Source organism: Alteromonas sp. ABV4_515 (assembly GCF_056160345.1).
Genome location: NZ_JBSWWZ010000001.1, coordinates 807,398 through 922,740, shown reverse-complemented (window position 1 = coordinate 922,740; position 115,343 = coordinate 807,398). Strand labels below are relative to the sequence as shown.

General features: G+C 49.4%; 107 protein-coding genes (2 of these 107 running past the window's edge). 53 read left to right on the top strand and 54 right to left on the bottom strand.

Annotation, left to right across the window (positions count from 1 at the left end; genetic code table 11):
- A protein-coding gene (locus tag ACXAGX_RS03925; protein WP_474836687.1) for an alpha/beta hydrolase family protein crosses the window boundary here: on the top strand, positions 1-1,901 show its 3' portion. It extends 64 nt beyond the left edge of the window; the window shows 1,901 of its 1,965 coding nt (coding positions 65-1,965); its start codon lies off the left edge, out of view; the stop codon is at positions 1,899-1,901.
- Between the two features lie 144 nt (positions 1,902-2,045).
- Here ACXAGX_RS03925 and ilvC read toward each other — a convergent pair whose 3' ends face one another.
- Positions 2,046-3,527 (bottom strand): ketol-acid reductoisomerase, encoded by a 1,482-nt coding sequence (gene ilvC / locus ACXAGX_RS03920; protein WP_474818610.1) that lies wholly within the window; start codon positions 3,525-3,527, stop codon positions 2,046-2,048.
- A gap of 152 nt (positions 3,528-3,679) precedes the next feature.
- On the opposite strand from ilvC, the gene ilvY reads away from it, so the two are divergent.
- Positions 3,680-4,537, top strand: a complete 858-nt coding sequence (gene ilvY / locus ACXAGX_RS03915) for an HTH-type transcriptional activator IlvY (RefSeq protein WP_474836685.1) — start codon at positions 3,680-3,682, stop codon at positions 4,535-4,537.
- Here the strand turns inward: ilvY and ACXAGX_RS03910 are convergent.
- Positions 4,529-6,049, bottom strand: a complete 1,521-nt coding sequence (locus tag ACXAGX_RS03910; RefSeq protein ID WP_474818615.1) for a YifB family Mg chelatase-like AAA ATPase — start codon at positions 6,047-6,049, stop codon at positions 4,529-4,531. The genes ilvY and ACXAGX_RS03910 overlap by 9 nt on opposite strands.
- 85 nt (positions 6,050-6,134) lie before the next feature.
- Positions 6,135-6,746 carry a trimeric intracellular cation channel family protein gene (locus ACXAGX_RS03905; RefSeq protein WP_070124450.1) on the bottom strand — a complete coding sequence of 204 codons (612 nt, stop codon included), beginning with the start codon at positions 6,744-6,746 and terminating at the stop codon, positions 6,135-6,137.
- Positions 6,747-7,088: 342 nt separating this feature from the next.
- Here ACXAGX_RS03905 and ilvD point away from each other — a divergent pair, with 342 nt between their 5' ends.
- Complete coding sequence (gene ilvD / locus ACXAGX_RS03900; RefSeq protein WP_474836683.1) at positions 7,089-8,939, top strand: dihydroxy-acid dehydratase; 1,851 nt, start codon at positions 7,089-7,091, stop codon at positions 8,937-8,939.
- Positions 8,936-10,465 carry a threonine ammonia-lyase, biosynthetic gene (gene ilvA / locus ACXAGX_RS03895; protein WP_070124453.1) on the top strand — a complete coding sequence of 510 codons (1,530 nt, stop codon included), beginning with the start codon at positions 8,936-8,938 and terminating at the stop codon, positions 10,463-10,465. Before ilvD ends, ilvA begins: the two co-directional genes overlap by 4 nt.
- Positions 10,466-10,502: 37 nt before the next feature.
- On the opposite strand, the gene ACXAGX_RS03890 is transcribed toward ilvA, so the two are convergent.
- The 6 genes from ACXAGX_RS03890 to ACXAGX_RS03865 all read right to left on the bottom strand — a co-directional run bounded on the left by ACXAGX_RS03890 (position 10,503) and on the right by ACXAGX_RS03865 (position 17,189).
- Positions 10,503-11,249: a copper homeostasis protein CutC gene (locus ACXAGX_RS03890; RefSeq protein WP_474836681.1), complete on the bottom strand. Its 747-nt coding sequence runs from the start codon at positions 11,247-11,249 to the stop codon at positions 10,503-10,505.
- 60 nt (positions 11,250-11,309) lie between these two features.
- The gene (locus ACXAGX_RS03885) at positions 11,310-12,266 is read right to left on the bottom strand and encodes a glycosylasparaginase (RefSeq protein ID WP_474836679.1); all 957 of its coding nucleotides are present in this window, start codon (positions 12,264-12,266) and stop codon (positions 11,310-11,312) included.
- A 27-nt stretch (positions 12,267-12,293) separates the two neighbouring features.
- Positions 12,294-13,148, bottom strand: a complete 855-nt coding sequence (locus tag ACXAGX_RS03880; RefSeq protein ID WP_474836677.1) for a glucosamine kinase nucleotide-binding domain-containing protein — start codon at positions 13,146-13,148, stop codon at positions 12,294-12,296.
- Positions 13,149-14,132, bottom strand: a complete 984-nt coding sequence (locus ACXAGX_RS03875; RefSeq protein ID WP_474836675.1) for a Kelch repeat-containing protein — start codon at positions 14,130-14,132, stop codon at positions 13,149-13,151.
- A gap of 31 nt (positions 14,133-14,163) precedes the next feature.
- Complete coding sequence (gene plsB, locus ACXAGX_RS03870; protein ID WP_474836672.1) at positions 14,164-16,614, bottom strand: glycerol-3-phosphate 1-O-acyltransferase PlsB; 2,451 nt, start codon at positions 16,612-16,614, stop codon at positions 14,164-14,166.
- Positions 16,615-16,721: 107 nt separating this feature from the next.
- Positions 16,722-17,189, bottom strand: a complete 468-nt coding sequence (locus tag ACXAGX_RS03865) for a DUF2177 family protein (RefSeq protein ID WP_474836670.1) — start codon at positions 17,187-17,189, stop codon at positions 16,722-16,724.
- A gap of 118 nt (positions 17,190-17,307) precedes the next feature.
- Here ACXAGX_RS03865 and ACXAGX_RS03860 point away from each other — a divergent pair, with 118 nt between their 5' ends.
- A complete protein-coding gene (locus ACXAGX_RS03860; RefSeq protein WP_474836668.1) occupies positions 17,308-18,093 on the top strand; it encodes a hypothetical protein in 786 nt (261 codons plus the stop codon).
- Here ACXAGX_RS03860 and ACXAGX_RS03855 read toward each other — a convergent pair.
- From ACXAGX_RS03855 to ACXAGX_RS03835, 5 genes are all read right to left on the bottom strand, one after another.
- Positions 18,080-20,329, bottom strand: a complete 2,250-nt coding sequence (locus ACXAGX_RS03855; protein WP_474836666.1) for an ammonia-forming cytochrome c nitrite reductase subunit c552 — start codon at positions 20,327-20,329, stop codon at positions 18,080-18,082. The genes ACXAGX_RS03860 and ACXAGX_RS03855 overlap by 14 nt on opposite strands.
- A 15-nt stretch (positions 20,330-20,344) precedes the next feature.
- Complete coding sequence (locus ACXAGX_RS03850) at positions 20,345-21,811, bottom strand: sulfatase family protein (protein WP_474836664.1); 1,467 nt, start codon at positions 21,809-21,811, stop codon at positions 20,345-20,347.
- On the bottom strand, positions 21,804-23,468 hold the full coding sequence (locus ACXAGX_RS03845; RefSeq protein WP_474836662.1) for a sulfatase family protein: 1,665 nt from the start codon (positions 23,466-23,468) through the stop codon (positions 21,804-21,806). Before ACXAGX_RS03845 ends, ACXAGX_RS03850 begins: the two co-directional genes overlap by 8 nt.
- 11 nt (positions 23,469-23,479) lie before the next feature.
- Entirely contained in the window at positions 23,480-25,141 is a 1,662-nt protein-coding gene (locus ACXAGX_RS03840) for a sulfatase family protein (protein ID WP_474818634.1), read from the bottom strand.
- An 83-nt stretch (positions 25,142-25,224) separates the two neighbouring features.
- Positions 25,225-27,576 carry a TonB-dependent receptor gene (locus ACXAGX_RS03835; RefSeq protein ID WP_474818635.1) on the bottom strand — a complete coding sequence of 784 codons (2,352 nt, stop codon included), beginning with the start codon at positions 27,574-27,576 and terminating at the stop codon, positions 25,225-25,227.
- A 358-nt stretch (positions 27,577-27,934) separates the two neighbouring features.
- On the opposite strand from ACXAGX_RS03835, the gene ACXAGX_RS03830 reads away from it, so the two are divergent.
- From ACXAGX_RS03830 to lexA, 3 genes are all read left to right on the top strand, one after another.
- Entirely contained in the window at positions 27,935-28,954 is a 1,020-nt protein-coding gene (locus ACXAGX_RS03830) for a LacI family DNA-binding transcriptional regulator (RefSeq protein WP_474836660.1), read from the top strand.
- Positions 28,955-29,003: 49 nt separating this feature from the next.
- Positions 29,004-30,326 carry an MFS transporter gene (locus ACXAGX_RS03825; RefSeq protein WP_474836658.1) on the top strand — a complete coding sequence of 441 codons (1,323 nt, stop codon included), beginning with the start codon at positions 29,004-29,006 and terminating at the stop codon, positions 30,324-30,326.
- 64 nt (positions 30,327-30,390) lie between these two features.
- Positions 30,391-31,017 (top strand): transcriptional repressor LexA, encoded by a 627-nt coding sequence (gene lexA, locus ACXAGX_RS03820; protein WP_474836656.1) that lies wholly within the window; start codon positions 30,391-30,393, stop codon positions 31,015-31,017.
- A gap of 121 nt (positions 31,018-31,138) precedes the next feature.
- Here lexA and ACXAGX_RS03815 read toward each other — a convergent pair whose 3' ends face one another.
- Complete coding sequence (locus ACXAGX_RS03815; protein WP_474836654.1) at positions 31,139-32,281, bottom strand: serine hydrolase domain-containing protein; 1,143 nt, start codon at positions 32,279-32,281, stop codon at positions 31,139-31,141.
- Between the two features lie 123 nt (positions 32,282-32,404).
- Entirely contained in the window at positions 32,405-32,980 is a 576-nt protein-coding gene (locus ACXAGX_RS03810) for a YceI family protein (protein WP_070124477.1), read from the bottom strand.
- Between the two features lie 392 nt (positions 32,981-33,372).
- On the opposite strand from ACXAGX_RS03810, the gene coxB reads away from it, so the two are divergent.
- The 4 genes from coxB to ACXAGX_RS03790 are packed head-to-tail and all read left to right on the top strand — an operon-like array spanning position 33,373 to position 37,638.
- Complete coding sequence (gene coxB, locus ACXAGX_RS03805) at positions 33,373-34,497, top strand: cytochrome c oxidase subunit II (RefSeq protein ID WP_474819256.1); 1,125 nt, start codon at positions 33,373-33,375, stop codon at positions 34,495-34,497.
- Positions 34,498-34,506: 9 nt separating this feature from the next.
- The gene (ctaD, locus tag ACXAGX_RS03800) at positions 34,507-36,138 is read left to right on the top strand and encodes a cytochrome c oxidase subunit I (RefSeq protein WP_474836652.1); all 1,632 of its coding nucleotides are present in this window, start codon (positions 34,507-34,509) and stop codon (positions 36,136-36,138) included.
- Positions 36,139-36,147: 9 nt separating this feature from the next.
- Positions 36,148-36,738, top strand: coding sequence for a cytochrome c oxidase assembly protein (locus tag ACXAGX_RS03795; RefSeq protein WP_474836650.1), 591 nt, complete (start codon positions 36,148-36,150; stop codon positions 36,736-36,738).
- A gap of 21 nt (positions 36,739-36,759) precedes the next feature.
- Entirely contained in the window at positions 36,760-37,638 is an 879-nt protein-coding gene (locus ACXAGX_RS03790) for a cytochrome c oxidase subunit 3 (protein WP_474836648.1), read from the top strand.
- 182 nt (positions 37,639-37,820) lie between these two features.
- On the opposite strand, the gene ACXAGX_RS03785 is transcribed toward ACXAGX_RS03790, so the two are convergent.
- Complete coding sequence (locus ACXAGX_RS03785) at positions 37,821-38,030, bottom strand: DUF2909 domain-containing protein (RefSeq protein ID WP_474836646.1); 210 nt, start codon at positions 38,028-38,030, stop codon at positions 37,821-37,823.
- Positions 38,031-38,057: 27 nt separating this feature from the next.
- On the opposite strand from ACXAGX_RS03785, the gene ACXAGX_RS03780 reads away from it, so the two are divergent.
- The 6 genes from ACXAGX_RS03780 to ACXAGX_RS03755 are packed head-to-tail and all read left to right on the top strand — an operon-like array spanning position 38,058 to position 42,488.
- Positions 38,058-38,768: an SURF1 family protein gene (locus ACXAGX_RS03780; protein WP_474836644.1), complete on the top strand. Its 711-nt coding sequence runs from the start codon at positions 38,058-38,060 to the stop codon at positions 38,766-38,768.
- Between the two features lie 4 nt (positions 38,769-38,772).
- Entirely contained in the window at positions 38,773-39,330 is a 558-nt protein-coding gene (locus ACXAGX_RS03775) for a hypothetical protein (RefSeq protein WP_474818646.1), read from the top strand.
- 9 nt (positions 39,331-39,339) lie between these two features.
- Positions 39,340-40,329, top strand: a complete 990-nt coding sequence (locus tag ACXAGX_RS03770; RefSeq protein WP_070124486.1) for a COX15/CtaA family protein — start codon at positions 39,340-39,342, stop codon at positions 40,327-40,329.
- A complete protein-coding gene (gene cyoE / locus ACXAGX_RS03765) occupies positions 40,322-41,239 on the top strand; it encodes a heme o synthase (RefSeq protein WP_474818647.1) in 918 nt (305 codons plus the stop codon). The genes ACXAGX_RS03770 and cyoE overlap by 8 nt, the downstream gene beginning before the upstream one ends.
- Positions 41,236-41,883: an SCO family protein gene (locus ACXAGX_RS03760; RefSeq protein WP_474836642.1), complete on the top strand. Its 648-nt coding sequence runs from the start codon at positions 41,236-41,238 to the stop codon at positions 41,881-41,883. Before cyoE ends, ACXAGX_RS03760 begins: the two co-directional genes overlap by 4 nt.
- A 5-nt stretch (positions 41,884-41,888) precedes the next feature.
- On the top strand, positions 41,889-42,488 hold the full coding sequence (locus ACXAGX_RS03755; protein ID WP_474836640.1) for a GNAT family N-acetyltransferase: 600 nt from the start codon (positions 41,889-41,891) through the stop codon (positions 42,486-42,488).
- A gap of 14 nt (positions 42,489-42,502) precedes the next feature.
- Here the strand turns inward: ACXAGX_RS03755 and ACXAGX_RS03750 are convergent, their stop codons facing one another.
- Complete coding sequence (locus ACXAGX_RS03750) at positions 42,503-43,582, bottom strand: polysaccharide deacetylase family protein (RefSeq protein WP_474836638.1); 1,080 nt, start codon at positions 43,580-43,582, stop codon at positions 42,503-42,505.
- Positions 43,583-43,672: 90 nt separating this feature from the next.
- On the opposite strand from ACXAGX_RS03750, the gene ACXAGX_RS03745 reads away from it, so the two are divergent.
- Positions 43,673-44,947 carry an MATE family efflux transporter gene (locus ACXAGX_RS03745; RefSeq protein WP_474819261.1) on the top strand — a complete coding sequence of 425 codons (1,275 nt, stop codon included), beginning with the start codon at positions 43,673-43,675 and terminating at the stop codon, positions 44,945-44,947.
- A 25-nt stretch (positions 44,948-44,972) separates the two neighbouring features.
- Here ACXAGX_RS03745 and ACXAGX_RS03740 read toward each other — a convergent pair whose 3' ends face one another.
- Positions 44,973-45,230 (bottom strand): hypothetical protein, encoded by a 258-nt coding sequence (locus ACXAGX_RS03740; protein ID WP_474818651.1) that lies wholly within the window; start codon positions 45,228-45,230, stop codon positions 44,973-44,975.
- A 30-nt stretch (positions 45,231-45,260) separates the two neighbouring features.
- A complete protein-coding gene (nfuA, locus tag ACXAGX_RS03735) occupies positions 45,261-45,839 on the bottom strand; it encodes a Fe-S biogenesis protein NfuA (protein WP_070124495.1) in 579 nt (192 codons plus the stop codon).
- A 124-nt stretch (positions 45,840-45,963) separates the two neighbouring features.
- Between nfuA and ACXAGX_RS03730 the strand changes: the two genes are divergently transcribed.
- The gene (locus tag ACXAGX_RS03730; RefSeq protein ID WP_474836636.1) at positions 45,964-48,555 is read left to right on the top strand and encodes a M14 family zinc carboxypeptidase; all 2,592 of its coding nucleotides are present in this window, start codon (positions 45,964-45,966) and stop codon (positions 48,553-48,555) included.
- A gap of 304 nt (positions 48,556-48,859) precedes the next feature.
- Here the strand turns inward: ACXAGX_RS03730 and ACXAGX_RS03725 are convergent, their stop codons facing one another.
- Positions 48,860-49,537 carry a ComF family protein gene (locus tag ACXAGX_RS03725; RefSeq protein ID WP_474836634.1) on the bottom strand — a complete coding sequence of 226 codons (678 nt, stop codon included), beginning with the start codon at positions 49,535-49,537 and terminating at the stop codon, positions 48,860-48,862.
- Between the two features lie 75 nt (positions 49,538-49,612).
- On the opposite strand from ACXAGX_RS03725, the gene bioH reads away from it, so the two are divergent.
- From bioH to ACXAGX_RS03705, 4 genes are all read left to right on the top strand, one after another.
- Positions 49,613-50,407 (top strand): pimeloyl-ACP methyl ester esterase BioH, encoded by a 795-nt coding sequence (bioH, locus tag ACXAGX_RS03720; RefSeq protein WP_474836632.1) that lies wholly within the window; start codon positions 49,613-49,615, stop codon positions 50,405-50,407.
- Positions 50,408-50,740: 333 nt separating this feature from the next.
- On the top strand, positions 50,741-51,418 hold the full coding sequence (locus tag ACXAGX_RS03715) for an IclR family transcriptional regulator (protein WP_474836630.1): 678 nt from the start codon (positions 50,741-50,743) through the stop codon (positions 51,416-51,418).
- A gap of 176 nt (positions 51,419-51,594) precedes the next feature.
- Complete coding sequence (locus ACXAGX_RS03710; RefSeq protein WP_070124510.1) at positions 51,595-51,927, top strand: hypothetical protein; 333 nt, start codon at positions 51,595-51,597, stop codon at positions 51,925-51,927.
- A 7-nt stretch (positions 51,928-51,934) separates the two neighbouring features.
- Positions 51,935-52,810: a putative metalloprotease CJM1_0395 family protein gene (locus tag ACXAGX_RS03705; protein WP_474818656.1), complete on the top strand. Its 876-nt coding sequence runs from the start codon at positions 51,935-51,937 to the stop codon at positions 52,808-52,810.
- A gap of 69 nt (positions 52,811-52,879) precedes the next feature.
- Here ACXAGX_RS03705 and ACXAGX_RS03700 read toward each other — a convergent pair whose 3' ends face one another.
- Complete coding sequence (locus ACXAGX_RS03700) at positions 52,880-55,228, bottom strand: Tex family protein (RefSeq protein ID WP_474836628.1); 2,349 nt, start codon at positions 55,226-55,228, stop codon at positions 52,880-52,882.
- A gap of 151 nt (positions 55,229-55,379) precedes the next feature.
- A complete protein-coding gene (greB, locus tag ACXAGX_RS03695) occupies positions 55,380-55,865 on the bottom strand; it encodes a transcription elongation factor GreB (protein WP_474818658.1) in 486 nt (161 codons plus the stop codon).
- 178 nt (positions 55,866-56,043) lie between these two features.
- Between greB and ACXAGX_RS03690 the strand changes: the two genes are divergently transcribed.
- The 6 genes from ACXAGX_RS03690 (at position 56,044) to ACXAGX_RS03665 (ending at position 60,265) form a co-directional block, all read left to right on the top strand.
- Positions 56,044-56,334 (top strand): hypothetical protein, encoded by a 291-nt coding sequence (locus ACXAGX_RS03690; protein ID WP_474818659.1) that lies wholly within the window; start codon positions 56,044-56,046, stop codon positions 56,332-56,334.
- Between the two features lie 152 nt (positions 56,335-56,486).
- Positions 56,487-57,050, top strand: a complete 564-nt coding sequence (locus ACXAGX_RS03685; RefSeq protein ID WP_474818660.1) for a type 1 glutamine amidotransferase domain-containing protein — start codon at positions 56,487-56,489, stop codon at positions 57,048-57,050.
- A gap of 15 nt (positions 57,051-57,065) precedes the next feature.
- Entirely contained in the window at positions 57,066-58,148 is a 1,083-nt protein-coding gene (locus tag ACXAGX_RS03680) for an alkene reductase (RefSeq protein ID WP_474818661.1), read from the top strand.
- Positions 58,149-58,182: 34 nt separating this feature from the next.
- Positions 58,183-59,187, top strand: a complete 1,005-nt coding sequence (locus ACXAGX_RS03675) for a metal-dependent hydrolase (protein ID WP_474836626.1) — start codon at positions 58,183-58,185, stop codon at positions 59,185-59,187.
- Positions 59,188-59,283: 96 nt separating this feature from the next.
- Positions 59,284-59,841: a DJ-1/PfpI family protein gene (locus tag ACXAGX_RS03670; RefSeq protein WP_474818663.1), complete on the top strand. Its 558-nt coding sequence runs from the start codon at positions 59,284-59,286 to the stop codon at positions 59,839-59,841.
- A 31-nt stretch (positions 59,842-59,872) separates the two neighbouring features.
- On the top strand, positions 59,873-60,265 hold the full coding sequence (locus ACXAGX_RS03665; protein WP_474818664.1) for a ribbon-helix-helix domain-containing protein: 393 nt from the start codon (positions 59,873-59,875) through the stop codon (positions 60,263-60,265).
- 122 nt (positions 60,266-60,387) lie between these two features.
- Here the strand turns inward: ACXAGX_RS03665 and fkpA are convergent, their stop codons facing one another.
- On the bottom strand, positions 60,388-61,158 hold the full coding sequence (gene fkpA, locus ACXAGX_RS03660; RefSeq protein ID WP_474818665.1) for an FKBP-type peptidyl-prolyl cis-trans isomerase: 771 nt from the start codon (positions 61,156-61,158) through the stop codon (positions 60,388-60,390).
- A 203-nt stretch (positions 61,159-61,361) separates the two neighbouring features.
- Between fkpA and ACXAGX_RS03655 the strand changes: the two genes are divergently transcribed.
- From ACXAGX_RS03655 to ACXAGX_RS03645, 3 genes are all read left to right on the top strand, one after another.
- Positions 61,362-62,357: a WD40 repeat domain-containing protein gene (locus tag ACXAGX_RS03655; RefSeq protein ID WP_474836625.1), complete on the top strand. Its 996-nt coding sequence runs from the start codon at positions 61,362-61,364 to the stop codon at positions 62,355-62,357.
- Positions 62,350-62,580 (top strand): SlyX family protein, encoded by a 231-nt coding sequence (locus ACXAGX_RS03650; RefSeq protein WP_070124525.1) that lies wholly within the window; start codon positions 62,350-62,352, stop codon positions 62,578-62,580. The genes ACXAGX_RS03655 and ACXAGX_RS03650 overlap by 8 nt, the downstream gene beginning before the upstream one ends.
- A 104-nt stretch (positions 62,581-62,684) precedes the next feature.
- Entirely contained in the window at positions 62,685-63,392 is a 708-nt protein-coding gene (locus ACXAGX_RS03645) for a transposase (RefSeq protein ID WP_474836623.1), read from the top strand.
- On the opposite strand, the gene ACXAGX_RS03640 is transcribed toward ACXAGX_RS03645, so the two are convergent.
- Positions 63,393-64,550: a DUF748 domain-containing protein gene (locus ACXAGX_RS03640; protein ID WP_474836621.1), complete on the bottom strand. Its 1,158-nt coding sequence runs from the start codon at positions 64,548-64,550 to the stop codon at positions 63,393-63,395.
- Positions 64,551-64,763: 213 nt separating this feature from the next.
- Positions 64,764-64,970 (bottom strand): YheV family putative zinc ribbon protein, encoded by a 207-nt coding sequence (locus ACXAGX_RS03635; RefSeq protein ID WP_474818669.1) that lies wholly within the window; start codon positions 64,968-64,970, stop codon positions 64,764-64,766.
- Between the two features lie 140 nt (positions 64,971-65,110).
- On the opposite strand from ACXAGX_RS03635, the gene ACXAGX_RS03630 reads away from it, so the two are divergent.
- The 6 genes from ACXAGX_RS03630 (at position 65,111) to ACXAGX_RS03605 (ending at position 69,523) form a co-directional block, all read left to right on the top strand.
- Entirely contained in the window at positions 65,111-67,018 is a 1,908-nt protein-coding gene (locus tag ACXAGX_RS03630) for an ATP-binding cassette domain-containing protein (protein WP_474836619.1), read from the top strand.
- A complete protein-coding gene (locus ACXAGX_RS03625) occupies positions 67,002-67,484 on the top strand; it encodes a TIGR02444 family protein (protein ID WP_474836618.1) in 483 nt (160 codons plus the stop codon). Before ACXAGX_RS03630 ends, ACXAGX_RS03625 begins: the two co-directional genes overlap by 17 nt.
- 11 nt (positions 67,485-67,495) lie before the next feature.
- Positions 67,496-68,506 (top strand): hydrolase, encoded by a 1,011-nt coding sequence (locus ACXAGX_RS03620; protein ID WP_474819265.1) that lies wholly within the window; start codon positions 67,496-67,498, stop codon positions 68,504-68,506.
- A 7-nt stretch (positions 68,507-68,513) separates the two neighbouring features.
- Positions 68,514-68,750, top strand: coding sequence for a YheU family protein (locus ACXAGX_RS03615; protein WP_474818672.1), 237 nt, complete (start codon positions 68,514-68,516; stop codon positions 68,748-68,750).
- A 150-nt stretch (positions 68,751-68,900) separates the two neighbouring features.
- Positions 68,901-69,113 (top strand): hypothetical protein, encoded by a 213-nt coding sequence (locus tag ACXAGX_RS03610; RefSeq protein ID WP_474836616.1) that lies wholly within the window; start codon positions 68,901-68,903, stop codon positions 69,111-69,113.
- A 2-nt stretch (positions 69,114-69,115) separates the two neighbouring features.
- Positions 69,116-69,523 carry a hypothetical protein gene (locus ACXAGX_RS03605; protein ID WP_474836614.1) on the top strand — a complete coding sequence of 136 codons (408 nt, stop codon included), beginning with the start codon at positions 69,116-69,118 and terminating at the stop codon, positions 69,521-69,523.
- 44 nt (positions 69,524-69,567) lie between these two features.
- Here the strand turns inward: ACXAGX_RS03605 and ACXAGX_RS03600 are convergent, their stop codons facing one another.
- Positions 69,568-70,110, bottom strand: coding sequence for an outer membrane beta-barrel protein (locus ACXAGX_RS03600; RefSeq protein ID WP_474836613.1), 543 nt, complete (start codon positions 70,108-70,110; stop codon positions 69,568-69,570).
- Between the two features lie 448 nt (positions 70,111-70,558).
- On the opposite strand from ACXAGX_RS03600, the gene ACXAGX_RS03595 reads away from it, so the two are divergent.
- Together ACXAGX_RS03595 and mdoH are read left to right on the top strand one after the other, a co-directional pair.
- Complete coding sequence (locus ACXAGX_RS03595) at positions 70,559-72,199, top strand: OpgD/OpgG family glucan biosynthesis protein (protein WP_474836611.1); 1,641 nt, start codon at positions 70,559-70,561, stop codon at positions 72,197-72,199.
- Entirely contained in the window at positions 72,174-74,186 is a 2,013-nt protein-coding gene (mdoH, locus tag ACXAGX_RS03590) for a glucans biosynthesis glucosyltransferase MdoH (RefSeq protein ID WP_474836609.1), read from the top strand. The genes ACXAGX_RS03595 and mdoH overlap by 26 nt, the downstream gene beginning before the upstream one ends.
- An 85-nt stretch (positions 74,187-74,271) precedes the next feature.
- Here mdoH and ACXAGX_RS03585 read toward each other — a convergent pair whose 3' ends face one another.
- The 3 genes from ACXAGX_RS03585 to nudE are packed head-to-tail and all read right to left on the bottom strand — an operon-like array spanning position 74,272 to position 76,241.
- Complete coding sequence (locus tag ACXAGX_RS03585) at positions 74,272-74,841, bottom strand: YceI family protein (RefSeq protein ID WP_474818679.1); 570 nt, start codon at positions 74,839-74,841, stop codon at positions 74,272-74,274.
- Entirely contained in the window at positions 74,838-75,674 is an 837-nt protein-coding gene (gene cysQ, locus ACXAGX_RS03580) for a 3'(2'),5'-bisphosphate nucleotidase CysQ (RefSeq protein ID WP_070124545.1), read from the bottom strand. The genes ACXAGX_RS03585 and cysQ overlap by 4 nt, the downstream gene beginning before the upstream one ends.
- A gap of 3 nt (positions 75,675-75,677) precedes the next feature.
- Positions 75,678-76,241 carry an ADP compounds hydrolase NudE gene (nudE, locus tag ACXAGX_RS03575; RefSeq protein ID WP_070124546.1) on the bottom strand — a complete coding sequence of 188 codons (564 nt, stop codon included), beginning with the start codon at positions 76,239-76,241 and terminating at the stop codon, positions 75,678-75,680.
- A gap of 70 nt (positions 76,242-76,311) precedes the next feature.
- Here nudE and yrfG point away from each other — a divergent pair, with 70 nt between their 5' ends.
- The 5 genes from yrfG to ACXAGX_RS03550 all read left to right on the top strand — a co-directional run bounded on the left by yrfG (position 76,312) and on the right by ACXAGX_RS03550 (position 80,031).
- Positions 76,312-76,998 (top strand): GMP/IMP nucleotidase, encoded by a 687-nt coding sequence (gene yrfG, locus ACXAGX_RS03570; protein WP_474836607.1) that lies wholly within the window; start codon positions 76,312-76,314, stop codon positions 76,996-76,998.
- Positions 76,998-77,543, top strand: coding sequence for an inosine/xanthosine triphosphatase (gene yjjX / locus ACXAGX_RS03565; RefSeq protein ID WP_474836605.1), 546 nt, complete (start codon positions 76,998-77,000; stop codon positions 77,541-77,543). The genes yrfG and yjjX overlap by 1 nt, the downstream gene beginning before the upstream one ends.
- A 92-nt stretch (positions 77,544-77,635) precedes the next feature.
- Entirely contained in the window at positions 77,636-77,998 is a 363-nt protein-coding gene (locus ACXAGX_RS03560) for a toxin-antitoxin system TumE family protein (protein ID WP_474836603.1), read from the top strand.
- Positions 77,995-78,393, top strand: a complete 399-nt coding sequence (locus tag ACXAGX_RS03555; protein ID WP_474836601.1) for an HVO_A0114 family putative DNA-binding protein — start codon at positions 77,995-77,997, stop codon at positions 78,391-78,393. Before ACXAGX_RS03560 ends, ACXAGX_RS03555 begins: the two co-directional genes overlap by 4 nt.
- A 261-nt stretch (positions 78,394-78,654) precedes the next feature.
- Positions 78,655-80,031 (top strand): NAD-dependent succinate-semialdehyde dehydrogenase, encoded by a 1,377-nt coding sequence (locus ACXAGX_RS03550; protein ID WP_474836599.1) that lies wholly within the window; start codon positions 78,655-78,657, stop codon positions 80,029-80,031.
- A 108-nt stretch (positions 80,032-80,139) separates the two neighbouring features.
- On the opposite strand, the gene ACXAGX_RS03545 is transcribed toward ACXAGX_RS03550, so the two are convergent.
- From ACXAGX_RS03545 to gspC, 13 genes are all read right to left on the bottom strand, one after another.
- Positions 80,140-82,893, bottom strand: coding sequence for a TonB-dependent receptor (locus ACXAGX_RS03545; protein WP_474836597.1), 2,754 nt, complete (start codon positions 82,891-82,893; stop codon positions 80,140-80,142).
- 334 nt (positions 82,894-83,227) lie between these two features.
- Positions 83,228-83,983, bottom strand: a complete 756-nt coding sequence (locus ACXAGX_RS03540; protein WP_474836595.1) for a type II secretion system protein N — start codon at positions 83,981-83,983, stop codon at positions 83,228-83,230.
- Complete coding sequence (gene gspM / locus ACXAGX_RS03535) at positions 83,983-84,453, bottom strand: type II secretion system protein GspM (protein ID WP_070124554.1); 471 nt, start codon at positions 84,451-84,453, stop codon at positions 83,983-83,985. The genes ACXAGX_RS03540 and gspM overlap by 1 nt, the downstream gene beginning before the upstream one ends.
- A 3-nt stretch (positions 84,454-84,456) precedes the next feature.
- Positions 84,457-85,650, bottom strand: a complete 1,194-nt coding sequence (gene gspL / locus ACXAGX_RS03530) for a type II secretion system protein GspL (protein ID WP_474818688.1) — start codon at positions 85,648-85,650, stop codon at positions 84,457-84,459.
- Positions 85,650-86,645: a type II secretion system minor pseudopilin GspK gene (gene gspK / locus ACXAGX_RS03525; protein WP_474818689.1), complete on the bottom strand. Its 996-nt coding sequence runs from the start codon at positions 86,643-86,645 to the stop codon at positions 85,650-85,652. The genes gspL and gspK overlap by 1 nt, the downstream gene beginning before the upstream one ends.
- Positions 86,642-87,280, bottom strand: coding sequence for a type II secretion system minor pseudopilin GspJ (gene gspJ, locus ACXAGX_RS03520; protein WP_474836593.1), 639 nt, complete (start codon positions 87,278-87,280; stop codon positions 86,642-86,644). Before gspJ ends, gspK begins: the two co-directional genes overlap by 4 nt.
- On the bottom strand, positions 87,277-87,666 hold the full coding sequence (gspI, locus tag ACXAGX_RS03515; RefSeq protein WP_474818691.1) for a type II secretion system minor pseudopilin GspI: 390 nt from the start codon (positions 87,664-87,666) through the stop codon (positions 87,277-87,279). Before gspI ends, gspJ begins: the two co-directional genes overlap by 4 nt.
- The gene (gene gspH, locus ACXAGX_RS03510; protein ID WP_474818692.1) at positions 87,663-88,301 is read right to left on the bottom strand and encodes a type II secretion system minor pseudopilin GspH; all 639 of its coding nucleotides are present in this window, start codon (positions 88,299-88,301) and stop codon (positions 87,663-87,665) included. Before gspH ends, gspI begins: the two co-directional genes overlap by 4 nt.
- 11 nt (positions 88,302-88,312) lie before the next feature.
- Entirely contained in the window at positions 88,313-88,738 is a 426-nt protein-coding gene (gene gspG, locus ACXAGX_RS03505; protein ID WP_425388356.1) for a type II secretion system major pseudopilin GspG, read from the bottom strand.
- 8 nt (positions 88,739-88,746) lie between these two features.
- Positions 88,747-89,970: a type II secretion system inner membrane protein GspF gene (gspF, locus tag ACXAGX_RS03500; protein ID WP_474818693.1), complete on the bottom strand. Its 1,224-nt coding sequence runs from the start codon at positions 89,968-89,970 to the stop codon at positions 88,747-88,749.
- A gap of 3 nt (positions 89,971-89,973) precedes the next feature.
- The gene (gene gspE, locus ACXAGX_RS03495; protein ID WP_474818694.1) at positions 89,974-91,536 is read right to left on the bottom strand and encodes a type II secretion system ATPase GspE; all 1,563 of its coding nucleotides are present in this window, start codon (positions 91,534-91,536) and stop codon (positions 89,974-89,976) included.
- 2 nt (positions 91,537-91,538) lie between these two features.
- On the bottom strand, positions 91,539-93,572 hold the full coding sequence (gene gspD, locus ACXAGX_RS03490) for a type II secretion system secretin GspD (RefSeq protein WP_474836591.1): 2,034 nt from the start codon (positions 93,570-93,572) through the stop codon (positions 91,539-91,541).
- A 21-nt stretch (positions 93,573-93,593) separates the two neighbouring features.
- Positions 93,594-94,535 (bottom strand): type II secretion system protein GspC, encoded by a 942-nt coding sequence (gspC, locus tag ACXAGX_RS03485; protein WP_474836589.1) that lies wholly within the window; start codon positions 94,533-94,535, stop codon positions 93,594-93,596.
- Positions 94,536-94,675: 140 nt separating this feature from the next.
- On the opposite strand from gspC, the gene hslR reads away from it, so the two are divergent.
- The 5 genes from hslR (at position 94,676) to ACXAGX_RS03460 (ending at position 100,620) form a co-directional block, all read left to right on the top strand.
- A complete protein-coding gene (gene hslR, locus ACXAGX_RS03480) occupies positions 94,676-95,080 on the top strand; it encodes a ribosome-associated heat shock protein Hsp15 (protein WP_474818697.1) in 405 nt (134 codons plus the stop codon).
- A gap of 23 nt (positions 95,081-95,103) precedes the next feature.
- Positions 95,104-96,003, top strand: a complete 900-nt coding sequence (gene hslO / locus ACXAGX_RS03475; RefSeq protein WP_474818698.1) for an Hsp33 family molecular chaperone HslO — start codon at positions 95,104-95,106, stop codon at positions 96,001-96,003.
- A gap of 318 nt (positions 96,004-96,321) precedes the next feature.
- Positions 96,322-97,884 (top strand): phosphoenolpyruvate carboxykinase, encoded by a 1,563-nt coding sequence (locus ACXAGX_RS03470; protein WP_474836587.1) that lies wholly within the window; start codon positions 96,322-96,324, stop codon positions 97,882-97,884.
- A gap of 238 nt (positions 97,885-98,122) precedes the next feature.
- A complete protein-coding gene (locus ACXAGX_RS03465; RefSeq protein ID WP_474836585.1) occupies positions 98,123-99,439 on the top strand; it encodes a Na+/H+ antiporter NhaC family protein in 1,317 nt (438 codons plus the stop codon).
- 14 nt (positions 99,440-99,453) lie between these two features.
- Positions 99,454-100,620 (top strand): MFS transporter, encoded by a 1,167-nt coding sequence (locus ACXAGX_RS03460; protein ID WP_474836583.1) that lies wholly within the window; start codon positions 99,454-99,456, stop codon positions 100,618-100,620.
- Positions 100,621-100,953: 333 nt separating this feature from the next.
- On the opposite strand, the gene envZ is transcribed toward ACXAGX_RS03460, so the two are convergent.
- From envZ to prmA, 11 genes are all read right to left on the bottom strand, one after another.
- Positions 100,954-102,270 (bottom strand): two-component system sensor histidine kinase EnvZ, encoded by a 1,317-nt coding sequence (gene envZ, locus ACXAGX_RS03455; protein ID WP_474818702.1) that lies wholly within the window; start codon positions 102,268-102,270, stop codon positions 100,954-100,956.
- A 15-nt stretch (positions 102,271-102,285) separates the two neighbouring features.
- Positions 102,286-103,011 (bottom strand): osmolarity response regulator transcription factor OmpR, encoded by a 726-nt coding sequence (gene ompR / locus ACXAGX_RS03450; RefSeq protein WP_070126376.1) that lies wholly within the window; start codon positions 103,009-103,011, stop codon positions 102,286-102,288.
- A gap of 211 nt (positions 103,012-103,222) precedes the next feature.
- Entirely contained in the window at positions 103,223-104,467 is a 1,245-nt protein-coding gene (gene nhaD, locus ACXAGX_RS03445; RefSeq protein WP_474836581.1) for a sodium:proton antiporter NhaD, read from the bottom strand.
- 161 nt (positions 104,468-104,628) lie between these two features.
- Complete coding sequence (locus ACXAGX_RS03440; protein ID WP_070126378.1) at positions 104,629-105,531, bottom strand: phosphoribulokinase; 903 nt, start codon at positions 105,529-105,531, stop codon at positions 104,629-104,631.
- A gap of 147 nt (positions 105,532-105,678) precedes the next feature.
- On the bottom strand, positions 105,679-106,071 hold the full coding sequence (locus tag ACXAGX_RS03435; protein WP_083273121.1) for a phosphate-starvation-inducible PsiE family protein: 393 nt from the start codon (positions 106,069-106,071) through the stop codon (positions 105,679-105,681).
- A 189-nt stretch (positions 106,072-106,260) separates the two neighbouring features.
- Positions 106,261-107,550 carry a phosphoribosylamine--glycine ligase gene (gene purD, locus ACXAGX_RS03430; protein ID WP_474818704.1) on the bottom strand — a complete coding sequence of 430 codons (1,290 nt, stop codon included), beginning with the start codon at positions 107,548-107,550 and terminating at the stop codon, positions 106,261-106,263.
- Positions 107,551-107,569: 19 nt separating this feature from the next.
- Positions 107,570-108,394: a class I SAM-dependent methyltransferase gene (locus ACXAGX_RS03425; RefSeq protein WP_474818705.1), complete on the bottom strand. Its 825-nt coding sequence runs from the start codon at positions 108,392-108,394 to the stop codon at positions 107,570-107,572.
- A gap of 240 nt (positions 108,395-108,634) precedes the next feature.
- Positions 108,635-110,230 carry a bifunctional phosphoribosylaminoimidazolecarboxamide formyltransferase/IMP cyclohydrolase gene (gene purH, locus ACXAGX_RS03420; RefSeq protein ID WP_474818706.1) on the bottom strand — a complete coding sequence of 532 codons (1,596 nt, stop codon included), beginning with the start codon at positions 110,228-110,230 and terminating at the stop codon, positions 108,635-108,637.
- Positions 110,231-110,318: 88 nt separating this feature from the next.
- Positions 110,319-110,612, bottom strand: coding sequence for a DNA-binding transcriptional regulator Fis (fis, locus tag ACXAGX_RS03415; RefSeq protein WP_018982332.1), 294 nt, complete (start codon positions 110,610-110,612; stop codon positions 110,319-110,321).
- A 31-nt stretch (positions 110,613-110,643) separates the two neighbouring features.
- Positions 110,644-111,642 (bottom strand): tRNA dihydrouridine synthase DusB, encoded by a 999-nt coding sequence (gene dusB / locus ACXAGX_RS03410; RefSeq protein WP_474818707.1) that lies wholly within the window; start codon positions 111,640-111,642, stop codon positions 110,644-110,646.
- 224 nt (positions 111,643-111,866) lie between these two features.
- A complete protein-coding gene (gene prmA / locus ACXAGX_RS03405) occupies positions 111,867-112,748 on the bottom strand; it encodes a 50S ribosomal protein L11 methyltransferase (RefSeq protein WP_474836579.1) in 882 nt (293 codons plus the stop codon).
- Between the two features lie 219 nt (positions 112,749-112,967).
- Between prmA and ACXAGX_RS03400 the strand changes: the two genes are divergently transcribed.
- Complete coding sequence (locus tag ACXAGX_RS03400; protein ID WP_474818709.1) at positions 112,968-113,729, top strand: substrate-binding periplasmic protein; 762 nt, start codon at positions 112,968-112,970, stop codon at positions 113,727-113,729.
- 204 nt (positions 113,730-113,933) lie between these two features.
- A protein-coding gene (locus ACXAGX_RS03395) for a FepA family TonB-dependent siderophore receptor (protein ID WP_474818710.1) crosses the window boundary here: on the top strand, positions 113,934-115,343 show its 5' portion. 807 nt of this gene lie beyond the right edge of the window; the window shows 1,410 of its 2,217 coding nt (coding positions 1-1,410); the start codon lies at positions 113,934-113,936; its stop codon lies beyond the right edge, outside the window.

Here is a 115,343-nt window from a genome sequence, read left to right as displayed (position 1 = left end):
CCATTGTGCAGGGCAGTCGCGGACTTTCCTCGCTGGCTGTGGATAACGGTTATGTTTACTGGGTAGAGTCCCGACCGCTTGAAGGTGGTCGCAGCACCATAATGCGTAAGAAAGAGGGTCAAGGTGATACGGCGGCTGAAGAGTTGCTGGCAGCGCCCTGGAATGTGCGTACTCGTGTGCATGAATATGGCGGACGATCCATTCTGGTCAGCAACGGTGTTGTCTGGTTTACCCATTTTAACGATCAGCGCATTTACCGCATGGTCATTGGTGAAGCGCCGGAGGCGATTACGCCGGAAGATAAGATCCGCTTTGGTGCCTGCGAGCTGGACGCTCCCCGTGATCGCCTGATTTGTATTCGTGAAGATCACCGCTCAGTGGGCGAACCGCAGAATACGCTGGTGGCACTGCCTGCAAACGGCATGTCGGAAGGTGAAGTATTGTTTGAAGGTTCAAGCTTTGTATCTGCGCCGAGCTTGTCATTGGATGGGAAGTCCATCGCGTTCATTGCGTGGAATCATCCGAATATGCCGTGGGACAATACCACATTGTGGTCGGCAAACTTCGATACTGACGGCAAACTGGAAGGGCTAACAGAGCACAACCCGGATACTGGTGAATCGGCTATCGACCCTCAGTGGGATGTTGAAGGTAACCTGTATGTATTAAGCGACCGCAATAACTGGTGGTCACTGTATCAGGTATCCGGCACCGAGTTTACCCTGCTGTCGCCGCAACCGGAAAACTCAGAGATAGGCGGTCCGGCCTGGCAGGTGGGCAAACATTACTACCGTATTCGTCAGGATGGTTCTATTCTCGCGCAAGTGGTTCAAGGTGCTATTGGCCAGCTTTATTTGCTCGACAGAAAATCCGATGCAATGCATGTGTTGACGCCGGAAAGTGCCGCCATTGAAGATTTTGTTGAATCGGACTTTGCACTCTATGTGATTCAGGACCCGCAAACTCGCCCCGGTGAGCTCATTGCACTGTCTGATTTATCGGCTGATTCTCCAAAAGTGAATGCTGTTGCGACATCCAGCGATTCTGCGCTGGATCCATCCTGGGTGCCAACCATTCAGGAAGTGAGCTTTCCGGTGGGTGATAGCGCGAAAGCATACGGCACCTACTTCCCGCCAACGAACCCGGATGTGACTGCGCCTGAAGGTAGCGCGCCGCCACTGATTGTTATGATCCACGGTGGCCCTACGTCGAAAGCATCGCCCACCTATTCGGTGAGTAAGTATTTCTGGACTAGCCGCGGCTTCGGTATTCTCGATCTGAATTATCGTGGCAGTACAGGCTATGGCCGTGAATATCGTCATGCACTTTACGGTGAATGGGGCGTGACCGATGTAGAAGATGCGGTTGCCGGTGCACAGTGGCTGGCAGATCAGGGGTTGGCAGATGCCGATAAACTCATTATCCGCGGCGGGAGTGCCGGCGGCTATACCACCCTAGCAGCACTGGCTTTCAGTAATGTGTTTAAAGCCGGTGCGAGCCACTACGGCGTTAGCGATCTCGAAGCGCTGGCCGGCGATACTCACAAGTTTGAATCCCGCTATCTGGATCAGGTGATTGGCCCGTACCCGGAACGCAAGGATTTATATATCGAACGCTCTCCTATTCATCATCTCGATGGGTTCAATGTACCATTGCTGCTGTTACAAGGACTAGATGATAAGGTAGTGCCACCCAATCAGTCTGAAATGATCTTTGAAGCACTGAAAGACAAAGGCATTCCTACCGCTTATGTGGCCTTTGAAGGTGAGGGGCACGGCTTTAGGAAGTCTGAGAATATTGTAACGGCACTGAATGCTGAGCTGTATTTCTACTCAAAGGTGCTGGGCTTTAAATTAGCAGAGCCATTACCTGAAATTGATATCATGGGGCTTGAAAAGTAATCCGCGAAGCGGCTCTGAACACCAATGCAAACGCCAGCATCTTGCTGGCGTTTTTGTTTGTTGCTATCGAATTCCAGGCATAAAAAAGCCCGACCAAAATGGTCGGGCAAGAGGGCTTGGTTAAGCACCTAACGACAGAAATCGTTACACACCAATGATGGCTTTCATGTCCGTCATGTAGCCGCGTAATTCTTTACCGATAGCTTCTACACCGGTATTACGGATGGCATCGTTCACTTCAACCAGACGGCGGTTATCAACCTGGTTAGAGGTTTCGTTTAACCCTTTACCGATAACGCTGGTATCAATTGACGGCATTAACTTCTCGCGCAGTAATGGAATGGCTGCATTAGCGAACAGGTAGTTACCGTACTCAGCAGTATCGGAGATTACCACGTTCATTTCATACAGACGCTTACGAGCGATAGTGTTAGAAATCAATGGTGTTTCATGCAGTGATTCATAGTAAGCAGACTCAGGCAGGATACCCGCTTCAACCATTACGTCGAAGGCTACTTCTACACCGCACTTGATCATGGCAACTAACAAGATGCCGTGGTCAAAAAATTCTTGCTCAGTGATTTTACCATCGTACTGAGGTGCGTTCTCAAAACCAGATTCACCGGTCTCTTCACGCCATTTCAGCAGATTCGCATCACCGTTCGCCCAGTCTTCCATCATAGTGCGAGAAAATTCTCCGCTGATGATGTCATCCTGATGCTTTTCAAACAGTGGACGTAACATGTCAGTCAGTTGCTCAGACAGGTCAAATGCCTTGATCTTCGCAGGGTTAGACAGTCTGTCCATCATGTTAGTCACACCACCGATCTTCAGTGCTTCGGTGATGGTTTCCAGACCGAACTGGATTAACGCAGCTGCGTAACCCGCGTCCATGCCATCTGCTGTCATTTTTTCATATGCCAGGATAGCAGCGGCTTGTTGCATACCACACAGAATGGTTTGCTCGCCCATCAGGTCTGATTTAACTTCTGCAACGAAAGACGATTCCAGAACACCTGCACGGTCACCACCAGTGGCGCTTGCCAGTGCTTTCGCGATATCCCAACCTTCACCTTTTGGATCGTTTTCAGGGTGAACCGCAATCAGTGTAGGTACACCGAAACCACGCTTATATTCTTCACGTACTTCAGTACCAGGACACTTAGGTGCACACATCACAACAGTGATGTCTTTACGGATTTGCTGACCTTCTTCAACGATGTTGAAACCGTGAGAATAGCCCAGCGCAGAACCTTCTTTCATCAGCGGCATAACCGCCTCAACTACGCTTGCGTGTTGCTTGTCAGGTGTGAGGTTGTATACCAGATCTGCTTCAGGGATCAGTTCCTGATAGGTGCCAACTTTAAATCCGTTGCTTGATGCACGCTGGAACGAGTCGCGTTTTTCATCAATTGCTGCCTGACGCAGTGCGTAAGCAACATCTAACCCTGAATCGCGCATGTTAAGGCCTTGGTTCAGACCTTGTGCGCCACAGCCCACGATAACCACTTTTTTGCCTTTCAGGAATTCACAACCATCGGTGAACTCACTGCGAGCCATGAAACGACAGCGACCTAATTGGTCCAATTGCTGACGCAGAGACAGAGTATTAAAATAATTAGCCATAATAAATTCCGAACATCATAATCTAGTCATTATCAACGGCTCAAAGCCAGTCGATGACCTCGTCGATGACGACTTGCTGAGAAGATTACTTGAACACTTTTGTTTTGGAAAATGATATATTCGCAAAACAGTGTTTCATATTTTGCAATATTATGGATTTTCGTTCTCTACAGCTGTTTAATCATCTTGCTACCAGCCTGCATTTCGGTGTTACGGCTGAAGCCATGTATGTATCTCCTTCTACGCTAAGCCGCGCCATTCAAAGGCTGGAAGAAGAATGCGGAGCTGTGTTACTAAAGCGCAATAACCGCAGCGTGGAACTTACCCATGCCGGGCATAAGATGCTGGCATTCAGCACCGACATGCTAAAAGAATGGCAATCTTTATTGCACGAACTGCGGGATGACAGCGAAACCCTGCAAGGTGAACTTAGCTTATTCTGCTCAGTGACTGCCGCACAAAGTCACCTTCCAGCGTTACTCAAACAGTTCCGTAATCGCTATCCTGGCGTAGATATCCGCCTTATTACTGGCGATCCTGCGTTGGCGAATGAAAAAGTGAAACAGAAAGAATGTGATGTAGCGATAGCCATTCATACCCCTGACTTCCCTACCGACATGGCATTTTCAGCACTGGATGATGTGCCGCTAGTATTGATTGCACCGCGGGACTGGCGTTTAACGGAGCTGTCGCAGGTAGACTGGCGCCGTCATCAGGTGATCATGCCTGAACATGGCCCCACCCGGCGCATTGCTTATCACTGGTTTGCTGAACACGGCATCCGACCCAATGTGTATGCGTCGGTAGGCGGAAACGAGGCCATTGTGAGCATGGTGGCGTTAGAATGCGGTGTGGGCTTCGTGCCCGAAGTGGTGCTGGAGCACTCTTCAATGGCAGGAAGCGTGAGTAAAATACACGTGGCCGATATTGAAGCCTATGAGCTCGGCATTGCCTGTATGAATGCCCGGCGCAGCGACCCGCTGATTGATGCCTTATTTAGTTTAGGCTGAACTAAGCTGTTTAATCACATTGTCCAGCGCCCGGTAGCCAAGGGCTTCGGCCAGATGCTGACGGCCCACAGCCGTTTCCTGTTCAAGGTCAGCAATGGTGCGGGCTACGCGCAACGCCCGGTGAAAAGCGCGCATGGAAAGCTGAAGTTTTTTGGCTGCCTGCTGAATAAAATTGAGATTTTCATCACTGAGTAAGCAGTGTTCTGCAAGGCTGTTTACTGGCAAGGCGCCGTTTAGCACACCTTGTCTGCTTATCTGTAACTCTCTGGCTTGTATCACTTTTTGGCGTGGCGACTGCAATGTTACCGGTTCATTGTTTTCCAGGGTCAGAGTAAGTTGATAATCGGGCAAGCGTGGCACTTCCACTTGAATATCAATACGGTCTAATAGTGGGCCAGATACTCGACTTAAATAGCGCAGTACCTGATCTGGTGGTGTTCTGCCATCCTGTACATCCCCTGTGGGACTGGGGTTCATCGCCGCAATGAGTTGGAAGCGAGCGGGAAATACAGCGTGCCCGGATGCGCGGGAAATGTGCACCTCTCCGGTTTCCAGAGGTTCGCGCAGTATATCCAATGCCCGACGGCCAAATTCCGGCAATTCATCAAGAAATAGAACACCATGATGGGCCAGAGAAATTTCTCCCGGCGTAGGTGTCGAGCCGCCGCCTGTCAGGGCTACAGCTGAACTGGTATGATGGGGAGAACGAAAGGGCCGGGTGCCGGTATTTTTTGTCCCGGAGCCAGTGTGACTAATGGAATAGAGCGTGGCGACTTCAAGTGCTTGCTCGGCTGTGAGTGGCGGTAACAATTGCAGAAAACGGCTGGCTAGCAAGCTTTTACCCGTACCTTGCGGACCTGTAAAAAGAAGATTATGCGCGCCTGCTGCGGCTATCATAAGCGCTCGCTTTGCTTGATGCTGTCCATGAATGCCATCCCATACAGGGTTTTGATGCTCACTTTCTAACTGCAAAGGTTGATGAGGATCTTCACTTAATCGTTCCAGGTCGGCCAGATGAAGAAACACAGATAATAGTGATTCTGCAGCATAGCGCCGGGCCCCTTCCACCAAAGCCGCTTCGTTTCTATTCGCAGAGGGATGGAACAGTCTGTGATTATGATCGCGACAGGCTAATACTGCTGGAATGATCCCTGATACGGCCATTAGCTCTCCGGTGAGCGCCAGTTCGCCAACAAATTCATAATCATCAGCAATACTTTCGGGCAGCTGCCCGGCAGCGATAAGAATACCGATAGCAATGGCTAAATCGTAGCGACCGCCCTGTTTAGGAATGCTGGCGGGAGAGAGGTTCACGGTAATACGACGGGCGGGAAATTCAAAGCCACTGTTGATCATGGCGCTGCGTACCCTGTCCCTGGCTTCCTTTACTGAAGTTTCTGCCATACCGACGAGCTGAAAAGCCGGTAGTCCATTGGCCAGATGTACTTCCACTCGAACCAGGGGCGCGTTGATGCCGCTACCCGCCCGGGTTTTTACCACTGCCATGCCCATACACAATCTCCGTTACACATCTGGGCTAAGTGTATCGGTGCTCAGGCACGGGAATAACTGGCCTGGCGGGCAGTTTTAATTAGGCTTACTCGTTCTTGAATACCGGCAACTGCCAATGCCAACGCATGGCGGCCAGGCGCATTAGCACGGTAACCAAAAGTGCAAACCAAGGGCAGTAGTGCTGATCGAACCCAGCATACAAGAGCGCGGCGTAACTCAGACCACCGGTAATACAAGTGATGGCATAGAGTTCACCATTGAGGACCAGCGGCACTTCACGGCAAATCACATCCCGCAGCAAACCGCCGAATACACCGGTGATGGTGCCCATGGCGATGGCTACCGACATGGGCGCGTCGTTGATCAGTGCTTTCTCCATTCCCACCACGTTAAAGAGTGCCAACCCGAATGCGTCGGCTACCAGTAAATAGTGATAAGGAAAGCGAGGACTAATTCTCAGCCAGGCTATCGTCAACAATGCGGCGCCTAACGTGGTATACAGGTAGTCGGTGTCTTTGATCCAGAAAACCGGTAAATCGAGCATGATATCGCGCAGGGTACCGCCGCCGATAGCGGTCACCGATGCGAGCACCACCACCCCAAAGCCGTCCATCTTTTTCTGATAGGCCATTAATGTGCCGGAAATCGCGCAAACTGCGACGCCCGCCAGATTTAGCCAGTGAAACCAATCTGTCATTGCATTACTCTGTGTTGTTGTTTTATGTACACCCTCATTCAGGCTTAATTTGGGCGTCAGGGCGCAAAATACTTGATTCTGGCGCGGGTTTCATGCTATTTCTTCGCCCTCAAGCAATGTGTGGTCAGCCAGCCACCTGCTACGGCGCATTTTTAATGCTCCGGTAGAAATTCTGAACAATTCTATAACCCAGTCATAAAAAGTCCGCGCTAACGGACTATCCTTTTCTATGTCGGCCAACAGGCGAACCTAGATGAGCGTGTCGTTCTGCGTGCAAGTCAGCACCAACGACAAATCAATTCGCATTTAATACATTTTTTAAGACCAAAACGGGAAAGCATTATGCCCAAGTTACGTTCTGCAACCTCCACCCAGGGAAGAAATATGGCCGGCGCACGCGCGCTGTGGCGTGCAACCGGTATGAAAGATACTGATTTCGGCAAGCCGATTATTGCGATTGCCAACTCCTTCACGCAGTTCGTGCCGGGACACGTGCACTTAAAAGATCTCGGTCAGTTAGTGGCGCGCAGCGTTGAAGAGGCAGGCGGTGTGGCCAAAGAGTTTAACACCATCGCGGTAGATGACGGTATCGCCATGGGTCATAGCGGTATGCTGTACAGCCTGCCGTCACGTGAAATCATCGCCGATTCCGTGGAGTACATGGTAAACGCGCACTGTGCAGACGCCATCGTATGTATCTCTAACTGTGACAAGATCACCCCGGGAATGCTGATGGCCTCTATGCGCCTGAACATTCCGGTAGTATTTGTATCCGGTGGTCCGATGGAAGCCGGTAAAACCAAACTGTCTGACCAACTGATCAAACTTGACCTGGTTGATGCCATGGTTGCCGCTGCCGATGACCGCGTGAGCGATGAAGATACAGACAACATTGAACGTTCTGCCTGCCCCACCTGTGGTTCGTGTTCCGGTATGTTTACCGCCAACTCAATGAACTGCCTGACCGAAGCGCTGGGTCTGTCCCTGCCGGGTAACGGTTCTATGCTGGCGACCCACGCCGATCGCGAAAAGCTGTTCAAAGATGCCGGTAAGCTGGTGGTTGAACTGTGTGAGCGTTACTACAAAAACGATGACGAGTCTGCACTGCCGCGCAATATCGCGTCATTTGAAGCGTTTGAAAATGCTATGAGCCTGGATATCGCCATGGGTGGTTCCACCAATACGATTCTTCATTTACTGGCGGCGGCGATGGAGGGCGAAGTGCCTTTCACCATGGCTGATATCGACCGTCTGTCTCGTAAAGTTCCGCACTTGTGTAAGGTGGCGCCGTCTACGCCTAAGTACCATATGGAAGACGTTCACCGTGCCGGTGGTGTTCTGGGTATTCTGGGCGAGCTAAATAAAGCTGGCCTGCTGAATCAGGACGTACCCCACGTTCTTGGCAAAAAGCTGCCGGACGTGATCAGCGACTGGGATATCACTAACCCTGAAAACAAAGACGCCGATACTTTCTTCCGTGCGGGCCCTGCGGGTATCCGTACTACTCAGGCATTCAGTCAGGATTGTCGCTGGGATGAAGCCGATGCTGACCGCAGTGAAGGCTGTATCCGTGATTTAGAGCATGCCTACAGTAAAGACGGCGGTCTGGCGGTACTTTACGGTAACCTGGCGGTTGATGGTTGTATCGTTAAAACTGCGGGCGTGGATGAATCTATCCTCAAATTCACTGGTTCTGCAAAAATCTACGAAAGCCAGGACGATGCGGTAGCAGGCATTCTGGGTGACGAAGTGAAAGCAGGCGATGTGGTTATCATTCGCTACGAAGGCCCGAAAGGCGGCCCGGGTATGCAGGAAATGCTGTATCCCACGTCTTACCTGAAATCCAAAGGCCTGGGCAAAGCCTGTGCGCTTATCACCGACGGTCGTTTCTCCGGTGGTACCAGCGGTCTGTCTATTGGTCACTGCTCGCCTGAAGCGGCAAGCGGCGGCGGCATTGGTCTGGTGGAAGACGGCGATAAGATTGAGATCGACATTCCTAACCGTACGATCAACATTGTGATTTCCGACGAAGAAATGGCTCATCGTCGCGCGGCGATGGAAGCCAGCGATAAGCCTTGGAAACCGAAGAATCGTGAGCGCAAAGTGTCTCTGTCTTTGAAAAACTTTGCGATGCTGGCAACCAGTGCGGACAAAGGCGCGGTGCGTGATGCGTCTAAATTGGAAGATATATGAGTGTTACCGACCACGAATACCTGAAAAAGGTTCTACTCGCGCCGGTTTATGAAGTTGCCGTCAACAGTGAGTTGTCGGCCATGTCTCGTCTGTCTCAGCTAATCGGTAACGAGGTTTACCTGAAGCGTGAAGATCAGCAGCCGGTGAAGTCATTCAAGCTGCGGGGGGCATATACGCGCCTTAGCGCATTGAGCCAGGAACAATTAAGTGCGGGTGTTATTGCGGCCTCAGCCGGTAACCATGCGCAGGGTCTGGCTTATGGCGCGAAGAAGAAAGGTGTTCATGCCACTATCGTGATGCCTGAAACCACACCGGATATTAAAGTGGATGCGGTGCGTCGTTTCGGTGGCAACTACGCCAATATCGTGTTGCACGGTACCAACTTCGATTCTGCCAGCAAGCATGCACAGGAACTGGCGAAAACCCACGGCTACACGTTTATTCCGCCGTTTGACGATCCGGATGTGATTGCTGGTCAGGGTACGGTTGCCCGGGAACTGCTGGAGCAAAATCCGAATCTGGATATCCTGTTTGTGGCTATCGGCGGTGGCGGTCTGGCGGCAGGTATCGCGGTATACCTCAAGCAACTGAAGCCCGACATCAAAATCATTGGGGTGGAATCGGAAGAATCTGCCTGCTTTAAAGCGGCCATGGAAGCCGGTGAAATCGTAACCTTACCCTCCGTTGGTATTTTTGCCGATGGTGTGGCGGTGAAAACCATGGGCACGGAGACTTTCCGTTTATGTGAGCGCCTGCTTGATGGTGTGATAACGGTAAGTAACGATGAAATCTGTGCGGCCATCAAAGATATCTTCGATGATACCCGTGTGATTGCAGAGCCCGCTGGGGCCATGTCTATTGCAGCCATTAAGAAGTATGTGGCCGAGCACGATATTCGTGGCAAAAAGCTGGGCGGCATTTTGTGCGGTGCGAACATCAATTTCCATACCCTGCGTTATGTGTCTGAGCGCTGTGAGTTGGGCGAGCAGAAAGAAGCGGTGTTTGCGGTGAAAATCCCTGAGCGTCGCGGCGCGTTCAAGCAATTTTGCGAAACCTTGGGCGGCAAGGCAATTACCGAGTTCAACTACCGTTTCGCGAATGAGAAAGATGCACACATCTTTGTGGGTGTGAACCTCAAAGGCGGTATGAAAGAATTCGCTGACCTGAATACGTCACTCACGGCGCAGGGCTACGACTGTTTCGACATGAGCGGTAACGAGCTGGCTAAGCTGCACGTCCGTCACATGGTGGGTGGACGTCCGCCCACACTGCTGAACGAAGCGGTTTTCACCTTTGAATTTCCGGAGCATCCTGGTGCGCTGCTGAAATTCCTGGCGACCCTGGGCGAGCGTTGGAACATTACCTTGTTCCACTATCGTAATCACGGTGCGGCGGAAGGATTGGTACTGGCCGGGTTTGAAATCCCGCCTGAAAGCCGTGCCGAGTTCGATGCCCATGTGGATCAGCTCGACTACGAGTTTAAAGAAGTTACAGAAGATCCCGCTTACAAGTTTTTCTTGTCTTAGCGCTATTCAGAGCCTGCCAGTCGGCAGGCTCTATTGTTTATACGTTTCGACAGCCCTGCATCAAACAAGACACCTTTTCAGCATCCAGTTGCCCATTCGACAGCAGCGAAGAAAAGCAATGTAAGGCAAAGGGCGCCTTACGACCAATATGGCTCTCCTGCATATTTGCTGTTAACGCATTTATTAGTGTTGGCGCATTATTCGGTGTGACACCGCCCCCTATTATCAGCTCAACCTGATTTTCAGCGTGCTGTAAAAAATGTTGGAGTCGTTCAATACCATCCACGGCCCCTTTGCCTGAGCCCCAGTCTGTCCCTGACGACAGCACTCTATCAATACCAAGTGTAAGCACCTGCGACAGCGCTTCTGAAGGAAAAGAAGTGGCGTCGAAAGCGCGATGGAATGTGGTTTTCAGGTTCAGCGAACGAGCGGCTTCGACAAGTGTGCGATTTGCCTGCATATCCAGTGCGCCAGTATTATCAAGCACACCAAATACTACACCATCGGCGCCACAACCTGCTGCCATTGACATGGACGATACCATTTCAGCCAGTTCCTCAGCGGTGTAACTGAAACTCCGATCATGCGGGCGAACCATCACTAATAGTTCGCCATGGGGAAAGGCATCTCTGGCAGCGTTAATAGTTGCCAACGACGGCGTTAATCCCTGACGGTCCATATCAGCGCAAAGCTCAACGCGATGAACGCCAAGTGCTGTAGCAAGCTTTAGGTTTGCTACCAGGAAAGGTGAGTCAGCGTCAGCGCACAGTTCAATGTCTGTCATTGTGATACCTTCGATTCACCCTTTAATGATGGTAGATAGGTTGCTGCAACAGGCTTATCCTTAAAGCAAACTTTTACCGTCGATTAACTGTGTGCCTGATTTGTCCTGCACCGCATAGTTAAACCCTGGCTGAATGCAGTGAGCACCGTATTCGCCATTTTTATTCAGCGCCAGGAAACCAACCTGAAAAGCTTTGAAATCGCCTAACTTACGGGCGATGCGTTGAACGGCTTCTTCACAAGCCTCAGCCGGTGCTGCGCCCTGACGCATGAGTTCAACCACAAGGTGACAACCTACGGTTTTAATCACCAGTTCGCCCATGCCAGTTGCGGTTGCGGCACCCACTTCGTTGTCGACATAAAGACCAGAACCGATAATCGGAGAGTCGCCTACTCGCCCCTGCATTTTGTAAGCCGCACCAGACGTGGTGCAAGCACCAGAAAGATTGCCCTGACTGTCCAGCGCAAGCATGCCGATGGTGTCATGATTTTCGATGTTGATCTGTTTGATTTCTCGGGTTTTCAACCACTGTTGCCAGTCTGCTTTTGAAGCGTCGGTAAGCAGGTTTTCTTCAACAAAACCCTGTTCGAGGGCGAATTTCTTTGCGCCTTCACCCACCAGCATCACGTGAGGCGTTTTATCCATTACCAGACGTGCGACAGAAATAGGATGTTTGATGTTTTGCAGGAAAGCCACAGAGCCACAATTCATGTTTTCATCCATGATGCAGGCATCAAGCGTCACGTTGCCATCACGATCAGGATAACCCCCAAAACCAACGGTTCTGACTTCCGGATCTGCTTCCGGCACTCTTACACCTTGTTCAACGGCGTCAATGGCCCGACCACCCTCTTCGAGTACCTGCCAGGCTGCCGCATTGGCGGGGATGCCATGTTCCCATGTGGAGATAACAATGGGTTTTCTTTGCACTGGCGGCTTTTTTGCGAAAGCACGGGTTGCCAGGCCTACCGCCCCTGTTAATGTAGAAAGCTGTAGAAAGCGGCGTCGTGAAGTCATGGTCTTTCCTTGTTGTTTTGGTATTTATTATTGTTGAGCGGCTTGCCTCGCAAACATAATTGCGCCTTCCTGTGGAGAAGCCTTTGCCGCGTATATTGTTGATTGGGTTTCAGCCGACATAAATGGCAACAATGCGTTCGCAACGCTGCCAATTAACGTTACTCTGGGAGCGCCAAAGTCAGTGAGCTTTTCGATCACGGATTCTGCAAACTGGGTTGCCTGGCGTAACAGGTTTTGTGCAACTTCGTCGTTTTGCGAGGCTGCCTCGAATACGGCTGGTGCGTACTGGCCAAACGTGGTGGCGTTAGCGTTCACGGTATGTTGTGCAAGCACGGTTTTGTTTTCACCCGCAAGTAGCAGGTTCTGAAGTATTGTTTGGGGCGCTAACTGATCTTCTGCCAGAAGCACAGCTTTTACTGCTTCTAGTCCAAGCCACGAACCACTGCCATTTGCATTAATGGGAAATCCCATTCCACCAATAGCGAGTCGCTGCTGACCACAAACGGCAAGAGCACTAAACCCGGTTCCGAGTATGAGTACGCCACCATCGTGGCCAAGATGTGCGCCAAGTACTGCGGCATGAAGGTCGGTAGTGAGTGCCAGAGATTTAAATGGATGGTCCCAATTCATCATAACTTGCTGCATAGCACCAAGATGCAGGCCGGCGAGGCCAGCGCCAACAGTAATTTCGCCCACGCATTCTCTGCTGAGGCAGGCATTATCCAGCGCCTGAAAGCATGCTTCAAGGATTGAATTCTGAGACTGGCTTACGCCATTAACCGGATTCGCTGGACCGCCTATCCCTTGGCTTATTGTACGTCCATTTTCATCTTGCAATATTGCCTTACAAGATGTGCCACCGCCATCAATCCCTATAAACACTTATTTCCCCACTGCTTTACGCAGTTGCTTAGCATCAAACACTTGAATAGCATCCAGGACTGGGCCTGATGTGCCTTGGGTTCCACCGATCAGATAGACTGAGTCGTTAAAGGTGACTGCGCTGCTGTGTCGCACGCCGGTAATTTCAAGTTCACTATGATGCCACTGCTCGGCTTTGAAATCGTAGGTCCATACTGCGTCCAAATCGTCATAGTTACCGAAAACGATCAGGTAATCACGCCAAACGGTAGCGCTATGTGCACTGATTTTTTCGGGTAGCGGCGGCATCGACTGCCATTTACCCGTAGCAGGGTCGAATTGTTCAAAAACATCTTGCGACTCACCGCTTGCATAACCACCAATGGCGTAAATTTTTCCATCATACGTTACCGTGGTGGTTTCCTTTTCGGTAGGCATAGGCGGCCCCAGTGACCAAACACCCGTTTGGGTGTCGAAAATCGCCATTATCCCAGTGGTTTTGTGTTTGCGGGTATCCCAGTCAAGGTGTGAGCCGCCCAGAACATAAATCTTCCCGTTCAGATAGACTGCTGAATTCATCCGCGTTGGGTAAGGTAGCGGGGTTGCTTCGACGACCTTGCGGGTAACGGTATTAAAAATCTCGACTCTGCCTTCGTAGCGCACTTTTTTGCCATCTTGCGCAATGCCACCAATGAGATAGACGTTTTCACTATCATCATAAACGGCAGAAAAATAGCGGCGAGGAATAATATGATTTTTCAGTACTTGGATATTTTTGGTTGTGGGATCAATAATTTCAACATCACCCAGAAATCCAGCCTTGTAGCTGCCACCAAAAACGAATATCCGTTTATCGTCGGTGGCGGATTTAGCGCCCAATCGAGGCGTTTCCAGCTTAAAGGTATTCCCCTTTTGAAATTTGCTGATATCTGGAATTGATGAACAGGCAGCAATTAACACTAAGCCTACCAGCAAGGTAAGTAATCGGATTGTCCTGACGTACATAACGTTCCTGTTTTTCTGTCGTTTATTATAATTATTGGTTTTGAATTTCGACGCTTTGTAGATGCTGGGTGATTTCCGGCCACACCAGTGTCAATACGTCCTGTCTAAGCGCGTCACTTTCTTCTGAGTATTTCAAACTTCCATCTTCAGAGGAGTCGAGCCAATGGTTTTCCCGCAATGCGGAAATGAAAGACGAAAGCACGTTCTTATCGTAAAACTCAGGCGAATTCATACCGTAAAGCGTCGACAGACGCTCTGCAACCTGTCTGCTACAACGTTCCAGACTGTTGCGACTAATTACCCGTTCGCGTTCGATGATCGTCAGTACGACGGCATAACGCTGGAAAGTTTCCTGCATGCAACGACTTAACAACCAGGCTGGATGGAACGCGCGATCGGAAGAGGTGGGTGGGTGCAGCAGACCCTGCTCCATCTCGATAACCATACCCTGTTCGATAAACGCAGTGATTAACTTATCGGTGTATGCCAGCGCTTCATCCTGTGTCATATAGATGAAAAGCTCTCGCTGAAGTAGCGGATACAGTGCCGCCATTAAGCGCAGGATTTCATGACGATGAATACCTGGGCGGGCGAAAACCGAGGACATGATAATGCCGGGCAGTGCAAATAAGTGCAGTATGTTGTTGCGGTAATACGTGAGAAAGACCGCAGAATCTTCCTGCGGCGCGATCATCGTACCGAAGCCGTCCTGACTGATATCAAACCGCTTAAGTGCCAACGTTTCTTCCAGCATCTTACGGGCACTAATATCTGGAATGGTGGCATCGTCGCTAAAGGGGGCGCTACGCAGCAGCGACAGATAGCTATCCATGGCACGAACCAGCTCTTTTTCAGACATAGTGCGCGTCTTGGAGGATAACAGGCACAATGAAATCAATGCCATACCATTGATTGCTGCATTGCTATTAATGCGTAGCATGACTTCATGGGCTAAATCATTAACCAGCGGGGTGAGCCAGCCTGGCTTTTTCTCAGGATCAGCAGGCAATGTTTCACGCCAGTCAGGCACGCCTTGTTCGAGAAACTGATTCAGGTGAATGGGCTCGCCAAAATTAACATAGCCATGGCCGTAGTTTTTAAGCTTACGGATAGCAGAAAAAACCTGCAGGTTAGATTCTTTCTTCTTGCCACTGCCTTTCAGTTCGCTCAGGTAGCTTTTCACTTCCATCACGTTTTCATAGCCAATGTACACAGGCACAATGCTTACCGGGCGCTGAACACCTTTCAGAATCGCTTGCATGGTCATGGCGAGCATGCCCGTTTTGGGTGGGATCAAACGGCCTGTACGGCTTCGCCCGCCCTCAGGGTAATATTTTACTGAATAGCCTTTATTAAACAGCAACTCCAGGTATTCACGGAAAACGGCTGTGTACAGTTTGTTTCCGGCAAAACTGCGACGCAGGAAGAACGCACCGCTACGACGGAAAATAGGTCCGGCGGGCCAGAAGTTCAGATTAATACCCGCGGCGATATGGGGTGTCACCATGCCTTCGTGATAAATCACATAGGTAAGCAGCATGTAATCCATATGGCTGCGGTGGCAAGGCACGTAAATAATTTCATGACCATTGGCTGCCAGTTCGCGAATACGCTCACTGTGACCAACACTGATACCGTTGTAAATTTTGTTCCAGATACGGGTGAGGATACGATCACCAAAGCGGATCAAGCCTTCCCGGTAGTCTGCGGCAATCTCGTCGACATATTCTTTCGCCGTAATCCGCGGATCTTTCTTCTTTGCCTTTTTGCCGCCTTTTTCTTCGCCCATGGCACGCTTCACAGACTCAGAGCCAAGAATGGCGTTATACAGTTCCTGTCGTTCCAATAGCGTTGGACCTGTCATAGATTGGCGCTTACGATGAAAGTGAGTACTTGCTACCCGAACGAGTTTGTGAGCGATAGAATCGTCGGTACCGTGCTGTTCTGACATTTCACGTGCAGATACAGCTTTGCTGAAATTGATAAAATTATCGCGACCTAAAAACATCACGATAAAGAATTTACGCAGCCAACTGGGTGAAGCGTGGTGCGCGATGAGGTCGCCTAAGCCCGGCTTTCCTTTACCTGGCGCACGGCCCCAGGACACAAATACTGGCACAACCTGCACATCAACATCGTCGTGATCGCGGTGCAAATGGAACAAGCTAGAGAAGATGCTTTCTACATCTGTGTGGCTACTGCGGCCAATAAGCGGTTCGGTTTTGCGCAGAAATACGCTACCCGGATAAGATTTCCCTGCAAGCTCAATTTGTTCGGTAGGGCTGGGTAAGCCTAACCGTTGCGTAGACATTTTTAACGCCAACTGATCGGTAACCGAATTTGTTGGCAATAAATAAATGATTGGCTTGGATCTATCAATACCGAGTTCAGACTCGACATTGGCCGGAATGTTGTGGTCTTTGACCAACAGTTTAACGGGATAATGAAACACCGATAAAAGCGTTCTGCGCATCCACGACATGAAATTGGGATCCTGTATTAAGAAAACGGGCGCAGTCTACCACAATTTCACTGCAAACCAGATGACATCAGATGGGAATTCCATCATAGGGATACTTTTACGCTACGTCACCTCTGGCGCGCTGATTTATGCTGAATTTTCCTCGCCACCCAGCCTCCACACGTGGCGATGATGCCCGTTGCTGTGGTACCCCAAATCCAGTCGACGAAGGTCATGGTGAGTGGCCAGTCGTCAATAATGGAGTAGCAGGTTAGATTATAGGTGCCATAAGCCGCTGCCCCGAGTGCAAAGCCAGCAAGTGATTGTGATAACAGGTTTTGTGCAGCATAAGGACGTATTGTTAAATACACCACAGCGGCGCAATAAAGTAGATAGAATGCAAGCCATGGCCACGTGATGAACTGTTCGCGCAATAGCGTGTCGAAGGCCGACTGATAAAGGGGCATAGCAATAACGCCCAGCCACACACCATCGAGGCAAGCGAAAGCAATGAGCACGGCGATGTAGGCTCCAATAAGGGCTTTAACGGAATAGTTCATAAAATGATAAACGGCATAGCCGGATGAAAAGTTCACTGTGAATACTTATCAGGAACTTTCACATTAATGAGCCATACTTACAATATCTACCCTGTGGCGTTGATAGTCAGTCTGACCGTTAACCCGACAACAATAGGACAGGCGCGGGGATACAATGAAAATAAAATTATTCGAATTTGGTGACTTGTTCTGGGTGCCAGAATTTTATCACGCGTTTCTGCGCCGCTTCATGGGTGCACTGTATAAGGTATTTGGCTATCACAAAATGTGGCTGCCAGAACTGAATGCTTTTATTGATAAAGCCGGTGGTACCGTGCTCGATCCGTGCGCTGGAAGTGGTTTCGTTAACGAACTTCTGATCCGCGAGATGGGCAAAAAAGACATCCGTTTTAATCTTTCTGACTTCATGATCGATAAAAACCCGGAATTTCGCGAACGCATTAATCGCTTAGGTGATGATCGCATTCATTACCTTGAGCAACCCATCGATGTGCTCAAAGACAATCCGGATTTTCGCTGCCCGAAAATATTTATTAATTCCTTTCACCATTTCGACCACGAACAAGTGAGTCAGATTTTTAAACTGAATCTCCCTCACGGCGACGATGTGCTGGTGTTGGAGTACTGCGATAATTCATTTATGGCCTATGTGTCTATGCTGCTCGGGCCGCTAGTGGCGATGATCATGCTGCCGTTTATTACCGAACGTCGCCTGTTGTTAGTAACGGCCATATTCACTTACCTCATTCCCATTGTGCCGCTGATGTTGCTGTGGGATGGCATTGTGTCGAGCATGCGATGTTATTCAAATCGGGAATTGAAGCAGGTGTTAGCCAGCGCCGGATTTGAAAACGTGAAGGTAACCACCACGTTCCGTCGAAACTTGCTGTATCCCGCTGGTGTAACGGCTCATCATGTTGAAGCGCCTAAGGCTGAATAAGCGGCTTTAGCTGCTGATAAAGGCTGTCATTGGGGTATGTATTACCCAGCGCGACGGCAGCCTTTTTCAGCATGGCAGTGTTCTTACTCATATAAGCGTATTTTGCCCAGGTAGACAGTAAATCATAATCGGCAGGCCAGCGCGCTGCGGCATTTGCCAATACCTCAACAGCTTCATTCTGACGCTGTAATTGCCAGAGTGACACCCCATACACAAACGCAAATCGCGGAATCGCATCATCGGCCTGATAGGCCAGCTCAAGGTGCAGTGCGGCTTCGTCGTATTGCTTTTCACGCACTAGCATGAGTCCGTAGGCAAATTGCACGGCACCTGAATCTGGCGCTGTCGCAAGTGCGGCTTTCAACTCGCGTTTCTCTCCCCGAGCATTCCCCATTTCCTTTAGAAAATCGGCAAATGCCATGCGTGCTGACAAGAAAGCCGGGTCGATGGTCAGTGCACGCTCATAAAATTGCTTCGCAGCCACAATGTCATTTCGGCGTCGGGCAAGTTGAGCGAGTCCTACATTCGAACCGGGATGGTCTGCCGATTGTTGCAACCATTTTGCGTATTCGTCTAATAATGGCGCGATGGTCGCTTCCGGTAAAATATGGTCTACCGGTGCGTTTAAAAGCGCCGCTGCAACTTCACTACGAACGGAGGCAGCCTCGTCATTCATGAGTTGCTTGGCTATTTTAGCTTGCTGTTGTGGCGGTAAAGCGCGCGCTGCACGGGCTGCACCACGACGACGAATGGTTGAATCTGACTGAGTAGCACGCCAAATCAATTCAGCTGCCTCTGCGGGTGACTGTGTCACCAATTTTTCAGTGAGTGCAACAGCCAGCAGATCCGGCAGGTTTACCGTTTCATCTGCAAGGAAGCGGCTTGAATCTGCGATCGCATCGGCGTTCCAGGTGAGCATCGCCTGATTGAATGCCGCCCATTGCCCTAACGTGTCAGCAGATGCACCTTCCCGCCTTGGCCAGTGCATGATGGCGTCTTTGAACCAGCTTTCAGATTTGTCTTCATGACAACTCTGGCAAGGACTCATGCTATTTGCGTTCAGTGCTGACGGGCGATGAAAACGGTGATCTCGTCTGTCGTCCACGCCCATGTAAGTGCGGGCGGGCATATGGCAGTCGAGGCAGTTTGCATCTTTATGTCCATTGGTATGTTCCGGTGCGGCAAACACATCCGCTCGGTGGCAGGTGGCACATATCTGTTCGCCGGGAAGCTTTGTTTTACCTGAGTGTGGGTCATGACAATTGGTACAGGTGACCCCAGCCTGTGCCATTTTGCTTTGCAGGAATGAACCCAGTACAAACACTTCATCACGAATTTGTCCGTCGCTGAAGTACAGTGGTTCGTTTACACCATCGAGTTGAAACTGCTGATGATACGGTTGGGTTAAATCTGGCTCTCCCAGTTCAGCCCGGCGGCTGTGGCATCCGCCACACGTGTCGGTAGCCAGTGCCAGTGGTGAAGCGGGAGAAGACTGCGGGCGGGCAATAGGATCATTGCCGGAAAAATGAAACGCAATGGCTTTGCCTAGAGATTTCAGGCCGGTCTTGCTTGCTGAAATCTTGTTGATTTTAGCCAGTTTAACGTGCTCTGAGCCAGGGCCATGACAGCTCTCACAGGCCACGTTGACGTCGGAATACTTGGTATTGAAGGCATTATTAACTGGATCGTAATGCTTCTCCAGGTTGGTAGAGTGGCAAGAGGCACAGCGACTGTTCCAGTTTTGGTAGTAGCCAGTCCAGAAGAATGGATGTTCCGGGTCGGTTACGCTGTCATCTTGTAACTGATACCATCGTTGTCCACCTTCGCCCAGCGGCCTACTGTCCCAGGCTACGTCGAAGGCCTGCAATCTGCCGCCATCGGTACGCAAAAGATATTGCTGCAGAGGGTTATAGCCAAAAGTGTAAGCTACTTCAAAGGTTTGCGGCTTGCCATTATTCCCTAAGGTTTCGACCAGGTACCTACCATCGCGGATGAAAAAGCGTGAGGTGCGTTTGCCGGCCGTGAAACTGGCTTCATTAAAGTCGCCAAGTACAGACTTTTCATTCGCAGGCAGCATGCTGTGATAGTGATCAGATTGTTGCCAGTCAGCAATTTGCTCTGCATGACAATCGGCGCACACGCTAGCCCCCACATAACCTTCGTCGGCATGGGCGGCAGTGCGCATCACGAGCAAAAAAAGCAGGGCTGTCAGACAGCCCTTATTCAGTAAATACAAAAGTCAGGGTCCGGTTTACTTACAAAGTCGCGAGCCTTTTTGACACTTATCCAACTGGTTTTCAACTGGTTTAATGCTCGCCGCGTGGTCTTCACGCAGTTTGGTGAGTCTCGCAATGACTTCTGGATGACTTTGTGCGATATCATATTTCTCTGAAGGATCAGCATTCAAGTCAAATAACAGCGGACTTGCCAGCACTTCACCAGGGTTGCCGCCGTAGCCTTCTTTAAGAATAAAGTGCGCTTTATAGCGGCCTTCCCGCACAGCAAAAACCTTTGCGCCGCGATAGTAGAAATAGACGTCACGGGCGCTGTCTTCACCATTCAGCAACGTGGATTTTACTGAATAGCCGTCGGTGTCAGCGGGTATTTCTCCACCTGCAAGATCAACCAGAGTGGGCAGTAAATCTATGGTGGAGCCGATATCGTGACGGATGCCGGATTTAATGTGTCCCGGCCACCAGAAAATACCGGGTACGCGCATGCCGCCCTCAAACACATCAGACTTTCCGCCGCGCAACAATCCGGCACTGCCGCCTAATGTTTCAAACCAGGTCCAAGGTCCATTATCGGAACTGAAAATTACCAGGGTGTTTTCATCGATGCCTTCATCTTTTAGTGTTTGCAGAATTTCACCTACCGACCAGTCGAGCTCTTCAATCACATCGCCATACAGGCCTTGCGTGCTTCGACCTTCAAATTCTTTCGAAGCGAACAGCGGTACATGAGGCATAGCGTGGGCGATATACAGGAAGAACGGATTTTCTTTATGGGATTTAATGTAGTTCTTTGCCCGGGTGGTGTAGGTTTTCGTGATCTCATGCTGATTCGGTGCACGCTCGATAATTTCTTCCCCCTGCATGAGTGGCACACGAAAATACTCGGATTTCGGGTTGGTCCACTGCTTACCCTTGTTCCAGGTTTTTACACTCCAGTCTGGGCCGTTAAGCTTTTGAATTTTTTCAAAATCCTGATCCATGTCGTTGGAATAAGGAATGCCGAACCAGCTGTCGAAGCCGTGGTTCTCTGGCAAGAATTCAGGGAGGTGGCCAATGTGCCATTTCCCAATCATGGCGGTGTCGTACCCTTGTGCTTTTAGCGCTTCTGGAATGGTAGTGGCGGACGTCGGCATACCGCCTAGCGAGTCTTCACGGAAAACCTGACGCATTGGCGTGGAAGAAGCCAGGCCAGCCCGGACCGGGTATTGGCCTAGCATCAAACCCGCACGACTGGGCGAGCACACGGGCGCGGCTACGTAAAAGTTCGTCCACTTTTGCCCTTCCGCCGCCATCGAATCCAGATTCGGGGTTTTTAGCGTAGGATGACCATTGTTGCTCATATCGCCATATCCCATATCATCAGCAAAAATAATGATTACGTTGGGTTTCTCGGCGTTGTCTTCGGCAGCGAGTGTTGGGGAAGACATTATCCCGGCAATACACAGCAAGCTGCCAAGCAGCGCGGCCAGGGGTAATTTAGTCATGATGGTATTGCTCCACTTTGCTTTCCTGATAGCCGTAACGCACGGCTTTTGCTTCAATAAAACTATTAGGTAACACCGGCACAGGGCCAGTATAGAGTTGCCAGTTATCACCGGCGGCAAGACGATAGGTGATAGAGGCATTGTCACTTTCGGATCTCATGCTTACGCACATCTGTCCGTTGCAGTCGGTAATGGAAAAAGTAGGACTGGCGGTAACCGGTTGGTTATAGCCCGGCCACATGTCGGCGACCATATCCAGCTCGGGCTGTTTACTGCGGTCGTGTACGCGCTTCTCCCAGTCAGCCAGTTCTTTCTTCATTGCGATAAGCTGTTCCCGGTAGGCGGGAACGACTGCAAGATTGCGAATTTCCCAGGGGTCGTTTTGCGTGTCGTACAGTTCGTCCACCGGTCGGGGGGCGGTGAAGTAGTAATTCTGAACGGAATCTAAGGTGGCACCGGTGTGTGCCTGCCACCAACTGATCATGACCGGAAACATGTCACGGAACGTCAGCGGTCGAAAATAAGGGATGTCCGGCATGTCGTTGCGGATGTATTTAAAGCGTTCATCCCGCACTGCTCGCACTTTGTCCGGCACCATATCCATGCGATCTCGGGCGCCGAAAATAAACTCCCGGGTTGCGGAGGAAAACATATCCAGGCCTTGCAAAAAATCAGGTTGTTCAGCGCCGGCCAAAGCCAGAATAGTGGGCGCGAAATCTACCATCGAGACCAGTTTGTTGCTGGTTATTCCCGCCTGACGGCCGTCTGGAAATCGCACAATCAAAGGGATATGAAGGCCGGTATCGTACACAGAGCGTTTTGCCCGAGGTAACGCATCGCCGTGATCCGTTGTCCAGATCACAATGGTATTGTCTGCAAGTCCGTCCCGTTCCAGCGCCTGCAGGATTTCTTTTACCTGCCCGTCCATATAATGAATATTGTCGTAATGCTGGGCAATGGAGCGGCGTACCATGGGCGTGTCGGGATAATAGGGCGGCACTTCCACATCAGCAGGATTAGTAACGGCTTCGACTCGGGCTAAGTCTTTTTTTATGAGTTCGGTAAAACCTTTGAATTTGGTTGCGGGTTTACCGTCTTCCGTTAGCAGATGGCCCTCATGCGTCGACATCAGGTTTACCATGGCAAAGAAGGGTTTTTCGCCAGAGAGTTCGTTCCATAAATCGGCTTTCAACGGGGAAAAGTAATTACCGATGTCCTCATCCCAAATCGTCGATGGGGTGCCGAACTGGTAATCCTTTTTGGCGAAATTCACCGTTTCGTAACCCGCGCGACGTAACAGTTCCGGAAAGGCTTTCATGGCGGCCGGGGTGACTGTTTCGTAACCGGTGCTGCCATTGGGCAGCAGCAACTGCGACGTACGCATTTGGTGAGTGCCCATGGAAATCGGGTACATGCCGGATATCAGCGCAGAGCGGTTTGGTGCACAGACCCCAGCAGCGGCATAAACGTTGGTAAAGCGAATGCCTTGCTCAGCAAGGGCATCAATAGTGGGCGTATCAGCCACTGCATCACCGAAAGCACCGACGCGGGGGCTCAGGTCTTCGGCAACAATGAGCAAGATGTTAGGCTGCTTTCCCCAAGCGGTCAGGGAAAAACCAGTAACAACAGTGAAAAGCATCCAACGAAACATTCGCATTACCCAACTCCTTAGTGACCTGAACTGCCGTTTGCTTCCATCCACGGAAAGTACATTTCACCTTTGCGCTGCATCTCCAGCTTCATTGGTGTATCCGGGAACAGGCCCATGTACATGTCTTTACGATTCGGTTCTACCAGCCACCAGTCTGGGAATGGCGCTGCCTTCAGACCATCTTTCTTGCGCAGATTCATGCCTTCGGCCAGTCGTGCGTTGAAGGGCACAGATGGTTTACTGCCGTTGGCAGGATTCAGGGATGCATACAGTGCTTTACGTAATGGCAGTAGCTCTTTTGCATACTGCGGATCGCGGATCAGGTTGTGCATTTCTTCAGGGTCTTTCTCCAGGTCGTAAAGTTCTTCGATATCCCATACGCCGTGGTATTGAATGTACTTGAGGTTGTCGCGGCGGATGGCAAACGTGGTTGGAGTCATCGGGAACGACCACTCCCAGTAGTATTCGTAAACGAAATCAGGTGATTCCCATTTATCCTGGGCGACTTTTCCTGAAGCAACAGGCAGGAAGCTTTTACCTTCAAACTGCGCAGGCTGTTTTGCGCCGGCCAGTTCAAGGAAGGTGGGCGCCATATCCAGATTACGCACCAGTGCTTCGTTGGTTTCGCCCTGTGGCAGCAGACCTGGCGCACTGATCACCAGTGGAACACGCACAGAACCCTCATAAGCATTGCGCTTGTCGATAAGGCCGTGATCACCAATCAGGAAGCCATTATCCGAATAAAACACGACCATGGTATTATCGTATAAATCGTTTTCTTTCAGGTAGGCAAGCACTTCGCCCAAGCTGTCATCCACCGCTGAGAGCGTGGCATAATACTGCTTGAGGTATGCTTCCATGGTGCGGTCACTGGCGTAGAAGAAATCGGTACCGTGCCAGCTGTTGCGCTGGTTATGAACCCACATCGGCTTGTTCTTCGCGGCTTCTTCCGTCACTACAGCTGAGTCCGGCAACTTAAAGTCGACATCGTCGTACTGACCTTCATGGCGCTTAGCTGGCGTGGCGTCAGAGTGAACGGCTTTGTGGCTCAAGTAAAGGAAGAATGGCTGGGAATCGCCCACGTCATTTTTCAGCCAGTCCAGCGCGTAATCAGTGAGTTCGTCGGTAATGTAGCCTTTCTGATCTACATGCTTACCATCAATATTCAGCTGATTGATCTTGCCCTTTTCAAGCATAGGTTTTGGAATGCCATCTGTCGGGTAATAAGCTCCCTGGCCAGGAAAACTCACCCACTTGTCAAAACCATCGCGAGGCATATCTGAATGGCTGCCCATGTGCCATTTACCAAAAAATCCGGTCTTGTAGCCGGCCTGCTGCAGGTATTTGGGGAAAAACGTTAGGCCTTCCTCGCTGGAGTTATTGTTATCCACGATCTTGTGATTACGGGCAGTCATGCCGGTAAGAATGGTGGCCCGGCTGGGGGAACAGAGTGATGAAGTGACCACTGCGTTGGGGAAATACACGCCGGTATCGGCCAGTTTATCGATGTTCGGGGTTTGTAGTTCTTCCTGCAAGAACCCCATACCGTCGTAGCGTAGGTCGTCCATCAGCACAAAAATCACATTGCGCTGTGTGTCTGACGCTTGCACGTTTAGTGACGTGCCGAGTACAAGAACACTGGCCAGCGTCATTAATCGTTTTGAGAGGTGAAGTTTCATGAAATCTCTTCCGGTTAAAGTAAAAAAGCGGCGGACACAGGAGATTGCACTGCCCCGGGCCGCCGTACTGTTGAACCCGTGCGCTAGTAAGCGCCGAATCGATAGGTGAATTCCACGCCCATGTAGCGTTGGAAATCACGAGTTAACTGCGCGTTGATGTTGCTTTGATCGAAGATGGCGGTGCCAATTTGGGCAACGTAATTGTCATCCAACGCGTTCTTTGCAAACACACTGGCCACCCACTGACCATCATCGGCCTGAATGCCTACAGTGAGGTCGAGCACACCGTAGCTGGGCAGGATCAGATAGGGCGCCTGGTTCTGGTTCATCTGCACTTCGTCCTGCCAGCGATAATTGGCACTGACGAACATGTCCATATCGCCATCTAGATAAATGTTGTACTTACCGGAAAGGGTGATTTTTGTATCTGGTGAATTGGGAACATCGCCACCAGAGATTGACTGGAAGCCATCGATACAGCCTTCAGCTTCGGTTTGATTGAAATAGCACTGCTGATCCATGAATTCACCATAGGTGGCATCAATGAATGCCACACCACCGCTGATTAGCAGTTCAGGTACCGGTTTGGCATTAAACTCCAGTTCCAGACCCTTTGTGATAACTTCACCTGCACTGGTCAGCGAGAAGGTCACCGTTTCAGGGTTGTAAGCCTGACCCTGGAAATTCTCGAAAGTGGTGTGGAACGCGGTAGCAGACAAGCGCAGGCGACGGTCGAACATTTCTGAGCGTACGCCCCCTTCCCAGGCTACGTTAGTTTCGGCCGGAACGGGGGCGGTGCGGCTTTCGTTCAGCGAGAAAATTAAATCGAAAGCTGGCGATTTATAACCCTGAGCATAGCTACCAAATAGCATGGTGGTGTCGTTTAAATCGTAGGAAAGTGCAAAACGACCGGTTAGCGCATCGTCTTCGGTTTCGTTGCTGAAATCGCCCTCGGCACCCGGCAAGGCTGGCAGACCCGAGAACGGCCCTGTAATTTCAGCCGCGCTGCGGTAAAAATCGAAGGAAATTTCGTCTTTGGTGTAGCGTAAGCCCAAAGAGGCTGTGAGTTCGTCTGTGACATCCCAGTCGGCTTGTCCGAATATCGCATAGTTGCGGGTGTCTACCGATGAGTCCATCGCCGCGAAACCAATACCCGACCCTTCCTCCGAACAAGCTACCGTACCGACTACCGGATCGTAGGCATCAGCACAGCGCATGACTTCACGTTCGAAATAACGGTCAACTGTTTGCTCCCAGTAGAACGCGCCCACTGTGACAAACATATCGTCAGTAAGACGTCCAGCTAGACGGAGTTCTTGTGAGAACTGTGACTGCTGTTGGTCGCCGCCACCGGATGCGCCGTTTTTAGTAAACAACACATGGCCTGTCACCGGCGTGAGGTAAGGCACGATGTCGGCATCTTGTGCGGTTTCGAGGGTAAAACCGCGGTAGCCAGTAATCGACGTTAGCGTAAACTCTTCGAAGCTGTGGTTGTATTCAACGGAGATCCCGCCGGTTTCTGTGTTCGAGTACGCTGGGCTGGCAATTTTAACTTCATTGTTGCCCCAGGACACATCCACATCAGCATAGTCTTCTCCAAGCTGGTGGAGGTCAGCCAGTGAACCGCGGCCAATACTTTGTAGCGTTGGTGTACAGCAATCCCGTGTCTGCTTGGAATAATCCGCAATGATATAGAGGTTGTCATCCATGCCAAGATCGATATCCAGCTTACCGCGCATCCCCTTACTTTCGTCACCGTTGATCATCTCGCCAGTGGTGAGGTTTTTTACAAAACCATCGAAGTCACGATTGTAGAACGACAAGCGTCCACGCATATTATCGTTGAGGGGGCCGGTAACCTGACCCATCAATCCCCAGGCGTCATCGTCGGTGAGCGTCATACGGACTTCACCGAAAAAAGAATCTTCCGGGCGTTTGGTAAAGACGCTAACTACACCACCTGAGGCATTTTTACCGAACAGTGTGCCCTGTGGACCGCGCAGTACTTCCACCCGGTCGATGTCAGCCAGATCTGACAGGAATTGCACGGTACGGCCTAGCGGAATGCCATCGATTACTGTACTTACGGTGGGCTCTACGGCTGTCTGGAAGGCGGTAGTACCAATACCACGAATGTTAACGCCGGAACCTCGCATATCACCAGACTGATTAAACGTAACAGACGGGCTTACCTGCACCAGATCCTGAAATTCTGTAGCTTGCGCTGCATCCAGAATTTCTCCAGATACGGTTGTTACTGCGACGGGCACTTCCATGAATCCCTGCACACGCTTTTGCGCAGTGACTTCAATGACTTCCAACTGGGCTTTGGATTTTGCGTCTTGCTCAGCGTCTTCCTGCGCGAGCAGGGCCGACGACGACATCGCGCCCAACGCTATCAGTAACGCTTTTGTGAGTGGCTTTTGGTTAAACATCAATGTATCTCCTCAGGTCTTTTTTTGCACTCGGCAACATAAGTGCATTTTTTGTGCGCATCCCAAACACTGAGCTGCGCTGATATTTTTTGTTTAATAATTGTTAATTTCTTAACAAGGATACAGCTTGATCTGTTTAAAAGTCTATCGTTGTCTTTTTGTTTTGATATCGCTCATACTTTATTTAAAGTGTTGAAAAATATGATCTTAATTTTTGTTTCTAAGTTTGGGTTATAAGCATATTTTCAAATATTATATGCTAACGTTGTCTTTTTGTTGTCTATAACGCAATATTTTCAACTGGGTTTTCGGAAAGCCTGTGGCACAATAGAAATAGTTGCAGAAAACGTAAGTAGATATGAAAGCGGAAAAGAACATCACAGTGCATGACGTTGCCGAAGAAGCTGGCGTGTCTATCAAAACCGTGTCGCGGGTTCTGAACAACGACCCCACCGTTAGAGATAAAAATAAGCAGAAAGTCCTCGATGCCGTGGCGAAAACCGGCTATCGCGTAGATTTAAATGCCCGGCGACTGCGGACCGGGCAGTCGTATCTTATTTGCCTGCTATATATGGACTATGCTTCCAACTCTTATTCCGCAAGGCTGACGTCGGGGGCCATTGAAGTTTGTGATGAAGCGGGCTATGACCTACTTGTGAGGCCAGTTAAAGACAGAGCTTCGCTTGTTGAACAGGTCAGAAAACTCTCGGAACGCTCTAATCCCGATGGCTATATTCTCACGCCCCCTTTGTGTGATGATAAAGGTGTGCTTGAGGTGATTAACGCCGAGAACAAACCCGTAGTAAAAATTTTGCCGATGGATATGGACGAAGTCAGCTGCGTATCCTGCGACATTGTCGGCGGTGTACGAGAGGCGGTTACCCATTTGTTGACCATGGGTCACCGTCGTATTGGCATTATTAATTACAACACGGTCCATGGCGGCTTACTGCGCTACCAAGGGTTTCAGGAAGCCCATGATAATTTTGGGATCAGTGTCGATCCTGAGCTGGTGGTAAATAGTAACCCTAAAACCGACGAGACCTACGAAAGAATTATCCGCACCATGCTGAGCCGGGACGATCGGCCCACGGCATTTTTCACCTTCAACGATTACATTGCAACACTGGTTTACAAAGTAGCTAGCCAGCTTAAATTGCGTATTCCGTACGAGTTATCGGTAGTGGGATTCGATGACGACCCCTCTAGTAAAAACCTTTGGCCACCGCTAAGTACGGTGCATCAACCGGTGGAGAACCTGGGTAAGGCTGCGGCCGGAAAATTGATTCAACAGCTTGTACTTCATCGTCCTTATGAAGAAACCACTGATTTGAGATGTCGGTACGTGCAACGTAGCTCATGTGGCCCACTGTTGTGAACAAACCGGCAGTGTTGCAATTGTCAGCTAAGCTGACAGAGCACCGCCAGTGAAAACGTTGACTCGGTTTCAGCGCAACGCCTACGCGTCGGGTGCTTTTACCAAAAGTACGTTGTGGAATTTTACAGACCTTCTGCTTCTTTACTACCTGGCAGATATTCAGGGCTTAGGGGCTTCGGCAGCAGGTCTCATTTTAATGGTTTCACTGATTGTGTCCGGTATTCTGGATATCACGCTGTCAGTCATGCTCGATACCTATCGGCTGCGTTATCAGAAAGTAATTGCCCTAAGTGCCCCTATTACCGTGTTGTCTTTTGCTCTGCTGTTTTATCCCGTGGAATTGGCGAAAGAGTCGCTGTTTTTATTCTATCTCGTGGCTGCAATCGTGTTCAGAATTGGCTATGCGTTGTTGGATATTCCACACAATGCCATGCTTGGTACGCTAACAAGCGATAGCCGTGAACGCACAAAGTTGTCATCTGCCCGCATCTTCTTCAACGCATCAGCCATTCTGGTTTTCGCAGCCTTCGCGGGTAAAGTTATTGCGTTGTTGGAAACCCCGGGAGATAGCCTTCGATTATGGATGTTGGGCCTCTGCTGTCTGTTTATGCTGAGCAATATTTATTTATGCATCATGCCCGTGTGGTCATTACAAATTCAGCCTCTTCAAGTACAGCGGCCGCCACTGAGAGCCACCTTCACGGCGTTGTTTAAAAATCGCGCCTTTATGGTGCTGGCATTGTATGCGCTTTTACCTTGTATCTTTATTCCAGTGTTTTACAAATCCGGCGTCTACTTCGCCAGTATGTTACTGGCAGACGAAAAACTCACGAACTGGCTCATTGTAAGCTTGGCCATTGGTAAATTGGTGGCATTGCCCGGCTTCGTAAAGCTGTCGTACCTGATAGAAAAGCATCACGCCATGATTCTTGGCTTAGTGGGTCTGATTGCGGTGTTACTTATATTCATGGTGTTTACGCCCCGGTCGCTACCTTTCCTGTGTTTGGCGTTCTTCTCGTGTGGCATTTTTGCCGGAGGACTCATGGTGTTGATATGGTCCGCGCTACCCGACACTATCGAATATGGTTTGCGAGAAACGGGGGTAGTGAACCCTACGCTAACCTTTGGCGCTTTCCACCTGGTGATGCGGGTGAGTGATGGACTGTCATTCGCGGTGATAGCGGGGGTACTGGAATGGTCTGCGTTGCAAACTGCAGGAAATGCAGAATTCTTTGTCGATAGCATTGCCATTATTGCCGCTATCGGCTGTGTCCTTGGCGTTGCCGTGCTCTGGTTTTATCCGATAACCCATCAATGTCACCAGGAAATGGTAAATACAGCTGAGGAAAAAACCGCAATCAATCAACGTTGATCACTTGTCAATCTTGCATAACTGTATATACTCACAGGAACTGTATAGAAAAACAGGGCTGTTTATGCGTCCACTTACCCCAAGACAAACGGAAGTTCTCGAACTCATTAAAACCACCATGCTGGAAACCGGTATGCCGCCAACGCGTGCCGAAATCGCCAGGCAACTGGGTTTTAAGTCGGCCAATGCGGCGGAAGAGCACTTAAAAGCACTGGCACGAAAAGGGGTAATCGAAATCCTGGCGGGTACCTCCCGGGGTATTAAACTGAATATTCCTCTGGAAGCTGAAAACGAGGAAGATGCCGGTTTACCGTTAATTGGGCGGGTTGCTGCCGGTGAGCCAATTCTGGCCCAGGAACATGTGGAAATGCACTACAAGGTCGATCCTGACTTGTTCCACCCCCGTGCAGATTTTCTGCTGCGCGTAAACGGCATGAGTATGAAAGATATCGGTATTTTAGATGGCGATCTTCTCGCAGTGCACCGTACTACAGATGTTCACAATGGGCAGGTTGTGGTTGCACGTGTTGATGAAGACGTAACCGTGAAACGTCTTGAAAAACGTGGCCGAGAAGTATGGCTGCATGCTGAAAACGACGAATTCAACACGATTAAGGTAGATTTGGCGTCGGAGCCTTTCAATATTGAAGGTTTAGCCGTTGGTGTGATCAGAAACGCCGACTGGATGTAAGCGCCGGGCACCAAAATAGATGCTAAAGAATAAGAAAGGCGATGCACTGAGGTGATCATCGCCTTTTTCTTTTATCAATATGGTGCCCTTAACTCAGCGCTAGTAAAGGATTTGCCTTAGCTTAATAACTGGCGTGTGCATAATGCAGTGTTTTTAGTGCCAGCATAAAAACGTCAGCATTTTTTTCGCCACTCACATTCTTCACTACAGTCACTGCTGTGTTGTGTTCACGACACAGAATCGTCATGGTAATACCACCCATGCTGCCGCCTGAATGCATCACCGCGGTGGGAATGTCGTCCATTAACTTAAGTGCTTCCACGTTATCTTTATACGCTTCCCGTTCTCGATAATCGCCAAAGCCAACTTTCCAGCCAATGCCGTAGCCCACTTCGTCCCCGTTATTTAACGTTGCCCGGGTAAACATGGATTTCGTTGTTTCTGCAGCCAAATAATCACTGGCTACGTGAGCCACTGCAAAGCGCACAATGTCAGATGGCGAGGCAATAAAACCGCCACCTGCCCACTTGTAGCTGTGGTCGGTTTGGGGAGCGTTAATCAAAGTGCCTTCTTCGGTTGTATAGGGCCGGGCGCGGTTTTCGATAATTGTGAACTGATCATCAAATACAGTTTCTTTTAGCGATAAAGGCGCAAACACTTCCTGTTCGATAATCTGACGAAAATCCCGATTGCCATCAGCGCCTTCCATTGCAGCACTGACTAACGTCCAGGCGAATGTGGAATAGCTGAAATCGGTACTTGGTGAGAATTCCAGCGGATCATCCTTAAACATGGCGAGGGCGCTGTTAATATCTGGGTAGGTTTCATTGAGCAAAAACTCATTCGCGCCTTCTTTGTAATGGCGAATACCGGCTGTATGAGAGGCTAACTGACGTAAGGTAATGACTGGCTTGTCTTTCGGCCAATCAGCGACATAGTCGGTTACCGGTGCATCTAAATCAATTTTACCTTCGTCATACAGCCGCATCATTGCTGCCGTTGCGATGAGCTTGGATACACTGCCGATGCGAACCTTGTGGTGCGGTGTCATGGCGACGCGATTTTCTACATCGGCATAGCCAAAACCCTCGGCCATCATAATGCCTTTTTCATTACCCAATGCCATAGTGATGCCTGGCACAGTGTCATGATTAACCGCTTCATTGAACATAGCGGAGATGGCGTTTTTCGGGAGTGGCTTGGAGAACGCGTTAAAACAGAGCACAAGGGAAAGCGCTGAAAAAAGAAGTGATTTGTGCAGCAAAAGGACAATCCTGTCTGAAGGTTAAACCTTTACCCTACAGGATGTTTTTCATCTGGCAAATAAAAAGCCCGCTTTCGCGGGCTATGCATCTGGACGGTGATGCAGTAATCGATATTTACACTATTACTTAGCCGCTTGTGCTTCAGCGGTGATGCGCAGGGTAACTTCGTCACTTACATTCGGTACATACGTGTCGATACCGAAATCAGAGCGTTTAATCGTTGTTTTTGCATCGAAGCCTACCGCTTGTTTCTGTGTCATTGGATGCACGCCTGCGCCATTCAGTGTTACGTCCAGTGTCACTTCTTTCGTTACACCTTTGATGGTCAGATCGCCGGTGACTTCCATCGTTTTGTCACCTGTTACTTCAACGTCAGTGCTCTTGAACGTAGCTTTAGGGAATTTAGCTTCGTTGAACCAGCTTTCTTCCATGAATTCTTCGGTCAGTTTCGCCACAAAGGTATCCATAGACGCAATAGATACAGAAACGTCTACCTTACTGTCTTCTGGGCTCTCTTTGTCATAAACAATAGTCCCTTCAGCACCGTTAATTGCTGCTGTAGGGTTAGAAAAACCGAAGTGGCTCCACGACGCAATGACATTGGTGTGAGTCGGGTCGATTTTATAAGACACAGGTGCCGCCAATGCACTTACGCTGAACAAACCTGAAAGCAGTACCGCTGGGATCAATTTAGTCATTACCAATTTCCTTTTTAAACTTGGGGTGTCAAAACAATGAATGTTGTCAGATGATTAATGATACGGCTTCCTGAGAAATTAGATGTATTTAAGATCTGAACAAAACATTCTAATAATCAGAATGAACGCAAACCTTGCCATAATGACCGTCTCCCCATTTCACCATTCCCATGAAACCCGCCATTTATTTTTCACCTAAAGTCTAGACATTGAGCAAAAACTGTTTAATTCTTATACCGTAGTTAACAGAAAAATAACAAAATAAGATAATAATTAACAAGTCGGGCGACTATACGACAGAATCCTGTGAGCAGGGTATTACACAAGATTCTCCATCACGGAGGTGTTGAGTGAAAAAACTCGTAAGTAACGCATTGATGGTTTGGGGGGCAATGAGCGTCGTCACCGCGACCAGCGCACTAGCTCAAACTCATTCTACGTCAGAACGCGCAGGCGAACTGAATCTGCGTCAGGGAGTGACGGATATCAGCGGTCAGGTTTACGACCTGCATATGCTGATGTTTTCGATATGTGTCGCCATCGCCGTCGTGGTGTTTGGAGCGATGTTCTACTCCATTCTCAAACACCGAAAATCTAAAGGCGCCAAGCCAGCGCACTTCCATGAAAACGTGAAAGTCGAAATCGCGTGGACGGTGATCCCGTTTTTGATCCTGATATTTATGGCAGTACCGGCAGCCCAAACCCTGATTGCCATGGAAGATACCAGTAAGCCAGATATGACGGTATTAGTCACCGGTTCGCAGTGGAAATGGCACTACCAATACATGGACTCAGACGTTTCTTTCTATTCAGTAATGGCTACACAGCGCGAGCAAATTGAGAACAAGTTCGACAAAGGCGAGAACTACTTACTGGAAGTTGACCGTCCGCTGGTTATCCCCACCAATCAGAAAGTCCGCTTTCTCATTACTTCCGACGACGTGATCCATTCCTGGTGGGTGCCGGACTTTGCAGTGAAGAAAGATGCTAATCCGGGCTTCATCAACGAGGCTTGGACAAAGGTGAATGAACCCGGCATTTATCGCGGTCAGTGCGCCGAGTTGTGCGGTAAAGATCACGGCTTTATGCCGGTTGTTGTTATTGCTAAAACCCCGGATGAATACAAAACCTGGATGACGGAACAGGAGGCCATTGTTAAGCAGGCCAAAGAAGAAGAGGCCCGTTTGCTTGCAATGAGCATGAGCAAGGAAGAGCTGATGGCGGTGGGTGAGAAAGTATACAACTCTACCTGCGCTGCCTGTCATATGCCTACTGGTCAGGGGTTACCGGGTGTATTCCCTGCGCTGAAAGGCAGTCCAATGGTACTGAATGATAAGCAGGCTCACATCGATATTGTGCTCAATGGTAAGAGCGGCACAGCCATGCAAGCCTTTGGCAAAATGCTATCGCTGAAGGAAGTGGCGGCTGTGGTTACCTATGAGCGTAATGCCTGGGGCAACAATACTGGCGATGTGATCCAACCGAAAGACGTGAATGCTGTGGCAAACGGTAACTAGGAGCCTGCTATGACTAAAGCAACCGAAACCTTGATGCCGGAGCATACTGCGGCACACGACAACCTTACTCACGAACACGATCATCATGAACATCATGGCGCTCCAGCAGGCCTGATGCGATGGGTACTGACCACTAACCACAAAGATATCGGCACCCTGTATCTTTGGTTCGCTTTCATTATGTTTTTAGTGGGCGGTGCCATGGCCATGGTGATCCGGGCAGAGCTATTTCAGCCAGGCCTACAAATAGTCGACCCTAACTTCTTTAATCAGATGACCACCGTTCACGGCCTCATTATGGTATTTGGTGCGGTAATGCCGGCATTCACTGGCTTGGCCAACTGGCTGATCCCAATGATGATTGGTGCACCAGACATGGCGCTGCCGCGCATGAACAACTGGAGTTTCTGGATTCTACCTTTCGCGTTTTCCATGCTGCTCGGCTCGTTATTTATGGAAGGTGGTGGTCCGGCGTTCGGATGGACGTTTTATGCGCCACTGTCTACCACTTACAGTAGCGACAGCACCGCATTATTTGTGTTCTCGGTACACATTATGGGGATCTCCTCCATCATGGGCGCCATCAACGTTATCGTGACTATCTTCAACATGCGTGCGCCAGGCATGACCTGGATGAAAATGCCTTTATTTGTATGGACCTGGTTGATCACGGCGTTTCTCCTGATCGCCGTAATGCCAGTGTTGGCGGGCGCGGTAACCATGGTACTTACTGACAAATTTTTCGGTACCAGCTTCTTTGATGCTGCCGGTGGTGGTGATCCGGTAATGTTTCAGCACATCTTCTGGTTCTTCGGACACCCAGAGGTGTACATCATGATCTTGCCGGCATTTGGCATCATTTCTCAGATTGTGCCCACCTTTGCTCGCAAACGCCTGTTTGGGTATGCCTCCATGGTGTACGCCACAGCGTCTATCGCGTTGCTGTCGTTTATCGTCTGGGCGCATCACATGTTCACAACCGGTATGCCGGTGTTTGCTGAGATGTTTTTCATGTTCGCTACCATGCTGATCTCGGTACCAACGGGCGTGAAAGTGTTTAACTGGGTGGCCACCATGTGGCGGGGTTCCATGACGTTCGAGATCCCCATGCTGTTCGCTCTCGCCTTTATCGTACTGTTCACCATCGGTGGCCTGTCTGGGCTGATGCTGGCGATTACGCCGGTGGACTTCCAGTATCACGATACCTATTTCGTGGTAGCGCACTTCCACTATGTACTGGTGACCGGGGCGGTATTCTCGATCATGGCGGCGGTGTATTACTGGTTACCAAAATGGACCGGCAAAATGTTTAACATCACATTGGCCAAGTGGCATTTCTGGTGCTCGTTGATTTCAGTGAACGTGCTGTTCTTCCCTATGCACTTTGTCGGACTAGCCGGGATGCCTCGCCGTATTCCAGATTATTCGCTGCAGTTTGCCGACTACAACCAGTGGATCAGCATCGGTGGCTTCGCATTTGGTTTGTCACAATTAATTTTCCTCGTGTTAGTGATCAAAGCCTGCCGCAAGGAAGGTGAACTGGTTACGTCACAGGTATGGGAGGGCGCTGAAGGACTGGAATGGGAAATTCCATCTCCGGCCCCTTACCATACGTTCGAAACGCCTCCGAAAGTGAAGTAGGAGTGCGGTATGACCTCGCCAACATCTGCTAATAACCGACTGGTACTACGACTCATTGCCGTGGTTGTGGGGATGTTTGGCTTTGGGTTTGCGCTGGTGCCACTTTACGACGTGTTCTGCGATATCACGGGCATTAATGGAAAAACGGACAACAAAGCCGCGGTTCGCACTGTGGATGAAGTAGATAAGAACCGGGAAATCACCGTGGAATTCATCACCCGAACTAACAGTGGTATGCCCTGGGAGTTCAGGGCTGAAACGCAGAAGGTGCTGGTGCATCCGGGCGAAGTAAATACCGTGGCCTTTTATGTGCGTAACCCGGCCAGCAGCAACATCATTGCTCAGGCCATTCCCTCCGTCAGCCCTGGTCAGGCGGCGCTGTATCTGAATAAAACCGAGTGTTTTTGCTTTAACCAACAGCCGTTACAGGCGGGTCAGGAAGCCTGGATGCCCATGTCATTTTATGTGGACACCAGTCTCCCGGAAGACATCACCTATTTCACTTTGCAATACACGCTTTATGACGTGACCGCCCGGGCCACCGATTTGATGGAAAGCGACAACCCTTATTTACGACAACCTGTGAGCGGCAGCCGCTGACGGGGAGGAAGGAGAACCATCATGCAACAACAATATGAACGTTATTACGTGCCCGCACAGAGCCCCTGGCCCATTGTCGGTGCGGTTGCCTTGTTTCTGATTGCAGTCGGTGCCGGTAATACGGTAATTGAAGCGACAAATGGGGAGTCGGGCCACGGTGGGAAGATCCTGGCGGTAGGTATCGTTGCGCTGCTAGTGATGCTGTTTGGCTGGTTTAAAAACCAGATTGATGAATCGATGAGCGGGCTGTATAGCAGTCAGCTAGGCCGCTCGTACCGACAAGGCATGAGCTGGTTTATCTTTTCTGAAGTGATGTTCTTTGCAGCGTTCTTCGGCGCTCTGTTTTACGCACGGGTGATTTCAGTGCCTTGGTTAGGTGGTGCATCGAATAACGCCATGACCAACGACGTATTGTGGCCTGCGTTTGAGGCCATGTGGCCGCTTATTAAAACGCCTGGTGGCACTACCACGCAGCAAATGAGTGCGGCTGGCTTGCCTACCATCAACACCATTATTCTGCTGATATCGTCGGTGACTCTGCACTTTGCCCATGTGGGTCTGGAACAGAATAAGCGCAAGCAGCTTACCATCATGCTGGGCGTAACCATTCTACTGGGCTTAGCGTTTCTGAGTTTACAGGTAGAAGAGTATATCCATGCCTATCAGGAGCTAGGGCTAACACTGCAATCCGGTATATACGGCAACACCTTCTTCCTGCTTACCGGCTTCCACGGCATGCACGTGACGCTAGGTACATTGATTCTGATTGTCTTATTTTTCCGCATTCTGAAAGGGCATTTTACCCCACAAAATCACTTCGCCTTCCAGGCCGGTAGCTGGTACTGGCACTTTGTGGATGTGGTGTGGGTCATGCTCTTTCTGTTTGTGTATGTGTTGTAGCTAAGAAATTAAGGCCGATGGATGGCCTGATGAGTGAGCGCCGTGGTGAGAGGTGCATTGCATTTTTAAACCGTCTGCCGCAGGGATGCGGCAGCCGAGCGCCCAGGGATGGGTTTACCGCGTGTTTCAAATGCAATGTGCCTCTCAGCCGAAAGGCGCGCGTCTCTGCAATTTGCCACGGTTCAGTAAGGCGTGGGATTGGGAGTGATAAGGCCGGTGGCGAGGGCCACGAGAATGAGTAGCACGATAATGACAGAAGTCATTACCCGGCGACCGATGTACTTGCTCATTGGTTCGCCATCAGGGTTGTCTTTCATCATCACGCGCATGGCAAGAAACAGATTGATGATCATGTAGATCACCAGACAAACCAGAACGATTTTTACAATCATATTTTTCTCCATCAGCAGGAGCCAAGCATGAAACAACCACGTCGGTTCCCTTCCCTTCCTACCGCAGCGGTGGTTCTTACTGCGGTTATCTGTATGGTTTTGCTCGGATTCTGGCAGTTAGATCGGATGCATCAGAAAGAGCAACGTTTGGCTAGCATAGCGCAAAAAAGCGGCGAGGGAGCAATTTCTCTTGATGCACTCAAACCCCAGCAGGAAGACATTCGAGACTATCAGGTTGGCTTCAATGGGCGGGCTGAAAGTAACCAGATCTTGTTTTTAGATAACCGGGTGCAAAACGGCAAGGTGGGTTACGAAGTGCTGGTACCAGTGCAAAGTACTGACGGTACCGTACTCGTTAACTTTGGCTGGGTAGCCGCGCCGCCGCTGCGCAGTGAGTTACCTGAAGTCGACCTTGCGCAAACCTATCAGCATTTTCACGGGCGGATCTCTATCCCCGGGCACAACCCCGTTGTTCGTGAAACCTTGCCCTTCGATGCATCCTTTCCGGTAGTGATTCAGGCTGTGGATCTGGACTTTATTCGTCGCTTAACCGGGAAGTCGTTGCTGCCCTATGTAGTGGAGCTTACCGCCCCTGAGCAAAGTGAATTTATTCGCGATTGGCAGCCGGTGGTGATGCCGCCCGAGAAACATTTCGCCTATGCCATTCAGTGGTTTGGCTTGGCCGTAGCGGCCGCTGCAGTGAGTTATTTTTCGTTAATTTCGAACAGAAAAGGATAGCGCTATGTCGGTTAAAAATAGCAAAGTTACCATGTTGAGCGTTGCCGCCGCCTTTGTTTTACCGGTGTTGATTGCAAAATTAGCGCTGGATAATGGCTGGTTTACCCAGGGAGCGACCAACAAAGGTGAGTTGTTACAGCCTACACGGGATCTGTCCACCGTTTTTGCCAGCGAGGAACCTAAATGGCGGCTGGTTTACTCGCTACCCGCTCACTGTGATCAGGCCTGCGAGAATGCCATTTTTAGTATTCATCAAGTGTGGATGGCGCTGGGGCGTGAAACTGAGCGTGCTCAGGCTACTGTACTGGTGAGTGAAAGCAGTGATGCCTCGGTGATCGATAAATTGGGCGAAGAGCAAAATTTGCACCTGGTACAGGTTTCAGAAAACGAACTCAATCGCGCAATAACCACAGAAGATTCCGCCACTATTTTATTGGTCGATACGCTCAATAATGCCATGTTGCGTTATCCGGTATCGGGCGACAAGCAAACAGCCATACAGCGCAGTCGCGACATTCTGGCTGATGTAAAAAAGCTGCTGAAGCTATCACGCATTGGGTAGGAGGTTGCAATGAGAAAGCTCGTCCTGTTTAGTCTGTTTTTGGCTGTGTTTGTGATCATTCTTGGTGCGTATACCCGACTCACCGATGCAGGGCTCGGATGCCCTGACTGGCCGGGTTGCTATGGCTTGCTCTCGGTGCCAACCGCAGAGCATCATGTGGCTGCAGCCAATGAGGCTTTTCCCGACCGCCCGGTAGAAGCAGCAAAAGCCTGGAATGAAATGATTCACCGTTATTTTGCGGGTGCGCTGGGCATGTGCATTTTCACTATTGCAGCAATGGCGTTCAGGCGCCGGCACAAAGGGCAGTCTCTGCGTCTGCCATTTTTCCTGGTTGGGCTGATTATTTTTCAGGCCATACTGGGCATGCTTACTGTGACCCTAAATTTACTTCCCGTTGTGGTGATGGGGCACTTGTTGGGTGGATTCACCATTCTGGCGTGTTTGTTTTTACTCCATCTTAAGCTTCGTGATGGCGCGCGCATCAAGCCACGGCGGATCAACCGGCTCACGAAGGCAGCGCTACTGGGAACCGCTATTTTGCTAATGCAAATTAGTTTGGGAGGTTGGACATCTGCCAACTACGCGGCGCTAGCCTGTACTGAATTTCCGGTGTGTGAGGATGGATGGTCGGTTCGACTGGATTTCTCCGGCGCGTTCAGTGTGCCCTATGCTGAAACCTACGAATACGGTGCCCACGGTTACGGCGAGCGCATGACCATGCACATCGTTCATCGGGCAGGGGCGGTGGTGACATTCCTTTACTTGCTATGGCTAGGTTTTAGGCTCTACACCAAAGAGTTTGCTACACCGGTAAAAACGGCCGGTTTAGTGCTGGTGGGTGTATTAATGATTCAGGTAACACTTGGAGTGAGCAACATTCTCCTGAGTCTGCCGGTACTGGTGGCGGTGGCACATAATATTGTCGCGGCTTGCCTGTTGTTGGTCATGGTGTGGATCACCTATCAGGTGTCCAGAGTGCAGGGAGAAATTCATGGCTAAATCTATTTCAGCAACAACCCGGCGTGAGATTAACTATCAGCAGGCGAACTGGCGAGATTACTATGAACTCACCAAGCCAAAGGTAGTGATGCTATTGCTGCTAACAGCATTAGTCGGTATGTGCCTTGCCACTGAAGGCTGGGTGCAATGGCAAGTTCTATTGGCGGGAATGACCGGTATCGGCTTACTCTCCTCATCAGCTGCGGTGATAAATCATGTTGTCGACCATCGTATCGACGGCATGATGGCGAGAACCGTAAACCGGCCTGTGGTGAAAGGCAAAGTGTCTGTAGACCGTGCGCTTTGGTTTGCTGCGATACTAGGTGCTGCTGGATTCGTCATTTTATCTGCGTGGGTTAATATGCTTACCGCCATGCTTACCCTGGCCAGTTTGGTAGGTTATGCGGTGATTTACACCATGTTCTTAAAGCGTGCGACACCACAGAATATCGTGATTGGCGGGCTAGCCGGTGCTGCACCGCCGCTGCTTGGTTGGACTGCCGTCACCAATGAGGTGCACGCCCACGCGCTACTGCTGGTTCTGATTGTGTTTACCTGGACGCCGCCTCATTTCTGGGCGTTAGCTATTCATCGCAAGAAAGATTATGCCCGGGCAAACATTCCCATGCTGCCTGTTACGCATGGCGAAGAATTCACCAAAACATCGGTGCTCGGATATACCATTTTGCTGGTCTTGGTATGCCTGTTGCCGTATCTGGTGGGCATGTCTCACATGATATATCTGATTGGTTCATTGGTTCTGAACGCAGGTTTCTGTGCCTGGGCATACCGGCTTAAATTCGCCTGTGAAGAAGATACGGCAATCAAAACATTCCGTTATTCGATTGTTCATCTCATGCTATTGTTTGTGGTGCTTTTATTCGATCACTACATGCCAATAACGTTATGACGCAAAGAACCCTTACCGGTATCGTCGCCATTGTTGCACTGATTGCCGGCATTTATGGTGCGATTTATATCGCACCGCCTGAAGCTGATGAAAATACGGTGGATTATTTTCAGTATTACCCTGCACCGAAAGCCATTGATGAATTCACACTTACTGATGCTAATGGCGACCCTTTTACCCGCGAAAATCTCAAAAAAAAATGGACCTTGGTTTTTCTGGGCTACACTTATTGTCCGGATGTCTGTCCGACAACGCTGGCTTCGTTTAAGAAAATCTGGCCTGTACTTTCGTCTAAATTTGAAAAATCTAATATACAAGTGCTTTTCATATCGGTTGATCCCAAAAGAGATACGATTCAAAGGCTTAACAGCTATATCAGTTTTTTTAATAAAGATTTTCTTGCTGCAACCGGACCACACGCTGAAATCTTCCCTCTTGTCAGGAATTTAGGATTGATGTATGCATTGTCTGAAGATACCGAAAAAGAAGCCTACTTGGTTGATCATAGTGCTTCTGTGGTAGTTATCGGACCTGATGTTGAAGTCATCGGGCGATTTAAACCAACAATGGAGCCGGGAAAATTAGCAATCAGTGACAGTGAGCAAATTCTTGCAGACATGCCCAAGATTGTTTCATCTCGATAGTATGCATGACAGTAGTAGTGAGACAGGCCGAGGCAGGGGACATGGACTTCGCCGTTCCCTTATTGTTAGACGCCGGAGAGCATTTACTTATCGACATATTCGGGAACGGAGAGCGTGAACGCGCCTACGATTTCCTCATCACAGCCTGGAACCGTGGTACAGGCCAATATGGTTACGCAAATCACTGGGTGGCCTGCATCGACGAGCAAATCGTCGGCATTATTTCTTCCTGGCATGACAAACTTCCCGCGCAATTCGACAGAGATACGCTGACATCGATTACCGATTTTTACGGTTTGGATGAAGCCATTGATGTGGTTATGCGGAGTCAAACCTACACCATTGCACTAAACCCACCGCTGGTGCTCGAATTGGCAATCGGTCACCTGGCTGTTGCTGCCGGCGCTCGCCGTAATGGTATTGCAACCAGCTTAGTGCGTTTCAAAGAACGTATGGCGCGGGAAATGGGTAAGCTGTCTGTGGTTTTAGACGTTCATACTGGGAACAAACGCGCCATCGATTTCTATCAAGCTATTGGCTTTAAGCCGCGGCAAGAAATTCCGCCTTTTATGCAAATGACAAAAGGCGTCGCCCCACTCGGCTAAATCAAGCCGCCTGATTAGTCAGGATACGTACCATCCTGGCGTGAAACAAAGAACGGTTGCGAAAACCAGTAGTAGCGGCGGTTCTGTGAATTAGAAGGCGCGGTGCAATTTATGCGGGAACGGCCGGTGGGTAGCACGGTGTCTAGCGTGTAGGAAAGTGTGCCGGAACCCGCTTCAATCGGTAGTTTTTCGTTTTGAAAATAACAGGCTGCCTGACTCAATCTCACATCATCACCGTCTATTTTCAACGTAATGGTTTCGTCGATTATTGGATTTGTGCGCTCAGGGTCGTCAACGCCACTGGCGGTGACCGGCATTCCCAAACTGTTCATTTTTACTTTGATGGGCTCCATGTTCGCGAAACGACCCGCGGCAGGAAATCTGGGCAGTGCGGTAAAATCGCTGTAACTGCTCACGCCGCCAGAATGCTGTCCGAACCCCACATAGCCATTACTTGCCAGTTTTTCTGCCAGCACTTCGTTGTATTCACCGAAGGGATACGCCAGATATTTGAGCGACTCGCCAATATGAGATTCAAGCTTTTGCTCGGCTTCTTCCACATTACCCCATACTCGCTCAAGCCAGGCCGCTTTGCTTTCATCCGGGAGTCTGTTGAGCATATGAATGTGGTCAAGCGTGTGGTTGGCAAAGTCGACACCGTCCTCATGCATGGCTTTTACATCGTCCCAGGTGAGCTGATTGCTCAGGCGGCCAATCTCGTCAGGATTCACGAATACCGTGTACGGGAGTGACAATGGTTGCAAAATCGGGTGCCCGTTCTCGAGAATGTTGCGATAGCCATCATCGAAAGTAATGGCAACGGTTTTGGGGGGTAATGATTTCTTTTGTTGTAGCGCTGCGACCACGTCAGGCAGCGGCATCACATGAAAGTTTTCGGCCAGGTAGGTCATGTGCGTTTTAAATTGCTCTGGCGAAATACTGGTGCTGGCCGGTGTGCTGTCTGAAACATGATGGTAAAGCAGGATAACCGCGCTGTCGTCAGCATGAGCCGAGCCCATCATTGCCGATAACCCAAAACCGGCGATTAACGCGCCTTTTGTCACCGATGACATCAAGTTTCTGATAAGCTGCATGCACATTCCTCAAGTTTGTACTGTTTTTTGACCACGACACAAGCCACGGGCTGGCAAGCCCATAAAAATCTGTTAGCGCTCGCTTTTCCAATGATTCTGGCCAATATCACCACGCCATTACTCGGACTGGTTGATACGGCTGTAATGGGGCATATGGATTCATCAGCCATGTTGGCAGGTGCGTCTATTGGAACATTGATCCTCACGCAAATCTACTGGGTGTGCGGGTTTCTCCGTATGTCGTCGACTGGCCTGAGTGCACAGGCGAAGGGTGATCAAGACGCGCCCCTGTTGCGTTCTGCCAAAGTGCTTTGGCAAACCAGCGCTGTTGCTCTCATTTTAGGGCTAGGGATCATACTGCTTCAACAGCCCGTTCTATGGGCTGGTCAAGCGCTGGCGTCATCACAGCCAGACGTGGCTGGCTTTACCGAAATGTATTTTTCGGTGCGGGTATGGGGGGCGCCTGCGGCAATGCTGAATCTGGCGTTAATTGGCTGGCTGGTGGGTCAGCAGAAAACCCGGCAGGTGCTGGTTATTCAAATTGTCGGAAATCTGCTGAATGCCGCACTGGATATCGTGTTCGTTTACGGGCTGGATATGTCAGTAAGGGGCGTTGCCCTGGCGAGTGTTATCGCTGAATACACCATGATGCTGATGAGCGTAGCCGTGGCGTTGCGCCTGACAAAAGGTCACCTGCCAGCCCTCGATTGGTTTAACAGCGCCGCCCGTAAAGTGCTGCTGAAATTGAACGGCGATATGCTACTTCGCAACCTGGCGTTGCAGGCTTGTCTGGCATTTCTGACGATACAAGGCGCGCGCATCGGTGAAACTGCTGCCGCCGTGAACGCCATTTTGATGCAGTTTTTTGTGCTCATCGCTGTGGGTTTAGACGGCGTCGCGTTCGCGGTGGAAGCCTTAGTGGGCGAGGCTGCGGGGGCAAAAGATCAACGTAAACTGGTAGCCTGTACGAATCGAGGCCTATTCTGGTCGTCAATATTTGCTCTGGTTTATGCGTTGATGTTTTTTGTGGCCGGAAGCGACATCATCGCCTTACTTACCGATATTGAAGCGCTACGGATTACGGCTGCATCTTATTTACCGCTTATGGTGTTGATGCCTCTTGCCGGTCACTGGTGTTTTCTGTTCGATGGGGTGTTTGTGGGCCTGACGCGCTCGGGTGCGATGCGCAATACCATGATAATCAGTGCGTTGCTGGTGTTCTTTCCGGTGTGGTGGTATTTCAAAGATTACGGCAATGTGGCGTTGTGGTATGCATTGCTGGCATTTTTGCTTGCCCGGGGCGTTACATTGGGCTGGGAGTTTTGGAAACTGTCGAAGCAGGATGCATTGACTGAGCAAACCTGAGCTTTCCGCTTGCTATGTGGTCATGCTACTTGAACGGGTCGTAATCCTTGCGTTTGTTCGCTGGATTCATGCCTTTAAGCCGTTGCCACAGAATAGTCAGATAGCCGCTCATGGCAATGACAAACCCTACAAAAAGGATAATGAGAGAAAGGTAGTAAATAGCGGCGTGAAAGTGGCTGACGGTCATCAGCAGCGTGGCACCAATAATAAACAGCACCAGCCCAAATTTAAATCGGCCCCAACTGCGATGTAAAGCAGTAAGGGACCGGTCTGATAAATTCATTCGCTAACCACCGCAAATGAGCTACTGAAGTTAGTAGTAAGAGTGCTCACCAGCTTCATGCTCAGTGGCATCACGAACGCCAGTAAGTTCGCCAGGGAACTGGTCCAGCAGTTGTTTTTCGATACCTTCTTTTAAGGTTACGTCAACCATTGAACAGCCGTTACAGCCACCACCAAATTGCAGTATGGCGAGACCGTCTTCGGTAATTTCAAGTAGCACAACTTTACCGCCGTGGCTGGCAAGCTGCGGGTTTACTTCAGATTCAATGACGTAACTAACACGATCTACCAGCGGGGCGTCTGAATCAACCTTGCGCGCTTTCGCGTTTGGCGCTTTTAATGTGAGCTGTGAACCCATTTGGTCAGTCACATAATCAATTTCTGCTTCTTCCAGAAAAGGGGCGCTTTCGGCATCAACAACAGCATCAAAACCATTGAACGGCAAGGTAATATCGCCGGGCTCAACCGCACTCGGAGGACAGTAAGACACGCCACATTCTGCTGTGGAGGTTCCCGGGTTAACTACGAACACTCTGATGTTCGTCCCAGCATCTTGTTTTTCCAACAGTTTTGCGAAGTGAGCCTGAGCGCCTTCTGATATAGTAATCATTAACAAATCCTACGTTGCATCGTTATGTGCATATAATAACAAATTTACCTGACTAAAACAGTCAAGTATTGCGAGCATTCATACAGGTGTGGTCAAAAGTACAAAAAACAACAGGAAACCCAAAATGACTTCATATTTCAAACGAACGGGTAAATGGATTTCGGCGTTGCTTTTAGTCACCGGCTTTTCGGTTTCAGCAGCCCCGGACTTTAAAGATACCGGTGGTAAACCCGCTGTGGCCTATTTGCCGACAGGCACTGAATTTGACCCCGCTGTTCCCACACCTGAATCGTTTTTGGGTAGTGAAGTGGGTACCTGGCATGTTCGCCACGATCAACTGGTTGCCTACATGCGAGCGCTGGCTGAATCATCAGACCGGGTATCATTGGAAGAGACCGGTAAAACGCACGAAAACCGCCCGCTGCTATTGTTAACCATCACCGCCCCGGAAAACAAAGGGAAATTGCCACAATGGCGTGAACAGCATCTGGCGTCGGTGAATGATGGGGCAAAAACCGCAAAAAATGCCCCTCTGTTCCTTTACATGGGTTACAGCATTCACGGCAACGAACCCTCAGGCAGTAATGCCGCGCTGGTTGTGGCCTATTATTTGGCTGCCGCCACCAACGATAAAATGGTGTCAGATCTACTTGCCAGTAACGTGGTGCTGTTCGATCCCTCCCTCAATCCTGATGGTCTTTCGCGCTTTGCTCAGTGGGCAAACATGCATAAGGGCAAAAATTTAAATGCAGACGGTGAACACCGTGAACACCGTGAAGGCTGGCCATCTGGCAGACCAAATCACTACTGGTTCGACTTAAATCGAGACTGGTTACTGCTTACACATCCTGAATCCCGCGCTCGCATTGCACAGTTTCAAAAGTGGCGTCCGCATATTCTTACCGATCACCATGAAATGGGCCCTGACAGTACATTCTTCTTCCAGCCTGGTGTGCCTTCACGCAAAAATCCGAACACGCCCGATGGCAACGTGCGTCTGACAGAGGCGCTGGCGGCTTTCCATGCCGAGGCTTTCGACGATGCGGGTCAATTGTATTTTTCTGAAGAAGGATTTGATGATTTCTATTACGGAAAAGGCTCGTCGTATCCGGATTCCATGGGCAGTATTGGGATTTTGTTTGAGCAAGCCAGTAGCCGCGGCCATGTACAAGATACCGTAAATGGCGAACTCCCCTTTGCCCAGACAATACAGAATCACGTTACGGCAAGCCTTAGTACCATGAGAGGCGCGCTGGCGAACAAGCCGGCGATTCTGGATTACGAAAACAGCTTCTTTAACGAAACCGCTGGGGCCATCAAAGATGACGATGACTTCGGTGCCATCATTTCTGCGCCAAATGATAAAGGGCGTTTAGACGCATTGGTGTCGATTTTAGATCAGCATGGAATTGCTTATGGCTACAGTCAGAAAGAAGTGGAAGCCGGCGAGCAGGCTTATCCCGAGGGCAGTATTGTGGTGAGTTACAACCAGCCTAAATACCGTTTGATCAAAAGTCTGTTTTCTACCCGTCAGTCGTTTGCAGAAAACACATTTTACGATGTGTCTAATTGGAATATTGCCCTGGCATTCGACCTCGATTACAGCATTCTGACCAAGCGTGAAGGGCGTAGCGTTAAAACTGCATCACAGCTGAACGCTGCATCTGAGGCAGCTATTCCTGCTGGCGCCTATGCTTATGCCTTTGAATGGAATGACTACTATTCACCCGCCATGTTGCAGCATCTATTGGAAGCGGGTGCCATTGTAAAAAGCACCGAAGCCCCGTTTACTGCTCTGTTAAGTGATGGGAGCTCCTATGACTTTGCCGCTGGCACAATGGTTGTTCCTACTGCACTAAAACAACCTGACGATCTTATCGCTCAGCTGAAAAGTGGTGCTGTACTTTCTGGTGTGACGGTTTACGGCATTAAAAGCGGTCTGACATCGAAAGGCTCAGATCTTGGCGGGCGCACCTTGTCTCGCGTGGAGGCGCCACGGGTGTTGCTGGTGGGCGGCGAAGGCACTAATTCATCTGAAGCCGGTGAGATTTGGCATTATCTGGATACCCGCGTTGGTTTATCTCCCACCATTATTGAACAATCGCGATTGCGCTACACCAACCTGGATAATTACTCTCATATCTTTTTTGTCAGTGGCAGTTACGGTGATCTTAGTGAATCTGTGACAGACGCTATTGGTAATTGGGTTAAAGACGGCGGGGTACTGATTGGTCAGAAAACGGCACTGCGTTACTTTGCACAAAAAGGATGGTTAAACGCAGAGATTGTGTCGAGAGACAAAGTAGATGGCGCCTTCCCTACTGATAAACTGCACTATGCTGACAAAGCTGCACTGCGTGCGAGCAAGATCATTGCAGGGGCGGTGTATGAAACGACGATTGATCCTACCCATCCAATTTTCTTCGGTTACAGCGATAACATGCTTCCGGTGTTCAAAACCACCAACATGATCGTGAAAGCGGATAAAGACCCGTTTACCTTGCCGGGACATTACACCGAAACACCCCTGTTGGCAGGCTACAGTGCTAAACAGCTTGAAGACATGATTGGCAATACCGCCTCGGTACTGACGCAGCCGAAAGGCCGGGGCGTGGTTATCGGCTTTGTCGACAACAACCTCTTCCGCGGCTACTGGTACGGCACCGGCAAACTGATGAGTAACGCCATCTATCAGTCGTCACACCTGACGCGGTAGTCGCTAGGCGGAAGGAGATAGGTGAGCCCTGTTGCCTGAGGAAAGAATTGGCATCGAGGACACGCTGACAAGCCGAATATCAGGGCTACTTGCTTGTAGGGACTGCAACGGAGCAATGCTGGTGGTGAGCACGCAGACGAGGGGAGGAGTTAGCAGCGAGGACCGTCCGCCGCAGGGATGCGGCGGCCGAGGCTCCAGGGAAGGATTCACGCCGTGTCCTCGATGTTAACTCCTCCCCCGGCGAAAGTGCTCGCCCTCACGCTCGCCCTCACGCTCGCCCTCACGCTCGCCCTTCAGCGAAACCTTACAACCTGGTCTGGGTCAGTGGTTTTCTCAGCGTGATGGCAATGGCCCACACTTCCACGATAATGTCGGGGTTTTGAGCGCGAAGCTGGCGAGCGAGGACGTCGGCGGTGGTGCCGGTGGTCATTACATCGTCGATAATGGCAACATGGTGAACGTCTTCTGGTACCTGAACGGTAAATGCCTGCCGAAGATTCAGTAAGCGCTCGGCCCGAGATAAGCCAGATTGGGTTTTACCGCCAGTACGGCTAGCCCAATCAGTGTTTATCGGGCGATCAATGGCTCTGCCTATGTGTCGTGCTATTTCAGTAGATTGATTAAACTGGCGCCGGATAAACCGACGTAACTGAATAGGTACAGGTAACAGGCAATCTGGTAGTAGTGAATCGTCATCCAAACACATCTCCACAAACCAGTTTGCTAAAATAGCCGGGCTTATCAGACAGCGTTTAAACTTGGTATTATGAATCAGTGTATCGAAGGGCCAAACGTACTCACCGCAGGCTCTCAGGCAGCTGTAACCGGTATGACGAAATTGCTGGCTGATTGCCGGATAGCGCAGTAAATTACCTCTATAATTAAGCTGTAACAAAAAGCGGGTATCAAATTTGCAGAACGAACATACCGGTGTGTCACTGTATTGATTGCACAGCATACAAACTAAATTGGGAAGTCGCATAAAACACGTAGCTCCTGTCGGCCCGACAGTAGTGCAAGCGGCAAAATTGCAGGCATAGTTTAAAGGAAGTCATCAGTGTTAAATGCTAACGTTTCAGAAAATCTCGTCAGCCGTACCCGTGGTACAGGAAAAGATCTGGTTCTGTTACATGGCTGGGGAATGAATAGCGGCGTCTTCGAGCATTTTATTCCTCTGCTGGAAGAAGAATTTCGTATAACCACTATCGACTTACCGGGGTTCGGAGAAAACAATAGCCTTGTTCCTCAACAAACCTACTCGGTGGCGTCTGTCGCAGACATGTTGTTACCGTATTTGCCAGACAACTGCATTATCGCTGGATGGTCTTTGGGCGGCATGGTTGCCCAGCAATTAGCGCTGGATAACCCCGATAAAATCAGCGGGCTTATTACCATTGCGTCAACGCCGCGCTTCGTTAGCGGACCATGCTGGCCGGGGATTGATGCAGATTTACTCGCTCAGTTTGAGATGCAGCTTGCGAAGGATTATCAGAAAACCCTTGAGCGCTTCTTAGCGATTCAGGCAATGGGTAGTGATACCGCGCGAAAAGATATGAAAGCGATTCGCGAGAGTATTACGGCGTACCCAACGTCAGATCTTGATGCGCTAAAAGCCGCATTAGGGTTGCTGTCTTCGGAAGATTTACGGGATCAAATTGGTCGGATCCGCCAGCCAACATTGCGTATTTACGGTCGCCTAGACAGTTTGGTGCCTACCAGCGGAATAGATCGTATTTGTGAATTACATCCGCAAAGCGACACGGTGGTTTTGCCTCACGCATCCCATGCGCCGTTTATTTCCCATCCGCAACAGTCTGCCGACATTATCCGGCAATTCGCTGGTGCGGTTTAAAAGCATCAAATACCGCTCCCCGAACACTGCCGGTAGCTTCTTAAGGTTTTATCGGCAGTACTTTCCATTCCAGCTTCATGCACCCATGGATAACTCGTCAGGCTCTGGATTACAAAATCTCCCCTAATATCTAGCATTATCTCAGCGCGCCTCTCGTAACAAAACTTAAAGACCCTAATTACTACCGGTAGCAATTGGTGATTTAATGTTTTCTTTAGGTTATTGTTTGGTTTATTTTTTGTAAATGGCGAGTTGTCTATGCAGCGATATGTTATCCCCAGTGTCTATCAGGCAATTCGGCTTTATCGCTTATTAATTCGAGCTGAGCGGGGAATGTCGTCGCTGGAGCTGGAAGGCGCATTGAAGCTACCCCGTTCAACCATTTTCCGTTTACTGAAAACACTTTTAAGTCAAAATCTTATCGCTAAAAACGGTACTCGTTTTTATGTTGACAACAGACTTCATACGATGGGCATTGTCCCGCCAACAATTCAAAAATATCAAAACCAGCTAGCCTCGCCACTGGCAGAACTGATTGAGCATACCCCACATATGGCTTTACTCTGCATTCCTGCTACCGATTCTGCTCTGGTTCTCGATGTCGTATGTATGAACAGTGCCAGCATGGCGCTGATAAGACCCGGAATACGGCTCTCACTGTTAGACTCTGCGCCTGGTCACATTATGTTAGCCTATCAATCTGATTACTCAGGGATGTTTCAAACAGCCACTTCTGAACAAGAATGGGATGCGTTGCGCGTTGAAAAAATCACTACTCAAACCTGTACACGTGGCTACGCGATATCCTCTGCTTCGAATGCGCAACAGGTTTTAGTGGCAGTGCCCGTTCTTTCTAAAAGTGGTTCGCTCGTTGCGATGTTGAGTTTGCTGTTAAATGGCATTAACGCCTCTTCAGATGCAGATGATATTCATTATTGGACCACACAGCTTAAGCTGATTGCTTCCATGCCCGCTCGAGGATGTTTTGCCGATAAAGATGAAGCTGGATAACCAATAAAGAGTGCTCAAATTTCCTGGACTCTAAAGATAATCCACATTTTTTCTTGCTCAGACTTCTCATTTTTTGGATTTTGGTTAATAATTGAACATGAGAGAGTGAAGTTGAGGTTCAGTAATCAATGTCAATTTGCCTGATTTTTACATTGGTTACCTAGAGGTAGAAAAGTATGTCGAGCATTATTGGTAATAATATCAATTCGGCGATTGTGTCTGGCATGAGCGGTATTCAAAACGCTTATGAGGGAATGACACAGGCTTCCGTAAATTTAGCGCAGCGCGCAGCCCAGACCAGTGTCGAGCTTAATGGCACCGGCGATGTATTGGCTAATGCGTCACTCAATAGTTTGTCTAATGTGCGAAATACACTTCCGCAAAATGTAGGCAGCGTGACCGATGACCTAATTTCGCTGCAAATTAATAGTAAGAATGCACTGGCATCTGCCAAGGTTGTAGATACGGCATTCGATACTGTTGGTACGATTATCGACACACTGACTTAATAACAGTATGAATATTGTCACGCCTATTCCAACGTCATTAGTGTTCTCCACAGCCAATGTGAACACCGAATCTGCGCGTCGTGACAACCTATTAAAAGACACCATTCCGCCATCTAAAGATGCTGACCAAGGCGCTGCTGAGCAGGGGTTAGGATCTGAATCCGATCGCGCCCGTACGCCGGGGCAAAAGCCTGCGCCGGTCACCTATGAGCGTCCGCAAATTCAGATTGATGCCGGCGCTGACGCGTTGCAACAAAACGACAATCTAGACAACCCGGAAACGGGCACTGATAACGCCAATCAGGAAAGCGCGGGTAGAGAGTCGGCGGAAGAAAAACAGCAACAACAAGCTGAACAGGACGAAATTCAAGAACTCAAAGCGCGAGACCAGGAAGTACGCCAACACGAACAGGCGCATGCAGCCCGTGGTGGTCAGTATGCGGGTTCGCCGCAATATGAATACGAAACCGGCCCTGATAACAAACGTTATGCTACGGGTGGTGAAGTCAGTATTGACGTGTCTGAAGCCGCTACGCCTGAAGATACAATCCAGAAAATGGAGCAAGTTCGTGCTGCTGCGCTAGCACCGGCTGAGCCTTCATCTCAAGATTTAAAAGTCGCCGCCGAAGCGGCCCAAAAAGCCAATGAGGCCAGAGCTGAAATGGCCAGCTCGTCAGCCTCAGGTGATGAGCAAGGGGCTGAAGTTTCATCGATTGCGGGGGAAGGTGAAATCAGTGTGCAAGCTGAAGGCTCTCGGCCGTTGGAAATGGCTAATGAAGACGTTATGCCATCGGCAGAAATGCAGTCGCGGATTGGTGTCATTCAGGGGTTCTATAAAGCTACAGTGACCCCAAATGCAGGTGGCTTTACTGTTAGCGCCTAGTGGTGATACTTATTCTTAAACGAAAAAAGCCAGCAATTTAAGCTGGCTTTCTTGTATTAGGTCTCAACTTTACTTCTGCTTCGCCTTCGCGAACGCATCTGCAAAAGCATTACCCATGGCGGCATTTGCTGGCGATTGCGCCTGACGGTTGCCACCACCGTTGTTGTTACGGTTTGGCTGACGGCCTTTGCCCTGCTTGCCTGCCGGTTTACCGGCTCCGCCCGCATTGCGTTTTTCCGCTGCCGGTGCTGGTGTGTCGTCCAAACGCATGGTAAATGAAATACGCTTACGCTGAACGTCCACTTCCAATACCTTTACCTTCACAATATCACCGGCTTTCACCACTTCACGTGGGTCAGAGATAAACTTGTTCGTCAGTGCAGAAATGTGTACCAGTCCATCCTGATGTACGCCCACGTCAACGAAGGCACCGAAGTTAGCTACGTTACTGACTACGCCTTCTAGAATCATGCCTGGCTTCAGATCGCTAATGGTTTCCACGCCTTCTTTAAAGGTGGCGGTTTTAAACTCTGGGCGCGGGTCGCGGCCCGGCTTGTCGAGTTCTTTCAGAATGTCTTTTACGGTTGGTAAGCCAAACGCGTCGCTGGTGAAGTCTTCCGGTGCTAACTTACGCAGCAGATCGGTGTTTCCAATCAAATCGTTTACCGCAACCTGGGTGCGATCAACAATGTTGTCGACCACAGGATAAGATTCTGGGTGAACGGATGAAGCATCCAGTGGGTTTGAGCCCGCCGTAATGCGCAGGAAGCCTGCCGCCTGTTCGAAGGCTTTAGGACCAAGTCGTTCCACTTTCAGCAATGCTTTACGGTCTGGGAATGCGCCGTTGGAATCACGGAAAGACACAATGTTATGTGCCAAGGTCTTGTTTAAACCAGACACGTAAGAAAGCAGTGCGGGAGACGCGGTGTTCAAATCAACGCCAACGGCGTTTACACAGTCCTCAATCACGCGGTCGAGGGATTTACCCAGCTGGCTCTGACTTACGTCGTGCTGATATTGGCCAACACCAATGGCTTTAGGCTCAATTTTTACCAGCTCGGCGAGAGGGTCCTGCAGGCGACGGGCAATAGACACTGCGCCACGCAGTGATACATCCATCCCCGGCAGTTCTTTAGAAGCCAGTTCAGATGCGGAGTAGACCGATGCACCGGCCTCACTCACCATAATCTTCTGCGCCCCCAGTTCTGGCGCTGCTTTAAGCATTTCAGCCACCAGTTTGTCGGTTTCCCGTGAACCGGTACCGTTACCAATACTGATGAGCTCTACTTTGTGCTGTTTACACACATTGATAAGCGTGCGCATGGACTTGTCCCAAGCATTCTGCGGTGCGTGTGGGAAAATGGTATTGGTAGCAACCACTTTACCGGTTTTATCAACCACAGCCACTTTCACACCGGTACGCAGGCCAGGATCAAGGCCCATAGTTGTTTTGGCACCTGCTGGTGCAGCCATCAACAAGTCGTTGAGGTTTTTAGCAAATACGCTAATGGCTTCTTCTTCCGCTTGTTCACGCAGCGTGGAGAAAAGCTCTGTTTCCATGTGCAGGGCAATTTTGATTTTCCAGGTCCATTGTACAACCTGCTTTAAAAATGCGTCAGCAGCACGGCCTTTGTCCGCAATGCCATAGTGTTCTGCAATGATAAATTCGCAGTGTGAAGGAGCTGTGGCGTCTTCATTTTGTGGATCAGCATTAAGCTGAATATGCAGCATGCCTTCGTTGCGTCCACGGAACATGGCCAGTGCGCGGTGTGAAGGAACAGATTTCAGTTTTTCCTGGTGCTCGAAGTAGTCTTTATACTTAATCGCTTCCTGTTCTTTGCCCGGCGCTACGGTACTGGTCACGAACGCATTGTCGTTGAGATACGCACGGATTTTTGCCAGCAGACCGGCGTCTTCTGCAAAACGCTCCATCAGAATATAGCGTGCGCCTTCCAGCGCTGATTTAGTATCAGCAATGCCTTTGTCTGCGCTGATAAATGCCTCAGCCTCACTTTCCGGGGTTAGAGTGGGGTCGTTAAACAGTTTGTCGGCTAACGGCTCTAAACCGGCTTCAATGGCAATTTGGCCTTTCGTGCGGCGGCGGGGCTTGTAAGGCAGGTACAAATCTTCCAGTGTGGTTTTGCTGTCGGCGGAAACAATCTGGTTTTTCAGTTCATCAGAAAGCTTACCTTGCTCTTCAATAGACTTAAGGATCACGCCTCGACGGTCTTCCAGTTCGCGAAGATAGGTGAGACGTTGTTCCAGGTTTCGAAGTTGAGAATCATCTAGTCCCTGTGTTGCCTCTTTCCTGTATCGAGCGATGAAAGGCACCGTTGAGCCTTCATCTAAAAGTGAAACGGCCGCTTGCACTTGAGTAGGGCTGACAGCGAGTTCTTCGGCAATTTTGTTGATAATCATAGTAAGCTCTGTGGCCTTTAAATTTGTGTCCTGCCGGGTCGTCAGGCCCGACTAAATATTGGGTGTATTCACTGGTGCGCAAGTATATCACTGATGAATTCATGGTTAATGCTGTTTATCTCAGTGAATCCTTTGTTTTACGCAGGTGACGTTAAACTTTGTCTTCGGTATCGTACCAAATGCGGTTTATCCACCACTCGAAGATACCGGTTTCTGTTTTCACTGTGATGTCATCGTCTACCGATTTACCAATCAATGAGCGTGCCATGGGTGAATCCACGGAAATATAGTCCTTACGACCAAAAATTTCATCGTACCCGACAATGCGCAGCGTCATGGTTTTACCATCGTCGTTCTCAATTTCTACCCACGCGCCAAAAAACACTTTGCCCTCTTGTTGAGGCGAATAGTCGACGACTTTTAGGTTTTCCAAGCACTTGCGTAAATAACGCACACGACGGTCGATTTCCCGCAGGCGCTTCTTGTTGTATTGATAGTCTGCATTCTCGCTACGATCGCCGAGACTCGCGGCCCAGGTGACTTTGCGGGTTGTTTCGGGGCGTTCTTCCCGCCATAAATAGTCGAGCTCGTTTTGTAGCTTCCGATATCCATTACGGGTGATGAGTGGCGTGCGCATAGTAAAAATTCGCTATGTTTATGATTTTAAAACTAATCAATTATAAATTTGAGCCGATAAGCACTAAGCAATGTGGTTAATCAGCGCAAACACAAGTTTATAGGGTTATTTTGCGTAAAAAATGAACGAATTGTTGGTGGGTATGTCGAAATACTATCCATAATTAACATGGAAACGAGTGAATATTATTATGCAGCATGAGCAAACACAGTTAAAAGAAAAACGTAGCGATCAAACGCTAACGGCCAATGGCATTACCATTGTCGGCTTTATGTTGTTTCTCTCCGGCGTGGTTTTGTTCGCAATCGGCATGATCGACATTCTCGTTCACATTAATAGCGTGAAAACCGCAGCCCTGCTTGTCGGCGGTATCGCCGCATATAAGGTAGGTCACACAATGATTAAGCATTGCGCAACGTTACGGAAACGCCCGGAACGCCGACGTCATCTGCTATCTGACAACACGTAATAGTGAATAGATGTTTTACAAAAAGCCCTTCAATTGAAGGGCTTTGTTGTTTCTGCCTCAGGCTGTGATGAGCGAGATTTAATGTTTGTAAACAATCCTCAGCAGTAAAAGCCCCGTAGCCATGGATACATTTCAAAACAGGAGATGAATTCATGAGTAATAAACTACAGGATAAAAAAGTCGCTATTTTAGCAACCGACGGTTTTGAGCAAATTGAACTGACTAAACCGAAAGAAGCGGTGGAAGCAGAAGGTGCGACAGTTGATATTATTTCGCTGAAAGCCGACGACATTCAGGGCATGAATCATGATGAAAAAGGCGACACGTTTTCAGTAGACAAAGTAGTTTCTGCAGTAAATGCTAAAGACTACGATGGCCTCATCCTCCCTGGTGGTGTGCAAAACCCAGATACCCTGCGCACTGACGAAAAAGCGGTAACGTTTGTTCGTGATTTCTTTGCCCAGCATAAACCGGTATCTGCTATTTGCCATGGTCCGTGGATGCTGGTGGAGGCAGACGTCTTAAATAATCGAAAAATTACGTCCTTCCCCAGTCTCAAAACCGATATTGTTAATGCGGGTGGTAACTGGGTAGATGAGGAAGTGGTTTGCGATCAAGCACTGGTAACCAGTCGTACACCGGATGATTTACCTGCCTTCTGCCGCAAAATTGTGGAAGAGCTTCGTGAAGGTAAGCACGACCAGCAGCACGTATAAACGGAGGCAATGGTAATGACTACATTATTTGATAAAGGTAGCGTCGGCAGTGTCGACGTACAGAACCGCGTTTTTATGGCACCGCTTACGCGTAGCCGTGCAGTGGATGGCACCGATGTTCCATCAGACATGGCGGTAACCTATTACCAGCAGCGCGCCTCGGGTGGATTGCTGATCACTGAAGCGTCGCAAATCAGCCCTCAGGGTAAAGGTTATATTCGTACTCCGGGCATTTACAGCGCCGAACAAGTGCAGAAATGGCGAGAGATCACAGAAGCTGTGCATGAGAAAGGTGGTCGTATTTTTCTGCAGCTCTGGCATGTGGGCCGAATTAGCCACAGTCATTTTCAGCCGGATAATGCTAAGCCGCTGGCCCCTTCTGCGGTGAAGCCTGACGTGGATGTGTTTTTCGACGGCGATAAACAGCCCGCGTCTGAACCCAAGGCCATGACGGTAGAAGAGATTCAGTCCACCGTGGCAGACTTTCAGAAAGCCGCGGAAAATGCCCGTGAAGCGGGATTCGACGGCGTTGAAATTCATGCAGCCAACGGCTATCTCATCGATCAGTTTCTGCGCGATAAAACGAATCTTCGTGACGACGAATACGGCGGCAGTATCGAAAACCGGCTGCGTTTTCTCAAGGAAGTCACCCGGGCCGTACTGAAAGTCTGGGATGCATCTCAGGTAGGCATTCGACTTTCTCCGGTGGGTAACCAGAACGACATTGCCGACAGCGATCCGCTGGCCACGTTCAGTGAAGTGATCAACTATATCAATCCGCTGAACCTGGCATATTTGCACATGGTAGAGCGGTTCCCGGGTATGCCGGCAGGCAATCCGGATCTTGCGATCCTCACAGCACTGCGTGAAAAATGGCAGGGTTTTTATATTGCCAATGGCGGCTATGATCTACTGTCAGCAAAACAGGCCGTTGAGTCGGGTTATGCCGACGCCATCGCCTTCGGCCGTCCGTTTATTGCTAATCCTGATTTGGCTGAGCGCATGGAAAAAGGTGTGGAACTCAACGAGCCTGATCAGGATACCTTCTACGCCGGGGAAGAAAAGGGGTATATTGATTATCCGTTTTATGATGAGTAATCCTCATCCGCAGTAATCGATAGAAGGACAAAATATGGATCCGGTGTCACAGGGAGTGCTGGGAGCAACCGCAGCGCTTTTTATCAGTAAAAAAACCGATACGAAGCGGGCTGCTGTTGTTGGCGCGCTGGGTGGAATGGCACCGGATCTGGATATTCTGTTCCGCTCGTCCCAGGACCCGATGATGGCGCTGGAACTGCATCGTCAGTTTACCCATTCTCTGGCTTTTATCCCTTTCGGCGGCGCTATCGTCGCGCTGTTTTTGTGGATGCTGTTTTACCGGCGGCAAACCTACCGCGAAATCTGGTTTTTCGCCACCATGGGTTACGCCACCCATGGGCTCCTCGACGCCTGCACGTCTTACGGTACACAGCTTTACTGGCCGTTCTCTGATTTCAGGGAAGCATGGGACGTGATTGGCATCATTGATCTATTGGTGACCGTCCCTTTGCTAATTGGCGTTGTGACAACAGCCCGATCCGGACACAAGCGCTGGCTGGTAACGGCCACTACGCTGGTGGCCATGTATTTTAGCTTTGGTGTTTATCAGCATCAGCGAGCAATGTATGAAGTGCAGCGTATTGCCAATGAAACCGGCCATCAGGTGATACGGGCGAAGGCTATGCCAACCATTGGTAACCTGATTGTATGGCGCACAATCTATCAGTCGGACGAAGCGTATCACGTTAATGCGATAGCGCTGCCGCTGTTTTCAGAATCACGTATTTACCCCGGCGATACGGTAAAACCTCTGGATGCTGATGCTGATTTCCCATCTTTACCTGCCGACTCAGTGCAGGCTGACGACATTGAACGGTTTCGCTGGTTCACCAGCGACTGGCTGTATGTTTCTCCGTCCAACCCGACTGCCATTGGTGATTTACGTTATGCTGGCCGACCTGATGGCACTCAGTCTTTATGGCAAATTACGGTAAACCCTGAGCATCCGGAAGAACACGTAGACTATGGCAGTCAGATGCGTGACAGCAACAGCTTAGTGCTTCTGGACATGCTGCTTGATCGTGAGGTAGATCAGTAACATAGCGGTTGTAGTATTATGATGTTACCGCCCGGAAGGACTGATATGGTCAGATAGACCTGCAGTATTGTTGATAACCAATTAAAGGACACGACGATGAGCAAAATTCTGATGATTACCGGTGACTTCGTAGAAGACTATGAGAACATGGTGCCCTACCAGGCTTTAATGGCCTGTGGTCATACCGTAGACGCGGTTTGCCCGGGCAAGAAAGCCGGCGACACGGTTAAAACCGCTATTCACGATTTCGAAGGTGACCAAACCTACACCGAAAAGCCCGGTCACAATTTCGCCCTTAATGCGACGTTCGCAGACATCAACGCTGATGACTACGATGCGCTCTACGTTCCTGGTGGCCGCGCGCCAGAGTATCTGCGTTTGAACGATGCAGTTATTGAAATGGTGCGCAGTTTTTTTGTTGCCGATAAACCGGTAAGCTCCATTTGCCATGGTCCACAATTATTGGCAGCGGCCGGCGTTCTCGAAGGCAAGCGCGTGTCGGCGTATCCGGCTTGCGAACCCGAGGTGAAACTGGCTGGTGGAACCTATGTGACGGTGGAAATGGACGAGGCCATTACTGATGGCAAGTTAGTGACAGGTCCAGCTTGGCCTGCGCACCCGGCGTTGTTAAGTCAGTTCATGGCTTTACTTTAATGCAAAATGTGAACGTTTAGAGGACAAGATGATGTGTGGATTATTCATTAATGCCGACGCTGACCTGTGGGAAAGTAAAACCCGCTCGATGCGCATTGAGGGTGTGGTGACATCAATTCGCATGGAGACGTTCTTCTGGAATATTTTGCAGGAAATTGCCTGTCGCGATGAAATGACGGTAAATCAGCTGGTCACCAAGCTTTATCTGGAATCGTTGGACGCCGACCATGATGTCGGTAACTTTACTTCGTTTCTACGGGTTTGCTGTGGACGTTATTTGTCATTAAGTGCCGATGGGCATCTACAGCGTGATGAAGCGAAACCGTTGGCGGGTTTAGCATCGGCCAAACTTATTGAAAAAGAAACTGAGGCAGCCAATTTGCGTCAGCTCAGTGCCGTTAACCGACGAGGGGAAAGCCACTAAGTATTTTGCTTTTGTCGTGCTTTTAAGGGGATATAAAAAAGCCAGTCAGGACAACCTGACTGGCTTTATCTTATGCATAGCAAGGGTAATTCAATGGAAATTGAACCCCTTGCTTATGCGACTTATTCAGCTTCAGAATCGTCAACCACTTCCAGTAATTCAACGTCGAAAATCAGTGTTGAATTAGGTGTGATAAGGCCAGTAGAACGTTCGCCGTAAGCCAATTCCGCAGGGATAACGAAACGGAATTTCGCGCCTTCTTTCATCAGCTGTACGCCTTCAGTCCAGCCAGGAATGACGCGGTTCAGCGGGAAGGTAACAGGTTCGTCACGCTCAACAGATGAGTCGAAAACTGTGCCGTCAATCAGGGTGCCGTGGTAATGTACTTTAACTTGATCAGTGGCCGTTGGGCTTTTGCCTGTACCTTCCTGAAGTACTTCGTACTGCAGGCCTGAATCAGTAACCGTTACACCTTCTTTCTTCGCGTTTTCTGCTAAATACTCTTCACCAAGTTTGATGTTTTCTTCAGCGGCTTTAGCAGCCATTTCTTGCTGCGCTGCGCGAACTGCCATTTCAGCAGCTTGAGCATTTTCTTGAATTTCGCCCTGGGTCATTTTGCTTTGATCTGCCAGTGCATCAAGGAAACCTTGCTTCAGGGCTTCTTTATCTAAAGGAAGACCGATTTGATCTTGTTGTTTTGCACGGTTATTTACAAAAATACCCATGCCTGCGCCCATGGCGTACGCTTGTTTTTGTTCTACTGACATGTCAGCTAAGGCACTACCTTGCGCTGCTTCTTCTGCTGCAGGCTGCTTCGGTGCTTCTTCTTTTGGCTGACAGGCAAACAAACCCAGTGCAGCTACTGTCGATAAGGCGACAAGCGACTTACGCATAAAAACTTCTCCATTATTATAAAATCTTTGTCGTGCCCCGGGGTACGACGGGTTTGTGTGATATACCCAAAAATTATTTTTCGTTGTGGGTATAAACATAAGAATTTAGCAAAATGATCACTTTCGAATCATTTTGCTAAATCGATTCGATTTGTTCCATGCTATGGTAAACCCAGAGACATTGAAAGCGAAACCTATAAGACATGCTTCATCGACGATCGTTCAAAACTACGCTATTACTGGCATTTTTCAGTGTGTTGCTGAGTGCCTGTTCAGTACCGGAAACCGAGCCGGAGGAGCGCTGGCTGCACGCTGAAGATGGTGCTTATGCCGCCGACATTTCACCAAACGGTGAATACAGCGTGGTGTCCGGTGTCGATAATGGCATTAATGTATGGCACAACAAAGACAACAACCTGCTTTTTCACTGGCAACATCAAAGTGAAGGCAACAACCTGGTGCTTGCGATTCATATTTCTGCAGATAACAAGTTCGTAGTTACCTCAGACCGTGAGGCGTTTGCATTGTGGAGCATTGAAAGCGGTGAGCCTGTAGGATTTTGGCGGATCGACGAATCTACTATTCGTGATGTGGCCGTAACGAATAACGGAACGGGTATTCTTGTAGGCCGTTCCAACGGAAAGGTTATGTACTTCGAGCCAGAAAGCGGTCGGCGTCTGGAATTTCTGGGGCATCAGGAGCGTATCAATTCCGTCGACATTTCGCCCAACGGCGAATATGCGCTAACCGGTGGCAATGACTATGTGGCTTATCTTTGGAGCACGCGCACGGGGCAAATTATTCACACATTCACTCACAGCAGTCGAATTTCCTCGGTAACGCTGGATGATGAGGGGCGTTTTGCCTTTACTGCAGACAGTAAGCAAGGCGCTAAGATCTGGAACGCACAAACAGGTGCACAGATGAGTAACCTGCAGTATATTGCGCGCCAGAAAATTTTTACCGATGCGGTTTTCTCTGGTGATGGTAAGTATTTACTTACTGGCTCACCCTCACGAAATATCTATTTGTGGGATGTGAAAAATGGTGAGCAGGTGGATGAATGGAAGGTAGCTGCTAAAGAAGGCACCCGTCCTGCCACCGCCGTAGTGTATGCGGTGGGCTTCGTCGATAAGAAAACAATCCTTTCAGAAAGCAGCAGCGGCCTAGCAGAAATGTGGACAATAGAACATGAGTGAATCACTAACACTGGAACAAGCGATGGAAGCCATCGAAGAATTACAAACCAAAGTGTCGTTCCAGGAACATACTATCGACACCCTCAATGACGCACTGACCGACCAACAGTACCAGATTGAAAAGCTGCAGGTGCAAATGCGATTTGTGATGGAAAAAGTGAAAGGTTTTGAGCCATCAAACATTGCCAAGCTCACTGAAGAAACACCGCCGCCGCACTACTAAAACGGCGGTGCTATAAATAATCCGCCGACTCTTTTAGATATATCTGAAATTCTTGTCTACGCTTTAAAAATAAACTTATTTAATTAGCTGACGAATTGATATTCATGGCAAGAAAGCTCAGAACCTCCCCGGCGGGAATTCCGCAGCTCGTGCAGCGTACAGGGCGCACGGGTGTCATGCCTTTCAAAGACGATACCGATCGTCTGACTTATCTAGATTATCTCGGGCGTTATGCGAGCCGTTATCAGGTTGCCATGCACGCCTGGTGTGCGGCGAAAGAAAGTATTTCATTTCTTTGCACGCCATCTACCGGCGATGGCATTTCTCATATGCTTCAGGCTACCGGTCGTTTGTACGCGCAATACTACCATCAGCGATATGGCACAAAAGGCACCATTTGGCGTGATCGTTATAAATCTGCATTAGTACTCGACGACGAATTACTCATTGAAGTGTATCGCTACATCGAACAGCAACCCGTTCGTGAGGCATTATGTGATAATCCTGAACAGTACGCCTGGTCGAGTGTGGTGAGTAACGCATTGGGCATTCCCAGTGTGATGTTAACGGCTCATGCCGCTTATGAACGCACGGCAAATACGCCGGAAACGCGACGTGCGATGCACCTTGAACGTTTACAGTGCATCGACGAGGACATGGATGCCGACATCGCCAAGTCACTTAAAATGGGCCTGGCGATGGGCGATCCGGGTTTTATCAAGCGCATTGAAAAAGTCACCGGTCGGCGATTGACGGAAGGCAAGCGTGGACGACCGCGCAAAGTCGACTCAACGGCCCATCAACATCTTTGATCATGGCGTCTCGTTGCCCGGAGGCTCTGATTCCCGGGCATCGTTGTTTTGTTCGTTTTTCTCACTTTCCTCTTTCGCCTGTTCCGCATCGCGCCATTCAACACTATTTTCCAGGTCGCCCTGAATAGCCTGCACAAACGCGTTCTTCAAAATGCCAACGATGGTTGTAAATATTGGCGTTTCCACATTGTTAAGTGAACCAGAAATAGGGATGCGAGTGGCGATTTGATCTTCACTCTGGTTTTCGAACAACTCAGCAATAAAGCCAGATAATGCCTCGGCGATACTACGAAAAAAGCCATCGTCATCCCGCTCCACATCGCCTTTCCAAGAGAACACCTCCACCTGCCGCAGTACAGGCTTGGCGTAGCCAGATATCTCACCGTCATCGCTTGCCAATTCCAAAGCGAGTTCTAGCGTACCGGCTTCCAGATCAAAGGGCGCATAGGTATCGAGAAAACTCTTGAAGTTGACGAGGGCGACATCGTTAGCCTGAAAATTAATGTCAAAAGTCGGCTGTTTAGTGGCAGGATTCAGTGAACCGGAAAGCGTCATCGTACCCTGCTCTTCAGCGCTACCTGACGCTTGCACCGTTGCGATGAGGTTTTTTGATAAGTCGCGGCTGTTCACCAGGTTCTTTGCAATTGCATTGATGTCGTGAAGCTGCACATGAATAGCCGGCGTGGCGTCAGGGTTAAAGAAATTCACCGAGCCGTTGCGTATTTCGAAACGGTCGACTTTTAAAGGTACGAGCTGATCAGCTAAGTAGAGCCAGTTTTCATTTTCACCAGATTGACTCGCGGCCTCGCTGCCACCATCTACAAAATTCAGTTCAGGTTGAGAAAGGTAAACTTGCGCGACCACTGATTTATTGAAAAGCGCAGACCACAGCAAGCTAAACTCCACACGTTGCGCTTCGAAGAACGGCTGTTCTACTTCACCCGTGCGCTTGAGAATAACCACGTTATCGAGGCTGTAGGCGCCTCGCCAAAGCATTAGATCTACGTCGCCCACACTGCCGGTAAATTGCTCACCTTCGTCCAGTACGTCGTTTATGTACCACTGGGCTGCGAATGGCAGGCTTAATCGAACGGCTACAAGCACACAGGCGATAACAGCGAAACATTTGAAAGCTCGACGAGATTTACGGGAAGCCATAATGTGTTGCTCACCTCTATTGGGGGTAATAGACAGAAGCTTCAATTGCTATGCCAGTGTGGATTTAGTGATGAAACATGCAAAGTGGCAATGATAACCACTTGAAAAATAATCGATAACTTACTTTCGTGGAGCGTGAGTCAAGACTGATTTGCAGCCAGTTAATGGCTGCAATCTACAGGCTTTACCCACAAGACGGGTAAATCTGACAAATTACTGTGGCTTGAAAACGCCAATTACGTTTTCGTCGGCGCGGGTTTTGGCTTCTACTTTGTCATCGGTTTGTGACTGGGTGTAGCCACATTTCACACATTCCAGTTTTTCAACGTTGTTTTCAAAGAACAACATAATGGAATCCAGTGCCTGACATTTCGGGCAGGTAGCGCCAGCAATAAATCGTTTTTTCTTTCTTTCAGCCATGGAGACTCCGTAATAATTTTCGTTGCAAACGGGTTGCTGATTTTCTTCCCGGATTATGGTGATGAGCATGTGAAACGCAAGCCATTAACCGGGGAGTTTGCTATCATACGCCGCTTAACGCGGAGGACAACTGCACAGGCATGATTACTTTATCTGACGTAACCCTGATGCGTGGTAGCAAGGTGCTACTGGAACACGCCAGCACACAAATTTTTCCAGGCCACAAAACGGCTCTGATTGGCAGCAATGGTTGTGGTAAATCTACCCTTTTTGCTTTGCTTCGGGGCGAATTGTCTATCGATGCCGGCGACTGTCAGGTTCCCGCACATTGGCGCATCGTTAGCGTGGCGCAGGAAACGCCGGCTGTCGACCGCAGTGCCATTGATTATGTTATCGATGGAGACAAACTTCTCCGCGATTGTCAGGCAAAACTGGCCGATGCCGAAGCTCGTCATGACGGCGAGGCGATGGGACAACTTCATGGTCAGCTTGAGCAGGCCGGTGCCTATGATGTTGAAGCCCGGGCGGCGACTATTCTGGCCGGACTTGGGTTTACTACAGCACAGCTTACTGCGCCTGTGACCGATTTCTCTGGTGGCTGGCGAATGCGTTTGAACCTGGCCCAGGCTCTGTTGTGCCCCTCCGACCTATTGCTTTTAGATGAACCAACAAACCACCTCGATTTAGACGCGGTTATCTGGTTGGAAAAATGGCTGCAACGCTATTCCGGCACACTTATTCTTATTAGTCACGATAAAGCCTTTATCGATAATACCGTGGCGCAAATTGTTAGCGTTGAACAGCAGCAACTTATCGCCTATACCGGTAACTATTCGTCTTACGAAAAACAGCGGGCTGAGCGTTTACGTTTGCAGAACATTGAATACCAGAAGCAGCAGGACAAAATTGCTCATCTGGAGTCATTTATCACCCGCTTTAAGGCGAAAGCCAGTAAAGCTAAACAGGCACAAAGCCGTATTAAACAGCTTGAGCGTATGGAGCAGATATTGCCTGCACACGCTGCCAGCGCCTTCAACTTTGAATTTGCCGAGCCTACCGGTCTGCCGAATCCGCTTATTCAGATGCGCGATATCAAACTGGGCTATGGCGAAAAAGTTATTCTCAACAATGTGAAGTTGAATCTGGTGCCCGGTAGTCGTATTGGTTTGCTGGGGCGCAATGGTCAGGGTAAATCAACACTGATCAAGTTGCTGGCTTGCGTGCACGAGCCGATGCAGGGCGATTTCACCACCGCCAAAGGTCTTAATGTGGGTTATTTTGCCCAGCATCAGTTGGAAACGCTGGATCCGAAAGCTTCAGCCATCCTGCACCTGCAACGATTAGATAAGCAGGCCACAGAGCAGCAACTGCGTGATTATTTGGGCGGTTTTGGCTTCCACGGTGATCAGGCACTTGAGCCGGTTGCCCCCATGTCGGGTGGTGAGAAAGCACGACTGGTGTTAGCGCTAATTGTGTATCAAAAGCCCAATCTATTGCTGTTGGATGAACCTACCAACCACCTCGATTTAGAAATGCGTCATGCACTGAACATGGCCTTGCAGGGCTTCGAAGGCGCAATGGTGCTGGTTTCGCATGATCGCTTCTTATTGTCGTCAGTTTGCGAAGACTTCTATCTGGTAGACAGTGGGCAGGTGGAGCCATTCAATGGCGATCTCGATGACTATCGTACCTGGATCTTAGCTCAGCAGAGCGAAGCCAAAGCGGCAGCGCCCAAAGACGATAAACCTAAAGTAGATCGCAAGGCTGAAAAACGTCGCGAGGCGGAGTTCCGTAATTCCGTTGCGCCGATTAAGAAGGCCATTGAAAAACATGAAAAAGCGATGGAGAAAACCTCTTCCGCATTGGCTCAGGTCGAAGAATCTCTGGGCGATACCTCACTTTATGAAGAACAGAATAAGGCGAAGCTGATGGCGCTGCTCGATGAGCAGACGACGCTGAAGCAAGCAATGGAAGAACACGAGATGGCCTGGCTGGATGCGCAGGAAACCATGGAAGAAGCAAGGGCAAATTATGAATCTGAATGCTGATACATTCTGGCAGTACAGCCTGGAGATATACGGTCGCGACGGCGTAAGTGAACAAGCGTTGTTGTTGCAAGACGAGTTTCAGGTGAATGTGAACATGTTGCTGCTGCTGTGCTGGTGCCTTGATAACGGTATGATCGTTACACTGAATCAATGGCAGGTGCTGCATGCCGCTATTGCTGATACCGACACGCAGCTGGCAAGCCATCGTGGGAAGCGACGGGATGCAAAAGCGGCACGTCCGTTTAATCAGAAAGCCTACGAAGCTCTTAAGCAGGAAGAACTGGCCATTGAAATGCAACAGCAGGAAGCACTTACTACCATGTTTAACCGTCTTACTGTTGAGTCTGTGCCGGTAAAGGGCGTAAATGGCAGTGTGGCGGGTTTCGTGAACTTGTTTAAGCTTCGCCAGCAACCCGCAGCAGTAAAGCGCATCACCGCCGTTATTCAGTCGTTGCAGGCCGGGTAGTAAACACGGTGATCAAACAACCTGACAGTGGTCATGGCATTGTACGTCGCAGTGATTTCACTCCGGCTCGTTGGGCGCGCAATCGTCATGTACAGACTATTTGGCCACGTTTCTTACAAAAACGTTTACCGTTGTCGGTTAAATGGGAGCGTATTGCCACTCCTGATGATGACTTTCTCGATCTTGCTTGGGGACCACAACCCTTTTCTTTAAAAGGTGTCGTCGTCATGTTTCATGGCTTAGAAGGCAGCATACGTTCGCACTATGCTAACGACATGATGGCCGTGCTTAGTCAGCAAGGCTGGCAGTGCGTCATGATGCATTTTCGCAGTTGCAGTGGCGAAATTAACCGTCAGCCCAGAGCCTATCATTCTGGCGAAACCAGCGACCCGGTATTTTTTCTCGACTGGCTGGAAAAGCGCTTTCCTCAACTGCCTAAAGTCGGCATTGGCTTTTCATTGGGCGGCAATATGCTGCTTAAGTTACTTGGCGAAAACCCCGCACAGAAATGGCTGCAAGCCGCTATTGCGGTGTCTGCGCCAATGAAACTGGCCGATTGCAGCCAAAGTATTGCCACCGGCTTCTCCCGTGTTTATCAAAATTATTTGCTAAAAAGTATGAAGTCCACGCTGATTAAGAAAATGCAGCGTATGGACTACCGGGGCCTGATAAACGTATCGGTTGAGCAGGCATCCCAGTTATCTTCGTTCCAGGAGTTCGACGAAAAAGTCACAGCACCCCTGCATGGTTTTGCTGATGCGACTGACTACTATGAAAAATGTAGCGCATTGCCGTTTCTTGGTGCGATTCAGTGCCCAACCCTTATTCTTCATAGCCTGGATGACCCGTTTATGAGTCCGTCAGTGGTGCCGGATGCCAGCGATTTGGCACGAGCCGTAACCCTTGAACTCAGTGACTTTGGTGGTCACGTGGGATTTATGCAAGGTGGTCTGTTAAAGCCCACAGTGTGGTTACAACAACGGGCAGCCGAGTGGTTCAGCCAATATCTGCCAACACATTGAGGTAAGAATGATTATTCCCATCACCGAGCTAGCCCCAGACACGCTCCGCAATATTGTTGAATCTTTCGTACTGCGCGAAGGCACCGACTACGGCGAAGTAGAAGCCTCCTTTGATGAAAAAGTTGATCAGGTTTTACACTCCCTGAAAAGCGGTGAAGCGGTATTGGTGTACTCAGAACTGCATGACTCGGTAAATATTCGCCCCAAAGATGAATACCAGGCTGGTGAAGAGGAATCGCTTTAAGACTTGGAAACATCCGAACACCAGTACAGTTTTCTTTGGCTCTGCTGTTAGTTATCTTTTCTATTCTCGTATAGATGTGCGATGAACGGACCTAAAGCGTGTAGATTATATGCTTAGGATTTTAGACTAAGGAAAGTTAAGAGAACTAATATGGAATTACTTCAAAATGAAGATGTAAATCGTGTGTCTGGCGGAACTATTCAGGCTATCGGCCTGGGGCTGATCGGTGCTTATATTTACGACGCGGCCGGTGGCAAAGAAGGTATCGATAAATATCTTGAGAATAGTAAAGAGGCTGCTAGCACATCTATTGATTATTGGAAGCGAAAGCTCGAGCGTTTCATTCGAGAGATCACTGAGTAGCGATGGAGCTTTGTTATTGGTTACGAGGGCTTTGGCCCTCGTTTATAAGCAACATTTCATCGAAATTTCTATTTCTTATTCTCGCTTTTTTCGCTTATCAGGTTTGCGGTAAAATTGCAGGCTTGCGGGCGCAGTTTTCATCTTTATTGCTGGATTGCGCGCCAAGCTTTCTTGCCGTGATTGTTGTTACGAACCTCAATGCATTTCTCTTTTCTAGGGAGTATGGGAAAACAATCCTAGCCTCTACGTTAGGGCTTTTAGGTTACGAACTTCTACAAATTTATATCAGTGAACGAACCTTCGATTACTTGGATATTTCAGCCACTATCGGAGCGGGCTTATTTATTTATAGTGTATTGATATTCATGCGAAGAATGAAAAAAGCCCAGCCAGATGGGTTGGGCATCTGAGCCAGGCTTTGACCTATCGGGTCTACTTCAAAATTGCAGGGATTTTAGAAAGTGTAGCGCGCGTTTAGCTGCGTGATATCAAGATCGTCAATCTTCTCGAAGCTGGCGCCCACAGCCCAGCGTGGTGTGAAGTAATAGTTCGCGCCTACTTTTACTGTTACATCTCCGGTATCCACATCGTAGTAGCCAATTTGGCCCAATAACTCTACTTGCTCGGTAACCATGGAACGCAAACCAGCGTGTACGCTGTAGCCATTCTCATCATAGTTTTCCAGATCTACTCGCTCGAAGTTCGCGCCGAAATAGGCATCGGTAGATGAATCCAGTGGCATGCGGTAACCCAGACCCACCGTTGTCATATCCAGGTCGGTGCCATTGTCGTCTAACATTTTGTGCTCACCGGTAACGTAAATGTTGTTTTCGAGCAGGTAAGCCCCGCCCACATCTACGCCGTCAAAATCGCCAGCACCCACATCTGCGTTGGTATAGCCACCTTCGACAAAGCGCCAGTTCGGTGATGCTGCCATTGCCGCTGAAGAAAGGCCAGAAAGAGCAACAACAGTCAGTAATGATTTGGTAAAACGCATAAAGAGACTCCTTATCTATGCTTGGAAGAAAATCATTTAACTGCGACTGAAGAGCAATCATCTTGCCATTTCGTATATTGGTAAAAGGATCTTCTTACTATTCCTGTGTATAAAGTGCTGATTTTAAATAGCTAAATTTCTTATCGTCTCATCGTAAAACAAACACTGAGAAGTTGTGCCTGTATACAAAAAAAACATGACTGGACACGCGTTATACAAAAAAGTGTCGGTGGGTACAGACAGTTCTCCCTGATTTACTCACTGCCTTGTAATTGTTGCTGTTTGATATTTGCTCTCTGATCTGATGTAAAAAAATAAGAGACTGTTTTAAATAGTGAAATTGTAAATTTAAGCGCATTTTTAAGCTGGAACACCTCTTGCAAAACCCTGTGCAACAAAAAACAAATCGTAACGCACAGTTATCATAATTTATCGGAGTCAGTAAATCATGCTGCCGCAATTACAGTTAGCCAATAACACGGAAATTACGACACCTTCACTGGCATCTTTTTGCTCTTTCTTTTCTATCAGCCCAGCCGTCATGCGCGCTTTTATTTACTGCATTTGTGTGGGCTTTAGCACGCTTAGTCTGGCAGACGAAGTATCAGATAAGAATCTTCCTGCGGGCAAACCTATATTGAATCGCGTTATCGATGCTGCACAGAAAAATGCCGGTCGCGATTATGTGGTCAATGACCATGGTCTGGCAGATGAACTTAAAAACATCGACTATGAAACCTATCGTCAAATTCGCTTTAACTCAGAAAAGGCATTGTGGGCAGGTGAAAACGACTACGAAGTACAGTTCTTCCACCCTGGCTTTCTGTATCAGCAGCCTGTCAGTGTGGTGACCATCGCGTCGGACAACAGTGAGAACCTGGTACCGTTCGAAAGCGAGAGTTTTATCTACGAAAAAAATGCCGAACCTCTGGCTGGCCTTACTGATGAAAAATCCGGTTATGCCGGATTTCGTCTTCATTACCCAATAAAAAATCAGAAATACAAAGATGAATTTGCAGTGTTTCTGGGTGCCTCCTATTTTCGCCTGGTAGGTAAAAATCAGGTTTACGGTATTTCTGCACGTGGCCTGGCAATTGATACGGCCATGCCTGAAGGCGAAGAGTTTCCCCACTTCACTAAATTTTGGTTGATAGAGCCTCAGGAAGGTCAGCCAATAAAGATTTATGCCCGTTTAGAAAGCCCTTCTGTTGCCGGTGCGTATAGCTTTGAAATTATGCCGGGTACCGACACCACCATGAAGGTGAAAAGCTGGATCTTCGCTCGTGAAGACGTTGATAAGCTCGGTATCGCTCCCTTTACCAGCATGTTTTTGTATGGTGAAAACTCACAAGTCCGTCGCGATGATTATCGCCCGGAAGTCCACGACAGTGACGGCGTACAAATGCTAAACAGTAAGGGCGAATTGATTTGGCGTCCGCTTACCAACCCAACCAAATTGCAGATCACGTCCCTGAGTGACATTTCTCCCAAAGGCTTTGGTATGTTGCAGCGAGATACCGACTTCTCTAACTATCTGGATGCTGAAGCCAATTATCACCTTCGTCCGAGTCTGTGGGTAACACCGAAAGCAGGTTTCAATGAGGGGAAGCTGGAAATTGTTGAAATTCCTACCGATTCTGAAGTGCACGATAACATTGTGGCTTACTGGGTGCCCGTTGAACCTTTCCTGGCTGGCCAAAGTCGTTATTTCGAATATGAACTAAAAACGGTTGAGAAAAAGCCAATGCGTTACGGCGTTGCAACCGTAGAAAGAACCCGTCAGGGGATCAGTACCTTACCTGGATTCGAGACCACTGAAGAGCGTAATGTTCGCCGCTTTGTTGTGGACTTCGAAGTGCCAAAAGGCATGAACCTCAAACCTGACGACGTAAACCTAATACTCGATGCCACCAATGCCAGCGTTGATCAGGCCCGTGTTTATGAAGTGGACGGTGGCAAAAGCCTTCGTGTGACGTTCCTGGTGATCCCTGAAGGAGAAGCCGTAGTGGATATGCGGATGTTTCTGAATCACAACGAAACACAAATGAGTGAAATATGGAGCTATGTGTATGAGCCAATCCAACAGTAAGGCTGATAACGCGGTAGCCGAAAAGGATGTCGCCGAAGCAAGTAAATTAAATGTTCGAGGTCGCCGCTGGCGACTTCTGTTAATGGGATTCCTGACTATCGTTTCTACGGCCCTAACCGGCTATAGCATGTTCGAGATTTTCCGCCCTAATCGATTCACTGAACTTGAAATGGTGCAATTAGGTTTGGCAATGGTGTTGTTTTTATGGCTCACCTGGTCATTCTGGACATCGGTAATTGGTTTCTTACTAAAGCTATTCCACATCGACCCCATATCATTGCGCCGCGAGCTTCCTACCGCCGATGTGAACACGCCGATTACTCAACGTCACGCCATTGTAATGCCGGTTTATAACGAAGATACCGACCGCATCATCGTAGGTTTTGAAGCTTGCGTGAACGCGATCCTTAACACCGAATACGCTGATAACTACGATTTCTACATGCTTAGCGATACGCAGGATGAAGCAAAAGCAGAAGCTGAACTTAGAGCCTGGAAGCGTTTAGTGGGTCGCCTTGGTGAACATGGCGATAAAGTTTTTTATCGTCGCCGTGAAGACAATTGGGGTCGCAAGGTCGGTAATATTCACGATTTCTGCGTACGCTGGGGTGGGCAGTATGAGTCTATGCTGGTGCTTGATGCCGACAGCGTCATGTCCGCACACCGGGTGCTGGATATGACACGCCGCATTGAGGCGAATCCCGAAGCTGCGCTTATCCAAACCATTCCGATGCCGGTGCGTCAGGATACATTTTTTGGTCGCTTCGTGCAGTTTGCTGCTCATCTTTATAGTCCTATGCTGGCCACGGGTCTTTCGTTCTGGCAGACCGACAGTGCCAATTACTGGGGCCATAATGCCATTATCAGAGTGAAGCCGTTTATGCAGCATTGCGGATTGCCCACACTGGAAGGCCGTGCGCCATTTGGTGGCGATATTCTAAGCCATGACTTTGTGGAAGCTGCGTTGCTACGGCGTGCGGGTTGGGAGTGCTATCTCATCACAGACACCGACGGCTCCTACGAAGAGGTGCCAGGCAATATGGTGGATTACGCGATTCGTGACCGCCGTTGGGTGCAGGGTAATATTCAGCATCTCGGGCTGCTGCGCACCAACGGCTTGAAAACCACTAATCGCCTCCATTTCGGCTTTGGTGCCTTTGCCTATATGTCTTCACTGTTGCTGTTCATGATGCTGATGGCGGGAACAGCAGATGCATTGGTAAAAGCGTTGGTGGACCCAGTGTACTTCACTTCCGATCACCAATTGTTTCCTGATTGGCAGATTGCTCGGGAAGGGCTCATGATTGCTACGCTGTGGGGCACCATTGCACTACTGTTCGCGCCGAAAGCCCTGGGACTTATTCTGGCTCTTATCCAACGCAGAAAAGATTTTGGGGGTGCCTTCAAGCTGATTTTCGGTGGCCTTGTGGAATTGTTCATGGCCATACTTATTGCGCCTATGATGATGTTCTATCACAGCTATTTTGTGATCAGTGTGCTTATTGGTCATCAGGTCAAGTGGGAAGCGCAGACTCGGGAAGGCCGCATGGTGCCGTGGAAAGTGGCAATTTCTAAAGCCGCAACCATGACGGTACTGGCATTAATTTGGGGCGGTGCTACTTTTTATTACACGCCTTCGCTATTCCTTTGGTTACTGCCAGTGCTCACCGGCATGGTGTTCGCTGCGCCAATCATTCGCCTTACCAGTAGCCCGGGGTTTGGCCGTACTTGCCGCAAAGCAGGCGTATTTGTGATTCAGGAAGAGTTACGTGAAGCCCCCGTGCTGGTTGAAGTACGTGAACATATGGCAACGTTTAATTTGAGTGAGCTAGAAGGCTACGCGCCGGACCAGCCGGAGTTGCCAGAAGATGTACCTCATAGCATGGTGGTGCAGGATTTGTCGGCTCCACCATTACCAAAACGCGCCGATGAGGTTGCGCTTAATGCAGCCAGTGAATTGAATACCAACGACAGAAACGCGGCCTAAACGCTTAATTTAAAGCCTCAGTCGCAGATAAAAAAAATGGCTCATCATTTGATGAGCCATTTTTATTTATCACTAAAGGATCAGACTATTCTGTAAACGTTACCGCAAAAGTAACAGGTACTGCTGCGGTGATGCTGCTAAGTTTAGCAACGTCCTGCAAGGCTTTAACGCCACCATCTAATTTGAAATCAGCTGCACTGACGATGGTCGGAGCCGTAGTTGCCACGGTGATTTCATCATCAGATACTTTGCTTACTAGCACGCTGAAAGTCGCCGGTGCGGTAACCCCATGAAGGCTCAGTTCGCCTTTCACTTTACCGGTAGTGCTTTCACCCGCGCTGAGTTTCATTAATTCAGCCGGTACCGTTGCAGTGAATGTAGCAGAAGGGTACTTACCACTTTCAAACAACATTTCCTGCATGCGGGTATTACGCAGAGGAATATTGGTGTTTACGCTGCTAAGCGGTACTTCAACTGTTAACTTTCCTGCGTCACTTAAACTTCCTTCCAGCTTGTCGAAGCTGTGAACTTCGGTCACCTGGGCATTCTTGGTTGATAGAAAGTTCAGGCTGGAACCTTCACTGTCCAGAGTCCATGCCGCAGATGCTGGCAGTGCAATGCACGCTGATAATGCCAGCAACGTTCTCTTCATCATTCCTTCGCTCCTTTGTCGTATTGTACGATGTCGTTCCAAGGCACACGCTGGTCGCCAAGTACTACGAAATCTGGGTTTTCCAGCGTGTTACGCTGGTTGTATGTGAGTGGTTCAAAGTTTGCGGCAAGAATACTACCGCCAGCTTCAGACACGATACATTGCGATGCGCCTGTGTCCCACTCTCCGGTAATGCCGAGTCGCATGAATACGTCAGCTTTGCCTTCAGCAATAAAGCAGGCCTTTAGTGAGCAGCTGCCCAGCGGCAGAGTTTGATAAATCCGCTTTGCTGACATGCGAGAAAAGACTTTCTCTCTCGACTGACGGCGACTAATGGCGATCATCACTACGCTATCGTGAGGATCGTCTAGCTGGCGCACGTTAATCTGTTTGTGCTCGTCTGGCGCTTCTTTAAAAGCACCATGGCCTTTAGAGGCGTAATACAACGATTGTCCCGGAGGCCAGAATATGACACCAATAACCGGCTCATTGTTCTCGATAAGCGCGATATTTACGGCAAAATCACCACTACGGGCGATAAATTCCTGAGTACCGTCGATGGGGTCGATTAACCAATAACGATCCCAGGTTTTACGCTCTTCCAAACTGGCATGTTTGTTCTCTTCCGAGAGAATGGGAATATCGGGTGTGGCTTCAATCAGGCGTTTGTTAATGATGTCGTTGGCCAGGTAATCGGCACTGGTAACAGGCGATTCATCATCTTTGGTGTATTCATCGAAATCACCCTGATCGTAAACTTTTAACACGGCTTCGCCGGCTTCTACAGCGACTTTCTTCGCCAGTTCAACTAAGGCTTCTCGGGGATCGTTTGGCATGCGTTAGTGCTCCTCTAACCACTTCTGAGCTAAAAACAGGGCAGCGACACAACGAGCTTCGGTGAAGTCTTTTCGCGCGAGCAGTGCATTAGCCTGACTAACAGGCCATTCCACAACTTCAAGGGGCTCAGGTTCGTCGCCTTCCAGCGACTGCGGATACAGGTCGCGGGCAAGTACGATTGTCATTTCGGCATTAAAAAATGTCGGGGCCATACTCACGGTATGGATAACGTGTAAGTCGCGGGCAGCGTACCCGGCTTCTTCCTGCAGTTCGCGATTAGCCGCTTCCAGAGCGGTCTCACCCGGATCGATCAATCCTTTTGGAAAACCCAGTTCGTAGGTATGTGTACCCGCGGCGTACTCTCGAATAAGTACCATGGTGTTTTCATCGAGCATGGGCACAATCATCACTGCCCCCCGGTTTCCGCCAGCCATTCGCTCAAACTGGCGTTCTTCGCCATTAGAGAATGTGAGATCCAGCCTTTCGACTTTAAACAACCGACTACGGGCTACAATTTCCCGGTGTGTAATTTCTGGCAGTGTTTTGGCGGGATCAATTTTACTCATGTTTATCCGTTACAACTTTCGTTATGATGACAACCAATGATTAAGCTTAATGTATTTGAAGGAAAATCGCTTGCCATTTCTACCCTGGAGTGAAATTGACACGGTTCTGCTCGACATGGACGGAACCTTACTGGATTTGCACTTCGATAATCACTTCTGGATCGAGCACCTGCCGAAAAAAATCGCTGAACGCAGTGGGAAGTCGGTGGAAGAATGTAAAGCGACCATGATGGCCCACTATCAGCGAGTCATGGGGCAGATACAGTGGTATTGTCTGGACTATTGGGCTGAACAATTAAACATGGACATCATGGCTGCTAAGCGCGAGGTTGAGCATCTGATTTCCATGCGCGACGATACCTTGCCATTTCTCGATGCGCTGCATGAAACCGGCCGACAGGTCATTTTGGTGACTAACGCTCATCCTGATAGCCTTTCTTTGAAGGTTGAGCACACTCGATTAGACAGTCACATCGACACGCTGATCTCCACTCACGAATTCGGTGTGACAAAAGAATCGCAAAATCTGTGGAAGCAATTGCAGGCCCGTGTTGGTTTCGACCCGTCACGTACGCTGTTTGTAGACGACAGCCTGAATATTTTAGAAGCTGCGCAGAAGTTTGGTATCGCGCATTTGCTCGCCGTAAGCAATCCTGACAGTAAACAGCCGGTACGGTCAATTAACTCATTTCCTGCGGTTGAAGATTATCGTACGATGGTAGAAGAGATTCGTCGCCATCCAGTAAGGAAACGATAATGACGGTATGCATCGTGGGCTCTAAAAACCCGGTAAAGCTAAACGCTGCCAGGTCATCACTTAGCCTGTCGCTAGACTTGCCAGCCCTTGAGGCCATTGGCATGAATGTGCCAAGCGGTGTTCCAGAACAACCGATGAATTCGACAGAGACGCGTCAGGGCGCCATTAACAGGGTCAAAGCCTGCCTCGCACAAGCCGATGAGACGTCCCGCGAGCAAGACTGGTTTATCGCCATTGAAGGCGGCGTGGATAGGTTTGAAGACGGCCCGGCCACCTTCGCTTATGTCGCTATTTACCATAAAAACCAGTGGTCTGTAGGGCGCAGTGCAAATTTGCCATTGCCACCCTCCGTGTTCAGCGCATTACAGGGCGGTGAAGAGCTCGGTCCGCTGATGGACAAACTGTTTAACACCGACAACATCAAACAAAAAGGCGGCGCCATCGGCCTGCTCACCAACCACCTCGCTACCCGCCAAAGCGTTTACGAACTCGCGATTTTGCTGGCAATGGCGAAATTCAATCATCCAAATTTGTTTGCTGATTGACGTAGCTAGCTAAGTTTATCTTAGCCAGAAACTGGACGGCTATATCTCTTTTGGTTATGCTCTGGTCATAACATTGGTGTGCGAGATAAAAATTGGATAACGGACTAGCTAATCTTCTTGCCCTACATGATACCGAAGCACACAGAGATGATGGTTACTGGTGGAGAATTGAGGCGTGGGAAGTGCAACCAAGGAGAGAAAGGCCTCATGGTATTCGCTATAATCTCACTTTGCATAATAAATTCAATAAGCGTGTTTTCGGCTTAGACAATGCACATGCTGTTAAGCCTGTCAGGAAAAAAGGTTTTGCAGCTAAACGTTATGATTATGACCATATGCATAAGTCAGCCAGTGATAAGGGAACACCTTATGAGTTTAAAGACGCTACTTCGCTGTTAAATGATTTTTTCACTGGAATTGATATAACCATTGAAACTATAGAGGGTAAAAGATGATGAAAGCTCGAATCGGCATCATGTCAGAGCAACTTATCCGTGTGCGGGCGATAGCCATTGCTCAGGGAAAATATACACCTGGCAAGCATGAACCAAAAGTCTGGTACACCTCTCTCAATGGAATATCTCAGATTTTGAATCCTGATAACATCGCACTACTGAGACTGATTGATCGTGAACGTCCAGAAAGTGTTACTGCGCTCGCCGAATTAAGTGGTCGCCAAAAGTCGAATCTATCCAATACATTGAAATCATTAAGTGAAAAAGGATTTCTTCGCCTTGAAAAAGGACCAGGGCGGAGTTTGAAGCCAGTTGCATTGTTTACGGATTTTGAGATCGTTATTACGCAGGAAATCGAGAATCTGCTTGCGGAATTACAGCAGCAAGCTGCATAGGATGCTGCTGTGATCTTTTCTCTCCGATAATTTGTTCGAATGATCATCTAGAAAACTCCCTGCGTTATTCACTCCAGAAGTGTGAAAAAAATTCCTTATCTGTGAATAGGTTAACATTAACTTGAAGTAATGTTTGTCTGTTCATTGACGCTAACTTCCTGAATCAACATAATTTTTACAATTTAATATTTGTCTGGCTTCATGCTTGCACCTGTTTTTCACAACATTGAATTAATGAACATGATGAAACAGGAGCTAACTATGACCGACAAAGTACAAACGATTAATCCTGCCACTGAAGAAACTGTTGCCGAATATACGCTGATGTCCGAAGCGGACGCGAATCAAGCCGTTGATATTGCCCATGAAGCTTTTCTGAGCTGGAAGAAAACCAGCTTCGATGAACGGGCGAAACTAATGAATAACCTTGCCGATCAGATTGAAAACAATGCCGACACCATTCTCGATTTAATGACCAAAGAGATGGGTAAAGTAACTGAACAGGGTAAGCAGGAAATTGCGCTGTGTGCTTCCATATGTCGTTACACCGCCGAAAATGGCGAAAAGGTGCTGGAAGATGAAAACCGTGTATACGATGGCGGCAGTGCCATTATCACCTTCCAGCCAATTGGTGTGATTTTGGGGATTCAGCCCTGGAACTTCCCGCTCTATCAGGTTATTCGTTACAGCGCAGCCAATGTCATGGCCGGTAACACCACAGTGATGAAGCATGCTGCCAATGTGTTTGGTATGGCGGAATTTATTGAGAAGCTCTATCTCGATGCTGGTTTCCCGAAAAATGTTTACCAGTCGTTACTGATAGACGGCAAAACTGCGAGCAAGCTTATTGAGCATGACAAAGTGCGCGGCGTCACCTTTACTGGCAGTGACAATGTGGGCAAAACTGTGGCGGAAACCGCTGCAGGCCTGTCGAAGAAAACTGTACTGGAACTGGGCAGTAATGATGCCTTTGTGGTGCTGTCTGATGCCGATATTGAAACAGCGGTGGAAGCCTGCGTACAGGGACGCATTATTAACAACGGCGAAACCTGTGTGGCGGCCAAGCGCTTCATTATTGTAGAAAGTGTCTACGACGATTTCCGTAACAAGTTTGTTGACGCGTTCAAGGCGCTGAAGGTGGGTGACCCTACCGATTCGGAAACGGATCTTGGTCCCATGGCCCGTGAAGATCTTCGCGACAAACTGCACGAGCAGGTCGAAGAATCTGTGAAAAATGGTGCCACAGTGACACTCGGCGGTGAAGTGCCAGACAAGACAGGCTGGTTCTATCCGGTAACGATTTTAGAAAACATCAAGCCAGGTATGCCTGCTTATGATGATGAACTGTTTGGTCCGGTGGCTTCTTTTATTCGCGCGAAGAACGATGCAGATGCTATGCGTATTGCCAACGATTCCCGTTATGGTCTGGGCGGCGGTATTTTCACCACTGACAAGCAGAAAGCCATTGATCTGGCCCGGGAAGAATTCGACACCGGAATGGTTAACATTAACGGCTATTCACTGGCACAGCCTAACCTGCCATTTGGTGGGGTGAAAGACAGTGGCTACGGTCGTGAGCACGGTGGTTTCGGCATGAAAGAGTTCGTTAACGAGAAAACGATTTTTATTGCTGAGTAAGCGTTGAATGTAAAAGCGTAAAGTATTAAGCAATGCCCTGACTTACGAAAGTAAATCAGGGCTTTTTAGTTTATAAAGAATAGATTTTTTACGGCAGTTAAGTGCTCATTAAATCGTGTAAGTCGCACCTATGTAAAACGTTCTGCCGCTTTGTGAGGTGTTGTACAGGCGGTCGCTGCTGTCTGAATACTGCTCCTCGCGCTCATCGCTCAGGTTTACCCCTTCCAGGCTCAGTTTGAGATTTTCTGACACGTTGTAAAACGCCGAGAAATCCCAGTACGTGGTGCCGTGGAAGCCAGATTCATCTTCATCTACGCTGGAGGTCTCTACCCAGGTTAGGTATTTATCGCGGTGCGTCGCCGATACTCGCGCTCCCCATGCATCTGTCTCGTAATACACCGTGAGGTTATAGGTATTCTTCGACAGACCGTAGAAAGGACGAACAATTTGTGTTGTTTCGCCATCAACGATCACATCGTGCACCGAGTCTCCATCGGCATAGGTATAGTTTGCAATGGCGCCCAGCTTATCGAATGGCGCAGGCAAAAAGTCGAAATCACGCTGCAAAGAGAATTCCCAGCCGCTGAAGTCACTGTCCTGAAGGTTTTGCGGCTGATATACGTCGTAAAGCGTGTCAGCGGTTTGCGGGTTGCCGTCTGCGTCCACCGCGCCGTCGATGAGTTCCAGCGGATAACCGGTTTCACCATAAGCGGTTGGTGTGGTGGTAGTGCTGATAAAGTTTTCTATATCCTTTCGGAAATAAGAAACAGCCATATAGCCCACTTCATCGAAGTAATATTCTACACCTGCTTCCATGTTTACGGTTTCGAACGGCTGCAACGCCGTATTTCCCGCGCTGATAGAAAGGCCGCTAGCCCCGGCTTGAGGATCGGTGTTGATGCTGCCGCCAACGGCAAGGTTGTTCAGTGTCGGACGGGTTAGGTTCTTGCCGGCACTGGCGCGCAGTACTAAATTGTCTGTGGCATACCAGGCCAAGTTCATGGTTGGCAGATAGCCATCGTAGTCACTTTCCAATGTGACGTACTCCGTCTGGTTAAACAGGCCCGCAGAGGTAATGTCGGTTTGATAATAGCGAACACCAGCATTCGCTCTTAATTCAGTATCGCCCAGGAACAAGCTAAGATCGTACAGCACGTAAGCCGCTTTTGTTTCTTCTTCCACCTTGTTTGGTGTACGCACCATGTCGCCGTTTCTGTCGATGCCATAAGTCGCCAGTACACTGTTCACATCGGTACTCAGCCAGGCTTGTTGACTGTGCTGGTTGTTCACAAACACGTAATCGGGATTTACCACGTCGGATACGGCGCCAGACTGCCAATCATCGAGCAATAGGTTGTCGGTTTGCAGATAATTGTCTGAATGCTCGAATTTCTTGTAGGACAGGCCCACTCTTAATCCGCTGTAACTGTTCAGCGCATAGTCGGCATCAATTTTGGCCACATCAAAAGCGTTTTCAATATCGTTAGCGAGCAGGTCGATATCGTGATAACGAAACTCATCGATGTTTGTGGGGTTATAGCCGTTGATATAGCTGTTCTGACCATAAAAACGGTCCTGAGTGAAATCAATGGTTTCGTCACCGAAGGATTCCAGATAAACCTTAGCACTGTTGTCCTGATAAGTGCTTTTCATGGTACCGGCAAGAGCGGACAGTGTGAGATCAGACGATACCGTCCAGTCTGCGTTTAACACAAACTGGGTTATTTCACTGTCAGCCGTTTGATTACGGGTTTCAGACTGGATATTGGTGTTACTGAAAGAGGAATACACCACTTCATTATTGGCGTTGTATTCAATGTCGTTGAGTTGGGAACAGACATAGCCTGCGCCATTATCGTAGTCTGGGCCGGCACAGCCCAGCGCCGTAGAGTTTGAGCCATTATTGGCGAGGTGATATTCATCGCGATCAATACCTAGTTTGCCGTAAAGGGCGTCAAAGCCAATGGACAGGTCGCTATTCGGGCGATACTGCAGTGCCAGCGTTGCGCCTAGGCGGGTTTGGTCACTGTTAAACAGTGAATAGCGACTCCCCCGGGAAAACCGCAAATCGCCACTGTTTACAGCCGCTTGGTCGGCTGCGGACAAGGCTGAGATATCAGAGCCTTGTGCATCGAGCGGCCGCCAGCGATAGGTGTTATAGCCTTGCTCACTGGTATTACGATTGCTGTAAGCCACAGAGATTAACGCACCGAATTTGTCCCATGTATTAGAGACCAGCGCGGCAATGCGCGGGCTGGTGTCGTTGGTGTTTGCGTTATCGCCGGCCTGGACGCTGATGGCGCTACGGAAGCCGTCGTAGTCGAATGGCTTAGCAGTGTGCAGACCAACGGTACCGCCAATGCCGCCTTCGTCCATGTCTGCAGAATACGACTTCTTCACATCTATTTGGTTAAACAGTTCAGAGGCAAAAATGTTGAAGTCGAAAGAGCGGGAGTTATTGGTGCTCCCGCGACTGTCCATGGATGATGAAGAGGTGCCCAATGCTTCCATACCGTTCAGTTGTACCTGCGTGAAATCGGCATTCAAACCGCGCAGAGAGATCTGTCGGCCTTCACCCGCTTCGCGGTTAATGGTGACGCCAGGAACCCGCTGGAGCGATTCAGCCAAGTTCAGATCGGGAAAGTCGGCAATGTCTTCTGCCAATATCGTGTCTTGTGTGCCCAGTGCATCTTTTTTTAAGTCTTTGGCTTGAATAAGCGAGCGACGGTAGCCGGTTACTTCGATTTGCTCCATCGCCTGTGCAGAAGGATCGGATTCTTGCGCCTGCGCGGTTTTTGGCAAACTGCCTAAAATACTCAATACGGCCAGAGCGAGAGACGTTTGTCTAAAAACGGTGTGCATAGTGGGTCCTTGATAATTCTATTTGTGTCGTTTCGTTATTGTTTTCAGGACCGACTATGGCAGGGACTGTGCCAGTCTAAATGGGGATATTCAGAACCGTTTTTTTCTTGAACGATAATCCATAATCTCGAGGTCGAATGGATAAATTGATGGGATGAATGACACCGATGTCAATCGGTGATCTTTTCGGACTGACGGTGTTAAGGGATCGTCTGTTTGAAGGCGCTGTGTGAAGTGTTCCTGAAAAGCAACACTTCACTACGAGGTAATTGCGGAAAGCCTTATGTCTTCTGTTTTATTAGTTGTGGTGCTGCAGGAAGCGACAGCATACCCACTAGAGTTTTATCGGCGTATAGCCATCAGGACCGGGCGCACCGAAAATGGCGGCGGCATCGTGAACTTCGTCGGGGAGTGATTCATCAATTTTAAATCGTCCGTCGATAGAGAAATTTTTAAAGCCTTGTTCAACAATCACGTCCAGGGTTAAGCCCAACATGTTCGGCTCATTCACCTTGATCCCTAGTCCCTTATCGACACAACGCAGTTCCGCCGAATAATTACCAAAATCGATAGGGCCGCGAGTACCTGCCACTGTTGCATTCAGCCAGTCACCAAATCCTATCAGCTCGTTACAATCTGGGCCGAAGGATAAGGCTTCGATACGGGCACGGAAACGTCCGTCTGCATTAACCGGTAACGGTAGCGGCACTTGCGCCAATACCCGGTCTGCAGGCATAAATAAAAGGAAGTCATTGGATTCGATGGTTTCTGGAGAAAACAGGCTGGTGCGTATCTCTCCCTTGAAAGACACTTCGTCGGCGGCGCGAAGGTTACCGCCTTTTACATCAGCGTGAATGCCGCCAGTGAGCAGTGCCAGGCCAGACAGTTCCCATTCCACATTGGTCACTGGCGTACCTTCAAATACCACGGCCTGCGCTTTACCGTTCCACACCGTGCCGGTTACACCGTAAATATTCAGCCCTTTTGGCAACGATTGCCCTTGCAACAGAAAGGTGGCTGGCATGTAGATCACCAGAAAGAACAGAAACGTCAGGATTGCCGCCAGTGTCCACAGAATTTTTGCTTTCATTATTTACCCAGTTGAAGTCGACGAATACGAACCATGCCCGGCGCGTTGCCTTCTGCGAGGTCGGCTTGAAGGATCAGGATACCCATTTCTTCCATATTCTGCAGCCAGCCCAGAACATCATTAAACGGTGCTTCATCTACCGTTACCTGAATTTCATCATCTTGAGGCTGCATGCGGGCGATGGCGATATTGAATCGCGCTGACGAGGTGTTTACGGCCTGGGGTAATGAGCCACTGAAAACCTTATTGCCTGAGGTGCGGCGCAGCTGCTGCGCGCGAACGGCATTTTCCTGCACCCACAAAAGTAACTCGCTTTGGCTCTCTAGTCGGGCTTGTTGCTGTTCAAGGCTGTTTGAAAGCGGTTGCCAGATCACCCAGTAAAACAGCGCGATAATGAGCACAACACCAGAGATAAGAACCAGACGTTGCTCGCGCTCGCTAAGTTGGCGGTATTTTTCCATTAATTTCATCGCTTAGCCCCGTATCGCTACTGTGCCGATAACCGCATCATCACGATTATTAATTGCGCCCTGTTCAATTTCAAACCCGGCACTTTCTGCCTGGCGTTTGAACTGCTCTAACGACTCAAAGTTTTTACCTATGGCCTGCATGCGTATTTCTGTTCGTGATGCATCGAAACGCAAGGTTTGTGGTTTCACTTCAGAGGTAGCAAACGCATTCGTTAGTTCGCCCATCATTGCCAGCATAGACGCACTACCGCCGCCCTGCTGCATCTGCGCCATTTCACTGCGGATCTTTAAGCGTAAATCCCGGTAAGTGCCAAGGTTTGGAAATCCGGCTTTCACGGCCTGATCAATCTGTGCACTGAGCTGGTCATTTTGCTGGCTTAACTGATAGATGCTCACGCCCTTATCAATCAGGCTGGTGGTCAGTGCAACCACGGCCAGAACAGCGGCTACCCGCCATTGATGGAGATAGCCGGTACGCTTGCGTTTAATGCGGTATTCGTTTTGCAGTAAGTTGAACGACGAGGCTATCGCTTCTTTCGCCATCACGTGCATGGGTAGCTCGAGGTCGGCGGTGTGTACATCCAGGTTGGGGATGGCGGACAACTCCATATCGGCGTAATTGTGCACGGTGGTTAACGATTCAGCCCGGCGCAGGCGATGGCTGAACGCGGGTAGCAGCCAACTGAGCTCGCCTTCCATGCCTTGCCATTCATCCTCACGAATAAGCAGGTCCTCACCGACTGCAAGCACGCTCCACGCGCCCTCATGATGAGGAACGGCGAGTACATCAGGTAACAATTTGTCGCAGTACAGGCCGGCTTCGTTGAGCCAGTCCTGCCAATCTTCCATCTTTTCGCGGCTGACAATCGCTACCGCCTGTTGGTCACCCCGTCGAGGCCCCATGGCAAAAAATTGTTTGCTTACATCCTGTGCCAGTTCATCTTCTAGCATGAACGGAATGGCACTCAGCACTTTGCGACTTGCCCGTGGCGGCAAGGCTACCCAGCGCATTGCGATATCGCAGGTGGGTACCAGCGCGATAGCTGGGCGTTGGCCCGCTCGTTCTTTTAATGTTGCCAGCTGTGAGGCATCGGGCAGTTCACCGGACGCGATGATTTCCTGTTCATCGGCCGACCAAACCAACCACTGCACACGGTCTTCCTGCCGTGAGCCTAGCCTGACCAGTAATTGTTCCATTACTTTACTCCTCCGAATTCGCGTCGCACAACTTGTACGTTCTCTCCACCCTGAGCTTTAAACAGCGTGCTGAGCGAAAAAGTGGCTTTATTGTACTTGGTCTTTGTATGCAAGATAAAATATCTGGTAGTGATGGTAAACCAATCAAGTTGTTCAGCGGTAAGATTCATTGCCGCAACAGACGGTTCACTCAAAAAGTCGTTTATGTCGTCCCAGCCATCTTCCGGGCGACTCGATATCAGGCTGGTAGCGTCGGTTAACGTCATGCCTGTTAGTCCTGCGAGTAATGCTGCACGCTCTTTAGTAAGCGTGTTAACGTTAATTTCCATGGCAGTCTCGTCGGGGATAACGCAAATCAATTCCTGAATATCTTTCAGCCACAGTGGGCTGACGCCATTCACCAGACGCAGCTCTGACTGATTGGTCATGAGGTTATTCGCCGCCAGATAAGGGTGTTCACGGCTTTCGTATTCGGCATCTTCAGCGCCATAAGTGCGCATACGATCATCCCCATCCAGCCAGTCAGCTAAGCTGTCTCGTACCGTTTCTGCGGTGTAGCTATCGATATTATCGCCGGTTGCTTCCAGCATGCGACCGAACGCCAGCATGGGTTCTGTGGCCTGGGTTGAGTTGCTACTGCTTTGGCTACTCTGTGCTGCTTCGCCGAGCGCATTCAGATTAAAACAGCTCTGAGCATCCTCGAGTTGCGCTTGAATACCGCCGTTCTCCAAAGGGAATGTAAATTCCTGCGCCCAGGGCTGAGTAATAACAATTTTATCGGCCGTTTCATCGAAAATGCTTTTTATCGATTTACGGGCGAAGGCTTCTGCGCTCATGGCATACCAGTAGGCCTGATTATTATCTTTGATATTAGACGCCCGCTTCACCTGAATTTGTAGTCTTGAACCCATGTCGGTAGCAATAATCACGACTAACGCTACGATCATGAAAACAATAATCAGCGCGACGCCACGTTGTTTATGCATGCTTCTCATAAACTGGCTCCGCTAACCGTAAATTCGCGGCGTATAAGGCCAAAATCTTTGCTCACAAACTCGAATGCAACGGCTTTGGGGAGTGCCGCGCCGACGAACGATTCACTCCAGTTCAGGCCTTCAGATTCATCAAAGTTGCCGTTTTCGTCTTCTTCAACATCGGCAATAAATTCAACTTTAAAATCGGAAATGTCTTCCAGCAGTACTCTGACTTTAGGCTCGGTGCCAACCACGTTGTCCACATAGTTGGTGTACAGTCGTTCAAGGTTGCCATCGCGAACCCGGTAGGCAACGGCTTGTAAGGTGCTACGGGGCAACATCATTTGCGGGTTCTTCCAACCACTGCGCACAAACTGAATGCCCTCACCATCGCTGTCATCGGTTTCGCCACCACGCATAACTACCGTATTGCTTTCACCTGATCCCGTGCGTACCGCGCGGGGAACGGCCTGCTGCATGTCCCGCTCTATAGTGGTGACGGCGCGCTGAAGTTTTTGAAATTTATCAAAACGAGCGGAAGACAACTCGTCACTGTCGAGTACGGTGGTAAGTACTGCCGTGGAGGCCACGCCAATGAAAGCAAAAATCGCAATCGCGATAAGAATTTCAATGAGAGTAAATCCACGTTGTTTCATTGAATCGCCACCGGCTTGCTCACGTAGGTAATCACATTCGCCTGGAAGTACTCGTACTGCGGGTCTTGGCCTACGTTCACTTCTACTGCACGTAAGTCGTCATCGGTAGTTTTGGTCACAACCTGCTGCCAGTACCAGGTGCGATCTGCCATTTCCATGGTTCCGCGCTGATTGTTTTTCGGCGGCCAGGTACCAGTGAGTTTCATCTCGTTCAGACGGTTATTGGCTACCCAGGTGGCAAAGGTGACTTCTTCAACCTGGCTGACGCTGGATAAATGTTCGGCGGCAGACTTCATTACCGCAGTACCGGCCAGCGCAAAAATGACCAATGCGGCCATTACTTCAATGAGGGTCATGCCAGACTGACGGCCAAGTTGCGCTTTCATTGTGGGGGCAACTCCAGCGGCCCTTCCAGTTTCAAGGGAGGCACGTCTTCATTAAGAATTTGATAGTAAACCGGAGAATCGGTACCAAAGTCTGGCTCGTAATTCATGGTTAGCGTAAATGGGGTGATTTCGCCGCTGGACATAATGAGTACCTGAGGCGGGGGCAGCTTGCGATCTTCTTCGTTACCGATTTCTACGCCTTCTTCGTCTAGCGAGAAGTTTTCATTAAACATTTCGCGGTCGAATAGCTGATCCTCGGTATCCCAGGGCAAGTCATCGAGGTTTAAATCGTAAGTAAACGGGTCGGCGAGTACGTGGGCTTCATAAAGTGTTTCGTCAGTGATTTTTTCCCACTCGTCATCATCATTCAGAAACACAAAGTAATATTCGTGATCATCCTGCTCAAAACGAATGCCCAACTGCTGCTGATTCAGTACCGCGTAGTCACTGGCCATATCTACCAATACTTGCAGGCGCTGGGCTTCTTTTTTCAGTTGATCTGACTGGTTAACACCAAAAACATTGAATACCACATAGGTGGCAGCCAGCCCCATCAAGGCCATCACCAACATCAGCTCCAATAAGGTGAAGCCGCGCTGCGGTGTGTGCAGGTTGGGAAGACGGGGCTGTTTCATACACAATGCAATTACAGGTATTCGTTCACGTTCCAGGTACCGATGTCGTCATCAGTGCCTGGTTCGCCGTCGGGGCCGTTTGAATAGATGTCGTATTCACCCATTTCACCCGGACTCATGAACTGATAAGGATTGCCCCACGGATCTTCTGGCAGGCGCTGGATAATGCCACCCTTAGGGTAGTTCTTTGGAATAGGCTCGATAGTCGGCGCTTCAACCAGGGCTTCCAAACCTTGCTCGGTAGAGGGATAACGGTTTGCCTGCATCTTGTACATGGCAATTGCGCCTTCAAGTTGCTGGATATCTACCGCCGCTTTTTTCTTCTGCGCAATTTCCTGGTTGCCAATTACGTTTGGCAGAACCATAGAAGCGATAATGCCGATGATAACCAATACAATCATCACTTCAATCAGGGTAAAACCTGCGTGTCTTCTCATCTTTCTCATTAGATATTCACCATCTTATTCATAGCTAATATAGGTTGCAGTATGGCCATTACGATAAACAGTACCACCAAGGCCATCACAACAATCAACATGGGTTCAAAAATTTTAAGGGTTATGCTGACCTGGGCTTCGAATTGACGCTCCTGGTTGTCTGCAGCACGCCCTAACATGCCTTGTAATTCTCCTGACTTTTCGCCAGAGGCAATCATGTGCATCATCATCGGCGGAAACATTTTTGTGTTGTCTAGTGCAGCCCGCAAGCTGCTACCTTCCTTAACATTGACCGCCGCTTCCATAATAAGATTCTTGATGTGCTGATTTTGCAGTACATCGGCGGATATGCGCATGGCTTCCAGCAATGGCACAGCGCTGGATGAAAGAATGCTTAAAGTTCGGGCGAATCGCGCTGTATTCAGGCTTTTGCTCACTTTACCGATTACCGGTAACCGCAATATGAGCTGGTGATACTTGAGCCGCATGGCGGGTTGCTGTACTAGCCGGTTGGCAACGAAAATCAACAACATGATAAACAGTAGCAAGAACAGACCGTAACTGCGCATCCAGTCACTCAGGTCAATTAAGAACTGTGTAATAGCCGGAAGTTCCTGGCCCATATTGGTAAAGTTGCCGACGATCTTAGGCACGACCAAGGTTAGAAGTAATGAGATAACCCCTATGGCGAAGGTAAGCATAATGCAGGGGTACACTAACGCCTGGGTAATTTGGCTACGTGTTTGCTGACGGCGTTCGGTGTAATCGGCCAGTCGGTTTAGTACCACATCAAGGTGTCCGGATTTTTCGCCGGCAGCCACCATGGCGCGGTATAACTCGTCAAATACGCTAGGGAACTGGCCCATGGCATCCGCTAAACCATGACCTTCTACCACTTTACTGCGCACTGCCATCATCATATTTTTGTGACGGGGTTTTTCGCTTTGTTCGGCCACGGCCAATAAAGCTTCTTCGATAGGAAGGGCCGATTCAATAAGGGTAGAGAGCTGGCGGGTAATAAGCGATAAATCGGCGGCTGAAATTCGCGGTCGGAATAACGACGACATGCTTTTAGACTGGCTGCTGGATTTCTCCGCTACCATTTCCACTTCAAGGGGAATTAGGCCCTTCTCTCGCAGCTGTTGGCGTACCTGACGGGCGTTATCACCTTCAAGTACACCTTGCTTATTACGTCCGCTTGCGTTTACCGCTTTGTAAGAAAACGCTGCCATGGATTAATCCTCGCGGGTAACACGCAGCACTTCTTCTAACGAAGTCATGCCGGCCAGTACCTTGCTGCAACCGTCTTCACGAATACTCGGGGTATGTTGTCGGATATATTTCTCTATCGCCTGCTCGCCTTTACCGTCGTGCATCATGCCTCGAATGGATTCATCAACCAGCAACAACTCGTGGATGCCGGTTCGGCCTCGATAACCGGTTTGATTACAGGCAGCACAGCCTTTTGGCTGATAAATGGTTGGCAGAGGTTCACCCGGCTTCACACCCAGTAGCTCTGCTTGTTGTTCGGTAGGCTGCGTTGGCACCCGGCACTCAGAGCAGAGTGTGCGCACCAGACGTTGCGAAAGCACTGCTAACAAGCTCGACGACATTAAGAATGGCTCGATACCCATGTCTTCTAATCGGGTAATTGCACCCGATGCCGTGTTGGTGTGCAGTGTGGATAATACTAAGTGACCGGTTAAACTGGCCTGAACCGCAATTTGGGCAGTTTCAATATCCCGAATCTCACCTACCATCACCACGTCAGGGTCTTGGCGGAGAATGGCCCGTAAGCCACGGGCAAAAGTCATGTCTACCCGCGGATTAACCTGGGTCTGACCAATGCCGGGAAGATCGAACTCGATAGGATCTTCCACCGTTAAAATGTTGCGGTCTTTCGAGTTGATCTCGGTTAAACCTGCATACAAGGTGGTACTTTTACCCGAACCTGTGGGGCCGGTTACCAGAATAATGCCGTGTGGTTTGCGGATAAGCTCTGAGAATACATCGCGGATGCGTTTGGTCATCCCCAGATCCTCTAAATTTAGTCGCGCATTGTTTTTATCTAACAGACGTAGTACTACGCGCTCGCCGTGGTTAGATGGCATGGTGGAAACCCGCACGTCGACCGCGCGACCGGCAATGCGCAGTGTAATACGGCCATCCTGCGGTACCCGCTTCTCGGCGATATCGAGTTTCGCCATAACCTTAATACGAGATACCAGCATGGAAGACAGCTTACGATTCGGGCGAAGAATCTCGCGTAGTACACCGTCAACCCGGAAGCGCACTATAAGCTGGTTCTCGAAGGTTTCGATATGAATATCGGAAGCACCTTCTTTGATGGCTTCGCCGAGCATGGCGTTGATCAGTTTGATGATCGGGGCATCGTCTTCGCTGTCGAGCAGGTCTTCGGTGTCAGGGAGTTCTTCGGCTAACGAGAACAAATCGCTTTCGTTGCCCAAATCTTCCATGAGCTGCTTAGCTGCAGACGAGTCACGCTGGAACGCCTGGGTCAGCAGACCTTCAAATTTATCCTGTGGGATCTCAGCAATAGTAAAAGGCTCGCCATAGAAACGGCGTACTTCAGCAAACACGGTAAACGGCGTTGCTTCGGTGAAGTATAGGGTGGCCGGATCGGTATTGGTTTCAAGTAATACATGGTGGCGCTTGGCAAAGCTAAAGCTAAGCTGACGCGGTCCGGCCTCTTCTGCCAGTTCTTCATCTGACAGGCTATCCATAGCCTCTTCCTGCGCTGCGATAGCCTGCTCGAGCGGGTCTTCAGTCGCAGCCATAATTAGTCGTTATCCTTTTTCTCTTTTTCCAGAATGTACTCTTCAAAAGACGGTGGCAGCGCCATGTCATCATCCCACTTGGGCATAGAAGGCTGCTCTTGATATGGCATCAGCGATACGCCTTCATCATGACGTTTAAGCTGTTGCGCGCGAATGTAGTTGTACTTGCGACGGCTGATGTCGTTCATGCGCACGCCATCACGCACAATCGTCGGCTTTAAGAATACCATCAGGTTACGTTTACGCTTGCTGGTGGAGGTCGATTTAAACAGGTGACCAAGAATAGGAATATCACCTAAGATAGGCACCTTCTGTTCACTTTCCTGAACATCTTCATCAATCAGGCCGCCAAGCACAATCGTGCCGCCATCATCCACAATAACTGTGGTCTTGATTTGACGTTTGTTGATGGATATATCCACGCTGGTGGCACCGCTTACGCTGGATACTTCTTGTTCGATAGTTAACTGAACCGCATCGCCTTCGTTGATTTGCGGTGTCACTTTCAGCTTGATTCCCACTTCCTGACGATCAACCGTGGTAAATGGATTGGAATTGTTTGAACCCGTGGTGGTACCGGTGATGATAGGCACTTCCTGACCTACGATAAAGAAGGCTTCTTCGTTATCCATGGTGGTTAGGTGCGGTGTTGCCAGAACGTTCGAATTGGTATCGCTGCTAACGGCTTGAACCACTGCACCCCAGCCGTTTTTGATCACCCCAGCAAGAAGACCATTCGCGCCACTTAGCAAGCTAGCCAGCGCGGTATAATCGCCTTCCTCGGTGGAATCGATCTGAACGACGTTACCTTCGTCGGTGATATACGCTTCGGTGGTGGTTTCATCTTCAGCTTGTTTGAGCGCAACCGCAAGCGAGCCTACTGGCACAACACCATTGGTAAACTGTGTACCGCCACCTTCTTCAGACACCCATTGCACGCCAAGTTGAGCACCATCACCTTCAAACACTTCAACGATGATGGCTTCTACCTGTACCTGCGCACGACGTACGTCGAGCTGACGAACCACTTCTTCAAGTGAGCGCATCATGTCAGGTTCGGCGGTAATAACCACAGCGTTTGAATCTTCGTGGGCGTCGATACTGATTTCTCGGTTAGAACCACTGCGACGAGTTTGACCATTGCCTTGTTCTTCGGCTTGAATGCTGGCCGATACACCTTGCAGCACTTTAACCAGATCTTCTGCTTTGGCGTAGTTTAAGAATAGAACGCGGGTATTACCGCTGGTTTCCAGCTCCTGATCCATACGCTGAATAAGATTTACAATGCGGGCGCGGGCTTTGGCGTCACCGGAAACGATGACGGAGTTCGTACGGTCATCGGCAACGGCGCGGGGGTCGGATTTACCGGTATTCGCCGCTTTGCCCTGAGATTTATTGATGCTGTCTATAATGCGTACCATTTCAGAGGCAGACGCATAACGCAATTTAACAATTTCAACTTCTTCGTCACCGGCGCGGTCAACTCGCTCGATAATTTCAACTAAGCGGTTTACCACCGCTGCGCGGCCTGTCAGCATCATTACGTTGGAAGGATCGTGGGCCACAACGTTACCGCCGCCGGCCTGATCGTTGAGTTGGCGAAGGATGGGGGCCAGTTCCCGGACTGGTACATTGTATACGGGAACCACGCGGGTGATCATTTCATCACCGTCCATAGAAGTGCCTTCAACAACCGGAATATTGGAGGTCTTTGCCTCCTTTGCGCGCACGACTTTCAGCACTCCACTGGGCATTTCTACCACAGCAAAATCGTAAACCTGTAAGACGTTGAGGAAGAACTGATAATACTGCTCTTCATTAAGCATATCGTAGGAGCGTACGCTGATTTTTCCGCGTATACCATCACCCACAATAATGGTTTTTTTCAGATTTTTACCCACAATCGAGATGAACTCGTTAATGTCGGTATCTTTGAAGTTAGGCATGTACTCTGCAGCTGTTGCAGACACGCAAAGTGCAGCGGCGCAGATTGCTGCTGTGATCCGCGAGAATATCTTCCGGCTCGATTGCCTCATGACTCTGTCTTCCTACTTTTATTATTCATTACCCGGCTCTGGCATTTCCAGATAAATGGTAATGTACTCGCCATCACGTGTCAGCGTCAGTTCAATGGTGTCGGCCTGACGCAAATCATTCATGGCTTCCTTTGATTGCTGGGTATCTGTCAAATCAAGTCCATTGATTTGAATAACAACGTCACCAGCTTGTAAACCGGCTGATTGAAATAAAGACGGGTTTTTCCCCGGTTTTATTTCGTATCCAATAAGCTGACCATCGCCAATTTTCGGCGTGATCGCGATGAAATCTGTAAAGCTACCAGGGCTTTCACGTAACGAAGATGACACATCTTCGTCTATGGTAACGGCATTTTTAGGCGGTGGAACGCGAGGTCTTACTGGCGGTGCAACGCGGCGGGTGGTGTCGTTGGCGGCGGCACGTTTACGGTTTGCTTCATCGTAGTCTACGCCGTCAAGCATCAAGGTTTCTTTACGAACGCCATTTTTAATGATGACACGGTCGTTCATTACCCGGTCTAGGGTTGCGTTGGTACCTTCAATTTTCTCACCCAGACCATACACATTTTGTACACCGCGATTTTCAATAATTGCCGTTCCTTCATTCACTGAGGAACTGGCCACCACACCCGTAAGGGTGAGATTCAATTTGGTTTCTGGGGCGTCGGTATCGACTTCTTCTTCAACTGGGGCAACCTGTTGGTTAACCGTACCGAATAAATTTAACTGTTGTAATCCACCAACATTGACCCCACGTTGCGCAGATGCGACAGATTTCGGCGCAGAAGACAAGGTGGCTGGTGTGGCAGGGCCAGACGGTTCGGGTATAATTCGCCATATTAGCTTCGCTGCGAACGCTAATAAATAGACGCTCAGCAGTACAACAACTAAAAGATTTAGTTGTTTCTGGTGCCGGCTGAAGAAGATTGCCAGAGACTGAGAATCAATTTTGGTTAGTGTCATGCGATCCGTCGTACGTACTGCTTTTATTATTACTTTTATTATTAAATTGAGTGCGGGTAAAACCCACTATAGCCGACCCATCATAGCCTAGTCGAGGCGCGGGTCACAACACTAAAACGTAAGAGTGACAAAAATATTACATGAGCAATCGTGACGCTAACGATACAGATGTAACAGTCCGCCTGGACAAATGGCTATGGGCTGCAAGATTGTTTAAAACCCGTGCTATTGCCCGTGAAATGGTGCAGGCAGGAAAGGTCCACTATAACGGTCAGCGAACAAAACCAAGCCGAAACGTAGAGCCTGGCGCAATGATAAAAGTTCCGGCTGGCTGGGATATTAAGGAAATAAAAGTGTTGGGCTTGAGCGAAAAGCGGCTTAGCGCACCTTTGGCCCAGGCACTTTACGAAGAAACAGCCGAAAGCGTAGCGCAGCGGGAATCAAATCAGGAGGCCCGTAAATTGAGTGCCTTTCATAGTCCGCGACCGGAAAATCGTCCGGATAAAAAGCAACGCCGACAAATTATTAAATTTAAGCAGCAATAGGCTGCACTGACAGGATAGATTTCATGAGCAACTATGATGAGTTACATCGCTTTCTGCTAAATGCCGCCAATGTTCGCGGTGAACTGGTGCGATTAGAAGAAAGCTTACAGCCGATTGTACACAGTGTGGAATACCCGGTACAAATTCAGCGTCTACTAAGCGAAATGGCGGCGGCCACGACGTTGCTAACCGCGATCCTGAAATTTAAAGGTGAAATTGGTCTGCAAATTCAAAGCAAAGGGCCGGTAAACTATGCGGTTATTAATGCGACGCATGATTACACCATGCGTGGCGTGGCGCGCTGGGATGAATCTTTAAGCGTACTACCAGAGAGCTTCCAGGAATTATTGGATAGCGCTGTACTGGTTATCACTATTACTCCCCAGGAAGGCGAACGCTATCAAGGCGTAGTCGCGCTGGATAAGCCCACGCTGGCAGAGTGCCTCGAAGAGTACTTCACCCAGTCTGAACAATTAGCGACGAAAGTCACACTGATGACTGACATGAGTGAGCCTACCCGCGCACGTGCTGCCGGTATGCTGCTTCAGGTGTTGCCAAGTCAAGCTGCCAATACCGACGTGAAGAATGACACACAGTTTGATCACGTTTGTAAGCTGACGGAAACGCTGACCGAAGAGGAAATGTTTGGTTTGCCGGTAAACGATATTCTTTACCGCTTGTATCATCAGGAAGAAGTGGAGGTTTATCCTTCGCATCCTGTTAGCTTTGCCTGCTCATGTTCGAAGCAGCGTAGTGCCGATGCCTTACGAAACGTCGATAAAGATGAGCTACTGCAGATCATTGAGGAAGATGGCGCAATTAAGATGAATTGCCAGTACTGTCACGCTGAATACGTGTTCGACAGTGTAGACGTGGAAGCGATACATAACGGTCAGTTTATCGAAACCCGCAAAGATCAGTAAGCGCGTTTTCTGGCAACGTGCGCAAATAGGCTCTGCTGTTTGCGCACGCTGCTATAAAGACTACAAAATCTGTAATTGCTGTTTTTAAATTACAACTCTTATTTCATGCTGTTAACTTATTAAACTCAGACGGATATAAGTCGTGCCATTCTTTTTTAACTCATCATTTCTGAAAGTTTATTTCTACAAGATGTAATTTAGATCAAAAAATAGTCGCTATTTGTTAGCGTGATGTTTTCTTGTGCCCTAATTTATATACAATTTAACTAAGATGGATTTTTGAAAGTTAAATTGAAAACTTACTTGAGGGCTTACTAAATGACCGCCGCACCACTCATCAATTCGAAATCAGCAGTCAATGTAATGGCTGATCTCAACTCAGCAGAACTCATTGAAATCGCCCTTAAGCGAGGCGAAGGTATACTTGCCGACAACGGCGCTTTGGTGATTGAAACGGGCCGCCGGACCGGTCGTTCACCGGCTGACCGATTTATCGTTAAAGAGCCTTCCACTGAGGCTGATATTGATTGGGGCAAGGTCAACAAGCCATTCGATGCGGATAAGTTTGATGCACTGTGGGCTCGGGTTGAGTCATATATCAGTTCCCAGGAGTACTTTCTTTCTCACCTTCAAGTGGGCGCTGACCCTGAGCACGCCTTGCCCGTTATTGTGAGAACGCAGACCGCCTGGCAGCACGTTTTTGCCCGCAATATGTTTATTCAACCCGAAACCTGGAACCCGCAAGGAAAAGAAGCCTGGCAAATTCTGAATGTCCCCGGCTTCACCTGCGAACCTGGGCGCGACGGTACCAACAGCGATGGTACCGTAATCATCAACTTTGCTGAGAAAAAAGTACTCTTAGCCGGTATGCGTTATGCCGGGGAAATGAAAAAAGCCATGTTTAGCGTACAGAACTTTTTGCTGCCGGCGAAAGAAGTGTTACCTATGCATTGCTCTGCCAACGTGGGTAAAGAAGGTGATGTTACCTTGTTCTTCGGATTGTCTGGCACAGGCAAAACCACATTGTCTGCTGACCCTAAACGCTTCCTAATTGGCGATGACGAACACGGCTGGGCGCCGGGTAGCGTCTTCAATATCGAAGGTGGTTGTTACGCAAAATGTATCGACCTGTCGCAGAAAAATGAACCTGTTATCTGGGATGCAATCCGCTTCGGTACCATTCTGGAAAACGTGGTATTAGATGACAATCGCACACCAGATTATACCGATGTCAGCCTGACCCAAAATTCCCGCGCAGCCTATCCGCTGGAACATGTTGAGAAGCGCGTTGCCGAGAACATGGGCGGTGAGCCCCGTTCAGTGGTTTTCCTCACCTGTGATGTCAGTGGTGTGCTCCCCCCTGTCTCTGTACTTAGCGAAGAAGCGGCGGCGTATCATTTCCTGAGTGGCTATACCGCGAAAGTAGGTTCTACAGAAATAGGTTCAACGGCTGATATCGAGTCTACTTTCTCCACTTGCTTCGGCGCGCCATTCTTCCCGCGTCCTGCAGGCGTGTATGCTGAGCTGCTTATTAAGCGAGTAAAAAGCTTTGGTGCGAAAGTGTACCTGGTAAATACCGGCTGGACCGGTGGCCCTTACGGAACCGGTAAGCGTTTTGATATTCCTACAACCCGCGCCGTGATCGACGCCATTGTGTCTGGCGAACTGGCTAATGTCGAAACCAGACATATCGATGGCCTTAACCTGGACGTGCCGCTTGCTGTGCCCGGTGTGGACAGCAAGCTGTTAGTACCCTCTGAAACCTGGGCCGATCAGACGGCTTACCAGACCTATGTAGAAAATCTGGTGAACGACTTCCAGGCTAATTTCAAAAAATATGATGTGAGTGAAGCCATTGTTAAGGCCGGACCAGGCTTCTAGATTGCTTTCTATCCGACGTTAGTCGACGTTATTGCCCGTGACCTGTTCGCGGGCTTTTTTCGTTAATCTCACCGCTTTTTTCCAAAGAAAATGCTTTTTTATGGACTGTTCTGCCCAAAATCGTCGACTTTTCGGGGCAAGCGACGGTTTTTACTGGTTTGTCTTGTTCACCCCGGTAGGAGAATTGCGCTAAAATCGCACGGTTTCCGATTAACTTAACGCCACTTACCGAGGTCCCGTGCGACAACCACCCGCTCCCCAGTTTCTGGGCTTAACCCCTATTCTGTTTTTCGTTGCCGTTGTGCTTTGCGCTGGCCTTATCACCGACGATATTACTGCTATGCCTGTGTTGGTGGCGCTGTTTCTCGCTGCCGGTTATGCACTCATTCTTAATCCAAAAGGTGAGCGGCTATCATTGAATGACAGGATCGGGCGGTTTTGTGAGGGGGCGGGTAACAAGAATATCATTCTGCTGGTTATCATTTTTCTGCTCGCGGGCGCATTTTACTCGCTGACAATCGATATTGGTGCGCGCGATGCTACGGTAAATATGGCGCTCAGCGTTATTCCTACCCCTATGATCCTGCCGGGATTGTTCCTGATTTGTTGTTTCATCTCGTTTTCTATGGGCACATCCACCGGCACGATTACCGCACTTGCGCCTATCGGTCTTGGTTTGAGTGAAGGGCTTGGCGTTTCTCCTGCACTGCTCGCCGGTGTCGTGGTGGGCGGCGCTATGTTTGGTGACAACTTGTCGTTTGTCTCTGACACCACGATTGCTGCAACGCGTAGCCAGGGCGTAAAGCTCACTGATAAATTCAAAGCGAACTTACTGATCACATTGCCGGCATCGATCATCACCTTCATTTTATTGATGTTTGTACCCGTTGCCGATACCAGTACGTTGCAACAAGGCGACTACGATGTGGTGCGCATGCTGCCCTATATGCTGATTATCATTTGTGCGCTGATTGGACTCAATGTGGTACTGGTGTTGGCCATCGGTATCGGTTCTGCGGCGATCATTGGACTCTTGGTGGGAAGTTTCGCACCGATGGCGATGTGGCAGAGTATTCAGACCGGCATTGGCTGGATGCAAAACCTGTCGCTGATTGCGGTAACCATTGGTGGCATCGTGGCGCTGATGCATGCTTATGGCGGCATTGCCTGGCTTATTAACACGCTGACTCGTCGGGTTCAGAGTCGTCAGGGCGCAGAATACAGCATCGCCGCACTGGTCAGCTTGCTGGATCTCTCTACGGCGAATAACACTATTTCCATCGTTGCCGCCGGCCCAATAGCAAAAGACCTCAATGAACAATACGGTGTCGACCCTCGTCGTACCGCCAGTATTCTTGATGTATTCTCTTGTGCGTTTCAAGGGCTGGTACCCTACGGGGCACAAATCCTGACGATTGCGGCAGTGGGCGGACTATCGCCATTGTCGGTTTCCATGTACTGTTGGTATCCGATGTTGCTGTTTGTATTCGGTGTTGTTGCGATTGCGTTCAATATTCCACGGTTTGTTACCGTGAACGCCGATACTGACGTTTAATCTCCGGAGTATTTATGGATCGCCGCCCGGTCACCACCGTCATTTTCAGTGGCTTTTTCCTGTTTGGCATGCTGTTCATTCTGTGGGGCGTATTGCTACCGGAAATGGCGACAGATTTGGCGATGTCTGAAACCGTCAGTGGTGCCCTTTTTTTGTTGTTCTCCCTCGGGATGATGCTAGGGGCTATTTTCGGCGGCAAGTACGTCACCAAATTCGATTTTCTCTATTTGCTTGCCTGGCTGTGCGCTGTAGACGCCATCCTGATTTTCATCATGTCATTAATGACCACCTGGCAGGGCTTGCTGTTTATGGTATTTGTTGTCGGTGTGGTGAGCTCGGCGGTAATTACTATTGGTCACACATTGATTGCGCAGCTCTATGTGGAAAAGCGTTTTGCCATGATGGGCATTATGGATTTCATGTTCAGTTTGGGCACTTTCGCCGCCTCGTTCTATGTCACGCTGGTGTACTGGGTATGGCATGAATGGCAAAAGCCGTTGCAACTGCTCACGTTTATGTTGCTGTGCCTATCGGCCTATATCTTTATGATCGCCAGCCGCAATAAGAAGCTCACTGCCGGACAGCCTAAAGCGCCAAAAACCTCACTGAAATATATCGAAATGCTGAAACAGCCGGTATTTATGTTGCTGTGCCTGGTCAGTTTTGGTTATGGCGCAGTAGAGTTCGGCAACGCCAACTGGTTTGTTAGCTATGCGAAAGATGGTGGCTATGATGGCGAACAGGCGAGAAATCTGCTGGCTTGTTTTACTGCGGGCATGACCCTGAGCCGATTAGTTTTTGCCTGGTTCCTGCGTTATTTCTCCGTTAACCACTTGATGACCATATTGGTTACTCTGATGTTAGCCGGTGCCCTGGGTATCAAACTGGCTGAAGGCACTTTCGCCATTGGCGCATTCAACTTCCTTCTCGGATTTGGCCTCGGCGGTTTATTCCCGCTGGTACTCTCTGCGGCAATGAACGTAGATGCAGGCAAAGGCCCGGTATTGTCGGGCATCTCTATGATCGGCAACGCACTCGGTGTACAGATTGCCTCTTTCACCACTGGCTTCTGGGCCAATATCAGCGGCCTGCAAACTGCTTTCTGGATTATACCTATTGCTGGAATATGGCTATGGACCATGACCTGGTTCTACAGCCGTCAGATAAAAGCGCGGGCATAGGCCGGGTTGGTACCGCCTGCTTTCGGAAGGGCGATATTCGCGATCTTTGTGAAAGTCAGTCTTAGAAGCAGAACAAGGTCTTGTAGGTGAGGGAGATATGGGTATCAGAAGCCGTCTGCTATAGATAAGCTGCAGCAAGGTTTGTGGCTAGTATTTTCTTCTAAGCCTGCCACTTCTCAATGCCAGAAAAGAGTTAGTAGCCTGCGCAGGAGGGTAAGATGTTCATCCCAAAAACCGTCTGCCGCAGGGATGCGGCAGTCGAGGCCCCATGGATGGGTCTACGCCGTGTTTTTGGGATGAACATCGTCCCGACGACAGCAGGCGGTGCTCAATTCAGCGATTGCGCGGAAGCCAGAACTCGGCGACGAGGCCGCCTTCGGGGTGGTTGCGCAGGGTGATGCCGCCGAAGTGCATGTTGATAATTTTGCGTGTGATCGCCAGGCCCAATCCTGAACCCAACGAGCCGCGGGCAATATCGCCTTGTTTGAATGGCATGAATACGTCATCCAGTGCGTCTTCAGGAATGCCCGGCCCGTGGTCGCGAATGCGGCAATAAACCCGTTGTGCTTTGGCATCAAAGAAAGTCGAAATAGAGACTTTTTCGCTGCCATAACGAAACGCATTCTCAATGAGATTATCCAGCACCCGTTTAAGGGCAACTTTCCGCGCCGGGGCGTCAGGCAGACTTGTTAACTTAAGGGTGACATCATGCGTGTCGTAACGCTCATGCGCTTTAACCAGATCTTTTATCAGCGCGTTGAGGTTAATGTTTTCCCAGGCTTCGCTGCGATCATTACGGGCGTATTCAATAAACTGGTCGATGATAGCATTCATGTCTTCGATATCGTCATTGATACCGTCTCGAATCCAGTCGCTTTCTTCCGGTAACATTTCTGATGCCAAGCGAATGCGGGTGAGTGGCGTACGCAGGTCGTGGGATATCCCCGCCGTCATTAGCGTCCGTTCATCCTCTAGTTGTTTAATGCCCTGATTCATGCGGTTAAAGGCCCGAGTAACCTCTCGCATTTCACTGCTACCCTGTTCCTTAAGCGGCGGCGGGTACTGACCTTTACCCACTTTTAATGCTGCTTGTTGCAGTGCCTGAAGCGGGCGGTTCAGGTGGCGTACAAACCACCAACCGCCAGTCACACTCAAAATACCAATCACCATCAAATACATAGTCGGCGGTGGTGATAATTTGGAACTGTTGCCGCCAACCAGTGGAATGCTCACCCAGATGTTGGGATGTGTGCTCAGTGATATCCATACCCGGTAAGGCTCCGAGCCCACAGCCGTTTCCGCAGAACTAATACGGACATCGGCTTTGACACCAATTTGTGCAGAAACCTGAGAAGACATGAAGTTATAATGGGTAGCTTGTTGTAGCCCTTCCTGCAGCGCTTGCTCGGTGGTGATGATGGATACTTTGGTTTGTTTCGCATACTCCCGTCGCTGCTCTAAGGGGGCGGTGATCAGATTTTGCGACTGAATACTTTGTACCTGTGTGGCCAGCAGGCTACTGATTTGCTGAGTAGTAGGACGCACGAAGTAGTATGTCACCGACAGGTAAGACACGACCTGGTTAATCAGCAGCAGCACCCCAATGAGCAGAACAGTCTGCCCAAAAGCGCTTTTAGGGAGAATACGCATATTCGAAAGGCCAGGTTATGCGTGCGCACCACCGTCGGGCACGAAAACGTATCCCAAGCCCCATACGGTTTGAATATAGCGGGGGCTGGCAGGATCTTTCTCTAGCATCCGGCGCAAACGAGAAACCTGTACGTCGATGCTACGTTCCAATGCACTGTAATCGCGACCGCGAGCCAGGTTCATCAGCTTGTCCCGTGATAGCGGTTCACGGGGATGGGTCACCAGAGATTTTAGCACGGCAAATTCACCGCTGGTGAGCGACAGAGGTTTACCGGCTGCGGTCATTTCCCGGGTAGCCAGATTCAGGCTGTATTCACCAAACTCAATGATTTGTTCATCTTTAGAGGGAGCGCCCGGCGCTTCGGTGGTTTTGCGGCGCAGTACCGCTTTTGCACGGGCCAGCAATTCACGGGGGTTAAACGGTTTGGGCAGGTAATCATCGGCACCCATTTCTAAACCGATAATGCGGTCGACTTCATCGCCTTTGGCGGTGAGCATAATAATGGGCATATCGTTGTCAGCCTGTCGCATACGTCGACAAATAGACAAGCCATCTTCACCGGGCAGCATTAAGTCGAGCACCATCAGGTGAAAGTTTTCGCGTTCCAGTAAACGATCCATTTGTTCTGCATTGGCGGCACTACGCACCTGAAAGCCTTGTTCAACCAAATAGCGTTCAAGCAGGCTGCGTAGACGCATATCATCATCAACAACAAGAATTTTGGATGTTTCCTGACCCATGACTGTCTTTCCTGGTTTTTTCGGCTAGCTCATCGTTTACCACTTTTCGGTGTGCGAAACGGCGCCGGAGGATTGTTATCAGACCTTACGCAAAAAAAGCGCAGGAGTCCTTATTTACCCTCACTATAACCAGAACAAACCTCGGACAAAAGCGTTTGAGATGATGCAAATGCCCGAGGAGTGTTACAAATAGTTTCAGTTGGTGCTGTGATTACAGCATTAACTCACCCATTCCGAGTACCATGGCGAAGCCGAAGGTATAGGCAATCAGTAACAATAATGCATACTTCCCATACTTAGCGAAAGTCAGGCCTTTTACCTTGCTCATGGTGACGATACCGGCAGACGAACCGATAATAAGCAGCGAACCGCCCACACCAACAGCGTAGGTAAACGCCATCCATTCCGGGGTAGACATATGAATATCGGCTTTAAGCAGTGCAGCCGTGAGCGGGACGTTATCAATCATCGCAGACAGCACGCCCATTACGTAGTTAGCACCGGTAGAAGGCAGCACATTGTAAACCTCAAGCAGTGCACCCAGTGCATGAATATGGTCAAGCATGCCGACCAGCAACAATACGCCTAAGAAAAACAGCAAGGTGTCGAACTCGATAAGGCGGATATAGTCGAGGATAGGATCGTTGTAGCGCTCTTCACCCATGAAGGTCGCCACCAGAAACATTACCGCCATACCCGACAGGAAGCACAGCATAGGGGGTATAGCGAACAGCACGTTTGCCACCAAGGTTGTGACGATAGTGGTAAGGAATATACCGGCAATCACGTAATCGACTCTGCGCATTTCATGACGTGTTTTCTTAATTTTCACTTCGCCTTTCATACCCACACTAAGCATGGTGGCCAACAGCAGCACCGCTGATAGCGACGGAATGATCAGTAGTAGCAATTGGGTAATGGTAACTTTGCCATCGAGGAATATCATCAGCGTGGTCACGTCACCGGTGATAAGTGACACACCGCCTGAGTTCACCGCGAACACGACCAGCACCGCGAACCGCATGGTTTGGTTAAAGGGTAATCCTAGCGACAGTACCATGGCGATGGATACCAGTGTGGCGGTTATGTTATCGGCCAGCGATGAGAAGCAGAAGCTGAATATGGCAGTAAAAAAAATGAGTTTTCGTAAGGTGATTTTCGACGGCATGATGACATTGAGCATATTCTCAATCATGCCTTTGCGGTTGAGGTAGGCAACAAACGTCATTGCTGCTACCAGGAACAACCACAAGGTGGAAATTTCACTGATGTTTTCTGCTAGATGCTCGTTAACTTCTTCCAGCCCGGGGCCGCGGTTAGCGTTGATGAACAGAATAATCCAGGCAAAGGTGCCTAAGAACAGGGTGGTTTTGGCTTTGTTAACGTGAATGACTTCTTCGAAGACGACGCCTATCAGCGCAAGTATCGCGATGCCGATGAGCACATAATCCAGCATAATTTATTCCTCAATATGTAAGGACTAAATTATACGTTTTCTGTGCATGCGACAGAACGGCCGCTGCGCTGTACACGGCGGAAAATGCGTTATAGTCACTATCTATCACGGTGATAGTTAGAACCGTGAAAAAGTCTTTTTAGTAGCGGCTTAAGAACCGGTTATTGATCGGTCACCCAGTCCATTTGACTGCCCGCGCGACGCTTCTCATCGAGGATGTCTTCAATGAGTGGCGTAAGGATTAATTCCATTGCCAGACCCATTTTTCCACCCGGCACCACGAGGGTATTAATCCGTGACATGAAGGCACCGTCTATCATCTGCAGTAAATAGGGAAAATTCACGTTTTTCATTTCACGACGAAAACGCACCACAACGAAGCTCTCGTCCTGGGTAGGAATTTCTCGTGCGCTGAACGGGTTGGAGGTATCTACTGTCGGTACACGCTGGAAATTAACGTGGGTACGGGAGAACTGCGGCGTTATGTATTGGAAGTAATCGTCGAGACCGCGAACGATGCTGCTCATCACTGCCTCACGGGAGTGGCCGCGATCAGTGGTGTCGCGCACAATTTTCTGAATCCACTCTAAGTTTACAATGGGCACCATGCCTACCAGCAGATCGACGTGACGGGCCACGTTATTCTCTTCGGTTTTAACACCGCCATGAAGGCCTTCATAAAATAATAAGTCGGTATTTTCCGGTAATGCCTGCCAAGGCGTGAAGGTACCGGGCATCTGATTAAACGGTACGGCTTCGTCGAAGGTGTGCAGATACTGACGGAACTGACCGCCACCAGTTTGGCCATATTCTTTAAACAGGGTTTCCAGTAATTCAAAGTCATTGGCTCTGGGACCAAAGTAGCTGATATGACGCCCCTGTTCCTGGGCTTTTCTGATCTCCACTTCCATTTCAGGACGGGTAAAGCGATGGAAACTGTCTCCACCAACAACGGCCGCATTCACATTCAGATTGCGGAAAATATGCCTGATAGCATTAGTCGTAGTTGTAGTACCGGCACCGGACGAACCCGTGATGGCAATAATTGGATGTTTGGCTGACATAATCGACGAATTGTTATGTTGGAATACTGTTATAAGCTGGCAGCAAATAAGAATCAAGGACGATTATAGCGCCAAATCAACCCCAAAGTTGTTAATTATTCAGCGCGTTTATAGAGGCAGGCCGCTATGACAGCGGCCTGAAGCGAATTATTCTGGTTTACCAAGATGGCGGTTGCGTAACTTCTCAAGACTGATTTTGTCTTTCAGGCTCATGATCACCGCAGCAATACTAAGCAGTAGAATACTACTGGATTCGTAAAGCAAAACGATTTTGTCCAGCTCCTTACTTTGCAAAATGATCATGCGGCTGAGTGCGGTCATGGCAATAATGAGGGGCAGAGTAACGGGAATACGGCTACTGTTGTAGTACGCAGCCAGCATGCCAATCACCTCGGCATAAATGAACAGTAGCAGCAGATCGGAAAGCTCGACCTTTCGATACTCAATCATGTGCAGGATTTCATCTCCCACCGCCACTAAGGTAGCCAGCATGATGAGAATAAGCAGTATTTTTTCTATCTGTTCAATAAATTTTGCCATTTGAACCAGCCTCATTTTGCAGCAAAATTAAACACGTTACTTAGCTTAATGAGGTAAATCAGGCGCTTCACTCGTTCTTTAGTGCTGTTTTTCTAGTTCTTCTTTGCAGAAATACTTAACGATTTTGGCGCGGGGAATAAAAAAGGGTGTCCGCAGACACCCTTCTCATTATGCTCATTTAAGACTGAGTCAGCCTTGTGCCTCACGAGCAATAGCGCGATAAGCGATATCGGTACGGAAGTACACATCTTTCCAGCTAATGGCATTCAGAAGCTCATAGGCTTTCTGCTGCGCTTCAGTCACGCTGTTACCCAGCGCGGTTGCACACAGAACACGGCCACCGGCAGTCACGACTTCGCCATCTTTCAAAGCAGTACCAGCATGGAATACTTTGCCGTCTAGCTTAGCCGCGTTATCCAGACCACTGATCACGTCGCCTTTATCGTAGCTACCCGGATAACCGCCGGCTGCCAGCACTACGCCAACCGCTGCGCGGTCATCAAAGTCGATAGTCTTACCTTCCAGCTCGCCGTTACAGGCTAACTGACACATTTCCACCAGATCAGACTGCAAACGCATCATGATAGGCTGGGTTTCAGGGTCGCCGAAACGGCAGTTGTATTCGATAACTTTAGGCGTACCGTCTGCCATGATCATCAGACCGGCATACAGGAAGCCTAAATAAGGGTTACCTTCACTTGCCATACCTTCAACGGTAGGCAGGATCACTTCAGCCATTACGCGGTCGTGTATTTCCTGAGTCACTACAGGCGCAGGTGAATACGCACCCATGCCGCCCGTGTTAGGGCCAGAGTCACCGTTACCGGCGCGCTTATGGTCTTGGCTGGTGGCAAAAGGTACCACGTTTTTACCGTCAACCATCACGATGAAAGAGGCTTCTTCGCCGTCGAGGAATTCTTCAATAACCACGCGGCTACCGGCGTCACCAAAGGCGTTGCCTGCCAGCATGTCACGGATAGCGTCTTCGGCTTCTTCCAGTGTCATGGCAACAATCACGCCTTTACCGGCGGCCAGGCCGTCAGCTTTCACCACAATCGGTGCACCTTTCTCGCGAACGTAGGCAAGGGCAGGCTCGATTTCGGTGAAGTTCTCGTACTCTCCCGTTGGGATTTTATGACGAGCGAGGAAATCCTTAGTGAACGCTTTGGAACCTTCCAGTTGCGCAGCGGCTTGAGTCGGACCAAAGATGGTCTGTCCCGCAGCTTGGAACGCATCTACCACACCCTCAACCAGCGGCGCTTCAGGGCCAACAATGGTAAGGTCGATGGCGGTGTCTTTTGCAAAAGCCAGCAGGCCTTCGATGTCGGTTACACCAATGTTGACGTTTGTCAGTTTAGGTTCAGTGGCTGTACCGGCATTGCCAGGCGCAACATAAACGTGGGTAACAGACTCAGATTGTGCGGCTTTCCACGCTAATGCGTGTTCACGGCCACCGCTGCCAATAACTAGTACGTTCATCAAAGCGTTCCGTTATCTCTTATTCAGGTTTAACAAATTTTAGCGTCATTCGGTTACTTTCGCCGATAGACAGATATTTTTCCTGATCAGTTTCGCCAAGGCGCATAGACGGCGGAAGCGTCCAGACTCCGTTGGGATGATCAGCATCGTCCAGCGGGTTAGCATTTACTGCACTTTCGGCAACCAGTTTAAAACCGGCGGCTTCGGCAGCATCGATGACAAAGGATTTTTTCATGTATCCGCTGCTTTTCATGGCGTCGTCAGCAGCAGATTCAGGTAATGCGTGGTCTACAACACCCAGTACGCCGCCCGGCTTGAGTGCTTTGTAGAAAGACTTAAACGAAGCGGTTACACCGTCTTTACCACCACCCATGTACCAGTTGTGCACATTACGGAATGTCAGCACCGCATCAGCACTGCCATCAGGGGCGATGTCAGGGCTCTTAGACGGGTGGAATGCAGTGATGGTAGCACCTTCATAGATACCGCCTTCTTGCGTCTTTTCTTCGAAGCCTTTCAACGACGGCTCGTAGTAACGCGGCGCGCCATCAAACATAAAGAAGTGGGCAGCAACATAGTCGCCATCATCTTTCAGCATAGGGGCGAGAATATCGGCATACCAACCTCCGCCGGGCCAAATCTCTACCACGGTCATATCCGGCTCAATGCCAAAGAAACGCAGGGTTTGCTGAGGGTGACGATACTCATCCCGTGCCTTATTGGCAGCAGAACGGCTTTCGCTTTTCACAGCGTCGGTCAGTGCATCAGCGCTGGCAACCACAGGAGCCAGTGACGCTGAAACAGCGAGCAGGGAGGCGGCAACAACACGCATCGTAGTTTTCATAATTTATCCTTGATTGTTGAAACGGTGCATCGCATTTCTTGAGTTATACCCGCGCTTTAAGGCGCAAGTTCAGACTCAGCTAACCTTGCTCTCGGCTAATAACATGAGTTATTCACCGGCTGACAGCAAAGCAAAACCAGTATTGTCTTACGACAAACTGCCCCTAGGTTATATTAACCTGCTGAAAAAACGCAAAAGGTTGTGGTGAAAACCACAACCTTTACCGTCAACAACCAAAAATTAATGGCGGAAGTGACGCATGCCGGTGAACACCATGGCAATGCCATGTTCGTCGGCCGCTGCGATAACTTCGTCATCACGCATAGAGCCACCCGGCTGGATTACCGCTTTGATACCGGCAGCCGCGGCTGCATCAATACCGTCGCGGAACGGGAAGAACGCATCAGATGCCATCACAGAACCCGCTACTTCCAGGTTCTCGTCAGCCGCTTTAATACCTGCAATCTTAGCAGAGTAAACGCGGCTCATTTGGCCTGCGCCCACACCGATGGTCATGCTGTTTTTTGCATAAACAATAGCGTTAGACTTCACGTACTTAGCCACTTTCCAGCAGAACATCAGGTCACGCAATTGCTCTTCTGTTGGTTGCACTTTGGAAACCACTTTCAGGTCGTCCATTTCAACCATGCCGAAGTCGCGTTCCTGAATCAGCAGGCCGCCGTTAACACGTTTGAAGTCGAATCCTTCAGTCAGTTGACCCTGCCAGTCACCACATGCCAGCAAGCGTACGTTCTTCTTCTCAGCAACGATGTTTTTTGCTTCTTCACTAACAGTAGGGGCAATGATCACTTCAACAAACTGACGGTCAACAATGGCTTTCGCTGTGTCGGCATCCAGTTCACGGTTAAACGCGATGATACCGCCAAAAGCAGATGTGGGGTCGGTTTTGAAAGCGCGGTCGTAGGCTTCAAGGATGTTCTCACCCAGCGCTACACCACAAGGGTTTGCGTGCTTAACAATAACACATGCAGGTACGTCAAATTCTTTCACACATTCCAGTGCTGCGTCGGTATCAGCGATGTTGTTGAAAGACAGTTCTTTACCTTGCAGCTGTTCTGCCGTGGCAACGGAGGCTTCCTGTATGTCGTTCTCAACATAGAATGCCGCAGACTGGTGGCTGTTCTCGCCGTAACGCAGATCTTGTTTCTTGGTCATCTGAACGTTGTAAGTACGCGGGAATTCTTCAGCTTCACAGCAGCCCGTTTCACAGGCAACAGTATTAATGCGCGTACCGAAGTAGTTAGCAATCATGCCGTCGTATTCTGCAGTGTGCTCAAAGGCTTTGATCGCCAGATCGAAACGGGTTTTGTAAGTCAGTGAACCTGCGTTTTCTTCCATTTCAGCAAGTACGCGACCGTAATCAGCGGCTTTTACCACGATGGTCACATCTTTGTGGTTTTTCGCTGCCGCGCGAACCATAGTCGGTCCACCGATATCAATATTTTCGATGGCGTCTTCCAGTGTGCAATCGTCTTTTGCGACAGTAGCAGCGAACGGATAAAGATTCACTACAACAAGATCGATTGGCGCGATGTTGTTCTCAGCCATAACACCCTCGTCCTGACCACGACGTCCTAAAATTCCGCCGTGAATTTTAGGGTGCAGAGTTTTAACACGACCGTCCATGATTTCAGGATGACCGGTGTGTTCTGAAACCTCTTTAACCGGCAAACCAGCTTCTGCCAGTAATTTTGCCGTACCGCCGGTAGATAGCAGTTCAACGCCTTTTTCGTTAAGTGACGTGGCAAATTCAACGATGCCGGTTTTGTCAGAAACACTTAACAGGGCGCGCTTGATAGGTTTAGGTGTTTGCATAGTGGTGTTGAGCTCTTTGCGTAAGTTTCGAGTGGAACAAAAAAGAGCACCGTTTGGTGCTCTTAAAGTCGGGCTAAGCCCTTTAATCTTAGTTCATGCCGTACTGCTTCAGCTTTTTGCGCAGTGTGCCACGGTTGATGCCCATCATGATGGCGGCGCGAGTCTGGTTACCGCGAGTGTAGGTCATTACTTCTTCCAGTAATGGCGCTTCAACTTCAGCCAGAACAAGTTCGTACAGGTTATCGATGTTGGCGTTGTCCAGTTGCTTCAGATATTTATTAACTGCTTGCTTAACTGAGTCACGCAGAGGCTTTTGAGCCTGAGTTTGTGAAGGAGTAGTTACTGTTGTAGTAAAAGGAGAAGTCACATTTTGATCGAACATAATACTTTCTTGCTCTATTAGTTAGTCATCACTATGCTGCAGGAGAGATCTGTCGCTTATCTCTCTTGTGCAGCGATTGAAAATAATCTTCAAGGGCATCGAGTTGCGCGTGCGCTTCTTCGAGGCCATTGAACGTTCGGCGAAACTGATTATCCTTGTCGTGCTCCGCGAGATACCACCCTACGTGTTTCCGGGCAATTCGTGTGCCCATCACATCACCGTAGAAGGCGTGTACATTTACAACGTGTTCGTGCAATACCGCTTGTTGCTCTGACAATGGTGGCGGCGGTAAGTTTTCACCTGTTTCAAGGTAATGTAGGATTTGCTTAAAAATCCATGGATTACCTTGCGCCCCGCGTCCAATCATTACACCGTCAGCACCGGTATAGTCGAGCACGAATCGTGCTTTTTCCGGAGAAGTAATGTCGCCGTTTGCAATAACCGGAATCGACACTGCCTGTTTTATGGTACGAATGGTGTCGTACTCGGCATTTCCCCGATACATACAGGCTCGCGTTCTACCGTGAACTGCTAGTGACTGTATGCCGTTTTGTTCCGCAATACGGGCAATGTCTGCCCCGTTGCGATTGTCTGTGTCCCACCCTGTTCTGATCTTCAGGGTAACCGGTACATTCACTGCATCCACCACGGCCCGGACGATACGCTCCACCAGGTCGGGATACTGCAGCAGTGCTGAACCCGCTAATTTTTTATTGACCTTTTTGGCCGGACAACCCATGTTGATATCGATGATTTGCGCACCGTTCTCAACATTAAATTGTGCTGCCTGCGCCATCAGCTCAGGATCTGCGCCGGCAATTTGTACCGAGCGAATCCCGTCTTCACCGCTATGGTCCATGCGATGCATGGATTTGGCGGTCTTCCAGACCTTCGGGTTGCTGGACAACATTTCAGATACAACTAACCCTGCCCCCATTCTTCGGCACATTTGCCGAAAGGGCCTGTCAGTCACGCCAGCCATAGGCGCGAGCATCAAATTGTTCTGGAGTGTGTGAGGTCCGATTCGCATACTTTACAGCCAACTGTTGCGCAGAATTTATACACCAGGCCAAAACGGGGCGCTAAGTTTACGTGTTTTCGCAAGCCTTGAAAAGGCTAAAAATCACACAAAATTTGTAGCCTGACTATTGACAGTTCTGGCTACATTTGCGTGTAACACTACACGTTACCTTTGCGTAAACGCCGAAAAGGCTAAGGTTTTTTTACGGTGATTTGAAAGTTTTATGAATATTTTCAGTGAGTTCTTGTTCCGCTTACCCGCGCCCAGTCACCCTCAACAGCGCTTTGCTCTAAGGTGAAGTGGCTTTGATAGGCAGCTTCAATTTTTTCAATTTGTTCTTCAAGAATGCCTGAAAGCACCAGTTTTCCGCCGTTTTTGCAGTAACCAGTAATCACAGATTGAAGCTCGATAAGGGGGCCGCTGAGAATATTGGCCACTACCACATCGGCTTCGAGAGTAGGTTGATCTTCTGGCAGGTACACGCTTAAGCGATCTTCCACGCCATTGCGACGAGCATTTTCCATGGATGCTTGTAAGGCCTGTGGGTCGATATCAATACCAATCACTTCCTTCGCGCCCAGTTTCAGCGCTGCCAGCGCCAGAATGCCAGAGCCACAGCCGAAATCTACCACCGTTTTGCCTTCCAGATCTAAGGCATCTAACCAGCGCAAACATAATGCGGTGGTGGGGTGGGTACCGGTACCGAAAGCCAGACCCGGATCGAGCATCACATTTACCGCGTCTGGATCAGGCACATCGCGCCAACTCGGACATATCCATAAACGTTTACCAAATTGCATCGGGTGGAAGTTATCCATCCACTCACGTTCCCAGTCCTTGTCTTCCAGCTGGTCGAGCTTGTGTTTAAAACCTTTACCTAAAATCCGTGATTTTTCCAGGCGCTTGATAACGGCTTTCATATCGTCGGCGGCGTTAAACAGCCCCACTACCTGCGTATCCGGCCACAGCATGGTTTCCCCTGGCTTAGGCTCATACATAGGTGTGTCCTTGGCATCAATAAAGGTAACGGCCTGTGCGCCATTGGCGCTCAGCATGTTGCCAATCTGCTCTGCGTGTTCAGAGTCAGAATTGATTCGTAGTTGTATCCAGGACATGGGAACTCTTTATTAATCAGTAACTAAAAAGCTAGCAGCGATAATGTGGCTAGCGTAAAGGGCGCATTTTAGCAAACTCCGTGCGAATTGCGCACCGCCGCAGACTGATTTATCGGCATCCAAACTAAATTAACCGGCAATCTAAGAAGTTACGTTGAGCGACTAGCATGTTTGTTGGCACCTGCTATGGTTGTAAAAGGTTATTTATAGAATGTAAGTATGCGATATCTGGTCAGGTTCGTGGTGCTTCTGACTGTTGTAACCACATCTTATACTGTGTTTGCTAAACCTGTAGATGTGGTGTCCGGTTGGGATAAACCACCTTATATCATCTCTGAAGGCGATACCGGCTTTGAAATTGAGTTGGTAAAAGCGGTGCTTGCCCTTTCAGGTCGCGACGCCCGGTTGCATTACGTTCCCATGGGGCGCTCTGTCAGGTTGATTGGCGAGCAAGAGGTAGATATTGCCTTGTCTATGAATGAACGTCAGGCGCTTCCCAAGGAGTGGCTTTCTGATGTCTATGTGGTGTACCAGAATGTGGTGATAACCCGGCGTGACCGAAAGGAAATCGTTGGCTCTCTGGATGCCCTTAAAGACATGACTGTCATTGGTTTTCAAACGGCGTCCCAGGCATTGGGGAAGGCATTTTCCGATGTTGTTGCTAACCACTCAGGGTATCTCGAAGTGGCCGATCAGTCTCGTCAGGTGAGTATGCTGTTATTAGGGAGCGTCGATGCGATTGTAATGGACTATCGGATTTTTGAGCATATCCGTAGCACCTTGCCAGAAGATCAGCAAAAGGAGGTTGATTATCACTTTCTTTTCGAGAGTAGTCCCTATCGGGCGGCTATCCCTGATCCTGAACTTCGTCGGGCATTTAACGAAGGATTACAGGCACTGCACGAGAGCGGCGAATATACTGAACTCACCCGCGAGCATCTGCGCACTGTCCTTGCCGCCTCCTACGCGCATATCTTCTAAACCGTTTCCCCCTCTTGTCTGACCAATTATTGTTCAAATTATCTTTACAGAAACTTTAGTAAAAATTAATGTAAATGATAATGATTCTCATCATTATATGTGGTTTAATACTAAAGACTAAGAAAGGTGTGGCCATATCCTCTTCTATTACTTCGTACCGTTTCATCACTCAATTGAGTAACTCAGCGTTTCAAGGAACATAAAATGCCTGATTTAGGTAAGATCATTTTACTCACTGCACTTTTCCCCGGATTATCTGCCAATGTGTTGGCACAAACTGACGATATAGAAACTCTGGACACAACGGTTGTCCAAGCGGCCTCTGAAGAGCTGAAACAGGCTCAGGGTGTTTCTGTTATTACTGAAGAAGATTTCAAGCGCCGTCCGGTGTCAAACGATGTGTCGGAGCTTATCAAAACCATGCCTGGTATTAACCTGACAGGTAACTCCAGTACGGGTCAGTACGGCAACAACCGTCAAATTGATATCCGTGGTATGGGCCCGGAAAACACCCTTATTCTGATCGACGGCAAGCCTGTGCTTTCACGTAATGCGGTGAAAATGGGCCGCTCTGGCGAGCGTAATACCCGTGGTGACAGTAACTGGGTACCACCCGAAGCGATTGAAAGCATCGAAGTAATTCGTGGTCCCGCTGCTGCCCGATATGGTTCTGGTGCATCTGGTGGTGTAATTAACATCATTACCAAAAAGCCTGATGTGGCCGGTGGTAGTGTGACGGTGCAAGCTGAGATCCCAGAAAACTCACTGGAAGGCGGCAACAAACGCGCCGATGTGATTTTAAGTGGCCCACTGTCAGAACGTTTTTCTCACCGTACTATTCTGAACTACAACAAACAGGAAGGCGATTCTCCTGAATTGAACCGTGACGCTACTGTTGAAGGCAGTAACACTGCTGCAGGCGCTGAAGGTGTCGAGAATATCGACTTTCGTACCTTGCTGCGCTTCGACCAGGACGACATTAATACCTGGGAACTGGAAGCCGCCTATAGCCGTCAGGGCAACGAATATGCCGGTGATAATGCCTTCCAGGGCGTAGATAACGCACAAAGTCAGCTATACATTGGTCAGGAAACCAATGTGATGAGAAGAAAAACCATTTCTGGTACACACCGTGGGGATTTTAATTTCGGTGACTCATTCTCCTATATCCAGTTTGAAGAAACAGACAACACCCGCCTGAGCGAAGGCCTGGCCGGTGGCACGGAAGGCCGCTTTAACACTGAAACCGGTGAAACAGTTACTATCATGCTGCGTAACCTGACCGCCAAATCGGAGTGGAATATTCCGCTGGAATTGTTTGGCAAGTCACAAACCATGACGGTAGGTGCAGAATTCCGCGGTGAAAGAATGAACGATCCTTCTTCTTTGCAAGCAGGCATCAACGTGGCTGACGGTGTAGTGATTGATGGCACAGATATCGCCACTGAAGATCGCGACCCGCATTCAAGTGCAGAGCTATACGGCGTGTACGTTGAAGACAACATCATGCTGACCGAAGATGTGATGCTAACCCCAGGGGTTCGTTTTGACCATCACAGTGAAGCGGGCAGCAATGTTTCGCCTAGCTTGAACATGAGCTGGCAGTCAACGTCG

What these genes read in the sequence shown, in the direction of transcription:
- ACXAGX_RS03750 (WP_474836638.1), bottom strand. Translation starts at nt 43,582, where the DNA reads ATGCAGCTTATCAGAAACTTGATGTCATCGGTGACAAAAGGCGCGTTA.
- prmA (WP_474836579.1), bottom strand. Translation starts at nt 112,748, where the DNA reads ATGTCCTGGATACAACTACGAATCAATTCTGACTCTGAACACGCAGAG.
- ACXAGX_RS03670 (WP_474818663.1), top strand. Translation starts at nt 59,284, where the DNA reads ATGAGCAAAATTCTGATGATTACCGGTGACTTCGTAGAAGACTATGAG.
- ompR (WP_070126376.1), bottom strand. Translation starts at nt 103,011, where the DNA reads ATGGGTCAGGAAACATCCAAAATTCTTGTTGTTGATGATGATATGCGT.
- hslO (WP_474818698.1), top strand. Translation starts at nt 95,104, where the DNA reads ATGAGCAACTATGATGAGTTACATCGCTTTCTGCTAAATGCCGCCAAT.
- ACXAGX_RS03795 (WP_474836650.1), top strand. Translation starts at nt 36,148, where the DNA reads ATGACCTCGCCAACATCTGCTAATAACCGACTGGTACTACGACTCATT.
- ACXAGX_RS03555 (WP_474836601.1), top strand. Translation starts at nt 77,995, where the DNA reads ATGATGAAAGCTCGAATCGGCATCATGTCAGAGCAACTTATCCGTGTG.
- nudE (WP_070124546.1), bottom strand. Translation starts at nt 76,241, where the DNA reads ATGAGTAAAATTGATCCCGCCAAAACACTGCCAGAAATTACACACCGG.
- gspI (WP_474818691.1), bottom strand. Translation starts at nt 87,666, where the DNA reads ATGAAAGCGCAACTTGGCCGTCAGTCTGGCATGACCCTCATTGAAGTA.
- ACXAGX_RS03745 (WP_474819261.1), top strand. Translation starts at nt 43,673, where the DNA reads ATGATTCTGGCCAATATCACCACGCCATTACTCGGACTGGTTGATACG.
- nfuA (WP_070124495.1), bottom strand. Translation starts at nt 45,839, where the DNA reads ATGATTACTATATCAGAAGGCGCTCAGGCTCACTTCGCAAAACTGTTG.
- purH (WP_474818706.1), bottom strand. Translation starts at nt 110,230, where the DNA reads ATGCAAACACCTAAACCTATCAAGCGCGCCCTGTTAAGTGTTTCTGAC.
- ACXAGX_RS03680 (WP_474818661.1), top strand. Translation starts at nt 57,066, where the DNA reads ATGACTACATTATTTGATAAAGGTAGCGTCGGCAGTGTCGACGTACAG.
- gspC (WP_474836589.1), bottom strand. Translation starts at nt 94,535, where the DNA reads ATGACACTAACCAAAATTGATTCTCAGTCTCTGGCAATCTTCTTCAGC.
- ilvA (WP_070124453.1), top strand. Translation starts at nt 8,936, where the DNA reads ATGAGTGTTACCGACCACGAATACCTGAAAAAGGTTCTACTCGCGCCG.
- ACXAGX_RS03615 (WP_474818672.1), top strand. Translation starts at nt 68,514, where the DNA reads ATGATTATTCCCATCACCGAGCTAGCCCCAGACACGCTCCGCAATATT.
- gspF (WP_474818693.1), bottom strand. Translation starts at nt 89,970, where the DNA reads ATGGCAGCGTTTTCTTACAAAGCGGTAAACGCAAGCGGACGTAATAAG.
- ACXAGX_RS03640 (WP_474836621.1), bottom strand. Translation starts at nt 64,550, where the DNA reads ATGGCTTCCCGTAAATCTCGTCGAGCTTTCAAATGTTTCGCTGTTATC.
- gspH (WP_474818692.1), bottom strand. Translation starts at nt 88,301, where the DNA reads ATGAAACAGCCCCGTCTTCCCAACCTGCACACACCGCAGCGCGGCTTC.
- ACXAGX_RS03770 (WP_070124486.1), top strand. Translation starts at nt 39,340, where the DNA reads ATGAGAAAGCTCGTCCTGTTTAGTCTGTTTTTGGCTGTGTTTGTGATC.
- ACXAGX_RS03905 (WP_070124450.1), bottom strand. Translation starts at nt 6,746, where the DNA reads ATGACAGATTGGTTTCACTGGCTAAATCTGGCGGGCGTCGCAGTTTGC.
- ACXAGX_RS03625 (WP_474836618.1), top strand. Translation starts at nt 67,002, where the DNA reads ATGAATCTGAATGCTGATACATTCTGGCAGTACAGCCTGGAGATATAC.
- ACXAGX_RS03605 (WP_474836614.1), top strand. Translation starts at nt 69,116, where the DNA reads ATGGAGCTTTGTTATTGGTTACGAGGGCTTTGGCCCTCGTTTATAAGC.
- ACXAGX_RS03790 (WP_474836648.1), top strand. Translation starts at nt 36,760, where the DNA reads ATGCAACAACAATATGAACGTTATTACGTGCCCGCACAGAGCCCCTGG.
- gspL (WP_474818688.1), bottom strand. Translation starts at nt 85,650, where the DNA reads ATGGAACAATTACTGGTCAGGCTAGGCTCACGGCAGGAAGACCGTGTG.
- ACXAGX_RS03740 (WP_474818651.1), bottom strand. Translation starts at nt 45,230, where the DNA reads ATGAATTTATCAGACCGGTCCCTTACTGCTTTACATCGCAGTTGGGGC.
- ACXAGX_RS03755 (WP_474836640.1), top strand. Translation starts at nt 41,889, where the DNA reads ATGACAGTAGTAGTGAGACAGGCCGAGGCAGGGGACATGGACTTCGCC.
- ACXAGX_RS03425 (WP_474818705.1), bottom strand. Translation starts at nt 108,394, where the DNA reads ATGAAAACTACGATGCGTGTTGTTGCCGCCTCCCTGCTCGCTGTTTCA.
- ACXAGX_RS03775 (WP_474818646.1), top strand. Translation starts at nt 38,773, where the DNA reads ATGTCGGTTAAAAATAGCAAAGTTACCATGTTGAGCGTTGCCGCCGCC.
- ACXAGX_RS03725 (WP_474836634.1), bottom strand. Translation starts at nt 49,537, where the DNA reads ATGCGACTTCCCAATTTAGTTTGTATGCTGTGCAATCAATACAGTGAC.
- ACXAGX_RS03550 (WP_474836599.1), top strand. Translation starts at nt 78,655, where the DNA reads ATGACCGACAAAGTACAAACGATTAATCCTGCCACTGAAGAAACTGTT.
- ilvC (WP_474818610.1), bottom strand. Translation starts at nt 3,527, where the DNA reads ATGGCTAATTATTTTAATACTCTGTCTCTGCGTCAGCAATTGGACCAA.
- ilvD (WP_474836683.1), top strand. Translation starts at nt 7,089, where the DNA reads ATGCCCAAGTTACGTTCTGCAACCTCCACCCAGGGAAGAAATATGGCC.
- gspD (WP_474836591.1), bottom strand. Translation starts at nt 93,572, where the DNA reads ATGAGGCAATCGAGCCGGAAGATATTCTCGCGGATCACAGCAGCAATC.
- ACXAGX_RS03635 (WP_474818669.1), bottom strand. Translation starts at nt 64,970, where the DNA reads ATGGCTGAAAGAAAGAAAAAACGATTTATTGCTGGCGCTACCTGCCCG.
- ACXAGX_RS03400 (WP_474818709.1), top strand. Translation starts at nt 112,968, where the DNA reads ATGCGATATCTGGTCAGGTTCGTGGTGCTTCTGACTGTTGTAACCACA.
- ACXAGX_RS03785 (WP_474836646.1), bottom strand. Translation starts at nt 38,030, where the DNA reads ATGATTGTAAAAATCGTTCTGGTTTGTCTGGTGATCTACATGATCATC.
- ACXAGX_RS03875 (WP_474836675.1), bottom strand. Translation starts at nt 14,132, where the DNA reads ATGTACGTCAGGACAATCCGATTACTTACCTTGCTGGTAGGCTTAGTG.
- dusB (WP_474818707.1), bottom strand. Translation starts at nt 111,642, where the DNA reads ATGCGAATCGGACCTCACACACTCCAGAACAATTTGATGCTCGCGCCT.
- ilvY (WP_474836685.1), top strand. Translation starts at nt 3,680, where the DNA reads ATGGATTTTCGTTCTCTACAGCTGTTTAATCATCTTGCTACCAGCCTG.
- ACXAGX_RS03585 (WP_474818679.1), bottom strand. Translation starts at nt 74,841, where the DNA reads ATGATGAAGAGAACGTTGCTGGCATTATCAGCGTGCATTGCACTGCCA.
- ACXAGX_RS03705 (WP_474818656.1), top strand. Translation starts at nt 51,935, where the DNA reads ATGAATATTGTCACGCCTATTCCAACGTCATTAGTGTTCTCCACAGCC.
- nhaD (WP_474836581.1), bottom strand. Translation starts at nt 104,467, where the DNA reads ATGCTGGATTATGTGCTCATCGGCATCGCGATACTTGCGCTGATAGGC.
- fkpA (WP_474818665.1), bottom strand. Translation starts at nt 61,158, where the DNA reads ATGCGTAAGTCGCTTGTCGCCTTATCGACAGTAGCTGCACTGGGTTTG.
- cysQ (WP_070124545.1), bottom strand. Translation starts at nt 75,674, where the DNA reads ATGCCAAACGATCCCCGAGAAGCCTTAGTTGAACTGGCGAAGAAAGTC.
- ACXAGX_RS03700 (WP_474836628.1), bottom strand. Translation starts at nt 55,228, where the DNA reads ATGATTATCAACAAAATTGCCGAAGAACTCGCTGTCAGCCCTACTCAA.
- ctaD (WP_474836652.1), top strand. Translation starts at nt 34,507, where the DNA reads ATGACTAAAGCAACCGAAACCTTGATGCCGGAGCATACTGCGGCACAC.
- yjjX (WP_474836605.1), top strand. Translation starts at nt 76,998, where the DNA reads ATGACGGTATGCATCGTGGGCTCTAAAAACCCGGTAAAGCTAAACGCT.
- ACXAGX_RS03860 (WP_474836668.1), top strand. Translation starts at nt 17,308, where the DNA reads ATGAAAATAAAATTATTCGAATTTGGTGACTTGTTCTGGGTGCCAGAA.
- ACXAGX_RS03470 (WP_474836587.1), top strand. Translation starts at nt 96,322, where the DNA reads ATGACCGCCGCACCACTCATCAATTCGAAATCAGCAGTCAATGTAATG.
- ACXAGX_RS03655 (WP_474836625.1), top strand. Translation starts at nt 61,362, where the DNA reads ATGCTTCATCGACGATCGTTCAAAACTACGCTATTACTGGCATTTTTC.
- ACXAGX_RS03780 (WP_474836644.1), top strand. Translation starts at nt 38,058, where the DNA reads ATGAAACAACCACGTCGGTTCCCTTCCCTTCCTACCGCAGCGGTGGTT.
- plsB (WP_474836672.1), bottom strand. Translation starts at nt 16,614, where the DNA reads ATGTCGTGGATGCGCAGAACGCTTTTATCGGTGTTTCATTATCCCGTT.
- ACXAGX_RS03665 (WP_474818664.1), top strand. Translation starts at nt 59,873, where the DNA reads ATGTGTGGATTATTCATTAATGCCGACGCTGACCTGTGGGAAAGTAAA.
- ACXAGX_RS03885 (WP_474836679.1), bottom strand. Translation starts at nt 12,266, where the DNA reads ATGACTTCACGACGCCGCTTTCTACAGCTTTCTACATTAACAGGGGCG.
- ACXAGX_RS03650 (WP_070124525.1), top strand. Translation starts at nt 62,350, where the DNA reads ATGAGTGAATCACTAACACTGGAACAAGCGATGGAAGCCATCGAAGAA.
- ACXAGX_RS03715 (WP_474836630.1), top strand. Translation starts at nt 50,741, where the DNA reads ATGTCGTCGCTGGAGCTGGAAGGCGCATTGAAGCTACCCCGTTCAACC.
- gspG (WP_425388356.1), bottom strand. Translation starts at nt 88,738, where the DNA reads ATGAGAAGACACGCAGGTTTTACCCTGATTGAAGTGATGATTGTATTG.
- ACXAGX_RS03675 (WP_474836626.1), top strand. Translation starts at nt 58,183, where the DNA reads ATGGATCCGGTGTCACAGGGAGTGCTGGGAGCAACCGCAGCGCTTTTT.
- ACXAGX_RS03830 (WP_474836660.1), top strand. Translation starts at nt 27,935, where the DNA reads ATGAAAGCGGAAAAGAACATCACAGTGCATGACGTTGCCGAAGAAGCT.
- ACXAGX_RS03540 (WP_474836595.1), bottom strand. Translation starts at nt 83,983, where the DNA reads ATGAAAGCAAAAATTCTGTGGACACTGGCGGCAATCCTGACGTTTCTG.
- gspJ (WP_474836593.1), bottom strand. Translation starts at nt 87,280, where the DNA reads ATGAAACAACGTGGATTTACTCTCATTGAAATTCTTATCGCGATTGCG.
- lexA (WP_474836656.1), top strand. Translation starts at nt 30,391, where the DNA reads ATGCGTCCACTTACCCCAAGACAAACGGAAGTTCTCGAACTCATTAAA.
- ACXAGX_RS03610 (WP_474836616.1), top strand. Translation starts at nt 68,901, where the DNA reads ATGGAATTACTTCAAAATGAAGATGTAAATCGTGTGTCTGGCGGAACT.
- envZ (WP_474818702.1), bottom strand. Translation starts at nt 102,270, where the DNA reads ATGCGTATTCTCCCTAAAAGCGCTTTTGGGCAGACTGTTCTGCTCATT.
- ACXAGX_RS03760 (WP_474836642.1), top strand. Translation starts at nt 41,236, where the DNA reads ATGACGCAAAGAACCCTTACCGGTATCGTCGCCATTGTTGCACTGATT.
- gspK (WP_474818689.1), bottom strand. Translation starts at nt 86,645, where the DNA reads ATGAGAAGCATGCATAAACAACGTGGCGTCGCGCTGATTATTGTTTTC.
- coxB (WP_474819256.1), top strand. Translation starts at nt 33,373, where the DNA reads ATGAGCGTCGTCACCGCGACCAGCGCACTAGCTCAAACTCATTCTACG.
- ACXAGX_RS03710 (WP_070124510.1), top strand. Translation starts at nt 51,595, where the DNA reads ATGTCGAGCATTATTGGTAATAATATCAATTCGGCGATTGTGTCTGGC.
- cyoE (WP_474818647.1), top strand. Translation starts at nt 40,322, where the DNA reads ATGGCTAAATCTATTTCAGCAACAACCCGGCGTGAGATTAACTATCAG.
- gspM (WP_070124554.1), bottom strand. Translation starts at nt 84,453, where the DNA reads ATGAAATTAATGGAAAAATACCGCCAACTTAGCGAGCGCGAGCAACGT.
- ACXAGX_RS03435 (WP_083273121.1), bottom strand. Translation starts at nt 106,071, where the DNA reads ATGGCAAAATTTATTGAACAGATAGAAAAAATACTGCTTATTCTCATC.
- ACXAGX_RS03440 (WP_070126378.1), bottom strand. Translation starts at nt 105,531, where the DNA reads ATGTCAGCCAAACATCCAATTATTGCCATCACGGGTTCGTCCGGTGCC.
- ACXAGX_RS03630 (WP_474836619.1), top strand. Translation starts at nt 65,111, where the DNA reads ATGATTACTTTATCTGACGTAACCCTGATGCGTGGTAGCAAGGTGCTA.
- ACXAGX_RS03645 (WP_474836623.1), top strand. Translation starts at nt 62,685, where the DNA reads ATGGCAAGAAAGCTCAGAACCTCCCCGGCGGGAATTCCGCAGCTCGTG.
- ACXAGX_RS03730 (WP_474836636.1), top strand. Translation starts at nt 45,964, where the DNA reads ATGACTTCATATTTCAAACGAACGGGTAAATGGATTTCGGCGTTGCTT.
- ACXAGX_RS03835 (WP_474818635.1), bottom strand. Translation starts at nt 27,576, where the DNA reads ATGTTTAACCAAAAGCCACTCACAAAAGCGTTACTGATAGCGTTGGGC.
- mdoH (WP_474836609.1), top strand. Translation starts at nt 72,174, where the DNA reads ATGTGTATGAGCCAATCCAACAGTAAGGCTGATAACGCGGTAGCCGAA.
- ACXAGX_RS03850 (WP_474836664.1), bottom strand. Translation starts at nt 21,811, where the DNA reads ATGACTAAATTACCCCTGGCCGCGCTGCTTGGCAGCTTGCTGTGTATT.
- ACXAGX_RS03600 (WP_474836613.1), bottom strand. Translation starts at nt 70,110, where the DNA reads ATGCGTTTTACCAAATCATTACTGACTGTTGTTGCTCTTTCTGGCCTT.
- greB (WP_474818658.1), bottom strand. Translation starts at nt 55,865, where the DNA reads ATGCGCACGCCACTCATCACCCGTAATGGATATCGGAAGCTACAAAAC.
- ACXAGX_RS03545 (WP_474836597.1), bottom strand. Translation starts at nt 82,893, where the DNA reads ATGCACACCGTTTTTAGACAAACGTCTCTCGCTCTGGCCGTATTGAGT.
- purD (WP_474818704.1), bottom strand. Translation starts at nt 107,550, where the DNA reads ATGAACGTACTAGTTATTGGCAGCGGTGGCCGTGAACACGCATTAGCG.
- gspE (WP_474818694.1), bottom strand. Translation starts at nt 91,536, where the DNA reads ATGGCTGCGACTGAAGACCCGCTCGAGCAGGCTATCGCAGCGCAGGAA.
- ACXAGX_RS03845 (WP_474836662.1), bottom strand. Translation starts at nt 23,468, where the DNA reads ATGCGAATGTTTCGTTGGATGCTTTTCACTGTTGTTACTGGTTTTTCC.
- ACXAGX_RS03460 (WP_474836583.1), top strand. Translation starts at nt 99,454, where the DNA reads ATGGATCGCCGCCCGGTCACCACCGTCATTTTCAGTGGCTTTTTCCTG.
- fis (WP_018982332.1), bottom strand. Translation starts at nt 110,612, where the DNA reads ATGTTCGATCAAAATGTGACTTCTCCTTTTACTACAACAGTAACTACT.
- ACXAGX_RS03910 (WP_474818615.1), bottom strand. Translation starts at nt 6,049, where the DNA reads ATGGGCATGGCAGTGGTAAAAACCCGGGCGGGTAGCGGCATCAACGCG.
- ACXAGX_RS03685 (WP_474818660.1), top strand. Translation starts at nt 56,487, where the DNA reads ATGAGTAATAAACTACAGGATAAAAAAGTCGCTATTTTAGCAACCGAC.
- hslR (WP_474818697.1), top strand. Translation starts at nt 94,676, where the DNA reads ATGAGCAATCGTGACGCTAACGATACAGATGTAACAGTCCGCCTGGAC.
- ACXAGX_RS03810 (WP_070124477.1), bottom strand. Translation starts at nt 32,980, where the DNA reads ATGACTAAATTGATCCCAGCGGTACTGCTTTCAGGTTTGTTCAGCGTA.
- ACXAGX_RS03890 (WP_474836681.1), bottom strand. Translation starts at nt 11,249, where the DNA reads ATGACAGACATTGAACTGTGCGCTGACGCTGACTCACCTTTCCTGGTA.
- ACXAGX_RS03595 (WP_474836611.1), top strand. Translation starts at nt 70,559, where the DNA reads ATGCTGCCGCAATTACAGTTAGCCAATAACACGGAAATTACGACACCT.
- ACXAGX_RS03840 (WP_474818634.1), bottom strand. Translation starts at nt 25,141, where the DNA reads ATGAAACTTCACCTCTCAAAACGATTAATGACGCTGGCCAGTGTTCTT.